103 protein-coding genes, 1 tRNA gene and 3 pseudogenes (1 of these 107 running past the window's edge) are annotated in these 110,492 nt (G+C 74.2%); 55 read left to right on the top strand and 52 right to left on the bottom strand.

All coding sequences use genetic code 11. From position 1 onward, the window contains the following. A protein-coding gene (locus tag AB0M16_RS29985) for a LuxR family transcriptional regulator (protein ID WP_365348427.1) crosses the window boundary here: on the top strand, positions 1 to 2,166 show its 3' portion. It extends 852 nt beyond the left edge of the window; only the last 2,166 of its 3,018 coding nucleotides appear in the window; its start codon lies beyond the left edge, outside the window; its stop codon occupies positions 2,164 to 2,166. 198 nt (positions 2,167 to 2,364) lie between these two features. Here AB0M16_RS29985 and AB0M16_RS29980 read toward each other — a convergent pair. Beyond that, positions 2,365 to 3,720 (bottom strand): annotated as a pseudogene (locus AB0M16_RS29980) (HSP90 family protein); the annotation flags it as partial. A 310-nt stretch (positions 3,721 to 4,030) separates the two neighbouring features. Here AB0M16_RS29980 and AB0M16_RS29975 point away from each other — a divergent pair. Next, on the top strand, positions 4,031 to 6,112 hold the full coding sequence (locus AB0M16_RS29975; protein WP_365348425.1) for a SpoIIE family protein phosphatase: 2,082 nt from the start codon (positions 4,031 to 4,033) through the stop codon (positions 6,110 to 6,112). Positions 6,113 to 6,133: 21 nt separating this feature from the next. Here the strand turns inward: AB0M16_RS29975 and AB0M16_RS29970 are convergent, their stop codons facing one another. The 4 genes from AB0M16_RS29970 to AB0M16_RS29955 form a co-directional block, all read right to left on the bottom strand. Continuing rightward, complete coding sequence (locus AB0M16_RS29970) at positions 6,134 to 6,586, bottom strand: SRPBCC family protein (RefSeq protein ID WP_365348423.1); 453 nt, start codon at positions 6,584 to 6,586, stop codon at positions 6,134 to 6,136. A 69-nt stretch (positions 6,587 to 6,655) separates the two neighbouring features. Continuing rightward, positions 6,656 to 7,282, bottom strand: a complete 627-nt coding sequence (locus AB0M16_RS29965; RefSeq protein WP_365348421.1) for a DinB family protein — start codon at positions 7,280 to 7,282, stop codon at positions 6,656 to 6,658. A 180-nt stretch (positions 7,283 to 7,462) separates the two neighbouring features. After that, the gene (locus AB0M16_RS29960; RefSeq protein ID WP_365348419.1) at positions 7,463 to 7,858 is read right to left on the bottom strand and encodes a helix-turn-helix transcriptional regulator; all 396 of its coding nucleotides are present in this window, start codon (positions 7,856 to 7,858) and stop codon (positions 7,463 to 7,465) included. 135 nt (positions 7,859 to 7,993) lie between these two features. Then, the gene (locus tag AB0M16_RS29955; RefSeq protein ID WP_365348417.1) at positions 7,994 to 8,467 is read right to left on the bottom strand and encodes an Lrp/AsnC family transcriptional regulator; all 474 of its coding nucleotides are present in this window, start codon (positions 8,465 to 8,467) and stop codon (positions 7,994 to 7,996) included. Positions 8,468 to 8,776: 309 nt separating this feature from the next. Between AB0M16_RS29955 and AB0M16_RS29950 the strand changes: the two genes are divergently transcribed. Together AB0M16_RS29950 and AB0M16_RS29945 are read left to right on the top strand one after the other, a co-directional pair. Further along, positions 8,777 to 10,276: an FUSC family protein gene (locus tag AB0M16_RS29950; RefSeq protein WP_365348474.1), complete on the top strand. Its 1,500-nt coding sequence runs from the start codon at positions 8,777 to 8,779 to the stop codon at positions 10,274 to 10,276. Between the two features lie 107 nt (positions 10,277 to 10,383). Next, positions 10,384 to 11,445, top strand: a complete 1,062-nt coding sequence (locus tag AB0M16_RS29945) for a lactonase family protein (protein WP_365348415.1) — start codon at positions 10,384 to 10,386, stop codon at positions 11,443 to 11,445. Between the two features lie 126 nt (positions 11,446 to 11,571). Here the strand turns inward: AB0M16_RS29945 and AB0M16_RS29940 are convergent, their stop codons facing one another. From AB0M16_RS29940 to AB0M16_RS29925, 4 genes are all read right to left on the bottom strand, one after another. Continuing rightward, entirely contained in the window at positions 11,572 to 12,489 is a 918-nt protein-coding gene (locus AB0M16_RS29940; RefSeq protein ID WP_365348413.1) for a hypothetical protein, read from the bottom strand. A 97-nt stretch (positions 12,490 to 12,586) separates the two neighbouring features. Then, positions 12,587 to 13,567, bottom strand: a complete 981-nt coding sequence (locus tag AB0M16_RS29935; RefSeq protein ID WP_365348411.1) for a BadF/BadG/BcrA/BcrD ATPase family protein — start codon at positions 13,565 to 13,567, stop codon at positions 12,587 to 12,589. Next, positions 13,564 to 14,241, bottom strand: a complete 678-nt coding sequence (locus AB0M16_RS29930; protein WP_365348409.1) for a uracil-DNA glycosylase — start codon at positions 14,239 to 14,241, stop codon at positions 13,564 to 13,566. Before AB0M16_RS29930 ends, AB0M16_RS29935 begins: the two co-directional genes overlap by 4 nt. A gap of 39 nt (positions 14,242 to 14,280) precedes the next feature. Continuing rightward, a complete protein-coding gene (locus AB0M16_RS29925) occupies positions 14,281 to 15,366 on the bottom strand; it encodes an exo-alpha-sialidase (RefSeq protein WP_365348407.1) in 1,086 nt (361 codons plus the stop codon). 159 nt (positions 15,367 to 15,525) lie between these two features. On the opposite strand from AB0M16_RS29925, the gene AB0M16_RS29920 reads away from it, so the two are divergent. Then, on the top strand, positions 15,526 to 15,978 hold the full coding sequence (locus AB0M16_RS29920) for a helix-turn-helix transcriptional regulator (protein ID WP_365348405.1): 453 nt from the start codon (positions 15,526 to 15,528) through the stop codon (positions 15,976 to 15,978). On the opposite strand, the gene AB0M16_RS29915 is transcribed toward AB0M16_RS29920, so the two are convergent. From AB0M16_RS29915 to AB0M16_RS29900, 4 genes are all read right to left on the bottom strand, one after another. Next, a complete protein-coding gene (locus AB0M16_RS29915; RefSeq protein WP_365348403.1) occupies positions 15,975 to 16,574 on the bottom strand; it encodes an ankyrin repeat domain-containing protein in 600 nt (199 codons plus the stop codon). The two genes, AB0M16_RS29920 and AB0M16_RS29915, sit on opposite strands and share 4 nt — an antisense overlap. 65 nt (positions 16,575 to 16,639) lie before the next feature. After that, complete coding sequence (locus AB0M16_RS29910; RefSeq protein WP_365348401.1) at positions 16,640 to 17,194, bottom strand: heme-binding protein; 555 nt, start codon at positions 17,192 to 17,194, stop codon at positions 16,640 to 16,642. A 135-nt stretch (positions 17,195 to 17,329) separates the two neighbouring features. Continuing rightward, a complete protein-coding gene (locus AB0M16_RS29905; RefSeq protein ID WP_365348399.1) occupies positions 17,330 to 18,709 on the bottom strand; it encodes an FAD-dependent oxidoreductase in 1,380 nt (459 codons plus the stop codon). A gap of 395 nt (positions 18,710 to 19,104) precedes the next feature. Next, positions 19,105 to 19,764: a DUF305 domain-containing protein gene (locus tag AB0M16_RS29900; RefSeq protein ID WP_365348397.1), complete on the bottom strand. Its 660-nt coding sequence runs from the start codon at positions 19,762 to 19,764 to the stop codon at positions 19,105 to 19,107. 166 nt (positions 19,765 to 19,930) lie between these two features. Here AB0M16_RS29900 and AB0M16_RS29895 point away from each other — a divergent pair, with 166 nt between their 5' ends. After that, entirely contained in the window at positions 19,931 to 21,490 is a 1,560-nt protein-coding gene (locus AB0M16_RS29895) for a hypothetical protein (RefSeq protein ID WP_365348395.1), read from the top strand. On the opposite strand, the gene AB0M16_RS29890 is transcribed toward AB0M16_RS29895, so the two are convergent. From AB0M16_RS29890 to AB0M16_RS29875, 4 genes are all read right to left on the bottom strand, one after another. Further along, positions 21,469 to 22,149 carry a helix-turn-helix domain-containing protein gene (locus AB0M16_RS29890; RefSeq protein WP_365348392.1) on the bottom strand — a complete coding sequence of 227 codons (681 nt, stop codon included), beginning with the start codon at positions 22,147 to 22,149 and terminating at the stop codon, positions 21,469 to 21,471. The two genes, AB0M16_RS29895 and AB0M16_RS29890, sit on opposite strands and share 22 nt — an antisense overlap. Before the next feature lie 129 nt (positions 22,150 to 22,278). After that, positions 22,279 to 22,950, bottom strand: a complete 672-nt coding sequence (locus AB0M16_RS29885) for a phosphatase PAP2 family protein (protein ID WP_365348390.1) — start codon at positions 22,948 to 22,950, stop codon at positions 22,279 to 22,281. Between the two features lie 54 nt (positions 22,951 to 23,004). Beyond that, positions 23,005 to 23,943, bottom strand: coding sequence for a M56 family metallopeptidase (locus tag AB0M16_RS29880; RefSeq protein ID WP_365348388.1), 939 nt, complete (start codon positions 23,941 to 23,943; stop codon positions 23,005 to 23,007). Between the two features lie 91 nt (positions 23,944 to 24,034). Next, entirely contained in the window at positions 24,035 to 24,622 is a 588-nt protein-coding gene (locus tag AB0M16_RS29875) for a DUF5134 domain-containing protein (RefSeq protein ID WP_365348386.1), read from the bottom strand. 173 nt (positions 24,623 to 24,795) lie between these two features. On the opposite strand from AB0M16_RS29875, the gene AB0M16_RS29870 reads away from it, so the two are divergent. Then, positions 24,796 to 25,347, top strand: coding sequence for a GNAT family N-acetyltransferase (locus AB0M16_RS29870; protein ID WP_365348384.1), 552 nt, complete (start codon positions 24,796 to 24,798; stop codon positions 25,345 to 25,347). Positions 25,348 to 25,382: 35 nt separating this feature from the next. On the opposite strand, the gene AB0M16_RS29865 is transcribed toward AB0M16_RS29870, so the two are convergent. Continuing rightward, positions 25,383 to 26,066 (bottom strand): glycerophosphodiester phosphodiesterase family protein, encoded by a 684-nt coding sequence (locus AB0M16_RS29865; RefSeq protein ID WP_365348382.1) that lies wholly within the window; start codon positions 26,064 to 26,066, stop codon positions 25,383 to 25,385. 257 nt (positions 26,067 to 26,323) lie between these two features. Between AB0M16_RS29865 and AB0M16_RS29860 the strand changes: the two genes are divergently transcribed. From AB0M16_RS29860 to AB0M16_RS29840, 5 genes are all read left to right on the top strand, one after another. Next, complete coding sequence (locus AB0M16_RS29860) at positions 26,324 to 27,730, top strand: DUF6421 family protein (protein ID WP_365348380.1); 1,407 nt, start codon at positions 26,324 to 26,326, stop codon at positions 27,728 to 27,730. A gap of 53 nt (positions 27,731 to 27,783) precedes the next feature. Then, complete coding sequence (locus AB0M16_RS29855; RefSeq protein WP_365348472.1) at positions 27,784 to 28,545, top strand: SDR family oxidoreductase; 762 nt, start codon at positions 27,784 to 27,786, stop codon at positions 28,543 to 28,545. 17 nt (positions 28,546 to 28,562) lie between these two features. Beyond that, a complete protein-coding gene (locus AB0M16_RS29850) occupies positions 28,563 to 29,621 on the top strand; it encodes a low specificity L-threonine aldolase (protein WP_365348470.1) in 1,059 nt (352 codons plus the stop codon). Positions 29,622 to 29,701: 80 nt separating this feature from the next. Continuing rightward, complete coding sequence (locus tag AB0M16_RS29845; RefSeq protein ID WP_365348378.1) at positions 29,702 to 30,298, top strand: transglutaminase family protein; 597 nt, start codon at positions 29,702 to 29,704, stop codon at positions 30,296 to 30,298. A gap of 125 nt (positions 30,299 to 30,423) precedes the next feature. Continuing rightward, positions 30,424 to 31,116, top strand: coding sequence for a phenylalanine--tRNA ligase beta subunit-related protein (locus AB0M16_RS29840; protein WP_365348376.1), 693 nt, complete (start codon positions 30,424 to 30,426; stop codon positions 31,114 to 31,116). 84 nt (positions 31,117 to 31,200) lie between these two features. Here AB0M16_RS29840 and AB0M16_RS29835 read toward each other — a convergent pair whose 3' ends face one another. Further along, complete coding sequence (locus AB0M16_RS29835; protein WP_365348375.1) at positions 31,201 to 31,926, bottom strand: lysophospholipid acyltransferase family protein; 726 nt, start codon at positions 31,924 to 31,926, stop codon at positions 31,201 to 31,203. A 224-nt stretch (positions 31,927 to 32,150) separates the two neighbouring features. Between AB0M16_RS29835 and AB0M16_RS29830 the strand changes: the two genes are divergently transcribed. From AB0M16_RS29830 to AB0M16_RS29805, 6 genes are all read left to right on the top strand, one after another. Continuing rightward, positions 32,151 to 32,462: a thioredoxin family protein gene (locus AB0M16_RS29830; protein ID WP_365348373.1), complete on the top strand. Its 312-nt coding sequence runs from the start codon at positions 32,151 to 32,153 to the stop codon at positions 32,460 to 32,462. Positions 32,463 to 32,683: 221 nt separating this feature from the next. After that, the gene (locus tag AB0M16_RS29825; RefSeq protein ID WP_365348371.1) at positions 32,684 to 33,226 is read left to right on the top strand and encodes a flavin reductase family protein; all 543 of its coding nucleotides are present in this window, start codon (positions 32,684 to 32,686) and stop codon (positions 33,224 to 33,226) included. A 200-nt stretch (positions 33,227 to 33,426) separates the two neighbouring features. Further along, a complete protein-coding gene (locus tag AB0M16_RS29820) occupies positions 33,427 to 34,212 on the top strand; it encodes an electron transfer flavoprotein subunit beta/FixA family protein (RefSeq protein WP_365348369.1) in 786 nt (261 codons plus the stop codon). Positions 34,213 to 34,278: 66 nt separating this feature from the next. Continuing rightward, the gene (locus AB0M16_RS29815; RefSeq protein ID WP_365348367.1) at positions 34,279 to 35,241 is read left to right on the top strand and encodes an electron transfer flavoprotein subunit alpha/FixB family protein; all 963 of its coding nucleotides are present in this window, start codon (positions 34,279 to 34,281) and stop codon (positions 35,239 to 35,241) included. Positions 35,242 to 35,404: 163 nt separating this feature from the next. Then, on the top strand, positions 35,405 to 36,694 hold the full coding sequence (locus AB0M16_RS29810; RefSeq protein WP_365348365.1) for an aldolase/citrate lyase family protein: 1,290 nt from the start codon (positions 35,405 to 35,407) through the stop codon (positions 36,692 to 36,694). Positions 36,695 to 36,818: 124 nt separating this feature from the next. Then, entirely contained in the window at positions 36,819 to 38,618 is a 1,800-nt protein-coding gene (locus AB0M16_RS29805; protein ID WP_365348363.1) for a protein kinase, read from the top strand. 677 nt (positions 38,619 to 39,295) lie between these two features. On the opposite strand, the gene AB0M16_RS29800 is transcribed toward AB0M16_RS29805, so the two are convergent. Continuing rightward, on the bottom strand, positions 39,296 to 40,327 hold the full coding sequence (locus tag AB0M16_RS29800) for a LacI family DNA-binding transcriptional regulator (RefSeq protein WP_365348361.1): 1,032 nt from the start codon (positions 40,325 to 40,327) through the stop codon (positions 39,296 to 39,298). Positions 40,328 to 40,471: 144 nt separating this feature from the next. Between AB0M16_RS29800 and AB0M16_RS29795 the strand changes: the two genes are divergently transcribed. After that, on the top strand, positions 40,472 to 41,407 hold the full coding sequence (locus tag AB0M16_RS29795; RefSeq protein ID WP_365348359.1) for an ROK family protein: 936 nt from the start codon (positions 40,472 to 40,474) through the stop codon (positions 41,405 to 41,407). A 325-nt stretch (positions 41,408 to 41,732) separates the two neighbouring features. Here the strand turns inward: AB0M16_RS29795 and AB0M16_RS29790 are convergent, their stop codons facing one another. Beyond that, on the bottom strand, positions 41,733 to 41,912 hold the full coding sequence (locus AB0M16_RS29790; protein ID WP_365348357.1) for a hypothetical protein: 180 nt from the start codon (positions 41,910 to 41,912) through the stop codon (positions 41,733 to 41,735). A 171-nt stretch (positions 41,913 to 42,083) separates the two neighbouring features. On the opposite strand from AB0M16_RS29790, the gene AB0M16_RS29785 reads away from it, so the two are divergent. After that, positions 42,084 to 43,196: an NUDIX hydrolase gene (locus tag AB0M16_RS29785; protein ID WP_365348355.1), complete on the top strand. Its 1,113-nt coding sequence runs from the start codon at positions 42,084 to 42,086 to the stop codon at positions 43,194 to 43,196. A gap of 97 nt (positions 43,197 to 43,293) precedes the next feature. On the opposite strand, the gene AB0M16_RS29780 is transcribed toward AB0M16_RS29785, so the two are convergent. The 3 genes from AB0M16_RS29780 to AB0M16_RS29770 all read right to left on the bottom strand — a co-directional run bounded on the left by AB0M16_RS29780 (position 43,294) and on the right by AB0M16_RS29770 (position 46,097). Then, entirely contained in the window at positions 43,294 to 43,866 is a 573-nt protein-coding gene (locus tag AB0M16_RS29780; protein ID WP_365348353.1) for a hypothetical protein, read from the bottom strand. An 89-nt stretch (positions 43,867 to 43,955) separates the two neighbouring features. Next, complete coding sequence (locus tag AB0M16_RS29775) at positions 43,956 to 44,648, bottom strand: MBL fold metallo-hydrolase (RefSeq protein WP_365348352.1); 693 nt, start codon at positions 44,646 to 44,648, stop codon at positions 43,956 to 43,958. 84 nt (positions 44,649 to 44,732) lie between these two features. Beyond that, positions 44,733 to 46,097 (bottom strand): dipeptidase, encoded by a 1,365-nt coding sequence (locus tag AB0M16_RS29770; RefSeq protein ID WP_365348350.1) that lies wholly within the window; start codon positions 46,095 to 46,097, stop codon positions 44,733 to 44,735. A gap of 221 nt (positions 46,098 to 46,318) precedes the next feature. Here AB0M16_RS29770 and AB0M16_RS29765 point away from each other — a divergent pair, with 221 nt between their 5' ends. Next, a complete protein-coding gene (locus AB0M16_RS29765) occupies positions 46,319 to 47,671 on the top strand; it encodes a geranylgeranyl reductase family protein (RefSeq protein ID WP_365348468.1) in 1,353 nt (450 codons plus the stop codon). Positions 47,672 to 47,723: 52 nt separating this feature from the next. Here AB0M16_RS29765 and AB0M16_RS29760 read toward each other — a convergent pair whose 3' ends face one another. Further along, entirely contained in the window at positions 47,724 to 48,209 is a 486-nt protein-coding gene (locus AB0M16_RS29760) for a nitroreductase family deazaflavin-dependent oxidoreductase (RefSeq protein ID WP_365348348.1), read from the bottom strand. A gap of 152 nt (positions 48,210 to 48,361) precedes the next feature. On the opposite strand from AB0M16_RS29760, the gene AB0M16_RS29755 reads away from it, so the two are divergent. The 3 genes from AB0M16_RS29755 (at position 48,362) to AB0M16_RS29745 (ending at position 51,386) form a co-directional block, all read left to right on the top strand. Continuing rightward, positions 48,362 to 49,066 carry a TetR/AcrR family transcriptional regulator gene (locus tag AB0M16_RS29755; RefSeq protein ID WP_365348346.1) on the top strand — a complete coding sequence of 235 codons (705 nt, stop codon included), beginning with the start codon at positions 48,362 to 48,364 and terminating at the stop codon, positions 49,064 to 49,066. 380 nt (positions 49,067 to 49,446) lie between these two features. Then, positions 49,447 to 50,706 (top strand): sensor histidine kinase, encoded by a 1,260-nt coding sequence (locus tag AB0M16_RS29750; RefSeq protein ID WP_365348466.1) that lies wholly within the window; start codon positions 49,447 to 49,449, stop codon positions 50,704 to 50,706. After that, positions 50,703 to 51,386: a response regulator transcription factor gene (locus tag AB0M16_RS29745; RefSeq protein WP_365348344.1), complete on the top strand. Its 684-nt coding sequence runs from the start codon at positions 50,703 to 50,705 to the stop codon at positions 51,384 to 51,386. The genes AB0M16_RS29750 and AB0M16_RS29745 overlap by 4 nt, the downstream gene beginning before the upstream one ends. 66 nt (positions 51,387 to 51,452) lie before the next feature. On the opposite strand, the gene AB0M16_RS29740 is transcribed toward AB0M16_RS29745, so the two are convergent. Next, on the bottom strand, positions 51,453 to 52,205 hold the full coding sequence (locus tag AB0M16_RS29740) for a maleylpyruvate isomerase family mycothiol-dependent enzyme (RefSeq protein ID WP_365348464.1): 753 nt from the start codon (positions 52,203 to 52,205) through the stop codon (positions 51,453 to 51,455). Positions 52,206 to 52,287: 82 nt separating this feature from the next. Then, complete coding sequence (locus AB0M16_RS29735) at positions 52,288 to 53,508, bottom strand: MFS transporter (RefSeq protein ID WP_365348342.1); 1,221 nt, start codon at positions 53,506 to 53,508, stop codon at positions 52,288 to 52,290. Positions 53,509 to 53,853: 345 nt separating this feature from the next. On the opposite strand from AB0M16_RS29735, the gene AB0M16_RS29730 reads away from it, so the two are divergent. Genes AB0M16_RS29730 through cpt form a run of 3 tightly spaced genes read left to right on the top strand, consistent with a single transcriptional unit; the run spans position 53,854 to position 56,492 of the window. Continuing rightward, positions 53,854 to 55,086 carry an ROK family protein gene (locus AB0M16_RS29730; protein ID WP_365348340.1) on the top strand — a complete coding sequence of 411 codons (1,233 nt, stop codon included), beginning with the start codon at positions 53,854 to 53,856 and terminating at the stop codon, positions 55,084 to 55,086. An 11-nt stretch (positions 55,087 to 55,097) separates the two neighbouring features. After that, positions 55,098 to 55,916, top strand: coding sequence for a class I SAM-dependent methyltransferase (locus AB0M16_RS29725; protein ID WP_365348338.1), 819 nt, complete (start codon positions 55,098 to 55,100; stop codon positions 55,914 to 55,916). A 54-nt stretch (positions 55,917 to 55,970) separates the two neighbouring features. Beyond that, the gene (gene cpt, locus AB0M16_RS29720) at positions 55,971 to 56,492 is read left to right on the top strand and encodes a chloramphenicol phosphotransferase CPT (RefSeq protein WP_365348462.1); all 522 of its coding nucleotides are present in this window, start codon (positions 55,971 to 55,973) and stop codon (positions 56,490 to 56,492) included. Positions 56,493 to 56,800: 308 nt separating this feature from the next. Here cpt and AB0M16_RS29715 read toward each other — a convergent pair whose 3' ends face one another. Both AB0M16_RS29715 and AB0M16_RS29710 read right to left on the bottom strand, forming a co-directional pair. Continuing rightward, complete coding sequence (locus tag AB0M16_RS29715; protein WP_365348336.1) at positions 56,801 to 57,394, bottom strand: DUF4865 family protein; 594 nt, start codon at positions 57,392 to 57,394, stop codon at positions 56,801 to 56,803. Positions 57,395 to 57,414: 20 nt separating this feature from the next. Next, positions 57,415 to 58,002, bottom strand: coding sequence for a TetR/AcrR family transcriptional regulator (locus AB0M16_RS29710; RefSeq protein WP_365348334.1), 588 nt, complete (start codon positions 58,000 to 58,002; stop codon positions 57,415 to 57,417). Between the two features lie 145 nt (positions 58,003 to 58,147). Here AB0M16_RS29710 and AB0M16_RS29705 point away from each other — a divergent pair, with 145 nt between their 5' ends. The 3 genes from AB0M16_RS29705 to AB0M16_RS29695 are packed head-to-tail and all read left to right on the top strand — an operon-like array spanning position 58,148 to position 61,789. Next, positions 58,148 to 58,444 (top strand): SHOCT domain-containing protein, encoded by a 297-nt coding sequence (locus AB0M16_RS29705; protein WP_365348332.1) that lies wholly within the window; start codon positions 58,148 to 58,150, stop codon positions 58,442 to 58,444. Then, positions 58,441 to 59,238, top strand: coding sequence for an ABC transporter ATP-binding protein (locus AB0M16_RS29700; protein ID WP_365348330.1), 798 nt, complete (start codon positions 58,441 to 58,443; stop codon positions 59,236 to 59,238). Before AB0M16_RS29705 ends, AB0M16_RS29700 begins: the two co-directional genes overlap by 4 nt. A 1-nt stretch (position 59,239) precedes the next feature. Further along, a complete protein-coding gene (locus tag AB0M16_RS29695; RefSeq protein ID WP_365348328.1) occupies positions 59,240 to 61,789 on the top strand; it encodes an FtsX-like permease family protein in 2,550 nt (849 codons plus the stop codon). 11 nt (positions 61,790 to 61,800) lie between these two features. On the opposite strand, the gene AB0M16_RS29690 is transcribed toward AB0M16_RS29695, so the two are convergent. After that, positions 61,801 to 62,325, bottom strand: a complete 525-nt coding sequence (locus tag AB0M16_RS29690) for an ATP-binding protein (RefSeq protein WP_365348326.1) — start codon at positions 62,323 to 62,325, stop codon at positions 61,801 to 61,803. A 439-nt stretch (positions 62,326 to 62,764) separates the two neighbouring features. After that, on the bottom strand, positions 62,765 to 63,052 hold the full coding sequence (locus tag AB0M16_RS29685) for a hypothetical protein (RefSeq protein WP_365348324.1): 288 nt from the start codon (positions 63,050 to 63,052) through the stop codon (positions 62,765 to 62,767). 216 nt (positions 63,053 to 63,268) lie between these two features. Between AB0M16_RS29685 and AB0M16_RS29680 the strand changes: the two genes are divergently transcribed. Continuing rightward, complete coding sequence (locus AB0M16_RS29680) at positions 63,269 to 64,387, top strand: PLP-dependent cysteine synthase family protein (protein WP_365348322.1); 1,119 nt, start codon at positions 63,269 to 63,271, stop codon at positions 64,385 to 64,387. Here the strand turns inward: AB0M16_RS29680 and AB0M16_RS29675 are convergent. From AB0M16_RS29675 to AB0M16_RS29665, 3 genes are read right to left on the bottom strand one after another with little or no spacing between them, the layout of a single operon-like run. Then, positions 64,347 to 64,847, bottom strand: coding sequence for an SRPBCC family protein (locus AB0M16_RS29675; RefSeq protein WP_365348320.1), 501 nt, complete (start codon positions 64,845 to 64,847; stop codon positions 64,347 to 64,349). The genes AB0M16_RS29680 and AB0M16_RS29675 overlap by 41 nt on opposite strands. A gap of 56 nt (positions 64,848 to 64,903) precedes the next feature. Next, positions 64,904 to 65,338 (bottom strand): SRPBCC family protein, encoded by a 435-nt coding sequence (locus AB0M16_RS29670; RefSeq protein WP_365348318.1) that lies wholly within the window; start codon positions 65,336 to 65,338, stop codon positions 64,904 to 64,906. After that, a complete protein-coding gene (locus tag AB0M16_RS29665; RefSeq protein ID WP_365348316.1) occupies positions 65,335 to 66,186 on the bottom strand; it encodes a DeoR/GlpR family DNA-binding transcription regulator in 852 nt (283 codons plus the stop codon). Before AB0M16_RS29665 ends, AB0M16_RS29670 begins: the two co-directional genes overlap by 4 nt. Positions 66,187 to 66,352: 166 nt before the next feature. On the opposite strand from AB0M16_RS29665, the gene AB0M16_RS29660 reads away from it, so the two are divergent. Beyond that, entirely contained in the window at positions 66,353 to 68,833 is a 2,481-nt protein-coding gene (locus AB0M16_RS29660) for a hypothetical protein (RefSeq protein WP_365348314.1), read from the top strand. Here AB0M16_RS29660 and AB0M16_RS29655 read toward each other — a convergent pair. From AB0M16_RS29655 to AB0M16_RS29640, 4 genes are all read right to left on the bottom strand, one after another. Then, positions 68,803 to 71,211, bottom strand: coding sequence for a right-handed parallel beta-helix repeat-containing protein (locus tag AB0M16_RS29655; RefSeq protein ID WP_365348312.1), 2,409 nt, complete (start codon positions 71,209 to 71,211; stop codon positions 68,803 to 68,805). The genes AB0M16_RS29660 and AB0M16_RS29655 overlap by 31 nt on opposite strands. 156 nt (positions 71,212 to 71,367) lie before the next feature. After that, positions 71,368 to 71,973, bottom strand: a complete 606-nt coding sequence (locus AB0M16_RS29650) for a hypothetical protein (protein WP_365348310.1) — start codon at positions 71,971 to 71,973, stop codon at positions 71,368 to 71,370. A gap of 204 nt (positions 71,974 to 72,177) precedes the next feature. Then, positions 72,178 to 73,011 carry an MOSC N-terminal beta barrel domain-containing protein gene (locus AB0M16_RS29645; protein WP_365348308.1) on the bottom strand — a complete coding sequence of 278 codons (834 nt, stop codon included), beginning with the start codon at positions 73,009 to 73,011 and terminating at the stop codon, positions 72,178 to 72,180. 37 nt (positions 73,012 to 73,048) lie between these two features. Further along, positions 73,049 to 73,564, bottom strand: coding sequence for a DUF6643 family protein (locus AB0M16_RS29640; protein ID WP_365348306.1), 516 nt, complete (start codon positions 73,562 to 73,564; stop codon positions 73,049 to 73,051). A gap of 245 nt (positions 73,565 to 73,809) precedes the next feature. Here AB0M16_RS29640 and AB0M16_RS29635 point away from each other — a divergent pair. Beyond that, a pseudogene (locus AB0M16_RS29635) lies at positions 73,810 to 74,043 on the top strand (TerD family protein); the annotation flags it as partial. A gap of 125 nt (positions 74,044 to 74,168) precedes the next feature. Here the strand turns inward: AB0M16_RS29635 and AB0M16_RS29630 are convergent. Next, positions 74,169 to 75,344, bottom strand: a complete 1,176-nt coding sequence (locus AB0M16_RS29630) for a glycosyltransferase (protein ID WP_365348304.1) — start codon at positions 75,342 to 75,344, stop codon at positions 74,169 to 74,171. Positions 75,345 to 75,402: 58 nt separating this feature from the next. On the opposite strand from AB0M16_RS29630, the gene AB0M16_RS29625 reads away from it, so the two are divergent. The 7 genes from AB0M16_RS29625 to AB0M16_RS29595 all read left to right on the top strand — a co-directional run bounded on the left by AB0M16_RS29625 (position 75,403) and on the right by AB0M16_RS29595 (position 83,296). Further along, positions 75,403 to 76,188: an aspartate/glutamate racemase family protein gene (locus tag AB0M16_RS29625; protein WP_365348302.1), complete on the top strand. Its 786-nt coding sequence runs from the start codon at positions 75,403 to 75,405 to the stop codon at positions 76,186 to 76,188. Between the two features lie 59 nt (positions 76,189 to 76,247). After that, positions 76,248 to 76,805, top strand: coding sequence for a hypothetical protein (locus tag AB0M16_RS29620; protein ID WP_365348300.1), 558 nt, complete (start codon positions 76,248 to 76,250; stop codon positions 76,803 to 76,805). A 256-nt stretch (positions 76,806 to 77,061) separates the two neighbouring features. Continuing rightward, entirely contained in the window at positions 77,062 to 78,669 is a 1,608-nt protein-coding gene (gene lnt / locus AB0M16_RS29615) for an apolipoprotein N-acyltransferase (protein WP_365348298.1), read from the top strand. A 34-nt stretch (positions 78,670 to 78,703) separates the two neighbouring features. After that, positions 78,704 to 79,186, top strand: a complete 483-nt coding sequence (locus AB0M16_RS29610; RefSeq protein WP_365348296.1) for an NUDIX domain-containing protein — start codon at positions 78,704 to 78,706, stop codon at positions 79,184 to 79,186. Positions 79,187 to 79,241: 55 nt separating this feature from the next. Continuing rightward, the gene (locus tag AB0M16_RS29605) at positions 79,242 to 80,075 is read left to right on the top strand and encodes a 3-hydroxybutyrate dehydrogenase (protein ID WP_365348294.1); all 834 of its coding nucleotides are present in this window, start codon (positions 79,242 to 79,244) and stop codon (positions 80,073 to 80,075) included. 76 nt (positions 80,076 to 80,151) lie between these two features. After that, the gene (locus AB0M16_RS29600; protein ID WP_365348292.1) at positions 80,152 to 82,041 is read left to right on the top strand and encodes a GAF domain-containing protein; all 1,890 of its coding nucleotides are present in this window, start codon (positions 80,152 to 80,154) and stop codon (positions 82,039 to 82,041) included. A gap of 55 nt (positions 82,042 to 82,096) precedes the next feature. Next, on the top strand, positions 82,097 to 83,296 hold the full coding sequence (locus AB0M16_RS29595) for a CaiB/BaiF CoA-transferase family protein (protein WP_365348290.1): 1,200 nt from the start codon (positions 82,097 to 82,099) through the stop codon (positions 83,294 to 83,296). Positions 83,297 to 83,528: 232 nt separating this feature from the next. On the opposite strand, the gene AB0M16_RS29590 is transcribed toward AB0M16_RS29595, so the two are convergent. Further along, complete coding sequence (locus AB0M16_RS29590) at positions 83,529 to 84,383, bottom strand: LysR family transcriptional regulator (protein WP_365348288.1); 855 nt, start codon at positions 84,381 to 84,383, stop codon at positions 83,529 to 83,531. A gap of 132 nt (positions 84,384 to 84,515) precedes the next feature. Between AB0M16_RS29590 and AB0M16_RS29585 the strand changes: the two genes are divergently transcribed. Continuing rightward, positions 84,516 to 85,343: an EamA family transporter gene (locus AB0M16_RS29585; protein WP_365348460.1), complete on the top strand. Its 828-nt coding sequence runs from the start codon at positions 84,516 to 84,518 to the stop codon at positions 85,341 to 85,343. On the opposite strand, the gene AB0M16_RS29580 is transcribed toward AB0M16_RS29585, so the two are convergent. After that, complete coding sequence (locus AB0M16_RS29580; RefSeq protein ID WP_365348458.1) at positions 85,332 to 86,438, bottom strand: AI-2E family transporter; 1,107 nt, start codon at positions 86,436 to 86,438, stop codon at positions 85,332 to 85,334. The genes AB0M16_RS29585 and AB0M16_RS29580 overlap by 12 nt on opposite strands. Before the next feature lie 105 nt (positions 86,439 to 86,543). Next, positions 86,544 to 87,125, bottom strand: coding sequence for an NUDIX domain-containing protein (locus AB0M16_RS29575; RefSeq protein WP_365348286.1), 582 nt, complete (start codon positions 87,123 to 87,125; stop codon positions 86,544 to 86,546). Positions 87,126 to 87,242: 117 nt separating this feature from the next. Here AB0M16_RS29575 and AB0M16_RS29570 point away from each other — a divergent pair, with 117 nt between their 5' ends. Continuing rightward, a complete protein-coding gene (locus AB0M16_RS29570) occupies positions 87,243 to 87,848 on the top strand; it encodes a hypothetical protein (protein WP_365348284.1) in 606 nt (201 codons plus the stop codon). A 157-nt stretch (positions 87,849 to 88,005) separates the two neighbouring features. On the opposite strand, the gene AB0M16_RS29565 is transcribed toward AB0M16_RS29570, so the two are convergent. Next, entirely contained in the window at positions 88,006 to 88,956 is a 951-nt protein-coding gene (locus AB0M16_RS29565; RefSeq protein ID WP_365348282.1) for a threonine/serine dehydratase, read from the bottom strand. Between the two features lie 240 nt (positions 88,957 to 89,196). Between AB0M16_RS29565 and AB0M16_RS29560 the strand changes: the two are divergent. Both AB0M16_RS29560 and AB0M16_RS29555 read left to right on the top strand, forming a co-directional pair. Further along, a pseudogene (locus tag AB0M16_RS29560) lies at positions 89,197 to 90,084 on the top strand (serine/threonine-protein kinase); the annotation flags it as partial. Between the two features lie 12 nt (positions 90,085 to 90,096). Beyond that, positions 90,097 to 91,752: an MFS transporter gene (locus AB0M16_RS29555; protein WP_365348456.1), complete on the top strand. Its 1,656-nt coding sequence runs from the start codon at positions 90,097 to 90,099 to the stop codon at positions 91,750 to 91,752. On the opposite strand, the gene AB0M16_RS29550 is transcribed toward AB0M16_RS29555, so the two are convergent. Genes AB0M16_RS29550 through AB0M16_RS29540 form a run of 3 tightly spaced genes read right to left on the bottom strand, consistent with a single transcriptional unit; the run spans position 91,721 to position 93,992 of the window. Then, a complete protein-coding gene (locus AB0M16_RS29550; protein WP_365348280.1) occupies positions 91,721 to 92,464 on the bottom strand; it encodes a carcinine hydrolase/isopenicillin-N N-acyltransferase family protein in 744 nt (247 codons plus the stop codon). The two genes, AB0M16_RS29555 and AB0M16_RS29550, sit on opposite strands and share 32 nt — an antisense overlap. A gap of 12 nt (positions 92,465 to 92,476) precedes the next feature. Beyond that, positions 92,477 to 93,244, bottom strand: a complete 768-nt coding sequence (locus AB0M16_RS29545; protein WP_365348278.1) for an NUDIX domain-containing protein — start codon at positions 93,242 to 93,244, stop codon at positions 92,477 to 92,479. A 16-nt stretch (positions 93,245 to 93,260) separates the two neighbouring features. Continuing rightward, a complete protein-coding gene (locus AB0M16_RS29540) occupies positions 93,261 to 93,992 on the bottom strand; it encodes a hypothetical protein (RefSeq protein WP_365348276.1) in 732 nt (243 codons plus the stop codon). A 187-nt stretch (positions 93,993 to 94,179) separates the two neighbouring features. Between AB0M16_RS29540 and AB0M16_RS29535 the strand changes: the two genes are divergently transcribed. Together AB0M16_RS29535 and AB0M16_RS29530 are read left to right on the top strand one after the other, a co-directional pair. After that, positions 94,180 to 94,581 (top strand): nuclear transport factor 2 family protein, encoded by a 402-nt coding sequence (locus AB0M16_RS29535; RefSeq protein WP_365348274.1) that lies wholly within the window; start codon positions 94,180 to 94,182, stop codon positions 94,579 to 94,581. A 298-nt stretch (positions 94,582 to 94,879) separates the two neighbouring features. Then, positions 94,880 to 95,698 carry an arylamine N-acetyltransferase gene (locus AB0M16_RS29530; RefSeq protein ID WP_365348272.1) on the top strand — a complete coding sequence of 273 codons (819 nt, stop codon included), beginning with the start codon at positions 94,880 to 94,882 and terminating at the stop codon, positions 95,696 to 95,698. A gap of 7 nt (positions 95,699 to 95,705) precedes the next feature. Here AB0M16_RS29530 and AB0M16_RS29525 read toward each other — a convergent pair whose 3' ends face one another. Then, complete coding sequence (locus AB0M16_RS29525) at positions 95,706 to 96,173, bottom strand: hypothetical protein (RefSeq protein ID WP_365348270.1); 468 nt, start codon at positions 96,171 to 96,173, stop codon at positions 95,706 to 95,708. Between the two features lie 310 nt (positions 96,174 to 96,483). Between AB0M16_RS29525 and AB0M16_RS29520 the strand changes: the two genes are divergently transcribed. From AB0M16_RS29520 to AB0M16_RS29500, 5 genes are all read left to right on the top strand, one after another. Next, positions 96,484 to 96,813, top strand: a complete 330-nt coding sequence (locus tag AB0M16_RS29520; protein WP_365348268.1) for a TfoX/Sxy family protein — start codon at positions 96,484 to 96,486, stop codon at positions 96,811 to 96,813. 2 nt (positions 96,814 to 96,815) lie between these two features. Continuing rightward, positions 96,816 to 97,781, top strand: coding sequence for a glycosyl hydrolase (locus AB0M16_RS29515; RefSeq protein ID WP_365348266.1), 966 nt, complete (start codon positions 96,816 to 96,818; stop codon positions 97,779 to 97,781). A gap of 120 nt (positions 97,782 to 97,901) precedes the next feature. After that, a tRNA-Leu gene (locus AB0M16_RS29510) sits at positions 97,902 to 97,986 on the top strand. 564 nt (positions 97,987 to 98,550) lie between these two features. Continuing rightward, positions 98,551 to 100,215, top strand: a complete 1,665-nt coding sequence (locus AB0M16_RS29505) for a sigma-70 family RNA polymerase sigma factor (RefSeq protein WP_365348264.1) — start codon at positions 98,551 to 98,553, stop codon at positions 100,213 to 100,215. A 54-nt stretch (positions 100,216 to 100,269) separates the two neighbouring features. Then, on the top strand, positions 100,270 to 100,890 hold the full coding sequence (locus AB0M16_RS29500) for a DUF998 domain-containing protein (RefSeq protein ID WP_365348262.1): 621 nt from the start codon (positions 100,270 to 100,272) through the stop codon (positions 100,888 to 100,890). Between the two features lie 19 nt (positions 100,891 to 100,909). On the opposite strand, the gene AB0M16_RS29495 is transcribed toward AB0M16_RS29500, so the two are convergent. Beyond that, complete coding sequence (locus tag AB0M16_RS29495) at positions 100,910 to 101,728, bottom strand: SDR family oxidoreductase (protein ID WP_365348260.1); 819 nt, start codon at positions 101,726 to 101,728, stop codon at positions 100,910 to 100,912. A 194-nt stretch (positions 101,729 to 101,922) separates the two neighbouring features. Between AB0M16_RS29495 and AB0M16_RS29490 the strand changes: the two genes are divergently transcribed. Beyond that, positions 101,923 to 103,344 carry an amidase gene (locus AB0M16_RS29490; protein WP_365348258.1) on the top strand — a complete coding sequence of 474 codons (1,422 nt, stop codon included), beginning with the start codon at positions 101,923 to 101,925 and terminating at the stop codon, positions 103,342 to 103,344. A gap of 15 nt (positions 103,345 to 103,359) precedes the next feature. On the opposite strand, the gene AB0M16_RS29485 is transcribed toward AB0M16_RS29490, so the two are convergent. Both AB0M16_RS29485 and AB0M16_RS29480 read right to left on the bottom strand, forming a co-directional pair. After that, complete coding sequence (locus tag AB0M16_RS29485) at positions 103,360 to 103,584, bottom strand: hypothetical protein (RefSeq protein ID WP_365348256.1); 225 nt, start codon at positions 103,582 to 103,584, stop codon at positions 103,360 to 103,362. A gap of 84 nt (positions 103,585 to 103,668) precedes the next feature. Further along, positions 103,669 to 104,721, bottom strand: a complete 1,053-nt coding sequence (locus AB0M16_RS29480) for an alpha/beta hydrolase (RefSeq protein ID WP_365348254.1) — start codon at positions 104,719 to 104,721, stop codon at positions 103,669 to 103,671. Positions 104,722 to 105,378: 657 nt separating this feature from the next. On the opposite strand from AB0M16_RS29480, the gene AB0M16_RS29475 reads away from it, so the two are divergent. Then, positions 105,379 to 106,776 carry an APC family permease gene (locus AB0M16_RS29475; RefSeq protein WP_365348252.1) on the top strand — a complete coding sequence of 466 codons (1,398 nt, stop codon included), beginning with the start codon at positions 105,379 to 105,381 and terminating at the stop codon, positions 106,774 to 106,776. Between the two features lie 77 nt (positions 106,777 to 106,853). Here the strand turns inward: AB0M16_RS29475 and AB0M16_RS29470 are convergent, their stop codons facing one another. Beyond that, a complete protein-coding gene (locus tag AB0M16_RS29470; RefSeq protein ID WP_365348250.1) occupies positions 106,854 to 108,338 on the bottom strand; it encodes an MFS transporter in 1,485 nt (494 codons plus the stop codon). A 135-nt stretch (positions 108,339 to 108,473) separates the two neighbouring features. On the opposite strand from AB0M16_RS29470, the gene AB0M16_RS29465 reads away from it, so the two are divergent. Continuing rightward, positions 108,474 to 108,914 (top strand): MarR family transcriptional regulator, encoded by a 441-nt coding sequence (locus AB0M16_RS29465; RefSeq protein ID WP_365348248.1) that lies wholly within the window; start codon positions 108,474 to 108,476, stop codon positions 108,912 to 108,914. 468 nt (positions 108,915 to 109,382) lie between these two features. Next, the gene (locus AB0M16_RS29460; RefSeq protein ID WP_365348246.1) at positions 109,383 to 109,508 is read left to right on the top strand and encodes a hypothetical protein; all 126 of its coding nucleotides are present in this window, start codon (positions 109,383 to 109,385) and stop codon (positions 109,506 to 109,508) included. A gap of 367 nt (positions 109,509 to 109,875) precedes the next feature. On the opposite strand, the gene AB0M16_RS29455 is transcribed toward AB0M16_RS29460, so the two are convergent. After that, on the bottom strand, positions 109,876 to 110,310 hold the full coding sequence (locus AB0M16_RS29455; RefSeq protein WP_365348244.1) for a YdeI/OmpD-associated family protein: 435 nt from the start codon (positions 110,308 to 110,310) through the stop codon (positions 109,876 to 109,878). Between the last annotated feature and the right edge of the window lie 182 nt (positions 110,311 to 110,492).

Raw genomic sequence — 110,492 nt, 5'->3', positions numbered from 1 at the left:
CTCGCCCCGCTCGGCGCCCTGCCGCGCGCCGCCGTCGACGCCGTCGCCCTGCTCGCGGACGGGGCCCGCACCGACCTGCTGCCCACCGTGACCGGCGCGGACCGGGAAGGGCTCGCCACGGCCGTGCAGGAGCTGGTGCGGCTCGACGTCGTACGCCCGCGCCCGGACGGACGCCTGCTGACCCTGCGCCACCCCGTGCTCGCCGCACTGGTGCGCCGGGCGATGGATCCGCTGCGCCGCCGCGAGTACCACCGGAGGGCGGCCGAGGCCCTGGCCGCGGACGGCGCCCCGGTGACCGAGCGCGCCGGACACATCGAGCGGTACCTCACCCGCTGGGAGCCGGCCGCGGCGGCCGACCTGGTGCGCGCCGCCGAGACCACCGAGGCCACCGACCCGGCCCTCACCGCCCGCCGCCTCGCCGTCGTCCTCCGCGTCCTGCCCCACACCGCCGAGCACCACCCCGAACGCGTCGCACTGGAACTCCGCCGGGCCCGAGCCCTGGGCCACGCCGGGCAGGTCGCGGAGAGCCGCGACCTCCTGCACCGGCTGATCGCCCTCTGCGGCCCCCCGGGGACCCGGCCCGACGCGGAGCACCGGGACCGGGCCCCCACCGCCGCGCCGCGGGGCGAGCACCCCGCCTCCCGCAGCGGTACCGCCCGGCCCCGCGGCGACGAGGACACCCGCACCGAGGCCGTGCTCCTCTGCGCCTTCATGGAGCGGCACCTCGGGCGGTACCGCGAAGCCGACGCCCTCGTCCGGCGCGCGTTGCGGCGTGCGCCCGGGCCACGGGCCGCACTGCGGTTGCGACTCGTCGTCGAGTGGGGGTGTCGGGCCCTGTTCGAGACGCGGTTCCCCGAGGCGCGGGGCGAGCTCGACGCCGTGCTCGCGGACGCGCGGCTCCGGGGGGACGAGACCGGAGCGGTCGAGGCGCTGACGCTGGGTGCGCTGGGCGAGGCCTACGAGGGGGAGACGGATGCGGCGCGGGCGCACGCGCAGGCGGCGGCCGGGCTGGTCGACGCGATGACCGACGGCGAACTCACCGCGTGCTGCGAGGCGCTGGTGCGGCTCGGCTGGAGCGAGATCTTCCTGGACGACCGGTCCGCCGCCGAACGGCACACGACCCGCGGCATCACGCTGGCCCGCCGGGCCGGTCGTCCCTTCGCCCTGTCCCAACTGCTGCTGTGCGCCGGGTATGTGCACGCGCTGACCGGCCGCGTCGACAGCGCCCTCCGCCTCGCCGACGAGTCGCTCGCCCTCGCCCACACCCTGGGCGGCGCCGAGGTGATCGGCTTCAGCCGGGCGATCCGCGCCACGATCGTGCTGTTCGCCCGCCCCCTCGGCGACCCTGAGGCCCTCACGGCGGCCGAGGAGGCCGCCGCGACCGTCGGTGCCGCCGACGGATGGTGGGGCACGCTGGCCCGCAGCCTGCTCGCCACGGCGATCCCCGTCACCGAGGACCCGCACCGGGTGCGTGACGTCCTGCTCACCGCGGGCGGCGGCCCCGGGCTGCCCCGCATCCAGCCGTCCCTCCGGCCGACCTTCCTCGAACTCCTCGTCACCGCCGCGCTCGCCGTCGGCGACCCGGCCGAGGCGCGCCGCGCCGCCCGGCGGGCCGAGAGCGAGGCCGACCGGCTCGGACTGCCCGTGCAGCGGGCCGCCGCCCTGCGCTGCCGCGCCAGGCTCAGCGCCCACGCGGGCGAACCGGCCGCCGCGGCCCGGCTCTTCGCCGAGGCCGCCCGCGACTACGCCCGCTCGGGGGTGACGCTCAGGGAGGCCCACACCCTGCTCCTCGCCGCGCCCGTGGCGCGGGCGTCCGGAGACCGGGACGGGGCGGCCGCGATGTGGCGCCGGGGCCGCCGACTGGCCGCCGCGGGCGGCGCACGGCTGCTCGTCGACGTGGCCGACCGCACCCGGGCTCTCGCCCTCGGCCCCGACGCCCCGGCCCGCCCCCCGGCGGTCGCTCCGGCCGGACCGCTCTCCGCGCTCACCCCCCGTGAACGGGAGATATCCGCGCTCGTCGCCGAGGGCCTCACGAACCAGGCGGTGGCCGAGCGGCTGTCCCTCAGCCCCCGGACGGTGGAGAGCCACGTCGCCCGCGTCTACCGCAAGACCGGGGTGGTGACCCGGGCCGCTCTCGCCTCCCTCGTGGCCCGCGCGACGCGCTGACGGGACGGGCCCGTCCGGCCCGCCCGTACGCCCGCCCGACGCCCCGGTGGCTCACCCGTGTTCCCCGGCCCGGGACTCGGGGCTCGGGGTGCGTTTGGCTGACCGGTCGGCTCCCCGGGATGCGTACGGCCCGGTCGAGGAGGGCGAGGAAGGTGCGACTGAGCAGGGCGTTGCCGGCGGGACGAACGGGGCGCCGGTGAGTTCGGCGACGACCGTGCCCGGGCGCACCACGGGCAGCCGCTCGACGAGCGCGCAGGCGTAGACGTGGCCGCCGTTGACGACGCCGATGCCCCGCGCGGCGGCGGTGGCGGCGATCTGGTGGAACTCCTCGACGGTGCGGGTGAAGTGGACGACGCGATGGCGGCGGGCGAACGCGTCGAGGGAGAGCGGTCCGTCGGTGGTCTCGAACGGGAGCCAGGGCAGCACCGCCGACAGGATCCCGTCGTCGTGCCGCGCCAGCGACTTCACCCCCAGGTGGTGCACGGTGAGGAGCCGGGTGAGGCGTTCCCGGTCGGTCGCCGCGAGCTCGGCGAGCCAGTCGCGGAGGGCCTGCCCCAGCGCGTCGCGCACACCCGCCAGGGCCCCGTCCACGGGGAGCGGTGCGCGGGAGGCGGTGGGGCCCGGGTTGTCGGTGTCGAGGACGCAGCGCACGAAGAAGGCCCAGTCGGGCAGCAGCCCGTCCGCCCGCTCCGTCAGCAGCATGCCCTTGTGGTGCACCCGGTGGCCCGCGCGGTGGGCGGGACTGACCTGCCAGGGCAGGACGTAGGCCACGCCCCGGACGCCCGCGCGGGGCAGGTCGAGGTCGATGGAGTCCAGCGGTCGGAAGCCGAACAGGTCGCGGCAGTGGGTGGCGAGGGCGGCGCGGCGGGCGCTGGGGGAGGGGTGGTCGCGGTCCCAGGGTGCGGGCAGGTCGGTGACGGGCTGGTCGCCGACCCGGATGTCGTAGGGCAGGAGGGAGCCGAAGTCGCGGGCCAGTGCGAGCACGCGGTCGTGGTGGAGCCAGTCCTCGGCGCCGGGGCGGGCGGTGAGGTGGACGGTGGTGCCGGGCTCGGGGTGGGCGTCGGGGGTCAGGGTGCGGACGGTGCAGGAGCCGTCGTCCTGGGCGCGCCATTCGACGGGGTGGGCGTCGGGGCTGCGGGCGGAGCGGGAGACGACGCGGATCTCGCGGGCGACGACGAAGCAGGCGAGCAGGCCGATGCCGAACCGGCCGAGGAAGTCGGTGCGGGCGGTCCCCGGGCCGTGGGTGCCGTCGCGTGGGGAGCTGCGGCCGATGGTGGCGAGGAGGGTGTGGACGTCGGTCTCGGTGAGGCCGATGCCGGTGTCGGTGACGCGCAGTCCCGTGCCGTCGGCGTGGAGGCGGACGCGGGCGGGCGCGGCGGGCTGGTGGGCGCGGCGGGCTGTGAGGGCGTCGACGGCGTTCTGGAGCAGCTCGCGCAGGTAGACGCGGGGGCTGGGGCAGAGGCGGCGGGAGAGCAGGTCCACCAGGCCGCGCAGATCGACCTGGAACGTGTGGGGCTTGTGCGGGGCGATCTCGGGTCCTCGAAGTGCAGAGATGCGCAGTCAGACATCTCGATCTTTGTCCCCCGACTCTTACAGAACCGCCCGCCACCGCACATCCGTAGAACTACGGAATCCGCCCCCTCCCCGCTCCGCGCTTCCCCCCCGCTCCGCGCTTCCCCCCCGCTCCGTGCTTGCCCCGCTCCGTGCTTGCCCGTGCCCCGCGCTTCCCCGGGCGGGGCGGGGCGGCCTGCGGACGCGGTCGGCGGAACTGCACAGCGCCCCTCCGGTATGTCTCGGATAGGGTGATTCGGTAGGAATCGCGGGATGTGCCCCACAGGGCCCGGCCGATGCGTAGGTCGATGCGTTGGACACTCACCAGTCGCCGAGCAGGGTTCCGCAGCCGCCCCGGGCGGCCGTCGGGTACGCGGGCGTGCTCAACGACCTGCTGCCCGTCGCCCTGTGGCGGGAGAACGCGCGGGGCCTGATCGTGGAGTGGTCCCTGGCCGCGCAGGACCTGCTCGGCTACCGCCCCGAGGACGTCCTCGGCCGGCCCGCCGTACCGATCCTCGTCCCCAGCGCCAACCGCGAGCTGGCCGCGCGGCTGACCCGCAAGGTCCAGTCCGGCGAGACCGTCGTCGGCACCCTTCCCGTACGTCACCGCGACGGCCACTCGGTCGCCATGGAGATGTGGATCGTCCCCGCCGTCGACCCGGACGGCCACCCCGGCGCGATGCTCATCGCCTTCGAGACCTCGCAGGTCCTGAAGATGCGCGACTCCCTCGCCGCCCTCGAATCGCTCTTCACCCAGTCGCCCATCGGCCTCGCCACGCTCGGCCTCGACCTGCGTTTCCTCCGGGTCAACAACGCCCTCGCCCGGATGAACGGCGTGCCGCCCTCCGGACACGTGGGCCTCCGCCTCACCGAGGTCGTGCCGGGCGTCAACGCCGGCGCGCTCGAATCCCTCATGCGCCAGGTCCTCGAGACCGGCCACCCCGTCATCGACGCCCGCCGGGCCGGTCGTACCCCCGCCGACCCCGGACACGACCACATCTGGTCCAACTCCTACGCCCCGCTCCTCGACCACAACGGCCGACCGCTCGGCATCATCGCCTCCGTCATCGACATCACCGAGAGCCAGCAGGCCCACATCGAGGTCGAGCGTGCCCGCCAGCGCTTCGCGCTGCTCGCCGAGGCCGGCGAACGCATCGGCACCACCCTCGACCTGCGGCAGACCGCCGAGGAGGTCGTCGCCTTCCTCGTGCCCCAGCTGGCCGACTCGGCGGACGTCCAGCTCCTGGAATCCGTCCTCGAGCCCGACGAGTCCACCGCCGCCACCCGCGGCGTCCTGCGCCGCCTCGCGGCCGGCTTCCCCGACCCCAGCGCGCCGACCGCCATGCTCGCCCCCGGCCAGACCTTCCAGATCCCGCTCGACTCCGTGTACGAGGAGGTCATCACCGAGGCCCGGGCCATGGACCTGTTCGTCGGCGACATCCCGGCGCTCATCAAGGACCCCCGGCTCGAAGCCCTCCGCCGGTACCTGTCCGCCCGCATCGGCTCCGCCCGGCTGGTCCCGCTCGTGGCGCGGGGCAAGGTGCTCGGCACGGTCTCGGTGACCCGGCTGCGTACCCGCACGCCCTTCGACGAGCAGGACCGGGTCCTCATCGACGAGGTCGTGGCCCGCGCCGCCCTCAACATCGACAACGCGCGCCTCTACACCACCCAGCGACAGGCCGCCCTCACCCTCCAGCGCAGCCTCACCAACAACGAGCTGCCCGACGTCACCGGCCTGGACCTCACCGGCCGCTACCTCCCCGCCAGCGACCACGACGTCGGCGGCGACTGGTTCGACGTCGTCGCCCTGCCCGGCGGCCGCACCGGCCTGGTCATCGGCGACGTGATGGGCCACGGCATCCACGCGGCGGCCGTCATGGGACAGCTCCGCACCGCCGTCCGCACGCTGGCCCGCCACGACATCGCGCCCGCGCGCATGCTGCGCTCCCTGGACGCCGTCGTGGCCGACCTGGGCGAGGACGAGATGGCCACCTGCGTGTACGCCGTGCACGACCCGGCCACGGCCGTCTGGACCATCGCCCGGGCCGGGCACCCGCCGCCGGCCGTCGTCACTCCCGACGGAGCCATCACCTTCCTCGACGGTCCGCCGGGTACCCCGCTGGGCACCGGCGCCCACGAATTCGGCACCGAGGAGGTCACCCTGCCCACCGGCGGTCTCCTCGTCCTCTACACCGACGGCCTCATCGAGTCCCGGGAGCGCGACCTCGACCAGGGCATGGACCGGCTCGCCCGGGCGCTGCGGGACATGGACCGGCCGCTGGACGAGCTGTGCGACGAGGTCCTGGCCGGGCTTCCCGAGGGCCCGGCGCAGGACGACGTGGCAGTGCTGATCGCCCGCACGACGAACGGGGTCGAGGCGACGGGTGCCCGCTGACGGTCCGGCTGATCGGCCGGGTCAGCCCGGGGCGCCGCGCTCCAGGATCTCCTTGAGGTGCTGCTCGTCCCGCGCCATCTCCTTGCGCACCGCCGGCTTGACGACCAGGGGGACGAGCGCCCTGCCGATGCCGTGCCCCTCGAAGTCGAGGTCGAGGGTGACCCGGGAGCGCGTGCCGTTGGCGAGCGGCTCGATGGTGCCCTGGAGGTCGGGGCGGACGGGCCCGTCGGTGCCGTGGACCTGCCAGCTCCGCGGCGGGTCCATCGCGGTCAGCTCCACGTTCGTGTCGAAGTCGCGCCGCCCCATGTGCCGGGTCACCCTGATCTTCTGCCCGGAGGCCCCGGGGGTGCCGCCGATGCGACTCACCTTGACCGCGCTCTCCTGCCATTCCGGCAGGTGGGTGGGATCGGTCACGTACGCGTAGACGTCCTCGGGACGCCGGTCGATGTCGACGGAGGCCTTGATCCTGGACATGTCGCCTCCTTGCTCGCGCGAGGATGGATCTGCTCCCATCGTCCCACGCGGGACCCGGGCGCAGCAGGCTCAGCCGCCCTGGCCCCCGGCCCGGTAGAGGTCCCTGAGCAGGGCGATCTCGGCGCCGTGGTGGAGCAGCTCCTGGTTCATCCACCACACGACGTCCACGAACGCCTCCTCGGCGTCGCCGCCGTGCGGATAGGTGCTGTACCCCACCGTGTCCAGGTCGGCGTCGGTCACCGCCACGAGCGCCTTGCGCCAGGCCGCCGTGGCCTCCTCGAAGTCGGCGACCGCCGAGGCCGCGTCACCACGGCTGCGGAAGTCGTCCCGGGTCAGGCTGTGGCTGCCGGCGGTGTGGTCGGTGCGCAGCTCGAACATCTCGACGAGATGGCTGAGTCGCCAGGCGATCGTGGTGAACGGCGCCGGCTCGGGATGCGGCGGCGGGGTCGCGTCCCGGCCCCAGTCGCCCGTGCCGGTGAGGAGCGTGGCGCGCGGGCCGGGCCCGGCCTCGCGGCGGCGGACCGACCAGCAGTCCGGCACCGGCTCCCACAGGTACTCGGCGTCGGTGATCGGCCCGACCCGGACGTCCGTCCCGTTGCCGCTGTTCATCACCGGGCCGTTGAGGCGGTTCACGAGCCGTTCGAGGGTGAAGTCGAACTGTTCCAGGAGGGGGGCGAGGCGGGGCGGGACAGACATGGAACGCTCCAGGGTGGACGGCGGATGCGTCCGGCAGCCTGGCACAGAACGACCGCCCCGGGACAGCGATTTCGGCCCGGGCGGGACGCGGTCGATGCCGGCGGGCGTGGCGCGTGGGGCTGTCCGTCCCCCCGGTACGGACAGCCCACGGCTCGGACGCGGCCTCGTCTCCGGCCGCCGTCAGGTGCGGTCGATGTGCACGCTGGTCGACTTCACGCGCGCCGTGGCCTGCATGCCGACCTCGAGGCCCAGCTCCTCGACCGCCTCGCGGGTGAGCAGCGAGACGAGCCGGTGCGGGCCCGCCTGGATCTCGACCTGGGCGGCGATGTCGCCGAGCTTGACGGCGGTCACGATGCCGGGGAACGCATTGCGGGCCGAGGTGTACGGCTCCTCCTCGTCGCCCGTACCGCCCTGGGCGATCTCGATGGAGAACGCGGCCAGGTCGCGGCCGTCGATGAGGCGGCGACCGCCCTGGTCGCGGTGGGTGGCGACGCGGCCGGCGTCGGCCCAGCGGCGCGCGGTGTCCGGGCTCACGCCCAGCAGTCGCGCTGCCTGCCCGATGGTGTAGGACTGCATATGCGCCATTCTAGGGTCGATGGCATCGTATCTGCAAATAGATATGAGGTGTCGCCTTGGTATCTGCCAACCCGGCTGGACGAAGCTGTGAACGGGAATCGCCGGCCGGCCCCACGCCCACGTCGCGCGGCCCGTTCACGGCGTCCTTCGTCCCACGGCTTCGACGAGCGGCAGCAGCCGATGGGGCACCCGCTCGCGGAGCGCGATCTCCGTCCGGGTGCGGACCACCCCGGGCAACTGGATCAGCCGCTGGATCACGTCCTCCAGGTGCCCGGCGTCGCGCGCCACGACCCGGGTCAGGAGGTCGCCGCCGCCCGTGATGGAGAACGCCTCGACGATCTCCGGGACGGTCGCCAGCGCGTCCCCGACCTCGTCCAGGTGCCCCTGCGTGACCTCGATGTGCACGAACGCGAGCACCGGGTGGCCGAGCGCCGCGGGGGAGAGCACGGGACCGGTGGCGGTGATCACCCCCTCGCGTTCCAGCCGGTCGATCCGGGCCTGGACGGTGCCGCGCGCCACGCCGAGGATCCGCGCGTACTCGCGCACGCTGGTGCGCGGCTGCTCGATGAGGAGCCGCAGGATGCGCGTGTCGAGCTCGTCCACCGCCATGGTCCGTTGGCCCCCTTCTGGCCGAATCGCCGCTGCTTCGACTGTACCAATGGTCCAGCTTCCCGCCCGTCGGTTGAGCCAGTGGGCGGAACGGTGTTTTCCTCTTGGAAGAGTTGGACAGATGGCGCCGCGCACGCGCCGGACCGGCAAGGTGGCCGGCCCCGGACCCGCGGCGCCATCGCCATGTCCGAAGCCATGCGGATCCGGCCGGGACGGCCACGACGACGAAGAGGGTGTGTGTACGGCAGCGGGGGCGGGACGACCGTCGTGAAGAAGGGCCTGGCGGCCGGCGGCAGGATCCTGCGCAGGATGTGCGTGGCGCCCGACCCGGGCAAGGTCCGGCTGCGCGTCGCCACGCGCGCCGTGCTCGGCGTCGCCCTGGCCGTCACCGCGGCCGAACTGGCCGGGCTGTCCCTGACGGCCTCGATCACCGCGGGCCTGGCCGCGCTCCTCGCCCTGTTCACCGTGGGCGACCCCACCGTGCGCCGGCAGGCCGTCACCACCGCGCTGCTGCCGCTCGCCGGCTTCCCCGTCCTCGCGCTCGCGACCGCCCTGCACGGGACGCCCCTGCTGCGCGACACCGCGTGGCTGCTCGTCGTCTTCGCCGGGGTGTACGCGCGCCGCTGGGGGCCGCGCGGACACGCGCTCGGCATCTTCGCCTTCATGCAGTTCTTCGTGACGCAGTTCCTGCACGCGCTGCCCGCGCAGCTGCCGGAGCTGTTCGGCGCCGTACTGCTCGCGCTCGGCGCGGCCGGCGCCGTGCGCTTCGTCGCCTGGTGCATCGAGCGGCGCGTCCCGCCGCCCGCCGCGCCCGCGCCGCTGCCCGGCACCGGGCTCGACCGGCACACCACCCGACAGGCCTTCCAGACCACCGCCGCCTGTGCCGTCGCCCTCGCCGCGGGGCAGATCCTGTCGCAGGACCGCTGGTACTGGGCCGTCGGCACCGCCTGGTGGATCTTCGTCAACACCGCTTCGCGCGGCGAGACCCTCGTCCGCGGCTTCCGCAGGGTCGTCGGCACCGTGACCGGCATCGCCGCCGGACTGCTCGTCGCCCTGCCGCTGGAAGGCGCCGCCGCGCCGACCGCGGTGCTCGTCGCCGGCTGCGTGTTCGGGATCTTCTACACCGCCCCGCTCTCGTACAGCTGGATGATGTTCTTCGTCACCGTCATGGCGGGGCTCCTGTACGGGCTGCTCGGCGTCCTGCACCCGGGACTGCTGCTGCTCCGCTTCGAGGAGACCGCCGTCGGCGCCCTCGGCGCGGCCGTCGGTGTCGCGCTCCTCCCGGTGACCACCCACGCGGCCACCAACGCCTGGATCCAGCGCGCCGTCACCTGCGTGCACGCCTGCACCACCGCCGCGGCCCGCCGCCTCGCCGGCGACCCGTACGCCGACCCGGCGCCGCACGCCGCGGAGCTCGACCTGCTCCTGGCCCGCGCCCGGCTCACCCTCGCGCCGCTCGTCCACCCGCTCAGCCCGCTGCGCGCCCGCAAGGCCCGCGCCCGCCGGGTGCTCGCCCTGCTCGACGACTGCGCCCGGGAGATCCGTGGCCTCGCGGCCGTCGCCGCCGACCCCGACGCCTCCCACGACGCCCGCCTCGCGGCCGCCGCCTGGCGCGTCGAGGCCGCCGTCCACGCGCTGGTCCCGCCCGCCGGCCCGGCCCGCCCCGAGCTCGCCGGGTCCGACCTCCCGCCCCACCACCCGGGCGCGGAGGCCGCCCTGGCCCATCTCCACAGCCTCGAACGCGCCCTGGTGGACCTCGCCACCCCGCTGCGCAGCTCCCCGCGCGCCCCGCTCGTTCCGGCGGCCTGACGGCACGGTGCCCCGCCGTTCGGGCCGGTCTGGTCTAGACCGCCTGCTACCGTCGGCCCGAACGACGGCCGGTCAGCCGTGACCGGCCGAAGGACAGGGGAGGCGCCGTGGGCGACACACGGACGGGACAGGCCGGCGCACAGCGCCGTACACGGGCGTTCATCGGCTCGTTCACGTCGACGGGCGGGCCCGGCGTGCTCGCCGCCGACTGGGACGCCGACAGCGGCGCGCTGCGGGTCACCGGGGAGAGCGACGCCGTCGTCGACCCGTCGTTCCTCGCGCTCGACGCGGACGTGCTCTACGCCGTCTCCGAGACCGAGGAAGGCGCCGCAGCGGCCTTCGACGCCACCGGACCGGCACCCCGGCCGCTCGGGGCCCCCGCGCCCGTCGAGGCGTCCGGCCCCACCCACCTCGCCGTCGTGGGGGGCCACGTCCTCACCGCGAACTACACCTCCGGCAGCGTCTCGGTCCTGCCCCGCACCGCCGACGGCCCCCTCGGCCCCCTCACCGACCAGGCGCGCCACGAGGGCTCCGGTCCCCTCGCCGACCGGCAGGCCGGCCCGCACGCCCACCAGGTGCTGCCCGACCCCGGCGGACGCTGGATCCTCGCCGTGGACCTCGGCGCCGACTGCGTGACGATCGCCGCCCTCGACCCGGTCACGGGCGCCCTGCGCCCGCACGGGACGACCGCTCTGCGGCCGGGCACCGGCCCGCGCCACCTCGCCTTCCACCCCGCCGGCACCCACGCCTACGTCCTGAACGAGCTCGAACCCACCCTCACCGTGTGCCGCTGGGACGCGGAGCAGGGCGTCCTCACGCCGCTCGGCGAGACCCCCGTCGTCCCCGACGGCACGGCCGGGCCGGCCTACCCCTCCGAGGTCGTCGCCGCCCCCGACGGGCGCTTCCTCTGGGCCGCCGTACGCGGCACCGACACCCTCGCCGTCCTCGCCCTCGACCCGACCGGCGACGCCGCCCGCCTGGTCGCCACCGTGCCCTGCGGCGGCCAGTGGCCCCGCGACCTCGCCCTCGCCCCCTCGGGCCGGCACCTCTACGCCGCGAACGAGCGCTCGGGCGACGTCACCTGGTTCACGGTCGACCCGGAGAAGGGCCTCCCCGAGCAGGCCGGCTCGATCCCCGTCCCCGCCGCCTCCTGCGTGGTCTTCGGGTGACCCGGCCGGCCGCCGCAGGGGCGCGCCGCCGGGTCCCCTGAGGTCAGGCGGCCGCGCACCGGGCGCCCGTCGGACGCGAGAAGGGCCCGCACCGGATTCCTCCGGTGCGGGCCCTTCCCCCGACGGTCAGTGGACCGGCGAGCTCTGCTGCGGGGTGATGCCGAGCGAGGCCATGTACTGCGAGAGCACCAGCCGGCCGATCGCCGGGTACGCGCCCAGCGCCTCGGCGGCCGCGCAGCCCGCCTCCTTCGCCGCCGCGTCGAGCAGTCCCTCGGCCAGCTCCGGGCCGATCAGGTACGGGGCGAGCGCGAGCTGCTCCGAACCGGCGTGGCGCAGCTGCTCGGCGATCGCGGCGATCGACCCTTCCTGGTCGAGCGCCGCCGCCATCACCGGCACCGCGAGGCGTGCGGCCAGCAGCATGCCGGTGATCCCGGCGGCCTGCACCGCCTCCTCACCGCCGACCGTGGCCAGGATGATGCCGTCGGCCGCCGTGGCGACCGTGAACAGCCGGGCACGGTCGGCGCGGGCCAGACCGGCCTCGGAGAGCCGCACGTGCAGCGCCTCGGCGAGCAGCGGGTGCGGACCGAGCACATCGGTCAGCTCGGCGTTGTTGCCCGCGTCCATGACCGCCTGGCGGATCCGCCGGGTCAGGGCGCTGTCCGGGCCCGCGAGGAGCGGGACCACGACCGCCGCCGGGCCCTCGGGCGCGGTGACCTCGCGGCCGGCGGCCACGGCGATCTCGTACCGCTCGGTGCGCAGGGCCGCGGCCCGCGTGAGCACCGCGGCGAGGGTCGGGTACTCGGCGTCGTCGCCGTCCAGGTAGCCGATCACGGCCTCCAGGCCGGGCAGCTCCGAGCGGGCGATGCTCACGACCTCCTCGGCCAGCGAGCGTATGGCGGCGGACGGCACGCCGGGAACGGCGAGAACCAGCGCGGGAGCGCCCTCGGGCGCCGCCACGGGTTCAGGGCGACGGTGCCGCCCGGACTGGCGGGGTCGTGGCATTCGTACAGGCAGGCCGGGGTTGGGCCCAGTGGGGGAGCTCATGGCGCCGCATGCTACTGGTTTTGTCCGATGCCGCGTTCGTTGAGGTGCGGTCGGGCGACTTCTGTCCCTCTATGTCCGAACTGGCAGGGAACGCCGCTTACCTGGCGACTCGCAGCAGCAACGGATCCTCCGGCAGGCGCAGGGTGCCCTCCGCCAGCGCGCCGGCCACCGTCACCGCGCCGGCCAGCGGATCTCCCGCCGCGGCCACCTCGCGCGCCTCCGGGAGCAGTACGGCGAGCTCCTGGCGCAGCGGTCCGAGCAAAGCCCGCCCCATCGCGAACAGGCCACCCGTCAGGGCCACTTCGACCCCGACGCCGGAGGGGCTGACCGCCGCCGCGGCCTCCGCGACGTGACCGGCCGCACGCTCCAGGATCTCTGTCGCGACCGGATCGCCCGCGACGGCGCAGCCCGCCACCTCCGGCGCGAACGAGGCCAGTACGGCCGGCCGGTCGGTGCGGGGATAGAGCACCCCGGGTAACCCGGCGGCCGGGCCGAACAGTTCCTCGGCGCGCGAAAGCAACGCGGCCGACCCGCCGCGGCGTCCGTCGTACGCCCGCATCGCCGCCTCGAGGCCCGCCCGGCCGATCCAGGCCCCGCTGCCGCAGTCGCCGAGCAGATGGCCCCAGCCGTCCGCCCGGCGCCAGCCGGACAGATCGGTGCCGATCGCGATCAGCCCGGTGCCGCCCGCCACCACCACGCCCGGCCGCTGTCCGAGGGCTCCGGCGTACGCGGTGACGGCGTCCGCCGCCAGCGCCAGCCGCCGCACGCCCCAGGCCCGTTCGAGCGCCCCGGGCAGTTCGGCCCGCAAGCGGTCGCCGAGCGTCGCCATCCCGGCCGCCCCGACGGCCACCGACACGACGCGGCCGCCGCCGGCCCGTCCCACCATGGCGTCGACCGCCGGAACCACCTGCCCGGCCAGGTGCCCGGCGTCGATCCCGCCCGTGCCGGTGCGCACGGGCTCGCGGGACGAGACCGTCTCCAGGACCGTCCCGTCCCCGGCCCGCGCGAGCGCGATCCGCAGACCCGAGCCGCCGGAGTCGACCCCGACGACCAGCTCCGGGCCCGGCGCGGTCGTCACGGAAGCTGCCAGTCCACGGCCTGCGCGCCCTGGCGCAGCAGCAGTTCGTTGGTGCGGCTGAACGGCCGCGAGCCGAAGAAGCCGCGGTCGGCGGACATCGGCGACGGGTGCGAGGACTCGATGGCCGGCAGATCGCCCAGCAGCGGACGCAGGTTGCGGGCGTCACGACCCCACAGCACGGACACGAGCGGCTTCCCCCGGGCGGCCAGAGCCCGGATGGCCTGCTCGGTGACCGCCTCCCAGCCCTTGTCCCGGTGCGCGCCCGGCTTCCGCGGGGCGGTCGTGAGCGCCCTGTTGAGCAGCAGCACGCCCTGCCGGGTCCACGGCGTCAGGTCGCCGTTCGAGGGCCGGGGGAGGCCCAGGTCGGTGTTCATCTCCCGGAAGATGTTCTCCAGGCTCGGCGGCAGCGGGCGCACGTCCGGGGCCACGGAGAAGCTCAGGCCCACGGCGTGGCCGGGGGTCGGGTAGGGGTCCTGGCCGACGATGAGGACCCGCACCTCGTCGAAGGGTTGCTGGAACGCCCTCAGGACGTTCGCCCCCGACGGGACGTAGGTCCGCCCGGCGGCGATCTCCTGCCGGAGGAAGTCGCCCATCCCGGCGATGCGTTCGGCCACCGGCGCGAGCGCGTGCGCCCACCCGGCCTCGACGATTTCGTTCAACGGTCGTGCTGCCACGCCGTCACTCTACTGGCGCACGCCGACAGCGCCCTCCGCTCACCCGATCACCGCCGCCCGTACGCACAGGACGTCCGGCAGGTGCTCGGCGAGGAGCTGCCAGCTGTCCCCGTCGTCCGCGCTCGCGTACACCTCCCCGTTGCGGTTGCCGAAGTAGACGCCGGCCGGGTCCCCGTCGTCCGTGCACAGGGCGTCGCGCAGCACCGTGCCGTAGTGGGCGCCCTCCGGGAGGCCTTTCGTGAGCGGTTCCCAGGTCGCTCCGGCGTCCGTGGTGCGGTAGACCCGGCAGCGCCGGTCGGCGGGGACGCGGTCGGAGTCCGCGTTGAGGGGGAAGACGTAGGCGGTGTCCGGCCGGTGGGGGTGCGCGGCGACGGCGAAGCCGAAGTCGGAGGGGAGCCCGGCGCCGATGTCGGTCCAGCGGCCGCCCGCGTCGTCGCTGCGGAACACCCCCCAGTGGTTCTGCAGGTACAGCCGGTCCAGGTCGCCCGCGTCCTGGGCGATCTTGTGCACGCACTGTCCGAACTCCGGGTGCGGGTCCGGCAGGAACACCGCCGACACCCCCTGGTTGGCGGGTGCCCAGCTCGCGCCGCCGTCGCGGGACCGGAACACGCCCGCGGTCGACACCGCGACCGTCACCGCGTCCGGGTCGCGCGAGTCGGTGACGACCGTGTGCACCGCCTCGCCGCCACCGCCCGGCACCCACCGGTCGCGGGTCGGGTGCTCCCACAGCGGACGGACCAGTTCGAAGGACTCGCCGCCGTCCGTCGACCTGAACAGCGCGGCCGGCTCCGTCCCGGCGTACACGACGCCCGGGGAGTGCGCGGGCGCCGGATGCAGCTGCCAGACCCGCTCCAGCGAAGCCCCCGTGTCCTGCGGGAACTTCACCGCGGGCGCGGCCGGCTCCCTCCAGCTCGCTCCCAGGTCGTCGGAGTGGAAGACGGACGGCCCCCAGTGCGAACTGTCCCCGCCGACGAGGACCCTCGGGATGCCGCGGCGCGTGTCGATGCCGACCGAATAGATCGCCTGCGCGGGGAAGTGCGGATCGTCGAACTCCCACCGGCCGTCCCGCCCGCGGCCGATGAACAGACCCTTGCGGGTCCCTACGGTCAGTAGCACGTCGGTCATGCCCGACACCTCCAGGACGCCCTTGTCACGGATACCGGCCAGTCTGCACCCGGCCACTGACAACGGCCCCCGGAGTCGTCTCCGCCCCAGGTGAGGAGCGTGTTGCGGCTCGCGACGGGGGTCCGGGCGGCCCCGCTGCGGTGCCGGGGCGCTCGTACAATGGCGGCATCCATTCCCGAGCGCCGTGGAGCCCCAGCCGTGACGACCGCGACCAGTCCCCGGGTCCTGGAGCACCCCGAGCGCGAGGACATCCGGCTCGGACCCGTGCTGCACGCGCTGTCCGACCCCGTCCGGCTGCGCATCGTGCGCGCCATGGCGCGTGGCACGGGCGAGGCGTTCAGCTGCTCGTACTTCGCCCTTCCGGTCACCAAGTCGACCAGCACCCACCACTTCCGGGTGCTGCGCGAGAGCGGCGTCGTGCGGCAGACCTACCAGGGCACGGCCAAGCTGAACAGCCTCCGCCGCGACGATCTCGACGCGCTCTTCCCGGGGCTCCTGGACAGCGTCCTGGCAGCCGCCGACGCCCAGGCGGACCGCCTGGGCCCGGAACGGGGCGAGGGCCGGGCCGGGGTCGGGCCGGCTGGACGCGGACCCTCGGCCGGGCCCCGCTAGCCGCTCAGCAGGGCCGCGAGCTCGTCGAAGCCGCGCCGCTCCGCGTGCTCCAGGGCGGTGGTCCCGTGGCTGTCCGCCAGGCCACGGTCCGCCCCGGCGGCGAGCAGCAGGGCCACCACCTTCTGGTGGGCGCGTCCGCCGTCGCCGAGGATCACCGCCTCCAACAGGGCCGTCCACCCGAGGTCGTTGACGTGGTCCACGTCGATCGCCGTCTCCTGGAGGAGGGCACCCACGTAGGCCACGTGGCCGCGCTCCGCCGCCGGGATGAGACTGATCCCACCGAAACGGTTCCGCAGCTTCAGGTCGGGGGCCCGGTCCGCCGCGAGCAGGACCCGCATCATCGCGACACTGCCGGTCACCCCGGTCACCAGCCACGGGCTGTCGTGCCGGGCGTCCTGCGCGTTCACGTCGGCACCCGCCGCGACGAGCACCCGCGCCGCCGCCACGTGATCGCCGAGCGCGGCGAGCAGCAGCGGCGAGCGGAGCTCCGCGTCGCGGGCCTCGACCCGCGCACCCTCGTCGAGTGCGGCGCGCACGGCCTCGGTGTCGCCCTGACGGGCGGCGGCGAGCAGCCGCTGATCGGCGGGCGCGGTCATAGGGGGCTCCTCGTACGTCAGGGGCGGCGGGGCACGGCGGGGTCGGGTGGGGGGCGCGTCGCGCGTCAGTCGTTCAGGGAGGCGACGCCGGCCCGGGCGAACTTCTCGTCGAGGTCGCCGGAGGGCGCACCGGCCACGCCGATGCCCGCGATCGGGGCGCCCTTGGCGGTGACGGGGGCGCCGCCGGCCAGGAAGAGGGTGCCGGGGATGTCCTTGAGGGTGGGAGCGTCGGCCAGGCGACCGGCGAGCTCGGAGGTGGGGGCGTTCCAGGAGACGGCGGTGTACGCCTTCTTCACGGCCGACTCGTAGGACTGCGGGCCGGCACCGTCGCCGCGCAGGGTCACGAGGGTGTTGCCGTTGCGGTCGACGACGGCGACGGACACGCGCTGGTTCTCCTTCTCGGCGGCGTCCAGGCTGGCCCGGGCGGCCTTCGTCGCGGCCTCGATCGTCAGCTGCGTGGACTGCGCGGTGCCACCGGCGTCGGCCTCGGCGACGGCCGCCGCGGGAGCCGCGGCCGGGGTGGCGGCGTGGGCGGAGACGGCGCCGAAGGCACCGGCACCGAGGGCGACCAGGGTCGCGCCGCCGGTGAGGACACGGGCCCGCATCGAGATCTTCTTCATGAGGGACGACTCCTACGCTGGTCTGTCCGGGAGGCTCCGTGCCGTCCCGCTCCGTCATCCATCGTGGTGCCGTCACCGGCCCCGGCCGGTCCGTCCGCCGGTCCCTCCTGCCGCCCCGCCCGGCCGACCCCGGGATCATCCGATCGGATGACCCTCCCGCTCCCCGACCACCCGTGCCGCGTCCCGCAGTCCCGCCCAGTCCGGGATCTTCACCGGCCCCCGGCCCAGCCTGCCGCCCAGCGCCGCCTCGGCCCGCTCGATCGCCAGCCAGCCGGACCAGGGCACCGGCTCGTGTCCGAGGGCACGCAGCGCGGCGAGCGGGTCGGGGGCGACGTCACGGGCGCCGAGGGCGGCCGCGTCGGCCAGCAGGGAGGCGACGGTCTCCTTGGCGCAGGGCCGGTTGGTGCCGATCACGCCGGTGGGGCCGCGCTTGATCCAGCCCGCCACGTACTCGCCCGGCGACGCCGCACCCTCCCGCAGTACCCGTCCCGCCTCGTGCGGGACGGTGCCGCGCGACGGGTCGAAGGGGAGTCCGGGCAGCGGGACGCCCTGGTATCCGACCGCCCGCAGCACGAGGCCCGCGGGGATCTCCTCGTACCGCCCGGTTCCCCGCACCCGGCCGGCCCCGTCGGGCTCGGTGCGCTCGAAGCGCACGGCGGCGACCCGGCCGTCCGCGTCACCGAGGATCTCCACGGGGCGCAGGAAGAACCGCAGCCGGACAGAGCGCGCGGCCGGCGTGCCGCGGCCGGCGCCCGCCGACCAGCTCCGTACGACGTCGAGGTTGCGGCGGTTGACGGCGGGGAGGCCGGACGGGTCGTCGTACGCCGGGTCGAGCGCCAGGTCGGTCCGGTCGACCAGGACCCGGGTGTCCGGGAGCGCGCCCAGCTCGCGCAGCTCCTTGGTGGTGAACCGGGCCGCCGCGGGCCCGCGACGGGCGACCATGTGCACCTCGCGGACGCCGCTGGTGGCGAGCGCCGACAGGGCGCCCTGCGGGATGTCGGTCGGCCGCAGCTCCTCCGGCCGCCGGACCAGGATGCGGGTCACGTCCACGGCCACGTTCCCGGCGCCGATCACGACGGCGCCCGGCCCGTCCAAACCGAAGCCGTCGTCCACCGCGTCCGGGTGCGCGCTGTACCAGGACACGAACTCCGTCGCCGAGAAGCTGCCGCGCAACTCCTCGCCCGGCACCCCGAGCCGACGGTCGCGGGCGGCGCCCACGCAGTAGACGACCGCGTGGTAGAGCTCCAGGAGCCGGGCAGGGGTGAGCCCGCGCGCCCCCACCTCCACGTCCCCGAGGAAGCGGATGCGCTCGTCCTCCAGGACCGTGCGCAGGTTCCCCTGCAGGGACTTGATCTTCTCGTGGTCGGGCGCCACCCCGTACCGCACGAGCCCGTACGGGCAGGGCAGCCGGTCCAGCACGTCCACCCGCAGCCCGGGCACGGCGCCCTGCCCGACCAGGGCCTGGGCGGTGTAGACCCCGCTCGGTCCGGAACCGACGACGGCGACACGCAACACGAACGCACCCCTTCCCGCCGGGAGACCTCCAGCATGGCACCGGGAGGGCCGCCGGGGGAGTGGGCGTGCGCCGGGAGAGCGGGGCGCGCGACGCGCGGGCGCCGGCGGGACGCGGCGACGCCCGCGCCCCACCACCGTCGGCCGGCCACGGCCCCCCTTCCGGACCCCCCTTCCGGACCCCCCGCCCCTCCGGACCCCGCCCCTGCGGCGACCCCGCTTCTCCGGGTGCTCCACCTTGCCCGCGGCCCGCCGCCTCGCCGCGGCGGGCCACCCTGTCGGCACCTCCCCGGCCCCGCCTCCCCGGCCCCACCTCGCCGGGGCGGCGGGCCACGGCGGGCGCTCCACCTCGCCGGGGCGGCGGGCCCCCGCCGGGCGGCCCCGCCGCGGCCCGGCGCCTACAGCGACCGCATCCGGTCGATCTCCGCCGTCTGCTGGGCGATCACGTCGTTCGCCATCTCCTCCACCAGGACGTTGTTGCCCTGGCTGAGCGCCTCCGCCGCCATGGTCACCGCGCCCTCGTGGTGGACGACCATCAGCTTCAGGAAGAGCTCGTCGAAGGCCTTGCCCTTGGCGGCACGCAGTTCGGCGAGCTGGGCCTCGGTGGCCATGCCGGGCATGGTGTGGTGGTCGTGGCCGGACAGGGGGCGCGCGCCGCCGTTGTTCTTCAGCCAGCCCTGCATCGCGCCGATCTCCGGGCCCTGCGCCGCCGCGATCCGGGCCGCGACGTTCTTCACCTGGGGGGATCCGGCGCGCTGCGGAGCGAGGGCGGTCATCGTGATCGCCTGCCGGTGGTGCTCGATCATCATCTGGACGTAGCGGAAGTCGGCCCCGTTCGGCTTCTCGTCGGGCATGAGGCGGGCCGCCTCCTCGGGCGAGACCCGCTTCGCCGGCTCACCGGGCTTACCCGGGGCCACGATCGCCGGTCCGCTCGAACCCCCGGCCTTCGGTGCCGAATCGTCCGACTCCGACGCCGACTCGCAGGCGCCCAGGGCGAGTACGGCGGTGACGGCCAGGGCGGCGATGACCGTGCGACGGATGCGACGGCGGATCAACAAGACGTCCTCCACAGGCACTTGAGCAACTCCAGTCATCGTACGAAGGCGACTTTTCGGAGAATCTTCATGACTTGTGTGTTGCCATCTGTTGAGATGTGCACGCTAAGGAAGATACTGCCGAGGTCCATCCGTCGTTCAGCTGTGAACGGAATCCAGAGAGGACGGAGTGACTTCGTTGCGTACCACGAGTACCCCGCGTGCACGGATCAGAGTCCTGGGTGCGGCGACCGCCGCGGCCGGCCTGCTGATCGGAATGCTCGCCGCCGGACCCGCGGCCGCCACACCCGACCCGGGCGACGTCTCCGTGCAGGGCACCGTCAGCGCGGAACAGGCGGCCGACGCCCGGTCCGCCATCGCGAGCGGTGAGATACCCGGCGTGGACGAGATCGTCCACAGCCCGAACATCGAACACCTCGTCAACATCCCCAAGGACGCCCTCAAGGGCACCAACTCCGACCTGGCCTTCCAGGGCAGGTACGCCTTCGCCGGCAACTACGACGGCTTCCGCATCTTCGACATCAGCGATCCCAGGGCGCCCAGGACGGTGACCCAGGTGCTGTGCCCGGGCTCCCAGAACGACGTCTCCGTCTCCGGGAACCTGCTCTTCCTTTCCACCGACTCCTCCCGCAGCGACGACTCCTGCGCCAGCGTCCCCCAGCCGGCCTCGGTGAAGTCGTCCTGGGAGGGCATGAAGATCTTCGACATCAGCGACATCGCCAATCCGCGGTACGTCGCCGCCGTCGAGACCAGCTGCGGCTCCCACACCCACACCCTGGTGCCCAAGCGCAAGGACGTCTACGTCTACGTCTCCTCGTACTCGCCCAACGCGGCCTTCCCCGACTGCCAGCCGCCGCACGACGGCATCTCGGTCATCAAGGTGCCGCGCGACGCGCCCGAACAGGCCGAGGTCGTCGGATTCCCCGTCCTCTTCCCGGGCGACGGACCGGACGGCGGCGGCAACCCCGGCGCGCCGACCAACCCCGGCGTCTCCAAGACCACCGGCTGCCACGACATCACCGTGCTCCCGGGCAAGGACCTCGCCGCCGGCGCCTGCATGGGCGACGGCATCCTGTTCGACATCAAGAACCCCGAGCGCCCGCGGGTGATCGACCAGGTCCAGGACAACGTCAACTTCGCGTTCTGGCACTCGGCGACCTTCAACCAGAAGGCCGACAAGGTCGTCTTCACCGACGAGCTCGGCGGCGGCGGAGCGGCCACTTGCAACGCGGCCGTCGGCCCGGACCGCGGCGCGGACGGCATCTACGACATCGTCGGCAAGGGGGACAAGCGCAAGCTGGTCTTCCGCAGCTACTTCAAGATCCCGCGCCACCAGGCCGACACCGAGAACTGCGTCGCCCACAACGGCTCGCTGATCCCGGTCAAGGGCAAGGACATCATGGTCCAGGCCTGGTACCAGGGCGGCGTGTCCGTCTGGGACTTCACCGACTCCCGGCGGCCCAAGGAGATCGCGTACTTCGAGCGCGGCCCGATCTCCGCGACCAGCCTCGTCGGCGGCGGTTCCTGGTCCGCCTACTACTACAACGGCCACATCTACTCGAACGACCTCGTCAAGGGCTTCGACGTCCTGAAGCTCAGCGACAAGCGGACCGACAAGGCGGCCCGGATCCGGATGGACGAGCTCAACGTCCAGACGCAGCCGGACTACTTCGACGACTTCGACCGCGCGGGCGGCTCCGCGTCCGGCTACGAGGGCGCCGACGACTGACCCGGTACCCGGACCGACCGGTCCGGTAAGACCGTACGGATCACCGGCGTGCCGTCGGGCGGACCCCCGTCCGGCGGCACGCCCCTCTCCCAGTCCAGCCCGTACCGCTGGAAGAGCTCGGCGCGCAGCCGGGCCATCGGCATCGGCGCCCCCGGCAGCAGCACGGCGAACACCGCACCCATGAGCAGTGCCCGCAGCAGCGGATAGTCCGCGTCCACGTCGGCGGAGCCGTAACGCCGCACGGTGTCCCGCAACAGTTCCGCGAGCCGCTGCTGCTCGGGGCACTGCACGAAGCCCTCGGCCTGCAGGATGCCCGCCATGTGCGTCCGCATGAGCACCGGCCGCTCCTCCGCGAGACGCAGGATCGCGTCGATCGCCCGGGCGAGCCGCTCCCTGCCGTCCTCGGCGCGGGGCTCGCGCTCCAGCGCCTCCTCCAGCGTGAGGTGCATCAGCCGGTGCACGGCGGACTGCAGCAGCTGCCGCTTGCCGGGGAAGTAGTACGAGATCAGCCCGCGCGCCGAACCGGCCCGCTCGGCGATGTCCCCGAGGGTCGTGGCCTCGTAGCCCCGCTCGGACACCAGCTCCACCGTGGCCGCCAGAATCCGCTCACGGGAGCGTCTCCGAAGCTCTTCATTGACCGATGCGCTACGCGGGGACATGCTGGACTCCTGCGTTGACTGGCTTGCAGCCAATATACTCAGCGCGTCCTGCCGTCGTGCCCTCGTGGCCGGAGGCGGGACAGGCCGTCTGTTCTGGGCGACGCGGGGGATCGTCCAGAACAGGCGGCTTCATTGCGTCCCTCCCATTCTGCCTCCGGTGTCCGTTTCGCCCTTCGGGGGTCTGCCCGCGCCGAAGCGCCGGTACGTGACGATCGCCACGGCCACGCAGCACCAGCCGAGCAGCCAGCCGGCGAACACGTCCGATGGCCAGTGGACGCCCAGGTAGACCCGGGTCCAGCCGACCCCGGCGACCGACACCCCGGCCGCCACGGTGAGCGCGCCCCAGCCCCGCCAGGACGCGCGCCAGTGCAGCGCGAGCACCCACAGGAGCAGCCCGCAGGTCACCGTCGCCGCCATCGCGTGACCGGACGGGAAGGCCGAGTACGGCGCCGAGTCGACCGGGTCGGACCACCGTGGCCGCTGCCGCCCGACGAGGTCCTTCAGGCCCACCTGGAGGCCCCAGGCCATGACACTGGTGCCCGCGACCCACAGCGCGAGCCGCTCGCGCCGCCACCACAGCAACAAGGCCGTCCCGAGGGCGAGCGTGCGCATGGTCCACGGGTCCCAGACCCAGTCCGTGAGGATCCGGTTCAGCCGGGTGAAGCCGGGCTCGGCCACCGCGCTGCGGTGGAGCGCCTCGGCCACGTCCCGGTCGAAGGACAGCAGTGGGGCCCATCCCACGGCGACCAGGACGAGCAGCAGCACGGTCAGGGCGCCGGACACCAGGGCGGAGATGCGCATAGGGCGATCCTGCCCGACGGCGCCCCGCGTCGTGCGCCTGGGGCCGGGGTGTCCCTACTGGAGCGCCGCGAGCGCCGGGACGAAGGCCACCAGGACCGGGATCACCGGGACGAGCGCGGCCGCGGCCGTCAGGCGCAGTCTGCGGGCCGCACTGAGCCGCGGCGTGGCGGTGAGCAGCCGGTTCACGCGCTGCGGGAGGCCGGCGTCGGGCGCGGGTCCCGGGCCGAACACCCCACGGTCCTCGTTGAGTTCGACCAGGGCGAGCGCGATCGTCAGGCGTCCGAAGCGGCGCGAGGCCACGTCGTCCGCCGCCAGCTCCACCAGCCGGTGCATCTCGCCGCGGAAGGCCGCGAAGACCGGGACCCCCGGGAAACCGCCCGCGAGCGCCGCCGCGCAGTGCAGCAGCCAGTCGTGCCGTGCCCGGGCGTGTCCCTGCTCGTGCGCGACCACCGCGTCGAGCTGGCGGCCCTTGAGCCGGCGCAGCGCGGCCGTGGTGATGACCAGACGAGGGGTCCCGCCAGGCAGCCACCAGGCGTCCGCGCGCTCGCCCTCCAGGACCACCAGGCGCCGGCTGCCGGAGCGTTCCTCACCGGGCAACAGCGGTGCCCGCACCAGCAGTTCGCAGTGCCGCTGCTTCCGGCGCGCCCGCGCCCGGCCGATCTCCCGGCCGAGCATCGCCCCGGACCACAGTCCGCCCGCCGCGAGCAGCACGGCGAGCGCCGCCGACCACGGGCGGTTGCCGCCCAGCTCGTAGGCCTCGATCACCGCGCGCGGTGCGGGCCCGAAGACATGGCCGCGCACCGCCTGCCAGGCCGCCGCCGCGCTGAAGGTCATCGACAGCGCGAAGCTCAGCAGCACCGCCGCCACGACGCACTGCCACACCCACAGCGCCACCACGGGTTCCCGTTCCACCCAGCCGGCCCGCGACAGAAGCCGCGGGGCCACGGCCGCGGTCAGGACGCCGAGCACGAGCAGCGCGAGGGAGACCACCATGGCGCCACCCTATGAGCGCCGTACCAGCCCGGGGTATGCCCTCGCGGATCAAGTGACGTACACCACGGTTTGATCCCGCCTCGCGGGTCCCTCAGAGTGTGAGGAGCATCGCCAGCATCGCGAGGGCCATGGAGAGCCGGCACACCAGCGTCAGCTCGGGACCGGCCGCCACGACCACGGCCCCGGCCCGCGCGTCACCGCCGCCCGCCGGGGCCGCCCCCGGCACCAGCCGCGCACCCGAACGCAGCACGTACACCCCGTAGTAGGTGAGCAGCGCGCCCGTCAGGAGCGGGACGCCCCCGGCGGCGGTCACGCCGCCGTGCGCCGAGCCGTGCTCCGCGGGCGCCCCGGGCGCGGCGGCCATCGCCACCGCCATGTAGACCATCGCCAGGGAGCCCACCAGATGGTGCAGATGGTGCCCGCCGTGCCGCACCGCGCACCCGAGCGCCTGCAGCGCCGCGATCGCGAACACCCCCGCGTACAGCGCCCAGCTCCATGCGGGCGTGGTGAGCGCCGCCGCGGGCAGGGCCATCGCGGCCATCCCGAATCCCATCACGGCCTCGCCCCCGGCCGCCCGGCGCTCCGCACCGGAGCTGCTCCGCACGCGCTGGAGGCAGTAAGCCCCGCTCGCCGCGCACACCACCACCAACAGCCATCCGGACAGGGCCGGTCCGTGCACGCCGCACACCCCCTCCTCGCGGTCCCGACCCGACGTGCATGCCCGGTGCCCGTCGCGCCCACGCGGGCGCGGAGGCGCGCACGGGTGTACGGAGGGGGAGCGCGGGGAGCGCGTTAGGCTCGTGGGCGATCGCGTCCACCGATCGCCAGCGCCCGAGGGGAGACCCACCCACCATGGACACCGCCGCGCCCCGGCACACCGACCGGATCACCTACCGCGACGCCGTCGTGAACGACGTCCCGGCGCTCGTGCCGCTCGTCGAGTCGGCCTACCGCGGCGATGCGAGCCGGGCCGGCTGGACCACCGAGGCGGACATCCTGCAGGGCCAGCGCACGGACGCGGAGGGCGTGGAGGCGGTCATCACGACCCCCGGCAGCCGCTTGATGGTGGTCGAGCGGGACGGCGTGCTCGTCGCCTGCTGCCAGCTCGAACACCGCGGCGAGGCCGCCTACTTCGGCATGTTCGCCGTGCGCCCCGAACTCCAGGGCGCCGGCCTCGGTCGGCAGATCATCGCCGAGGCCGAGCGCCGGGTGCGGGAGCAGTGGGACGTCCGCGAGATGCACATGACGGTCATCTCCGTGCGCGACGAGCTCATCGCCTGGTACGAGCGCCGCGGCTACCGGCGTACGGGCCGGATGACCCCCTTCCCGTACGGCGACGAGCGCTTCGGCGTGCCGCAGCGCGACGACCTGGAGTTCGAGCTCCTGGTCAAGGAACTCGTCTGAGGGACCGGCCGGGGCATCCCGCCGGACGCCGGCGCTCAGGCCGTGAAACGGCCCGTGCGCCGGATCTCCGGTCGGTCCGTGGTCGCCCCGTCGAGCCCGAGGGCCCGGACGAGTCGCAGGTCGTCCTGGGTGTTGACCACCCAGCCGATCACCCGCAGCCCCGCCGCGTGCGCCCGCTCGACGGTGGCCTGCGTGAGGTACCGGATGTTCAGGACGAGCGCGGCGGCCCCGACGGCAAGCGCGCGCTCCACCACGTCCGACTGACCGTGGTCGGCGACGAGCGCGGTGCGCACCCCCGGGACGAGCCCGCGGATCTCGGCGAGCGCCTCGTCGTGGAAGGAGAGCACCTCCACCCGTCCGGTCAGATCGCGCGCGCGGATCACCTCGGCGAGCGCCCGGGCCGCGGCGACGTCCTTGATCTCGGCCTGCAGCGGAGCCCGGACCGCCGCGAGCACCTCCTCGAACACCGGGATCCGCTCCCCGTCGCCCGCGTCGAGCTCACGCAGCTCCGCGAGCGTCTTGCCGGAGATCGGCCCGGTGCCGTCCGTGGTGCGGTCCACGTCGGCGTCGTGCATGACGACGAGGGCGCCGTCCTTGCTGAGGTGGAGGTCGAGTTCGATGGCGTCCATGCCCGCCTGCTCGGCGCGGACGAAGGAGCGCAGGGTGTTCTCGGGCGCGACGCCCATGACTCCGCGATGACCGATGGTGAGGAAACTCAAGATCTTCTCGCTTCCGTCGGGGTCCGGTCCGGCTCCGCCGGACCAGGACGCGGCTCGTGGCGCAGCCTAACGGCTGGGGACGAAACGGGAAGCTGCCGCGCGGAACACCGTATTTCTCGGCCTCAAACCCCGGACCGCAGGAAATTTGTCGGTCACATGGGGGGTGTCACAGGAGAATTTTTCCTTCCCCTCTTGTGGGAAGGATCCGGCCACGGTTACCGTGTGCTGACGGAAGGTTCTCCTGTGGAGGAAGTGGCATGACGGAAATTCTTGTGCACGACGTGACCGGTGGGGGGATATCCGCCGACGCCCCGGTGATCGAGCACCCTGCCTGGACCGAGCTCAAGAATGCCGTGGAGGAGCTCCGCCCCTGGCAGAGCGCGGACGGCTCCATCGACTTCGCGGCCGAGGGCGCCCCGGCCCGCGCCCATGCCGAGCAGACCGTCGAGCGTATCGTCACCGCGGTCGAGCAGCTCTCCCCGCTGCTCCCGCACGACGCCGCCTACCACGTCGCGCTCGTCGCCGACCTGCGCAAGTGGGCGAAGGGCGGCTTCGAGGTCCCGGACTTCCTGGACGCACTGCTCGCCTTCCAGCCGGCGGCGAACCGCCTGGACGGGCTCCAGCACCTCGTCGTCTTCCCGATGTACACCCAGAACGGCAACCCGGACCGCAACCTCGAAGCGGTCGTGCTGCGCATGGTGTGGCCGGAGTGGCTCTCCGAGCTGGAGGCCACCCGCTACGACAACCCGCTGTTCTGCGGCATCACCTTCGAGGACTTCACGGCCGGCTACGACACCAACTCGGCCGTCCTCTTCCCGGAGACCATCGCCGTCCGCGAGGCCCCCGAGCGCTTCAGCTGGGGCGGCATCTTCTGCGACCGCGAGGCCGCGCGCTTCCGCAAGGTCACCGAGGCCGCCGTCGACACCCTCGGCATCGAGCTGCCCGCGGACATCGCCGCGATGGTCGACGACCAGGACCGCTGCGAGAAGGCCTTCGTCCTGTGGGACATGGTCCACGACCGCACCCACAGCCACGGCGACCTGCCGTTCGACCCGTTCATGATCAAGCAGCGCCAGCCGTTCTGGATGTACGGCCTCGAGGAGCTGCGCTGCGACCTCACCGCCTTCAAGGAGGCCGTGAAGCTCGAGGCCGAGGGCAACGAGCACGGCCGTGACGTGCAGTACGCGGTGCTCTTCGACCGCATGTTCCGCTTCCCGCTCTCCGGCGACCGCAACCGCAACTACGACGGTCTCGGCGGCCAGCTGCTCTTCGCGTACCTGCACAAGCACGACGTGATCCGCTGGACCGACAACAAGCTGAAGATCGACTGGAAGCGCGCTCCGGAGATCACCAACCAGCTCTGCGGCGAGATCGAGACCCTGTACCGCGACGGCATCGACCGTCCGAAGCTCGTGCACTGGTTCAAGGCGTACGAGCTCGTCTCCACCTATCTCGCCCCGCACCCCGGCTCCACCTGGGCCAAGGGCCCGGACGCCCTGGACCTCACGCAGCCGCCGCGCAAGCTCGTGGACGACGTGCTTCCGGACGAGTTTCCGCTCAGCATGTTCTATGAGGCCCTCGCGAAGAAGCTCAAGGGCGTGATCGCCTCCACCAAGGGCATCACCGCCGCCGGGGCGTCGCGGGCCGAGCAGGCCGCCGCGTGACCGACGACGCAGGGCTGAACGAGGCGGCACAGGCGACGGAGCAGGAGGCGACCATGATCGGCAACGGTAACGGCGGGACGCTGGACGGAGCCGTCATCGCGGTCGCGGGCGCGGCCGGTCCGGCCGGCCGGGCCACCCTCCTGCGCCTGGCCGAGGCCGGCGCGACCGTCGTCGCCTCCGACGCCGACCCGGCGCGGCTCGTCGAGGCCGTGGACGCGGCGCGCTACGCGCACGGCGGCGCCACGGTCACCGGCGACACCGTCGACCTCCTCGACCTGGACGCCACCAAGGAGTGGGCCGCGAAGACCGAGAAGGAGTTCGGCCGGATCGACGGCCTGGTCCACCTCGTCGGCGGCTGGCGCGGGAGCAACTCCTTCGTCGAGACCGACCTCAAGGACTGGAACTTCCTGGAGAAGCTCCTGATCCGCACCGTCCAGCACACCTCGCTGGCCTTCCACGACGGTCTGCTGCGCAGCGGCGGCCGCGGCCGCTACGCCCTGGTCAGCCAGGTCGGCGCGCACAAGCCCCAGGCCAACAACGCCGCGTACAACGCCGGCAAGGCGGCGGCCGAGGCGTGGACGCTCGCCATGGCGGACTCGTTCCGCAAGCTGGGGGGCGACGAGGGTCCGCAGGCGGCAGCTGCGATCCTGGTGATCAAGGCACTGGTGCACGACGCCATGCGCGCCGAGCGCCCGAATGCGAAGTTCGCGGGCTTCACGGACGTCAAGGAACTGGCCGAGGCCATCGCCGGACTCTGGGACCGGCCCGCACAGGAAGTGAATGGACAGCGCCTGTGGCTGACCCCCAAGCCGTGACCTCGGCCCTGGGCCCCATGACCGACGCCCGTCGTCACCACGACCCGTCGGTCCGGGGCTTCGCCAGCGACAACTACGCCGGCGTGCACCCCGAGGTCCTCGCGGCCATCGCCCTCGCCAACGGCGGCCACCAGGTCGCCTACGGAGAGGACCAGTACACCGACCACCTGCAGCGGATCATCCACAGCCACTTCGGCCCCTCGGCCGAGGCGTTCCCGGTCTTCAACGGGACCGGGGCGAACGTGACCGCCCTGCAGGCGCTCACCGACCGCTGGGGCGCGGTGATCTGCGCCGAGACCGCGCACATCAACGTGGACGAGGGCGGTGCGCCCGAGCGGATGGGCGGCCTCAAGCTGCTCACCGTGCCCACCCCGGACGGCAAGCTCACCCCCGAGCTGATCGACCGGCAGGCCTGGGGCTGGGAGGACGAGCACCGGGCGATGCCCCAGGTCGTCTCGATCACCCAGAACACCGAGCTCGGCACCGTCTACACGGTCGACGAGATCCGGGCCATCGTGGAGCACGCCCACTCCAAGGGCATGAAGGTGCACCTCGACGGCGCCCGCATAGCCAACGCGGCCGCGTCGCTCGACGTGCCGATGCGCGCGTTCACCAACGCGGTGGGCGTCGACGTCATCTCGTACGGCGGCACGAAGAACGGCATGATGTTCGGCGAGGCCGTGATCGTCCTCAATCCGGACGCGGTCAGCCACATGAAGCACCTCCGCAAGCTGTCCATGCAGCTCGCCTCCAAGATGCGCTTCGTGTCGGTGCAGCTGGAGGCGCTGCTCGCGAAGGACCTGTGGCTGCGCAACGCGCGGCACGCCAACGCGATGGCCCAGCGCCTCGCGGCCGGTGTGCGGGGCGTGGACGGGGTGGAGATCCTCTACCCGGTCCAGGCGAACGCCGTCTTCGCGCGGCTGCCGCACGAGGTCACCCGACGGCTCCAGGAGCGCTTCCGCTTCTACTTCTGGGACGAGAAGGCCGGCGACGTGCGCTGGATGTGCTCCTACGACACCACGGAGGAAGACGTCGACGCCTTCCTCCAGGCGCTGAAGGAAGAGATGGCGCGCTAGCCTCTCCGTAACTGCATGATTATGCGGCCGGTCGGAAAGTCATTGACTACCGTCCGGCCGCGTTCCTATGCTCCGGGCGCATGGAACTCATCCAGCAGAAGCCCGACATCTCTGCCTACTTGGCGGTCGACGAGGTCGTCGATCACGCCCACCCGCTCGTACGGGGCATCGCCGACCGGCTCTGGGTGGAGCACTCCGGCGCATACTCATACGCCAAGGCCGCATACGAGTTCGTTCGCGACGCCATCCCGCACTCCGCCGACTCCGGCGACCTGCGGGTCCCCTGGCGTGCCTCCGACGTCCTGGCCACGCGCAACGGCATCTGCGTCTCCAAGTCGCACGCCCTCGCCGCGCTGCTGCGGGCCAGGGCGATCCCCACGGCCTTCTGCTACCAGCGGCTCACCGAGGGTGGCGCCGATCCGATGATCCACGGCCTCGTCGCCGTCAAGCTCCCCGGGCGTTCCGGGTGGGCCCGCCAGGATCCGCGGGGCAACAAGGCCGGGATCGACGCGCAGTTCTCGGCGGGGGAGGAGCGGCTGGCCTGGCCCGTCCGTCCGGAGTTCAGTGAAGTGGACTATCCAGTGCTCTATGCTGAACCGCATCCGGTCGTGCTGAGCGCCCTGCGGGCGGCTGCCGACCGGCCCCACCTCTGGCAGACGTTCCCGACCGAACTCTGAACTCCGAACCCGAACCCGAGCTCCGAGCTCCGAGCTCCGACTCCGAACCCGAGCTCCGAGCTCCGGTCCGAACCCGAGCCCCGGCTCCGAACGCGAGCTCCGGCTCCGAACCCGAACGGCGGATCATGACCCTGACGCTCACCGTCTCCGACGAGGTCCGCGCCCTCGTGCCCGGCTTCACCCACCTGGCCGTCGAGGCCCGCGGACTCGTCAACGGGCCCAGCGACGCCACCAGCTCCGCCCTGCTCGACGAGGCAGCCCGGCGGCTCGCCGAGCGCCTGGACGGCCGGACCCCGGACCAGGATCCGCACGTGGCCGCCTGGCGCGCCGCGTACACCGCCTTCGGCGCCAAGCCCTCCCGTACGCGCAACTCCGCGGAGGCGCTCGCCAAGCGGGCCCTGACGGACGGCGGCCTGCCCCGCATCAACCGGCTCGTCGACGCCTACAACGCGATCAGCGTCGCCCATCTGATCCCCGTCGGCGGCGAGGACCTCGACAGGATCCAGGGCGGGATGCGGCTCGTCCGGGCCACCGGCGGGGAGGACTTCGTCACCGTCGCCGGCGGCGCCGAGACCGTGGAGCACCCCGAGCGGGGCGAGGTGGTCTGGTGCGACGAGGCGGGCGTCACGTGCCGCCGGTGGAACTGGCGCCAGGGTCCGCGCACCCGTATCGAGGACGACACCACCGACGCGCTCTTCCTGTTGGAGTCGCTGGAGCCGATGACCCTCGACGAGCTGCGCGCGGCCGGGGAGGAGCTCGCCGAGGCCCTGCGGACCGTGAGTCCCGGGGCGCGGATCACCGTCCGCGACCCGGAGTGACGTCCCGGACGACGCCGAACGCGTCCTCGCGACGTCAGCGGTGACGCCGCATCACCCGGGGGAACGGGTCCCCGGGAGAGGGGCCTACTGCTCCCGGGCCTTGAGCTCCTCCGGCGTCGGCGCCGTGCCCCCGAGGTGCGCGGGTACCCACCAGGTGTCGCCCGCGTCCTTGGGGCGCACGGGGTACGCGCGCTGCGCCGCCTCCAGGAGCTCCTGGACGCGCCCGCGCAGCCGCCGGGTGATGGCCCCCGCGTACTGGTCGGCCGGCGCCTCCAGCGGCTCGCCGACCCGGATGGTGACCGGGATGTGGCTGCGCTTGAAGTTGCGCGGCCGGCCCTTGGTCCAGATCCGCTGGGTGCCCCACAGCGCCATCGGGATCAGCGGCACCCCGGCCTCCTGCGCGAGCCGCGCGGCACCCGACTTGAAGCTCTTGAGGGTGAACGACTGCGAGATGGTCGCCTCGGGGAAGACGCCCACGATCTCGCCCGCGCGCAGCGCCTTCAGCGCGTGCTCGTAGGCGTGCTCGCCCTGGGCGCGGTCCACCGGGATGTGCTTCATCGCGCGCATCAGCGGACCGGACACCTTGTGCCGGAACACCGACTCCTTCGCCATGAAGCGCACCAGGCGCTTCTGCGGCAGCGCGGCCAGACCGGTGAAGATGAAGTCCAGATAGCTGATGTGGTTGCTCACGATCACCGCCCCGCCCTGGCGGGGGATGTGGTGCGAACCCTGAGTGTCGATCTTCAGGTCCAGCGCCTTGAACATGGTGAGAGCGGCGCCGATGACCGGCCGATAGACAAGCTCTGCCATCTGGGACGAACCCCTTCGTCTGTGCCTGGGGAGGGTTCTCCCGGCGAAGTTACGCGGCCGTAGGTTTTCGGCTTTGGGCAGATCGTGCCCCATGTGGGGGCTCGTGACCAGTCCTGACGGCTTCGTACGGGGAGATTCTCGTCACTCCTGGTGTTCGTGGCGGGAATCGAACGGTGTCGTGGGACGCTGCACCCCGTGTGGACGTACGCGAGGAGGCGGTGGGGATGACCGAGGTCCTGGGCGCGGCAGCGCTGGGCGCCGAGCTGGGGGAGCGGGCCACCCTGGTCCAGTTCTCCACCGCCTTCTGCCAGCCCTGCCGGGCCACCCGCCGGACCCTCGCCGAGGTGGCCGCCATGGTCGACGGCGTCGGCCACGTCGAGATCGACGCCGAGGAACGCCTGGATCTCGTGCGGGAGCTCGGCATCGCCCGCACGCCCACGGTGCTCGTCCTCGACCGGGCCGGCCGGATCGTCCGCAGGGCATCCGGACAGCCCCGCAAGGCCGATGTCATCGCCGCGCTCGGACGGGCGGTCTGACCCGGTGCGCGGCGCGGTCCCTGACGCGGTGACACATCTCCCACATCCCGGTACGCACTTGACTGCACACGTCAACGATCGTCAGTCTGGCGTAGTGCCCTCAGAACTCCTTCTCTACGGCCGGGCCCACGTGGACCTGGCCCGCAACGCGAGCGCGCGCTGTCCGGGTGTCTGACGAACCCGACGCCCACCGCCCGCCGCCATCGCAGAAGGACAACTCCATGACGGTCTCGCCCGAGCTCCGCACGCTCACGACGATTCCCTCCCTCCCCTCCGTGGGCGCATCCCGCCCCGGATCTCCCGATCTGCTCCGCTCCGTCTTCCGGCAGCACGCCGCCGGGGTCGCGGTCGTCACCGCGCACGGGGACCGGCCGGTCGGCTTCACCGCCACCTCGCTCAACTCCGTCGCCGCCGATCCGCCGCTGATCTCCTTCGGCGTGGGCACCGGATCCTCCAGCTGGCCCGTGGTGGCCGAGGCCGAGCACATCGGCGTGCACATACTCGGCGAGCACCAGCAGGAGCTGGCCGCCACCTTCGCCCGCAGCGGTGCCGACCGCTTCGCCGCGCCCACCCGGTGGAGCCCGGGTCCCGAGGGGGTGCCCGTGCTCGACGGCGTGCTCGCCTGGCTGGTCGGCCGGGTGGTGGCCCGGGTTCCGGCCGGTGACCACCGGATCGTCATAGCGGAGGTCGTCGCGGGCGACCCGGACGGCGTGGGCCGTCCGCTGCTGTACCACCAGGGGCGCTTCAACGCGCTGCGCGACTGAGAGTTCCCGCTCGCGCCCCTTGTGGACGCGTTGGCAAGGTCACACGGCTGAGCGCTTGCTCACTGGTAACGAACTGGGTGTACTGGCGAGTAATATTTCGGTCGGGGCGTCGGACGCCCCGACCGGAAACCCGCCCTTCAGGCGCCTATGCTGCGAGCAACACCGCAGCCCAGTTATGACGATGCAGTAGGAGAGCCGGCGTGAGCTTGAGGATCGTTGTCTGTGTGAAGTACGTGCCGGACGCCACTGGCGACCGGAAGTTCGCCGATGACCTGACGGTCGACCGCGACGACGTCGACGGCCTCCTTTCGGAGCTCGACGAGTACGCGGTCGAGCAGGCCCTGCAGATCGCCGAAGAGGCGGACGACGCCGAGGTCACCGTGCTCACGGTCGGCCCGGAGGACGCCAAGGACGCCCTGCGCAAGGCGCTCTCCATGGGTGCCGACAAGGCCGTCCACGTCGAGGACGACGACCTGCACGGCAGCGACGTCATGGGCACCTCCCTGGTGCTCGCCAAGGCCATCGAGAAGACCGGCTACGACGTCGTCATCGCCGGTATGGCCTCCACCGACGGCACCATGGGTGTCCTCCCGGCGATCCTGGCCGAGCGCCTGGGCGTCCCGCAGGTCACGCTGCTCTCCGAGGTCAAGATCGAGGACGGCGTCGTGACCGGTCGCCGCGACGGCGACTCCGCTTCGGAGCAGCTGGAGGCCTCCCTCCCGGCCGTCGTCTCCGTGACGGACCAGTCGGGCGAGGCCCGCTACCCGTCCTTCAAGGGCATCATGGCCGCCAAGAAGAAGCCGGTGGAGTCCCTGGACCTGTCGGACCTCGACCTCGAGGCCGAGGAGGTCGGCCTGGAGGGCGCCTGGACCAAGGTCGACTCGGCCGCCGAGCGTCCCGCGCGCACCAAGGGCACGATCGTGACGAACGAGGGCGAGGGCGGCAAGCAGCTCGCCGAGTTCCTCGCGAGCCAGAAGTTCATCTAAGGGCTCGCGCGAACCGCGCCGTCCCCTCAGGCCGTCCCCGTTTCTTCCGCAGGAGATTGAAGTCCCATGGCTGAGATTCTCGTCTACGTCGACCACGTCGACGGAGCCGTTCGCAAGCCCACCCTGGAGCTGCTGACCCTCGCCCGCCGCATCGGCGAGCCCGTCGCCGTCGCGCTCGGCAACGGCGCCGCCGACACCGCCGCCGTCCTCGGTGAGCACGGTGCCGTGAAGGTCCTGACCGCCGACGCCCCCGAGTTCGCCGACTACCTGGTCGTCCCGAAGGTGGACGCCCTCCAGGCCGCGTACGAGGCCGTCTCTCCGGCCGCCGTGCTCGTCCCGTCCTCCGCCGAGGGCAAGGAGATCGCCGCCCGCCTCGCCGTCCGCATCGGCTCCGGCATCATCACCGACGCCGTGGACCTGGAGGCCGGTGACGAGGGTCCGGTCGCGACGCAGTCCGCGTTCGCCGCCTCCTTCACCACCAAGTCCCGCGTCTCCAAGGGCACCCCGGTCATCACGGTCAAGCCGAACTCGGCCCCCGTGGAGGCCGCCCCGGCCGCCGGCGCCGTCGAGGCCCTCGCGGTCTCCTTCGGCGCACTGGCCACCGGCACCAAGGTGACCGCCCGCACCCCGCGCGAGTCGACCGGTCGCCCGGAGCTGACCGAGGCCGCGATCGTGGTCTCCGGCGGCCGTGGCGTCAACGGCGCCGAGAACTTCGCGATCATCGAGGCGCTCGCCGACTCCCTCGGTGCCGCCGTCGGCGCCTCCCGCGCCGCCGTCGACGCCGGCTGGTACCCGCACTCCAACCAGGTCGGCCAGACCGGCAAGTCGGTCTCGCCGCAGCTGTACATCGCCTCCGGCATCTCCGGTGCGATCCAGCACCGCGCGGGTATGCAGACCTCGAAGACCATCGTCGCCATCAACAAGGACGCCGAGGCCCCGATCTTCGACCTCGTCGACTACGGCGTGGTCGGCGACCTCTTCGACGTCGTTCCGCAGCTGACCGACGAGATCAAGGCCCGCAAGGGCTGATCTGCGGTTATCGCTCGTTCCTGGGGCCGCGTGGTGATCTTCACCGCGCGGCCCCCGGTCGTTCCGTCCATGGATGGACACCCATTGACGCAAGCGGAGGCCGCCTACTAACTTCGCTATACGGATTGTTGATTCCGTGCAGCGGAAAACAGGAGGATGTGGGATGGGTCAGCAGGAGAAGGTGTCGACGAGCCTCGCGGGCGCGGTCAGCGAGGGCATCAGCGCCTCCCTCGCCACGGTGGACGCCGAGCTGGACCGTCGCTACCCGGGGGACCCCGGCACCCGTCAGCCCGTGCACACCGTCTACGTACCCGGCAACGTCTTCGATGCCGCCACCATCCGCTCCTGGGGCGACCAGGCCCTCGCCGCCCTCGACGAGCACGCCCCCGACGCCGCCACCTTCGCGGGCGTCCTGGGCCTCTCCGACGACCTCGCCGAGGACGTCTACGGCCGCGTCCGCGCCAAGCTGGAGCGCGAGCCCATCGAGGACCTCCGCGTCGACTTCGAGGACGGCTACGCGGGTACGGACGAGGACCACGACGCCGCCCGCGCCGCCCGGATCATCACCGAGGCCTACGCCGACCTCAGCGCCGCCCCGTACATGGGCATCCGGATGAAGTGCATGGAGGCCGCCGTACGCGACCGCGGCATCCGCACCACGGACGTCTTCCTCACCGGCCTCATGGAGCACGGCGGCCTGCCCGACGGCCTCGTCCTCACCCTGCCCAAGGTCACCTACGCCGAGCAGGTCACCGCCTTCGTCCGCCTCCTCGAAGCCTTCGAGAAGGCCCACGGCCTCGACGAGGGCCGCCTCGGCTTCGAGATCCAGATCGAGACCAGCCAGGCCATCCTCGCCTCCGACGGCACCGCCACCGTCGCCCGCATGATCGACGCCGCCGAGGGCCGGGCCACCGGCCTCCACTACGGCACCTTCGACTACAGCGCCTGCCTCGGGGTCTCCGCCGCCTACCAGGCCAGCGACCACCCCGCCGCCGACCACGCCAAGGCGATCATGCAGGTCGCCGCCGCCGGCACCGGCGTACGCGTCTCCGACGGCTCCACCAACGTCCTCCCGGTCGGCTCCACCGCCCACGTCCACGAGGCCTGGAAGCTCCACTACGGCCTCACCCGCCGCGCCCTCTCCCGCGCCTACTACCAGGGCTGGGACATGCACCCCGGCCACATCCCCACCCGCTACGCCGCGGTCTTCGCCTTCTACCGCGAGGGCTTCCAGGCCGCCGCCAAGCGCCTGTCCGCCTACGCCAACCAGGCCGGCGGCGACGTCATGGACGAGCCCGCCACCGCCAAGGCGCTCTCCTCGTACCTGCTGCGCGGCATCGACTGCGGCGCCCTCGACACCGCCGAGGTCGACGCCCTCACCGGCCTCACCCGTACGGACCTCGACCGCTTCGCCGCCCCGCGCCGCGGCGACCTGACGGCGACCGCCCAGTAGCCAGACGGTCCCCACGGGCCACACCCGAGGCCCCGTACTCTGTACGCGTCCAACGCAGCCGACAGAGAACGGGGCATCGGTGTCATCGGGGGAGTACGAGCGGCTGGCAGGCCGCTATCGATTGGTGCGTCAGCTCGGGCGCGGCGGCATGGGCGTCGTCTGGCGCGCGGTCGACGAGGTCCTCGGCCGTGAGGTGGCCGTCAAGGAACTGCGCGCCTACAACGACGCGTCAGGTCCCGAACTGGAGGACCTGCGGCTGCGGATGCAGCGCGAGGCCCGGGCCGCGGCCCGGGTCCGCCACCCGGGAGTCGTCGCCGTCCACGACGTGACCGACCACCAGGGGCGCCCCGTCATCGTCATGGAGCTCGTCGACGGGCCCTCGCTCGACGGCGTGCTCGGCGAGCGCGGCGCCATGGACCCCCGGGAGGTCGCGGCGATCGGCGCCGCCGTCCTGGAGGCGCTCGCCGCCGCGCACGACGCGGGCGTGCTCCACCGCGACGTGAAGCCCGGCAACATCCTGCTCGACCGGTCAGGGCGGGTCGTCCTCACCGACTTCGGCATCGCCGCCATGGACGACCCCGGCGACGGCTCCGCCACCCACCTCACGCGCAGCGGCGAGATCGTCGGCTCGCTCGACTACCTCGCCCCCGAGCGCGCCCAGGGGCAGCAACCCGGCCCCGCCTCGGACGTCTGGGCGCTCGGCGCCACCCTCTACGCGGCCGTCGAGGGCAGCTCGCCCTTCCGCCGCACCTCCACCTGGCAGACCCTCAACGCCATCGTCGTCGAGCCCCTGCCCGAACCGCGCAACGCCGGCCCGCTCGCCGCGGTGCTCCGCGGCCTCCTGCACAAGGACCCGGCCCAGCGCCCCGACGCGCGCACGGCGGCACGGCTCCTGACGGCCGTCGCGGAGGGACGCGACGACGCGACCGCGGTGGCGCCGGGCGGGGCACCGCCGGGCGGGGCGGGGCCGGGCGGGGCACCGCCGGGCGGCGCTCCCGTCGTCGGGGCGCCACCCGCCGCCATGCCGCAGCCGTGGGTGCCGACCGAGCTCGACGCCGTACCGCACAGCCCGCAGGGGTTCGGACCGGCGATGCCGCCGCCGCAGCCCGTCGGCCACCCGGTCCAGGGGCCGGGGACGGTCCCGCTGTCCGCCGCGCCCGGCGGGTACGGAGGTCCGTCCGCGCCGACCCGGGCGCCCGGGTCCCACGGAGTGCCGGGTCGCAAGCGCTCCGGTGCGCTGGTGGCCGCCGCGGTCGCCGCCGTCCTGCTGGTCGGCGGTGGCGTGACGTACGCCCTGCTCGACCGGGACGGCGGCACGGAGCAGGAGCAGTTGGCCGACGGGCAGTCGCCGGCGAGCCCGGGCGCAGATCCCGGCCGGGTGCTCGACCCGGGCGCCCCCGGCGGCCAGAAGACCGCGAGCGGGACTCCGTCCGCGTCCGCCGACCCCTCGAAGGACGGCGCGAAGCCGTCCGGCAAGCCCACTCCCTCGCCCTCGACCCCGTCGAAGGCACCCGTGCCCGGCGGGGCCGCGGGCGGCACGACGACGGGCGGGAGCAGTGGCGGGAGCACGGGAGGCAGCAGCGGCGGGGGCGGCGGTTCCACCGCGACGGGCGGCGGCGGTACGTCCCCGAAGCCCGCGACCGGCGGCTGCACCTCGCAGGGCGGCGGCAAGTACGACTGCCAGGTGTGGCGCACCGAGAAGACGTACCGGCACGACGGCGGCGAGATGGGCATCCTGAACGCCGGCACGAACTACTTCTACTGCCAGGTCGACCTGGGCCGGCGCGAGACCTACGGCCAGTGGACCAACATCTGGTGGGCCCGGACCGACGACGACAGCGGCAACACCAACGTGTACTTCAGCGTCGTCTACCTCAAGGGCGGCGGCAACGACCAGCCGATCCCCGGCCTGCCGATCTGCTGAACGCACCGGCCGCCGCCGGCCCGGCGGGCGGCGGCCGGGCCGGCGGCACGCCCCGCTGTCGGCCTGCCTGGACATCGGCCTACCTGGTGGTCGTTCCGTCCGGCCGTGGGCCCGCATGGTTGTCGTTCCGCCCGGCCGTCGGCCCGCATGTTGTCGTTCCGCCCGGCCGTCGGCCCGCCTGCCTGCCTGGTCGGGGTTCCGTCCCGTCGTGGGCCTGCTGCGGGTCGCCCTGGCGGTCCGGTCGTCGGCCGACTGTGGGGCGGGCCGACGCTCCGGGCCGCCGTCCGGTGGCTCCGGCGGGCCGGCGCCCGGCTCGGCGTCGCGTCCGCGGACGGCCACGCCGGCCCGTCCGGGTGTCGGATCCGGCCACCCCTTCGGAGCCTGACGTCGTTCGGCGACGGGGCGCGCGGTCCGTCCGGCCGTCGTCGGGTCGCCCTCGCGGCGCGGCTCGTCGGCGATCCGTTCGGGCGTGGTTCCGGCCCGCCGGACGGGCCGTCGAGCGGCCGTCGTCCGGCTGCCCCTGCGGCGCGGCCCGGCGCCCCGTTCAGGCCAGGCCGTCGGCATCGCCGCCCCGTCGAGCGATCGGGCCGCTCGTCCGCAGGTGCGGCCGTCAGGCGGCCGGTGGGGCTGTCCGGCGGGCCGTGGGGCCGGCCGGCGGCCTGTGGCGCCGTCGTCCGTCAGGTCGCCGGCGGGATCTCGCCCGAGCCCCGGGGGATCAGCCGTGTTTCGAGCACGACAGTGCTCGGCGCCTCGTCGGCCCCGTCGAGGCGCCGGAACAGGCGCTCCGCCGCCGTCCGGCCGAGCGCGGCCGAGTCCTGGGCGATCACCGTGATCCCCAGCAGGTCGGCGAGCTCGATGTCGTCGAAGCCGACGAGGGCCACCGGGCGTTCGCGGCCCGCCAGGACCCGTACGGCAGTGACGGTCACGCGGTTGTTGCCCGCGAACAGCGCCGTCACGGGCTCCGGCGCGGACAGCATCGCCGCGACCGCCTCCGCGACCCGCTCCGGGTCGGTCGGGCCGAGCGCCACCCACTCCTCGGCCACGTCCAGGCCCGCGTCCTCCATCGCCGCCCGGTAGCCGCGCAGACGCTCCGTCGCCGTGTGGATCCGCGGCCGGTCGCCGATGAAGCCGATCCGGCGGTGGCCGTGCGCGATCAGGTGGGCCACCCCCGCCCGCGCGCCGCCGAAGCTGTCCGAGAGCACGACGTCCGCGTCGATCCCGCCCGCCGGGCGGTCGACGAAGACGGTGGCCACGCCCGCTCTTATCTCCGGCTCCAGGTAACGGTGGTCCGTGCCCGCCGGGATGACGATGAGTCCGTCCACGCGCCGCGCGCACAGCGCGAGCGCCAGCTCCTGCTCACGGTCCGGGTCCTCCGCGCTGGAGCCGTTGATGAGCAGAGCCCCGTGCGCGCGGGCGATCTCCTCGACGGCGCGGCTGAGGGGTCCGTAGAAGGGGTCGGCCAGATCCTCCAGGACCAGGCCGACCGAGGCCGTACGCCCCTTGCGCAGCACTCGCGCGCTGTCGTTGCGGCGGAAGCCGAGCGCGTCGATGGCCTCCTGGACCCGCCGTTCGGTGTCGGGCGTCACGCCCGGCTCGCCGTTGACGACGCGTGACACGGTCTTGAGCCCGACGCCCGCGCGGGCGGCGACGTCCTTCATCGTGGGCCGATTGCCGTAACGATGCTCGGGGCGGCGGGCGATGTCGGCCACGGTGTGTGGTTCCTCCGTCGGGTGTGCGATAGCGCGCTCAGATGCGTATCGATCTCGTTGCTGTCGAGCATAGGCCCTGGACAACGTTGTCAGAGGCGGGAAGACTGTAGCTCGCACCCACCGCCCCACGGAGATCCGGAGCCCATGCGCACTGACCTCGTCGTCGCCCTCGACATCGGCGGCACCAAGATCGCCGGAGCGCTGGTCGACGCCGGTGGCCGGATCCGCGTCCGGGCCCAGCGGCCCACGCCCGCGCGGGAGGACGGCGAGACGGTGATGGCGGCGGTGACGGCGGTGCTCGACGAGCTGGCCGACTCGCCGCTGTGGGCCTCGGCAGGCGCCGTCGGCATCGGCAGCGCAGGTCCCGTCGACGCCGCGGCGGGCACCGTCAGCCCGGTCAACGTGCCCGGCTGGCGCGACTTCCCGCTCGTCGAGCGGGTCCACCGGGCGAGCGGTGGACGTCCGGTCGCACTCGTCGGCGACGGCGTGGCCATGACCGCGGCCGAGCACTGGCAGGGCGCGGCCCGCGGCCATGACAACGCGCTGTGCCTCGTCGTCTCCACGGGCGTCGGCGGCGGTCTCGTCCTCGACGGGCGTCTCCACCCCGGCCCGACCGGCAACGCCGGTCACATCGGCCACATCAGCGTGGATCTCGACGGCGAGCCGTGCGCCTGCGGCGGACGTGGCTGCGTCGAGCGGATCGCCAGCGGCCCGCACATCGCGCGCCGCGCCCTGGAGAACGGCTGGCGTCCCGGCCCCGACGGCGACACCTCCGCCGCGGCCGTGGCCGCCGCCGCCCGGGCGGGCGACCCCGTGGCCGCCGCGTCCTTCGAGCGCGCGGCACAGGCCCTCGCCGCGGGGATCGCGGCCACCGCCACCCTCGTGGAGATCGACATCGCCGTCGTCGGCGGGGGAGTGGCGGGCGCAGGCGAGGTCCTCTTCGCCCCGCTCAGGCGCGGCCTCCGCGCGTACGCCACGCTCGACTTCGTACGGGACCTCCAGGTCGTCCCGGCGCTGACGGGCACGGACGCGGGTCTCCTGGGCGCGGCTGCCGCCGCGGCGGCAGCGCCGCCGTCCTGAGTCCCGGCGGCAGGCGCCTCCCGCCTCGGGCTGGGGGAGGCCGGCGTCACCGGGCCCTTGGCGGGCCCAGGGGCGACCGGCGTCCCCTGCGCCCAGGACGGGGCGCCGGGTCCAGGACGGGGCGCCAGGCCCGGGACGGGCGCCGGGCAAGGGGCGCTGTCCGGCCCGGGCGCGCCGAGGGCCCGCGCCACGCCCCGCTCGGTGCCGCGGTCCCGTGTCGTGCGCGGCGCGGTGGTCCCGCGTCGTACGGCGGCGTGGTGCTCCCGTGTCGTACGTGGCGCCGGGGTCCGGCGTCGTGTCGCGGCGCGGCCGTCGGGCGTCGTGTTCAGCCCCGCACCGTGTCCGCCGACCGCTGTTCCACGATCACCAGAAAGGCGTCGGCCTCCAGATCCATCACGACGCGCGCGGGCAGCCCCTCCTCCCGCCGCGCGTGGGCGAACTCCTCCGCCGGCAGGCTGCCGCGCGGGCCGCCCGCGGGAAACCATTCCAATACCGTTCGGTCCATCTCCGCACCCCCTCGTGCTCGCCGTTTCCAACGACGACCGCTCGGGATGTGTTACGCGCCGGGGGTGTGCCCCGGTTCCGCCGCCCGCTGCGACCGGACCAGTTCCGCCGGAGGGTTTCCGTGGCAGGGTGGTGCGGGCAGTCCACTGGGGGCAACCGAAGAGGGGGAATCGTGATCGTCTGGATCAACGGTGCGTTCGGCGCGGGGAAGTCCAGCACCGCGCGCGGGCTGGTCGATCTGATCCCGAACAGCACGCTGTACGACCCCGAGCCGGTCGGCGGCGCCGTCTGCCGGCTGCTCCCGCAGAAACGTCTCGCGGAGGTCACCGACTTCCAGGACCTGCCGATGTGGCGCCGCCTGGTCGTGGACGCGGCCGCCGCGATGCTCGCCGAGGTCGGCGGCGTGCTCGTCGTCCCGATGACCCTGATCCGACAGGACTACCGGGACGAGATCTTCGGCGCTCTCGCCGCCCGCAGGATCGAGGTGAGGCATGTCGTGCTCGCTCCCGACGAAACGATCCTGCGCGGCCGTATCGACAGCCGTGCCGCGTTCGCCGCCGAGGCGGGGGCCGGCGGCGGGGTCGCCGGTGAGCCCGGCTCCGCGGCGTACGCCGAGGCCGCGGGCGAGACCCCGGCGCAGGCCGCCGAACGCGTCCGCCGCTGGTGTCTCGACCACATCGACCCCTTCCGCGACGCCCTCGACGGCTGGCTGGCCGCCGACGCCTACGCCGTCGACAACTCCGCGCTCACCGCCGCCGAGACCGCCCGGGCCGTCGCCGACGCCGTCGCCGCCGGACACGCCGCGCCCTGCGGCATCGTCCAGACCCCCGAACCCACCGGCGAGACCCTGGCGGCCGGAGTCCTGCTCTTCGACGAACAGGACCGCTTCCTGCTCGTCGACCCCACCTACAAGCCCGGCTGGGAGTTCCCGGGCGGCGTCGTCGAACCCGGCGAGGCGCCCGCCCGCGCCGGCATGCGCGAGGTCGCCGAGGAGATAGGCCTCCGACTCGACACCGTCCCCCGTCTCCTCCTCGTCGACTGGGAACGCCCCCAGCCCCCCGGCTACGGCGGCCTCCGCCTCCTCTTCGACGGCGGCCGGCTCGGCACCGCCGAGGCCGACCGCCTCCTCCTGCCCGGCGCCGAACTCCGCGCCTGGCGCTTCGTCACCGAGGAAGAGGCCGCGGACCTCCTGCCCCCGGTCCGCTACGCCCGCCTCCGCTGGGCCCTGCGCGCCCGCGAACGGGGCACGGTGCTGAACCTGGAGGCGGGCGTACCGGTCGGCTGAGGGCGACCGCAGACCGGCGGGGAAGCCCGCCGGAGCCACACCGGCGCACCCGGTTCGGGGGTCGGCCGGCCGTCGCCGAGCCCGGCTCGGGCCCCGGCTAGCCGTCGAACCAGACGACCAGCCGGACGTGCTCCTCGCCGTGGATCTCGGCCAGCGTCCGCATCGTCGCCCACAGGGGTTCCCACGCGCCGTCCGTCTGGACGGCGTCCCGCCGGCTCGTCCGTGCCCTGCGGAAGAGCCGGCCGTCCTGCAGCCACTCGGATCCCTCCGGCCGGTCCTCCGGGTCCCAGAACCCCTTTCCGGTCAGGACCCAGGCCCCGGCCCGGGAGAACGCGTGGACACGGGCGTCCACCCGCTCCCCGAGCTCGTCCCAGTCCACCCGGGCCAGCTCCGCCCACCCGATCCAGCTCGCGCCGTACGCGCTCGGCCCCCAGCTCTCGTACGCGCTCAGCACCTCGGCCGAGACGTCCCCGGGCAGCCCCCGGTCCGCCGCGAGGGGGCGGAAACCCGCGTGGTTGCGTACCCCGAACAGACAGCCGAAGGCGTCGTAGCAGCGCCCGCCGTACAACAGGTCCAGGTCGACGGCCCGGCGCCAGCCCGAAACGTCCTCCTCGTCGAGCCTGCGGTGCGTGGGGAGGCACTCCACGTGCCCGTAGATGTCGGTTCCCATACCGCCGGATTCTGCGGCCCGCGACGCGATCAGGCCATGTGATTCCGGCAGGCCGCCGGTCACCCGGGCCCGGGGCGGGCGCCGGACCGTCACGCCTCCGCCGCGGCCGCCGCCTTCTCCAGCCGCACCGCCGCGTCCACCGTGACCGGCTCGCCGTGCCCGCAGCACAGCACCGACGGGCGGAGTCCGGCCAGGCGGCGCATCGAGGCGAGGGCCTCGGCGCGGTCGACGTGGAAGACGCCGAACATGACGTCCGGTACGGAGGCCACGGTGTCACCCGTGAACAGGACGCCGTGGCGCGGGAGATGGACCGCGAGCGAGCCGGGCGTGTGGCCGGGGCCGTGCACCGCCACCGCGCCGTCGCCGAAGCCGAGCTCCTCACCGTCCGCGACCTCGCGGTCCACCCGGGTCGGCGGCGCCTCGGGGACGGTGAGCCCGTGCGCGTACAGCGGCAGCTCCCAGTCGAGCAGATCCGGCTCCGGGACCGGCAGTTCGCCCCGGATGACAGGGGCGTCCAGCGAGTGCGCCAGGACCTCCGCGCCGAAGCGGTCGGCCAACTCCTGTGCCGCGCCCACATGGTCGCGGTGGCAGTGGGTGAGAACGATCCGGCGGATGAGGGACGGGTCCAGGTCCGCGCCGCGCAGCGCCGTCGCGATCTCGTCGGCGGCGCCCGCCCACCCGGCGTCGATCAGGGTCAGTTCCGTGTCGTCCCGCCACAGGAAGGCCTGGCCGACGGAGAAGCGCAGCATGTGAAGGCGGGGAACGATCTCTACGAGGTCCATGCCGCGAACGTACGTCCACGGCCGGCCCCCGGGGCCGGGCTACGCTCTGGGCGAGTTCCGCCCAGAGCGTGACCGCTGCGGGAACTACGCCTTCGAGCGGGCGTAGTTGAGGAGGAAGTGCGCCTCGGCGACCGACAGGCGCTCCAGCTCCTCCGGCGACACCGACTCGTTCACCGCGTGGATCTGCGCCTCCGGCTCGCTCAGACCGATCAGCAGGATCTCCGACTCCGGGTACAGCGTCGCCAGCGTGTTGCACAGCGGGATCGAGCCGCCCATGCCGGCCGTCTGCATCTCCTCACCGGGGTACGCGACCTTCATCGCCTCGGCCATCGAGAGGTACGCCGGGCTCGACGTGTCCGCCTGGAAGGCCTGGCCCCGGCCGACCTGCTCCAGGCTGACCCGGGCGTTCCACGGGGTGTGCTTCTCGATGTGCGCGAAGAGCAGCTCGGTCGCCTTCGCGGCGTCCTGGCCGGGCGGCACCCGCAGGCTGATCTGGGCGCGGGCGGTCGCCGGGATCGACGGCGTGGCGCCCGCCACCGGGTGGCAGTCGATGCCGACGACGGTCACGGCCGGTCGCGCCCAGATCCGGTCGGCGACCGTGCCGTTGCCCGGCAGGTCCACCCCGTCGAGCACCTTCGCGTCCTTGCGGAAGTCGGCCTCCGGGTACTGCAGGCCCTCCCACTCGGCGTCCGCCGGCAGCCCGTCGATGACCGTCGAACCGTCCTCCGCGCGCATCGAGTCGAGCACCCGGATCAGCGCGGCCAGCGCGTCCGGCGCGGCACCGCCGAACTGCCCCGAGTGCAGGTTGCCCTGCAGCGTGTCGACGGTGACGCGGATCATCGTCATGCCGCGCAGCGTCGCCGTCACGGTCGGCAGGCCGACGCGGAAGTTGCCCGCGTCGCCGATGACGATCGCGTCGGCCGTGAGCAGCTCGGGGTGCGCCTCCGCGTACCTCTCGAGACCGCCCGTGCCCTGCTCCTCCGAGCCCTCCACGATCACCTTGACGGTGACCGGCACGCCGCCGTTCGCCTTCAGGGCGCGCAGCGCGAGCAGGTGCATGATGAAGCCGCCCTTGCAGTCGGCGGCGCCACGCCCGTACCAGCGCCCGTCCTCCCGCTCGGTCAGCCGGAACGGCGGGGTCACCCACGCCGACTCGACCAGCATCGGCTGCACGTCGTAGTGCGCGTAGAGCAGCACGGTCGGGGCGCCGGCCGGGCCGGGCAGCACGCCGTACACCGACTGCGAGCCGTCGGGGGTGTCGAGCAGGGCGACGTCCTGGAAGTCCTCCGCCCGCAGCGCGTCGGCCACCCAGTTCGCGGCGGCCACGCACTCGCTGCGCGGCGCGACCGCCTCGTCCGCGACCGACTGGAAGGCCACCAGCTCCGTCAGCTCCGCCTTGGCGCGGGGCATCAGCGATGCGACGGTCTCGGCGATCGGATTCGCGGTCATGGGCACGCTCCTGGTGGGTGCGACGTTGTCAGAACGACGCCGTGTATCGGTTGTACGGCGAACGCATGGCCGATCCTACGGCGCGGGGTGACACGGCCGGGCCCCGCTACTGAGCCGTAGGATGCGATCACAGCAGGTACCACCGGTCGGATCAGGAGCAGAAGCACATCGTGAGCAGCGAGAACGCAGACGCCGGAGCGGCAGAGGCTGGAGCGGGGGCGGTGGGCCCGGACGGGGGGCAGCCGGTGTGGGACGTGGTCGTCGTGGGTGCCGGGCCGGCGGGGGCCTCCGCGGCCTACGCGGCGGCGGTGGCCGGACGGCGGGTGCTGCTCCTGGAGAAGGCCGAACTGCCCCGTTACAAGACGTGCGGCGGCGGCATCATCGGCCCGTCGCGCGACGCGCTGCCGCCCGGCTTCGAACTGCCCCTCCAGGACCGCGTGCACGCGGTCACCTTCCAGCACAACGGGCGCTTCGCCCGCACGCGGCGCTCCCGCCGCATGCTGTTCGGCCTCATCAACCGGCCCGAGTTCGACGCCCAGCTCGTCGAGCACGCCCAGAAGGCGGGCGCCGAGCTGCGCACCGGTGCCACCGTCAGCCGCGTCGAGCAGCACGGGCCGGCCGTGCCGGACCGCCGCACCGTGGCGGTCGTCCTCGCCGACGGCGAGACGGTCCTGGCCCGGGCCGTGGTCGGCGCGGACGGCAGCGCGAGCCGCATAGGCGCGCACGTCGGCGTCAAGCTCGGCCAGGTCGACCTCGGCCTGGAGTCGGAGATCCCCGTGCCGCCCTCGGTGGCCGAGGACTGGAAGGGCCGCGTCCTCATCGACTGGGGCCCGCTGCCGGGCAGTTACGGCTGGGTGTTCCCCAAGGGGGAGACGCTGACCGTCGGCGTCATCTCGGCGCGTGGCGAGGGCGCGGCGACCAAGCGCTATCTGGAGGACTTCGTCGCGCGGCTCGGTCTCGCCGGCTTCGAACCCTCCGTCTCCTCCGGCCATCTGACCCGCTGCCGCACCGACGACTCGCCGCTCTCCCGCGGCCGGGTCCTGGTCTGCGGCGACGCGGCGGGTCTCCTGGAGCCGTGGACGCGCGAGGGCATCTCCTTCGCGCTGCGCTCGGGCCGGCTCGCGGGCGAGTGGGCGGTCCGGATCGCCGAGGCGGGCGACGCGGTGGACGCGCGCCGACAGGCGCTGAACTACGCCTTCGCCATCAAGGCCGGGCTCGGCGTGGAGATGGCCGTGGGCCGCCGGATGCTCGCGGCGTTCGAGCGGCGACCGGGTCTGCTGCACGCGGCGATCACCGGCCTGCGGCCCGCGTGGAAGGCGTTCACGGACATCACGCGGGGTTCGACGACGCTGGCCGGCCTGGTCCGTGGCAACGGCCTGGCGCACCGCGCCCTCGACCTGCTCGACCGCAGGATCGACACCTCGGCGGGCGTGGGCCCGGCGGGGCGTGGTGTCGCGCCGCGCAAGGAGGACGGGGCGGCGCAGGACGCGGTCCTGGAAGTGGACGGCGGCGCGGCCGAGCCCGCCGCGGATGCCGGGGAGGGCCTCGGCCGGCAGGTGCCGGAAGCCTCCTGAGCAGTCGGCGCGGTGCGTCCTGAGGGCGGTGCGGAGCGGATCCGTACCGCCCTCACGCACGGGCGCCCGTGGTGGTGACGCGGAAGACGGGGTGCTTGGGCGCGATGGCCCGCAGCTCCTCGTCCGTGGAGTCCGGCCCGACGCCCTGGAAGAACACCCCGACCTCGGCCTTCCAGCGCTTGAGGTAGGCGCGCAGCAGAACGGGCTTGTCGTCGTCCGCGACCTCGACCGCGGTGAACGGCTCGACGTGCTTGCCGAGGTGCAGCTCGCCGCCGCCGGCCGCGCGCATGTTGTGGGTCCACTGGACGTGGCCGCGCGGGGCGACGAGGTACCGGGCGCCGTCCACGGTCAGCAGGTTGACGGGGGTGCGGCGCCACTCGCCGCTCTTGCGACCGCGCACGGCGAGGACGCGGGAGCCCCAGACGCTGATGCCGCGCCGGGTCATCCAGGTGACGGCGCGGTTGATCACGTTGATCGTGAGCCAGCCGGGCTTGATGACGTGGGCGGCGGCGGGGCGGTCGGACGGCTGAGCGGGCATCGAGGCCTCCTGGGGCGAGAGAGTCGGTGAGCGCCGCTCTGAAGTGTGAGCGGTGCTCTCGCTTGAGATCAGTGTGCACGGATCGGTGCACTCAAGCAAGAGCACTGCTCTCTTTTCAGTGCGGTGCTCCGAAACATGGCAGACTGCTCTTCATGACCACCGTCCAAGGAGCCCGCGCCCGCGCCCGCATCGAGATCACCGCCGCCATCAAGGACGAGGCCCGCCGCCAGCTCGCCGCCGAGGGCGCGGCGAAGCTCTCGCTTCGCGCCGTCGCCCGGGAGCTCGGCATGGTCTCCTCCGCGCTCTACCGCTACTTCCCCAGCCGCGACGACCTGCTGACCGCGCTCATCATCGACGCGTACGACGCCGTCGGCGCCGCCGCCGAACAGGCCCACGCCGCCGCCCGGACCGCCGCCCCGGGCGACCACCTGGCCCACTGGACCGCCGTCTGCCGCGCCGTCCGCACCTGGGCGGTCGCCCACCCCCACGAGTACGCCCTCATCTACGGCTCCCCGGTCCCCGGTTACACCGCCCCGCAGGACACGATCGTCCCCGCCTCCCGCGTCGGCCTGCTGCTCGTCTCCGTCGCCCGCTCCGCCTACCAGGACAAGGGCGTCGCCCCACCGCCGCTCCCGGCCACCCTCGAGCCCGAGGCGGCCCGACTGGCCGGCGACCTGGCCCCCGACCTGCCCCCGCCGCTGGCCGTCGCCCTCGTCCTCGCCTGGGCGCAGCTCTTCGGCCTGATCTCCTTCGAGGTCTTCGGCCAGTTCAACAACGTCGTCGAGGACCGCGACGCCTTCTTCGCGACGGCGGCGGAGCGGCTGGGCCGCGAGGTGGGACTGCTTCCGAAGCCCTGACGTCGCCGGAGCGGACGCGAGGCCGCCCCGCCCCGGAGGCCCGCCGGCCGTCGCCGCCGGCGCCCCGCCCGTACTCCCGCGGGAGTACGGGTGACCGCCCCGCCCGGCTGACGCCCCGGGCACCCGGCCCCGTCTAGCGTGGCCGCATGGACGAAGAGGCGACCAGGACTCCGGGCCCCGGGCGCGACGGTTTCCCGCCCGACCGCGGCCCGCGGCGCCGGGGGGCGCCCTCCGACGAGGCGCGGCGCGTCCGGCCCGGTCCCGGCGGCGCCCGTAACGAACGACCCGGTCCCGGCGGGGATCGGCAGGGGTGGGGCGGGCACGGGGGGCCGTGGCGCGGTGGGCCCCGGGGGTGGGCCGCGCGGGAGCCCGGCGACGGGCTGCCCTGGCGGTCCACGCTCCTGGTCACCGTGTTCGTCCTGGTCGGGACCGGCTTCGCCGCCCGCAACCAGCCCGACCGCACCGCGCTCGACGCCCTCGGGCGCGCCCTGCTCCTGCTCGGCGCCGCACCGCTGCTGCTGCGCCACCGCTACCCGGTGCCCGTGGTGTTCGGGGTGGCGGCGGTGACCCTGGGCTATCTCGCCGCCGGGTACGCGTACGGCCCGGTCTTCGTCCTCGTCGCCGTCGCCTGCTTCGCCGCCGTCGTGCACGGGCACCGGAGGGCCGCCTGGTGGGCGATCGGGCTGCTGTGGGCCGGACACCTGGTGCTGGCCCACTGGCTCTACCGGTATCTGCCGCCTGCCGGCGACGGCGCCGCCCCCTGGGGCCAGGAGATCCCGGTCGCCGCCTTCGCCATGGCCGTCCTGGCCGCCTCCGAACTCGTCCGGGTCCGCCGCGAGCAGTGGGCCAAGGAGCGCGCCGAGCGAGCCGCCGCCGAGCGCCGCAGGGCCGACGAGGAGCGGCTGCGGATCGCCCGCGAGCTGCACGACGTCCTCGCCCACTCGCTCTCCGTGATCAACGTCCAGGCCGGCGTCGGCCTCGCCCTGCTCGACTCCGACCCGGGCCAGGCCCGTACCGCCCTCACCACCATCAAGGCGGCCAGCAAGGAGGCCCTGGGCGAGGTGCGGCAGGTGCTCGACACCCTGCGCGCCCCGGGCGACGCGCCCCGTGCCCCGGCGCCCGGCCTCGACCGCCTCCCCGAACTCGTCGAGCAGGCCGCCGCCGCGGGGCTCACCGTGCGGACGCAGAGCGAGGGGCGGCGCCGACGGCTCCCGCCCGGCACGGAGCTCGCGGCGTTCCGGATCGTGCAGGAGGCGCTGACCAACGTGGTCCGCCACTCCGGTTCGCGCACGGCCCTGGTCGTCCTCGGCTACGGCCCCGCCGTCCTCGACCTGCGCATCGACGACGAGGGGCCGGCCACCGGGGACGACGCGGGCGGCAGCGGCAACGGACTCGCCGGAATGCGGGAGCGGGCCGCGGCGCTCGGTGGCACGATCGAGGCGGGCACCCGGACGGACGGCGGCTTCCGGGTGCACGCGGTCCTTCCCGTACGGCCGGAGGAGCCGCCCGTGCGGCCGGAGGAGCCGCGCGTACGGCCGGAGGAGCCGCCCGTGCGGCCGGAGGAGCCGCGCGTACGGCCGGACGATCCGCCCGTACGATCAGAGGAACCGCCCGCCACGCGCCCCGAGGAGTCCCCGTGAGCCCGGAGAGTCGCGCGGTCAGCGTCCTGCTCGCCGACGACCAGTCGTTGGTGCGGGCCGGCTTCCGCGCGCTCCTGGACGCCCAGCCGGACATCGTGGTGGCGGGCGAGGCCGCGGACGGCGAGGAGGCGGTGGCGAGGACGCGCGAACTGCGCCCCGACGTCGTCCTGATGGACATCCGCATGCCGCAGCTGGACGGCCTCGCCGCGACCCGCCTGATCACCGCCGACGCGGAGCTCGGCGCGGTCAAGGTGGTCATGCTGACGACCTTCGAACTCGACGAGTACGTCTTCGAGGCGATCCGTTCCGGAGCCTCCGGCTTCCTGGTCAAGGACACCGAACCCGAGGAGCTGCTGCGCGCCGTGCGTGCGGTGGTGGCCGGCGACGCGCTGCTCTCGCCGGGAGTGACGCGGCGGCTCATCGAGGAGTTCGCGGCCCGCTCCAAGCCGCCCGCCCGGGCCGCCGGCCTCGACGAACTCACCGAACGGGAACGGGAGGTGATGGCACTGGTCGGCATCGGCCTCTCCAACGAGGAGATCGCCAGGCGCCTGGTCGTCAGCCCGCTCACCGCCAAGACGCACGTCAGCCGCACCATGGTGAAGCTCGGAGCCCGTGACCGGGCCCAACTCGTGGTCCTCGCCTACGAGTCGGGCCTGGTCCGCCCCGGCTGGCTGGGCTGAGCCGGTCGGGGTGGGGGCGTTCCGGGGCAGGCCGGGGCCGGTCGGCCCGGCGGGAGACGCGGGAGACTACGACCAGGTGATGCCGGAGTGCTCCCGCCACAGTCGGGCGAGGGACGCGTCTCCCGTCACCGTCACGGCCTCCTGGGGCAGGCGGTTCCACAGCGTCAGATAGAGCCGGTCGGCGGGCCCGCCGATCTCGCAGTCGGCCGGCCCTTCCGCGTTCCGCTCCGTCCGCGGCGCGTCCGGCGACAGGCGTACGGTCCACGCGTCGCCGGTGTCGGTGGCGCGGACCCGGAGCGTGCGGGGCACGTCGGAGCGCACGCGGCTGCGGTCGCGGCCGTGGAAGGCGCGGAGGAGTTCGTCGACGCCGTCGGCGGCGATCGCCGGGTCGACGGGTCCCGGACCCGTGGCGAGCGCGGACTCGGCGTCGGCCCGGTGCACCGTCGTCTCGTGCGCCTGGCGCCGCGCCCAGAACGCCAGCGGCGAGGGCGCGGGCAGGAAGCTCCAGCACGTGAGGTCCGCCGGAGCCGAGCGCAGGGCGTCGACCAGCCGGGTGTGGCCCTCGCGGACGTACGCCAGGAGTTCTTCGCCGTCGAGGTCGGGTTCGCCGCCGTCGGGCTGGGGGGAGGTGTGGCCCTCGGCGACGTGGACGGTGGCCCAGCGGTGCACCATCGTCGTGTGCCGCAGCAGGTCACGGACCTGCCAGCCGGGGCAGGTCGCGACCTGCGCGTCGGGCCCGGCCGCGGCGGCGGCGTCCAGGAGGGCCTTGCCGGCCGCGTCGAGTGCGTCGATGTGCGTGCCGATGCTCAGGGTGTCCATGGTGTCCATGGTGTCGGATTATCGCGCGTCGGCCGGTGCGCGACGGCGTCCCGACCCTGGCCCGCCCCGCCCGGCTCACCCGTCAACGCGCGCGGCGCACCCCGGTGTTGCGGGAGGCGTAGCCCATGGCGGCGGCGCCGGCGGCCAGGACGGCGACCGTGGTGAGGGCCACCGGCAGCGAGAACCAGTCGGCGAGGAAGCCGATGGACGGCGGTCCGAGCAACATGCCGCCGTAGCCCAGCGTCGAGGCGGTGGCGACGCCGCTCGGTCCGGCGAGGGCCCCGGCGCGGGCGACGGCGACGGGGAAGATGTTGGCGAGCCCGAGGCCGGTCACGGCGAAGCCGAGGAGCGCGGCCCACACGGTGGGGGCGAGCGCCCCGAGCAGCATGCCCGCGCCGGCGGTGAGTCCGCCCGCGACGAGCGTGCGGGTCTGGCCGAGCCGTTCGAGCAGGGCGGTGCCGGAGAGCCGGCCGGCGGTCATGGTGAGGGCGAAGAGCGAGTATCCGGCCGCGGCGATGCCCGGGTGGGCGTGCAGGTCCTGAGCGAGGTGCAGGGCGCCCCAGTCGGCCAGCGCGCCCTCCCCGTACGCCGTGCACAGCGCGATCACGCCGAAGACGAGAACGGCGCGACGCGACCCGGCGGGCCGGGTGGCGGAGGCGTCGGCGGGAAGCGACTCCGGGGGAGCGGGGGAGGGGTGACGGAGGAGTACGGGACCGGCGGCGGCCGTAAGGAGCAGTCCGGCCACCGTGAGGCCGAGCAGGTGTGCGGTCGGCGTCAGGCTCCCGGCGAGGAGTCCGCCGAGCCCGGCACCCAGCATGCCGCCGAGGCTGAACGCGGCGTGGAAGCCGGGCATGACGGGCCTGCGCAGCGCGGCGACGAGATCGACGGCGGCGCTGTTCATGGCGACGTTGATCCCGCCGTACGCGGCGCCGAACACCAGCAGGACGAGCCCGAGGGAGAGCGGGGTGCGGGTCAGCGCGGGCAGGGCGAGGGAGAGGGAGAGCAGGACGGCGGTGGCGACGGTGACGGGATGGCTGCCGTACCGCCGGCAGAGCCGCCCGGTCAGCGTCATCGTGACCACGGCACCCGCGGACACCCCGAGCAGCGCGAGCCCGAGGTCGCCGGCGGAGGCTCCGGTCTGCTCCTTGATGGCGGGGATGCGGACCACCCAGCCCGCGAAAAGGAAGCCGTCGAGGGCGAAGAACAGGGTCAGGGCGAGGCGGAGGCGGGTCAGGGGGAGGGCAGCGGTGTCTCCGCGGGATCCCCCGGATACGGCCGTCCGTACTTTGTTTAGTAGCGGCACAAACTCAGGATAGGGGCGAAGAGGGGCGGGATTCAAGACGACGGGCGCCGAGGCGCCCGCCTCAACGACTCCCGCCCACCGGCGGCCGGGCCGCCTCCGACCGGTGGCCGGGCCGTCTCCCGCCAGCGACCGGGCCGCCCTCGACCGACGACCGGGCTGCCTCCGGCCGACGACCGGGCCGCCTCCGGCCGACGACCGGGCCGCCTCCGGCCGACGACCCGGCCGTCTCCGGCCGACGACCGAGCCCCCGCCGAGCGGTGGCGCTCGGCCATCGGACACGGCGAGACCCGGACAAAGCCGGGTGCCCGGAGCTCGTGGTGGGCCGATCATGGGAGACTCGCCCACATGAACGGCAAGGCGACGACGACCCGGACACGGCTGGACAGGGGGCGCAGCGCGCTCGGACCCGCGTTGGAACTGGTGCACACGGGCCGGGCGCCGACGCGGGCCGTGCTGACCGCCGAGCTCGGTGTCACGCGGGCCACCGCCGGAGCCGTCGCCGCCGAGCTGGAGGCGCTCGGTCTCATCCGCGTCGACTCCAACCCCGGCGCGGCCGCCGGCTCGCAGGGCCGGCCCTCGCACCGGCTCGCCGTGCACGAGAAGGGGCCCGTCGCCCTCGCCGCCCAGGTCCACGCCGACGGTTTCCGCGCCGCGCTCGTCGGGCTCGGTGGCACCATCGAGGCCACCGCACCCGGCTGTGTCACCGTCTCCGCCGACCCCGCGCAGGTCCTCGGCGAGGTCGTCGCGGCCGGGGCCGCGCTGCTGCGCGCGAGCGGGCGCCGCTGCGTGGGCGCCGGGCTCGCCGCGCCCTCCGCCGTGGCCGAGCCCGAGGGCACCGCCCTCAATCCGCTGCACCTCGCCTGGCCCGCCGGTGCGCCCGTCCGCGAGATCTTCGCCGAGCAGGTCCGTGCGGCCGGCATCGAGGGCCCCGCCTTCACCGGTAACGACGTCAACCTCGCCGCCCTCGCCGAGCACCGCCACGGTGCCGGGCGCGGCGCCAAGGACCTGCTGTGCGTGGCCACCGGCCACCGCGGCGTCGGCGGCGCGCTCGTGCTCGACGGGCGCCTGCACACCGGGAGTTCGGGGCTGGCCCTGGAGGTCGGTCACCTCACCGTCAACCCGGAGGGGCGCCCCTGCCACTGCGGCTCCCGCGGCTGCCTCGACGTCGAGACCGACCCGCTCGCCTTCCTCACCGTCGCCGGCCGGGCGCCCGGCCCGGAGGTCTCCCTGCTCCAGCAGGCCCGTGACCTGCTCCGCGACCATCCGGACGACCCGGGGGTGCGCGCCGCCACGGAGGAGTTGATCGACCGGCTCGGCCTCGGCCTGGCCGGCCTCGTCAACCTCCTCAACCCCGACCGGATCATTCTCGGCGGCCTCCACCGCGAGCTCCTGGACGCGGATCCGGGCCGGCTGCGCGCCGTGGTCGCCGACCGCAGTCTGTGGGGCCGCAGCGGCGGCGTACCGATCCTCCCCTGCACCCTCGATCACAACAGCCTGGTCGGTGCCGCCGAGCTCGCGTGGCAGCCGGTCCTCGACGATCCCCTTAATGCGTTGGGCGGGGTGCCCGCCACGGAGTAGGGTCCGGCCCCATGACCAAGATCGAGACCGGCACCACCGGCGCCGCCGCGACCGCGCCCGCCGCCACAGTGACCACGGATGCCCCGCCGCGCCTCGGCACTGGACTCACCTTCCACGGTCCGCTCTCCGAGGCCCGCGTCGGCCGTGTCGTCGCGCGTCTCGCCGCCGCTTCGCCCGCCACGGTGCTGGACATCGGCTGCGGCTGGGGCGAGTTGCTGCTGCGCGTGCTCGACGCCGTGCCCGGCGCCTCGGGCCTGGGCATCGACATCAATGGCGACGACCTCGCCCTCGGCCGCCGCCTCGCCGCCGAACGCGGGCTCGCCGAGCGGGTCGACTACGTCGAGGAGTCCGGGCTCGGCACGACCCGTGGCCCCGCCGACACCGTCCTGTGCCTGGGCTCCGGCCAGGCGCTGTGCGACCCCGACCTGCCGTACGACCCGGCCGTCGTCCTGCGCGAACTGCGCCGCCTGGTACGGCCCGGCGGCCGGGTCCTGCTCGGAGAGGGCTTCTGGGAGCACACGCCCACCGACGCCGAACTCGCCCGGATGTGGCCCGACGCCCGCGTCGAGGACCACTGCACCCTCGACGTGCTGGTCGACCTCGCCGTCGAGGCGGGGTTCCGGCCCGCCTGGATCGAGACGGCGAGCCCGGAGGAGTGGGAGGAGTTCGAGTCGGGCTACCGCCACGCCGTCGAACTCTGGCTCGCCGCCCATCCGGACCACCCCCTCGCCGCCGAGACCCGGGCCCGCGTCGACCGTCAGCGTTCCCAGTGGCTGGGCTACCGCTCGGTGCTCGGCATCGCCTACCTCACCCTGGTGCCGGTCGGCTGAATTCCCGGTGCGGGCCCAGGACCCGTCGCCTAGGGTGGCGCGGTGGCTACCCAGATGATCATTCTCAACGGCGGTTCGAGCTCCGGTAAGACCGGCATGGTGCGCTGTCTGCAGTCCCTGCTCCCCGACCCGTGGCTGGCGTTCGGCGTCGACGGGTTCGTCGACGCGCTGCCCGCGAGGATGCGGGACGGGGACGGCGGGATCGAGTTCGGGGAGGACGGCAGCGTCAGCGTCGGCGCGGACTTCCGCGCCCTGGAGGCGGCGTGGCTGGCGGGCATCGCGGCCATGGCCCGGGCCGGCGCCAGGATCGTCGTCGACGAGGTCTTCCTCGGCGGCGCCGCCTCGCAGGAGCGCTGGCGCGAGGCCCTCGACGGCGTCGACGTGCTGTGGGTCGGGGTGCGCTGCGACAGCACGGTCGCCGCCGGCCGCGAGATCGCCCGCGGCGACCGTACGCCGGGCATGGCCGCCCAGCAGGCGGAGATCGTCCACGAGGGCGTGGTCTACGACCTGGAGGTCGACACCTCGCGTACGGAGTCCCTGGAGTGCGCCCGCGCCATCGCCGCCCACGTGCGCTGATCCGTCACCGCCGGGCCGGTCGCCCCGTCGCCACCGGGGGTCACCACATCCGGCCCGCCGGATCGCCACCGGGGGTCACCGCAGCCGGCCCGCCGGATCGCCACCGTGGGTCACCGCAGCCGGCCCGCGGGGATCGACACGGGGGGCACCACATCCGGTCCGCGGGGATCGCCACCGGGGGTCACCCCGGTCGGCCCGCGAGATCGCCACCGGGCACCCCAGCCCCGCCGGATCGCTACCGGGGTCGCCCCGGTCGGCCCGCGAGATCGCCACCGGGCACCCCAGCCCCGCCGGATCGCCACCGCGGGTCACCACAGCCGGCCCGCCGGGATGGCCGCGCGGCCCGGCTGCGACACGTGCAGCACCTGGAAGCGCTCGTCCTCCTCGCCCGCCGAGGCCGGCGCCTCCGGGGTCTCCCACAGGGTGAGGGTGAGCAGCTCCCAATGGCGCGGGTCGACGGCGAGCGTGCTCGCCACCACGCCGTCCGCCGCCGCCCGGCGGGCGTGCCGGGCCAGCGCCTCCGCGACCGCCTCGGCGGGCGGCGTGCCCTCGGGCAGGCGCTCCCTGCGCCGGGTCGCGACGCGCGGCGGAGCGGCGGTCGCCGGGCCCTCCTCGTACGCCACGGAGGTCCAGTGCTGGACGACGGGCCGGCCGAAGTCGTTCACGATGCCCTGGAAACCGGGACCCCACAGGAACGTGTTCATCCCGGCGGCCGTGGCCCACAGGTAGAACGGCGCGTACTGGTTGACCGGCGAGCCGTCCGCCCGCTCCCGCATCAGATACGCCTTCAGGCCCAGGCCGGGGAAGTGGTCCAGGAGGTGCCCCCGGGTGGCGACCCGCTCGCGGATGATCTCCATGTCGTAGTCGGCGGGCAGCGTGATCTCGTACTGCAGGGCGTGCATGAGCCGGGCTCCTCGGGGCGTCAGGGGGCGGTGCGGGGGGACAGCAGTGCGAGCAGCCCGCGGACCGCGGCGTCGAAGGCGGCGGGGGAACCGGTGGCGCGGGCGAGGACGTAGCCGCCCTGGACCGTCGCGACGACGGTCGAGGCGACCTCGTGCGCGTCCAGCGGTCCGGTGAACTCCCCGCCGTCCAGGCCCTCCTGGACGATCGCGGCGAGCCGGCCGCGCAGCCAGTCGAGCGTCTCGTCGACCGGCTCGCGCAGCTCCTCGCTCGCGATGACGTCCGGGTCCATCGTCAGCCTGCCGACGGGGCAGCCGCGCAGCACGTCGCGCTCGCGCAGCAGATACGCCTCGATCCGCGCGTACGCCGACCCCTCCGGGCCGAGGGCGCGCTCCGCGGCCTCCCGCAGCTCGGCCGCGGTGCGCCGGATCGCCGCGAGGGCGAGGTCCGGCTTGCCGTCGAAGTGGTGGTACATGCTGCCCTGGCCCGCGCCGGCGGCCTGTTGGATCGCCTTCGGGCTGGTGCCGACGTAGCCGCGCTCCCAGAGCAGTTCGCGGGTGGCCTCGATCAGTCGCTCGGACGCGTTCGCGCTCATGCAGGCACTGTACATACCAGTAGGTACAGAGTCGAGGAGCAGCCGCCGGGACCGCTCGTACTCCCGCCGTCGTACGGCCGAAGCCGCTGGCCGTACGACGACCCGGGGGCGTGCGTGGAGGCAGTCTCGAAGCATCCACCACCAGAGGAGCTGACCGACGATGAACACCCTCGCCCACGCGGGCCCCGGCCCGTGGATCCTCTTCTTCCCGCTCGTCTGGGCCGCCGTGATCATCACCGTGGTCACCGTGCTGCGCCGGTTCGGATGGCGCCGGCACCGAGGCCCGGGCGGCTCCGGCGGCCCCGGCGCCTCCCGCGTCGACGAGCGGTCGCCGATCGCACTGCTCGGACACCGCTTCGCCGCGGGCGAGATCGACGAGGACGAGTACTGGCGCCGGCTGACGGTCCTGGAGGAGCAGTTCGGCCGCACCACGGAGGAGAAGGGACGCCGCCGATGACCACCGGCACGCTCCCGGCCGCCGCGCGGGTCGTCGACGCGGTCAAGGTCTACGGTCGCGGGGACACCGAGGTCCGGGCCCTGGACGGGGTGAGCGTCGGCTTCCCGGCCGGCCGCTTCACCGCGATCATGGGCCCCTCGGGCTCCGGCAAGTCCACCCTCATGCACTGCGCCGCCGGGCTCGACACGCTGACCTCGGGTTCCGCCCTCATCGGCGACACCGACCTGTCCGCGCTCGACGACCGGCGTCTCACCCTGCTGCGGCGCGAGCGGATCGGCTTCGTCTTCCAGGCCTTCAACCTGCTGCCGACGCTCACGGTCGCCGAGAACATCACGCTGCCCCTGGACCTGGCGGGCGCAGCCCCGGACCGGGCCTGGATCGACGGCCTCGTCGACACGGTGGGGCTGCGCGACCGGCTCCACCACCGGCCGAGCCAGCTGTCCGGCGGCCAGCAGCAGCGGGTCGCCGTCGCGCGCGCCTTCGCCGGTCGTCCGGACGTCGTCTTCGCCGACGAACCCACCGGCAATCTGGACTCCCGCTCCGGCGAGGAGGTGCTGCGGCTGCTCGGCGACACGGTGCGAAGGACGGGGCGGACGGTCGTCATGGTCACGCACGATCCGGTGGCCGCCGCCCATGCCGACGAGGTCGTGTTCCTCGCGGACGGGCGGCTCGTCGATCGGATCCAGCATCCGACCTCCGATCTCGTCCTGGACCGGATGAAGTCACTCGACACCAGGAGCGAGCGACTCCTCGACGGCAGGGCCAGAGCCGGCTCCACAGCGGGGGAGCGGTGACATGACCACCCTCCGTCTCAGCCTCGCCTCCCTGCGCGCCCACCGGCGCCGCTTCCTGGGCACCTTCGCCGCCGTCCTGCTCGGCGTCGCGTTCCTCACCGGCACCCTCGTCATGGGCGACACCCTGCGGGCGAGCTTCGGCACCCTCTTCGGCAACGCCAACAGCGGCACGGACGCCGTCGTGCGCAGCACGAGCGTCGTGACGGTCGCCGGCGAGGCCCAGGGCACCCGCAGCCCCGTCGACGCCGCGCTCGCCGAGCGCCTCGCCGAGGTCCCCGGGGTCGCCGCCGCCGTTCCCCGGATCGAGGGCGCGGGCCAGCTCGTCGGTGCCGACGGCAAGCCGGTCGGCGGCCAGGGCCCGCCCACCCTCGCGGGCAATTGGATCCAGGATCCAGAACTCAATCCGTACGCCCTTGCCGAAGGCCGCGCCCCGCAGAAGAGCGGCGAGGCCGTCGTCAACCGGGGGGCCGCGAAGACCGGCGGCCTCACCCTCGGCTCCACCACCGTCCTGCGCACCCCCGACCCGGTGCGCGTCACCGTCGTCGGCCTCGCCACCTTCGGTGGCGCGGACGGCATGGGCCAGGTCACCTACACCGGACTGACCCGGGCCGACGCCGAGAAGTACCTGACGCCGAAGGCGGGACAGGCGAGCGCCGTTCTCGTCAGGGCCGGACCCGGCACCTCCCCGGAGGAACTGGTCGCCGCGCTCGGCGCCGCGCTGCCCGAGGGGGTCGAAGCGATCACCGGCCAGCAGGCCACCGACGAGAGCAACGAGATGATCTCCGGCCGCTTCCTCACCCTGTTCACCACGTTCCTGCTGGTGTTCAGCGGGGTCGCCCTGCTCGTCTCCGTCTTCTCCATCCACAACACCTTCGCCATCGTCGTCGCCCAGCGCACCCGCGAGAACGCCCTGCTGCGCGCCCTCGGCTCCGCCCGCCGCCAGGTCGTCACCATGACGCTCTCCGAGGCCGTCGCCGTCGCGGTCCTCGCCTCCGCGGCCGGTCTGCTCGGCGGCATCGGCATCGCGGCCGGACTGCAGGCCCTCTTCCCGGCCGTCGGCTTCGCCTTCCCCGAGGGCGACCTGGTGATCAGCTGGGTCTCACTGGCCCTGCCCTTCGCCGTAGGGCTCGCCGTCTGCGTCGGCTCGGCCCTGCTCCCCGCCGTACGGGCCGGGCGCACCGCCCCGCTCGCCGCTCTGCGGGAGACCGCCGTCGACGACTCGGGTACCTCCCGCACCCGTTCCGCGGCCGGGGCCGGACTGCTCGCCCTGGCCGTGGGCCTGGCCCTGGTGGGCGTCCTGGCCACCCCGTCGCTCTGGCTCGCCGGCACCGGAGCGGTCCTCGCCCTCGCCGCGTTCGTCGTCCTGGGCCCGGTGGCCTCGTCGTACGCGATACGGATCCTGGGCGGACCACTTCGGGGCACCCACCGCGATCTCGCCCGCCGCAACGCCCTGCGCAGCCCGCGCCGTACCGCCGCCACCGCCACCGCGCTCATGATCGGCGTCGCCGTCGTCGCGCTGTTCACCGTCTTCGGCGCCTCGCTCAAGGCCACCATGGACGACACCGTCTCCCGCTCCTTCGCCGGCGACGTGGCCGTCAGCGCGCCGTCCTTCGGCGCGGGCGGCAGCGGGCTCAGCCCGCGCCTCGCCCCCGCCGTGGCCGCACTGCCCGAGGTGGAGACCGCCGTCGGGCTCGGCGAGGGCGTCGCGGAGGTCGACGGGCGGGGCCGTGCCCTCACGGTCACCGACCCCGCCGCACTCGCCCGCACCTTCGACCTCGGGACCGTACGCGGCTCGCTCGCCGGGCTCGGCACGGACGGGATCGCGGTGGCGGACGACGAGGCCGAGCGGTACGGACTCGCGCCGGGCCGCACGGCCGAGCTGGCCTTCACCGACGGCACGCGGCACACCTTCACCGTCCGCGCCGTCTACGAACGCGCCGACCTCGCCGGCGACTACGTCCTGACCCGCGAGGCCTGGGCCCCGCACCGCACCCAGGACGCCGACCGGCTCGTCGCCGTCAGCTTCGCGGACGGCGTCCCCGCCGACGCGGGCAGGGCGGCCGTCGAGGACGTCGCCGCGCGGTACGGCAACCCGGAGGTGCAGACCCGCGACGAGTACGCCGCGTCCTCGGCGGCCGGCATCGACATGATGCTGACCCTCGTCTACGCGCTGCTCGCCCTCGCGGTCCTGATCGCCCTGCTCGGCATCGCCAACACGCTGACCCTCGCCGTGCACGAACGCACCCGCGAGCTGGGCCTGCTGCGGGCGGTCGGCCAGACCAGGTCCCAACTGCGGGCCATGGTCCGCTGGGAGTCCGTACTGGTCGCCGCCTTCGGCACCGCCGGCGGACTGCTCCTCGGCGGCTTCCTGGGCTGGGTCCTCGTGCGCGCCTCGGACGGTGCCTCGGACAGCGCGTTCAGCTTCGCCCTGCCGCCGGTCCAGCTGGTGACCGTCGCGCTGGTCGGTCTGGCCGCCGGCGCGGTCGCCGCCTGGCGCCCGGCCCGGCGGGCGGCCCGCCTGGACGTGCTGCGGGCGATCGCGACGGAGTGAGGCCGACGCGATCAGCCCGCCAGCGAGTCGACCAGGCTCGGCTCGACCGGACGGCCCGCTCCCACGAGTGGGCCGTCGGTCGTGGCGCCGTAGACGGTGTGGGTGTAGGGCAGGACGGCGACGGGGGAGGACGGCGCCTGGAGGGTGAACCAGACGACCTTCCCGGAGTCCCCGTGCGGGCGGACGCCCCAACTCTCGCTCATCGCCTCGATGATGGTGAGGCCACGGCCCGACGTGGCGAACTCCGCGTCCGTGTCGTCCGGTTCGGCGACGTCCGGTATGCGCGGGTCGTTGTCGCGGACGGAGACGGTGAGACGGTCGAGCAGGAGCTCGACCTCGACGGTGCACGTCTTGTCGGGCTGGGCGTGCCGGTGGACGTTGGTCAGGAGCTCGGTGACACCGAGCGTGGCATGGTCGATCAAAGCGTCGAGCTGCCAATGGCGCAGATGCGCCGCAACGATTCTGCGGACCTGACCGATCCGCGACGGCAGGGCCTGGAGCTCCACCGTGCAGTACCTGCTGGGCTCGCTGATCACGGCTGCGACTCCCCGAAGTAGGTCAAGAAGACGGAGATTCGGATCTGTCATGCGGTGTAGCAGAGCGGTGGCTGGTTCGCAGCGTCACCGCCGGTAAACCCTCGGTGAGGTGGTTCCAGCGTGAACCAGTGGTCACCGTGCTGCAACTCGCGGCGACACCCCCCAGGTCAGGGGGCGTGTCGAGCCTCGCGTCAGAACCGCCGCGGACATTCGGCCGCAGCCGCGCCGTGGGCTTCGGGGCACAGCCGCGCCCCGGGCATCCGGGTGCAGGTGTGCCGCCGGCTCCGGGGTGCAGCCCCGCCACGGGCTGCGGCTCAAGAACGCCGCTGCGGCCTCCGGCTCAAGGCCGTGCCGCGGGCCCCAGCTCAAGGCCCGGCCCCGGCTTCGGCTCAAGGCCGTGCCGCGGGCATCGGCTCAAGGCCCCGCCCCCGGCTTCGGCTCAAGGGCGCGCCGCGGGCTCCGTCGCCTTCTTCAGGGCTTCGAGCAGCCGCCCCGAGCCCGAGATCCGATAACGCGTGCCGTTGACCGTCGCCACCGCCTCGTCCGGCTTCGCGAACCACGGCCGGCCCGCCCGCACCGAGCCCAGCGGCGCGCTGTCGATCTCGCTGCCGTAGCTGGTCAGCAGGGACAGGCGCCCGTCTTCGATGCGGACCTCGCCCGCGCGGGTCAGCGAGCGGGGCCAACGGTCGATCCGTACCCCCGTGGCCGTGAACTCGGGCTCCGACATGGTGCTCCGCCCCCTTCGCGCAGGCTGCCTCTCATCAGTGTGCCCGGCACCGGCCCGCGGCACCAGAACGGCCCCGTCGAACTCCTGTCCGCGCCCTCTGCAAGGCATCCCTATGGGCCCTCAAAGAGAACGTTTGCCCAGGTGAGAGCGGTATTGTCGAAGGGTGGGCAACCCCGTGGGCAACCCCCTGGGCAGCACGAGAAGAGGCACGCACGCATGATCAGCACCGCAAGCCCGATGGCCACCGTCGACGTCGACCGCAGCGACGACGCGTACCGCTCCTGGCTCAAGGAAGCCGTCCGTAAGGTCCACGCCGACGCCAACCGTTCGGCCGACACCCACCTGCTGCGCTTCCCGCTCCCGGAGAGCTGGGGCATCGACCTCTACCTCAAGGACGAGTCCACCCACCCCACCGGCAGCCTCAAGCACCGGCTCGCCCGCTCGCTGTTCCTGTACGGCCTGTGCAACGGCTGGATCCGGCCCGGCGCGCCCGTGATCGAGGCCTCCAGCGGCTCGACCGCGGTCTCCGAGGCGTACTTCGCCAAGCTGATCGGCGTCCCCTTCATCGCCGTCATGCCCCGCACCACCAGCCCCGAGAAGTGCCGGCTGATCCAGTTCCACGGCGGCCGGTGCCACTTCGTGGACGACTCCCGCACCATGTACGACGAGGCCGCCGCGCTCGCCGTCCGCACCGGGGGCCACTACATGGACCAGTTCACGTACGCCGAGCGCGCCACGGACTGGCGCGGCAACAACAACATCGCCGAGTCGATGTACGAGCAGCTGAAGCTGGAGCGTTACCCGGAGCCGGCCTGGATCGTCGCCACGGCCGGGACCGGCGGCACCTCGGCGACCATCGCGCGCTACGTGCACTACATGCAGCACGACACCCGGGTCTGCGTCGCCGACCCCGAGAACTCCTGTTTCTTCGACGGCTGGACCCATCACGACCCGGACGCCACCAGCGACTGCGGCTCGCGCATCGAGGGCATCGGCCGGCCCCGGATGGAGCCGAGCTTCGTCCCCGGCGCCATCGACCGCATGATGAAGGTGCCCGACGCGGCGAGCGTGGCCGCCGTCCGCGCCCTGGAGGCCGCGATCGGCCGCAAGGCGGGCGGTTCCACGGGCACCGGCCTGTGGAGCGCGCTGAAGATCGTCGCCGAGATGGTCGCCGAGCGGCGCACCGGCAGCGTCGTCACCCTGATCTGCGACGGCGGCGAGCGCTACCTCGACAAGTACTACTCCGACGAATGGCTGTCCTCGCAGGGCCTCGACATCGCTCCCTACGCGGCCGTCATCGACCAGTTCCTGGCGACGGGAGCCTGGTCGGAGTGAGCCGCAGGTCCAGGTTGCGCATCGCACCCCTGAAGGACCTGCCGACCCCCGGCCGGGCCAGCCGCATCGCCAGCCGGCAAGGACCGTTGCCGTCGACCGCCATGGTCCAGCGGACCCGCGTACCGGCCCCGGAGGGGGACAGCGCCCACTCCTCCAGGAGGGCCGACAGGCCCGGTGCGTTGGTCTCGTCGACCCGGTAGGCGTAGCGGGCCGCCGGGTCGGTGGCCAGGATCGTCTCGCGGAACTCCACCCCGCCCCGCAGCCGTATCGTCCGCCCGGCGCCGCCGTCGATCGGCGCCGCGGCCGTGACGGCCGTGAACCACGCGGGGGTGCTTGCCAGTTCGACCGCGAGCGACCGGTAGACGGCCGCGGGCGGGGCGGCGAGTTCGGTGCTGAACACCAGGCGCAGGGGCGCGGACTCGGTGAAGTCGAGCTCCACCGGCCGGAGTCGGCGTGCCATGGGCCGTACCTCCCGTAGGGCGGATCGTGGGCCAGTACACGGTAGCTGACAAACCGTCAGTTACGTAGCAGTCCGTCCAGCGCCCGGCCGAACACCAGCCGTCCCGCCGCCGCCAGGACGGGATCGAGCGCGGCCGGCAGCCCCCGCAGCCGTAGCTCCTCCGTCCACCGCACCCGGCTGCCGGCACCCTCGCCGACCACCTCGAACTCCGCCCATCCGCGCACCGCCCGGCCGTGCTTCACCAGCCGGCACACGCCCGGTCGGCCCGCCTCCGGCGGCTCGAAGCGCACCACTTCCATGGGGTCCTCGAACGCGAACCGGCCACGTCCCGTCCGCGCCGAGAACCGGGTGCCCACGCCGTTCGGGCCCGCCGTCAGGACCGTCGTCCGGGTGAACGGCACCTGCGCGCCGTGCGCCGGCCAGTCCGTGAGCCGCCGCCACACCTCCGCGGGCGGCAGCGCGACGGGCCTCTCCACCCGGAACCGGCTCACTCCGGCTCCTCCTCGTCGCCCTCCGGCGCCTCCTCGCCCGCCACCACGAGCCCCGGCAGATGCTCCGCCATCTCCTCGCGCAACCGCGACGACAGACCCCGGTCCGTCACCAGGGTGTCCACCTCGTCCAGCGTCGCGAACGAACTCAGGCCCACCGTGCCCCACTTGGTGTGGTCGGCGACCACCACCACCCGGCGTGCCGAGCGCAGCAGGCGCCGGTTCGTCTCCGCCTCCGCCAGGTTCGGCGTCGACAGACCCGCCTCCACCGAGATGCCGTGCACGCCGAGGAACAGGGCGTCGAAGTGCAGCGAACGGATCGCCTGGTCGGCGACCGGCCCCACCAGGGCGTCCGACGGCGTCCGCACGCCGCCCGTGAGCACCACCGTCGCGGCCCCCGGCCTGGCCTCGCCGCCGGAACCCGCGTACTGCGCCTCGTAGAACACGTCCGCGACCCGCACCGAGTTCGTCACCACCGTCAGGTCCGGCACGTCGAGCAGATGCCGTGCCAGCGCGTACGTCGTCGTGCCGCCCGACAGGGCGATCGCCGTCCCCGGGCGCACCATCGCCGCCGCGGCCCGCGCGATCTCCTCCTTGGCGCCCAGCTCGAGTGCCGACTTCGCCTCGAAGCCCGGCTCGTGCGTGCTCGCCTCGACCACCGGCACCGCGCCGCCGTGCACCTTCGCCACCATGCCCTGCCGGGCCAGCGCGTCCAGGTCCCGGCGCACGGTCATGTCGGAGACGTTGAGCCGCCGGGTCAGCTCGTTGACCCGGACACCTCCGCGCCGGCGCACCTCGTCGAGAATCAGGGCGCGCCGCTGCTCCGCGAGGAGGTTCTGATTGTCAGTCACCGCCGGGGCCGGTCCTTTCCGAAGGAAACGTGAAACGGGGTAAAGGGGTAAAGGGGCGTCGGATTCGGTGAGGACCCTGCCGTACGGCACGGCCGTCCGCGATCCTGGTGCCTGCCGTCGCATCCTCCCACCCCAGATCCTCCCATTCAGAGAGCGAGTCCCCGAAGTGTCCCCTGCCACACCCGACCCGCAGAACGGGGGTGCGGCGCTCGAACTGCTCGTCCACGGCGTGGGCGGAGCCACCGCGGCCGACATGCTGGACGACCCGCGCACGGTACGGGTCACCGGCGACAGGACGGCCGCGATGCACCGCCGCAGGGACGACGTCGACGCCGAGGACCACCCCGAGCGGTACGCCGACCGCCCCGTCCCCGAGGCCTACTGCTGGTCCAACCTGACCTCCGGCAACGGCGCCCGCGCCCTGTGGCTGCTGCTCCTGCCGTTCATGGTCGCCAACCTCGCCCACTGGATGCGCCCGCCCACCGAGGGCCGCGCCGGACTCGTCCGGCTCTACGGCGTCCTCGTCCGGCTCGTCGCGCTCACCCTCACCGTCCTGCTCACCGCGGCCGCCTGCGAGGTCGCCCTCGACCTGACGGCCTGGCAGTGCGCGGGCTCCGCCACCTGCGCCGCCCAGCGCTCCTGGCTCGGCTTCCTCTCCGCCGACCGCGGCGGCTGGTGGTCCCAGCCCGGCCGCCGCCTCACCCTCGCCGCCCTCGTCCCCACCGCGCTCGTCGGTCTGCTCTGGTACCTGTCCAACCGCACCTGGAGCGCCTACGAGGCCCAGCGGCCGCCCACCGGGTACGACACCGAGCCCACCGACCCCCAGGTGCCCGCGTCCGCCACCGAGGCCACCGACCCCCAGGTGCCCGCGTCCGCCACCGAAGCCGCCGACCCCCAGGTGCCCGTGTCCGACACCGAAGCCGCCGACGCCACCAGCCCCACCGGGACGACCCCCGTCGAACAGCGCCCCGCCCTCGGCCGGCCCGGCTTCTGGTACGGTCGCCGGCTCGTCGCCCGGCTGCGCGCCGCCCACACCGCCGCAGGCTTCCTCACCGTCGCCGCCGCCCTCGCCGCAGCCAGCGCCGGTCACGACCACCGCGCCGTCCCCGGCTCACTGTTCGACGTCCTCGGCAGGGTGCTCCAGGGCGCCGTCGTGGTCCTCGCCTGCGTCGTCCTCTGGGTGGTCTGCCGCCGCGGCCGCAGCGAGCACCGGCTCGATCTGCGCATCGAACGGGCCCTCGTGTCCTGGCTGCCCGCCACCGCCCTGCTGCTGCTCGTGCTGACCGCGGTGCACGCCGCCTGGTCCCGCCCCGGCTGGCGCTCCACCGGCACCCTGCCCGGCGACGCGCTCTTCGGCGGCCTCACCCTCGCCCAGGGCGCGCTCGTCGTCGCCCTCGGTACGGTCGCCCTGTTCCTCCACCGCCCGCGCCGCGACCCCCGCACCGCCCTGTACGGGCTCGGCGGACCCGCCACCGCCATGCTGGCCTGCGCCCTCGGCGGCGTCATGTCCGGCGGGGTCGCGCAGCGGGTCGCCGACTGGCTCGACGGGTCCGGCACCCCAGGCACCGGCGACGGGCTCATCACCGGCCCGCCGGTCCTGCTCAGCTGGCAGGCCTCCGTCATCCCGCTGCTCCTCCTGCTGCTCCTCGTCCCGACCGCGCTGCTCGTCGCCCGCACCGTGCTCACCACCCGCCGCCTCCGCCCCGTCGTCGAAGCCGCCTACGGCGCCGAGGACCCGGACCGGCTGCGCACCGGGCAGATCGCGGCCGGCCGGGCCCGCGCCGGGCTCACCGACTCCGCGCCCGTCCTCATCGGCGTCGTCTCCGGTGCCACCCTCCTGCTCGGCGCGACCTCCGTCGCCGGCGCCTGGGCCAGCGGCAACGTCCCCGGGCGCGCCTTCGACGGCGCCCACCCCGCGATCGCGTCCGCCGCCACCGCCGCCCAGGCGCTCGGCTCCTGGATGATCGGCTTCGGCTTCCTGCTCTTCGTCACCTGGGGCCGCCGCGCCTACAGGGACGCCTCCGCCCGCCGCACCATCGGCATCCTGTGGGACGTCGGCACCTTCTGGCCGCGCGCCGCCCATCCCTTCGCCCCGCCCTGCTACGCGGAACGGGCCGTCCCCGACCTCACCTGGCGGATGAGCTCCTGGATCCGGCAGACCGGCGGACGGCTCGTCATCTCCGGTCACTCGCAGGGCAGCGTCCTCGCCGCCGCCGCGGTCTGGCAGCTGCCGCCCGCCGCCCGCGGCCGGGTCGCGCTCCTCACCTACGGCTCGCCGCTCGAACGCCTCTACGGGCGCTGGTTCCCCGCCTACTTCGGCCCCGAGCCGCTCCGCGGTCTGCACCGCACCGTGCACTGCTGGAGCAACCTCCACCGGGCCACCGACCCCATCGGCGGTCCCGTCCGGGTCCCCGCCGAGGGCGACCGGCCGGCGGTCGACCGGCCCGAGCTCCTCGACCCCGTCGCGTACGGGCGCACCCGCGCGCACCCGCTGCCCGAACCGATCCTGGGGCACTCCGACTACCAGGCCGACCCGGCCTTCGCCGACGCTCGCGCCGCACTCCTCGACCGGCTGCCCCCCGCGCTGCCCCGCCAGCGCGTCGACACCGTCTCCCCTCAGGAGATTGCGGGCAGGTCCTCCGGGTAGAGCAGGGTCAGGTCGTCCGTGCTCGGCTCCGCGAGCGCGGCGACCCGGCCCGCGTGCCGCTCCACCATCGACTCGAACGTCTGCCGCGCCGTACGCCCGTTGCCGAACGTCGGGCCCTTCGGCAGTGCCGTGAAGTACGTGAGGAGGGCCTCGGCGCTGCCGGAGGCCAGCCGGTACTCGTGGTCCTCCGCCTGCTGCTCCACGATCCGCAGCAGCTCCTCCGGCGCGTAGTCGGAGAAGGTGATGGTCCGTGAGAACCGGGACGCCACACCGGGGTTGACGGTCAGGAATCGCTCCATCTCCGCCGTGTACCCGGCGACGATCACCACGACCGCGTCCCGGTGGTCCTCCATCAGCTTCACCAGCGTGTCGATCGCCTCGCGGCCGAAGTCCCGCCCCGAGTCCTCCGGTGACAGCGCGTACGCCTCGTCCACGAACAGGACGCCGCCGCGGGCCCGGTCGAAGGCCTCCTGGGTCCGGATCGCCGTCGAGCCGATGTGCTCGCCGACCAGGTCGACCCGGGAGACCTCCACGAGATGGCCGCGCTCCAGGACGCCCAGGGACGCCAGGATCTCGCCGTACAGCCGTGCCACCGTCGTCTTGCCGGTGCCGGGGTTGCCGGTGAAGACGAGATGCCGGCGCGCGGACACCACCTTGAGGCCCGCCTCCTGGCGCCGACGGCCCACCTCGATCATGTTGGTGAGGGTCCGCACCTCGTGCTTGACGCTCTCCAGGCCCACCAGGGCGTCGAGTTCGCCGAGCACCTCGCCCGAGGAGCGCGTCGCCGGCGGCTCCGGCGCGGCGGCCGGCACCACGGCGGGGGTGCGCGGCGCGGGCACCGTGCCGAGCAGCCCGCCCGACCGGGTCGCGGTCAGGACACCGCCCGGCTCGGACGCGGGAGCCGTGCGCACCTGGCTCTCGTCGCTCGTGCAGTCCTCCGCGACCGTCCCCTCCTGCGGGAACTCGTAGCCGCCGCGTGCGCACCGCTCCGTACGGCACTTGCGCAGCGTCGTCCGGCAGCCGTCCATCACGTGGAAGCCGTAGCCCCCGCTGCCCGTCACCCGGCAGCCGTGGAAGGAGCCGCGGCCCTCCGCCGACACGTAGAACCCGGCCTCGGCGGGCGAGGTGACCGTGCAGCGCTCGATCGTCGGGTCGGCGCCCTTGGTGACGATCACCCCGGTCTGCACGGCGTCGATGGTGCAGCCACCGAGCGTGCCGCCGCTGCCGTGGTCCCGGAACCAGGCGCCCGTGGACGCCTCCCGGATCCGGCAGTCGTCCAGCTGCGCGGTCGCGCCGTCGCTCACCGACACCGCCGTGTTGCGCACCTGCGACAGGTCGCTGTCGACGACGTCCGCGCGCGAGCCGCGGTCCAGCACGAACAGGGCGTCGGGCACGTCGTGCACCCGGCACGAGTCGAGCACGGCGGTCGCGCCGTCGCTGACCCACACGGCCGGATAGTCGCCCGTGCTGTCGTGGATCTCGCACTGGTTGGCGTCCACCCGCGTCCCCGGATCCCATACGGACAGGCCGTTGCGCCCGAACCGGCGCACGGCCGAGCGGGTCAGCGTCAGGACCGAGCGGGAGCGCAGGTCGACCGCGTTCTCGGGGATGTCGTGGATGTCGCAGTCGGAGAGCGTGAGCACCGCGTCCGTGTCGAGGGTGATGCCGTCGGCCGAGGTCCGGTGCACGGTCGAGTCGCTCAGGTGAGCCGTGGCCCGGGCCGCGATCTGCAGACCCGTGCCCTTGATCTCGTACACCTCGCAGCCGATGCCCTCCAGGCCGCTGCCCTCGCCGTTGACGCTGATCCCGGCGCCGGAGGCGTGGTGCACCCGGCACCGTTCGAGCCGCGGGTGGGCGCCGCCGCGCACCGAGATCCCCGCCTGCCCGGCGGAGACGATCTCGCACTCCTCGAACACGCCGCCGGCGCCGTCGAGCACGGCGATGCCGACGCCGGCCGGATTGTCGACCGTGGCCCGGCGGACCGTCGGCCGCGCCGCGCCGCGCACCTCGATCCCGGCGGCCGAGCGGGTCACGATCCGCAGGTCGAACAGCTCGGGCGTGCCGTCCTCGACCAGCAGCGCCGGCGCGGCCGCGTCCTGTCCCTCGATGTGCAGGTCCTGCAGCGTGGCCGAGGCGCGGACGGTCAGCGGCACGCCGTCCACGGGTGCGATCCGCACCGAGCCGACGGCCCCGTCGCCGCCCCGCAGGGTGACGGCCCGCTGCACGACGAGGTTCTCCCGGTAGGTGCCGGGGGCCACGGTGAGGACGTCCCCGTCGCCCGCGGCCTCCAGGGCGGCGGCGAGGGAGGCGTACTCGCCCGTGCGGCGCCGCCACCGCGACGTGCCGGTGTGCGTCACCTGGACCGTGCCCTGTGCCATGGGTGTGCTCTGCCCCCGCCTCGTGCGTCGACGCTGATCCGGGACCCGGGATCCCGTGCTCCGGAAGCCGGATCCGGGATCCGATGCCCCACCGTAGCGCGCGTGGCGCCGCCGGGTTGACGGGTCGACGCGTCGTCGGCGTCTTCCGCCCCGGCGTCAGCTGCCCGTCCCCGTGCGGCCCCAGTCGGGACCGGCCTGGGCCCAGGCGCGGTCGAGACGTGCGTACCGCCGCTGCATCAGCCGGTGTACGACCAGCCGTCGGGCGGTCTCCACCAGGAAGCCGGTCAGCAGCGCGACGGTGAGCCCGGCGATCAGTGCGTGGGCCCGGGCCGTGCCGGCGGCCATGGGAGGGGTCACCGCCCGCCCGCTCCGGTCGGTGTACAGCGGGAACATGTCACCGGGGTGCGCGTGCTCGCGGGCGGTGGTCACGGTGCCGGTCCTGCGGCTGCCGTCCGGCGCCGTCCAGTCGGCGACGACGGCGGGTCTGAGCCGCTGCTCCCCGGCCAGCTCGGCGGTCCGCTCCCCGACCGCCTCGTCGGCGGTCCGCACCACCCGGGCGACCGTCGGCACGCGCTCCTGCTGCTGCATGCGTACGGAGCGCTGCAGCGAGGTGTTCGCGGAGACGCCCGCGGCGAAGCCGGCCAGCGGCACGGCCAGGCAGAGCAGCACGGCGGCCGTCAGGGCCACCCAGGCCTCGGCCAGGTCCGTGGTCCGGCGCAGGGGATTGTGCCGCCAGCGCCAGAGCCCGATGGCTGCACGCACGCTCCGCACCCCCTCGTCACGTCGACGGCCCGGCACGGGCCCTTCGGCGGTTGCCGTTCTTCCAACGAGTGTCCCCCGGGGGTGGGTTCCGCGCCTGTCGGGAGGAATTTCCCGCGGGCGGGGGCGGGGGGCGAGGGCCGGAAGAGGGTGGCGGGCCGGGGGCGAGGGCGCGGCCGGGACGAGGCTCGGCCGGGGCCGCGGGCGTCAGTCGAGGATCTTGACCGGGTCGCCGACCCGGATGACCCCGCGGTGCTCGGGCACCAGGTTCTGGCCGAAGATCAGCCGGTTGCCGTCCTTGCGGTGCCGGGCCAGGGTGCGCAGCGGTTCCTTGCCCCGCTCGGACGTCTGCTGGTCGGTGGTGGTGACCACGCAGCGGCCGCAGGACCTGGCGACGCGGAAGGCCACGTCGCCGATGGAGATCCGCCGCCAGCCGTCCTCCGCCCAGGGAGCGGTACCGTCGACGACCACGTTGGGCCGGAAACGGTTCATGGGCAGCGGGCCCTCGTCGGCGTGATCGCCCTGGGCGATGAGGGAGTTGAGGGCGTCGAGCGAGGAGCTCGTGGCGACGAGCAGGGGATAGCCGTCGGCGAAGCTCACGGTCTCGCCGGGCAGTGCGTAGTCGGGGTCGACGGGACGCCGGTGGGCCGGGTCGTCCATGTGCACGAAGCGGACCGCGCTGTCGAGGTAGGCGCTGAACCACGCGTCCGCCGCGGCATCCGCCGGGACCGACTCGACGACGGTGCCGAAGACGTCCACCGGGACCGTGACGGCCGCGGCGGAGAGGCGCGGCACCTCCACCGTCAGCGTCTCGTGGCCGGGCGCGGACAGTGTGACCGCGCCGTCTTCCGACAGCGCGGCCGACGCCAACGCCAGCCGTGCGTGCTGGCGTTGGGTCACGACCTTGCCCGCGGTGTCCACGACGGCCCAGCGGCGGTCACCGGCCAGTCCCCATGGCTGGACCTCCGCCTCGGCGGGTGAGAACCCGCGCAGTGCCTTGACCGGGTGGACGTGGACGGAGCTCAGGACAGGAGTCGACATGCCTTCATCCTGCCAGTCGCTCCGCCCGGTCCGCGGATCAGTATCCGCGGCCCTGGTAGGGGCGGTTGTACGGGTCGTCGTACGGCGCGGGCGCCGGTACCGGCCGGGGGGCGGCCGGGCGCATGGCCTCGTACCCGGACGCCACCGGGCGCTGCTGCTGCGGCGCCTGCGGACCCGGGTAGCCGCGCGGAGCGACGGGCTGCTGCGGGATGTACGGGGTCGGCGCCTGTTGCAGCGGCACGGGGGCCATCAGCTGCGTCGCCGGGGCCATCTGCGGCGCGGGCTGCGGATAGCCGTAGCCGCCGTTGCCGCCGTAGGCGGGGGCGGGCTGCGGGGTGGGCGCGGCCGGGAGGGCGGGCAGGGCCGCGGGCAGCGCCGGCAGGTAGCTGCTGCTTCCGGAGAAGCCGCTGCCGGAGTCGTACGCGGAGGGCACTCGGATCGGGGCGATCTGAGGCGTGCCCCGCTCTGCGACGAGGGAGTCGTAGATCGGGGTGTCGGGGAACGACGGCGCGGTGTAGTAACCGCCTCCGTAGGTGGAGCGCGGGGAGGTCATGGCCATAAGTTAAGCCCACGATGTGCTGGTTGGGGAGCCCGATAAGAGGGTTGTTTGACGGGTTGGTTGAGACCTCCGATCGGCAATGTGAGCGAATCTGACAAAATCGGTCGCCCCAGAGGTGGACGATCTTGAAAAACCCGAGCTCGGGAGGGGTTACCCGTGGGTCACGGAGAGTGCCCGGCATGCCCGGTCTCAGCTCCGCGTAAAGGAATCTTGATGCGGCGGGAGCCGCAATGTGGGGGATGTTCACGCTTAAGGGAGCCAATGTTCCGCTGAGGGCACGGGGGATCCGGGTGGAATTGGAGTGGCGTTCAGGAACAGGGGTGCCCGTCGTCGATGCCTCCGCGCTCCTTCTCGTCTCGGGAAAGGCGCGCTCCGACGCGGACTTCGCTTTCTTCGACCGGCCCGCGCACGCCTCGGGGGCCGTGCGCCACGAGGGTGAGCGGGCGGGGGACGGCACGACGACGGACGTCCTCACCGCTCATCGTCCGCCGCGAGGCGGCCTCCCCGGCCGGAGAGCCCGGCGTCGGCATGCAGGGGACGGCCGACCGGAACCACGGCTGGGGCATGGACCGGCGGCCCGCCGTCACGTGACCGCCCCTCAGCGGTCCGGCGCGGCCTCGGGGCGGGCGTACGTACGCCCCTTCCAGGCCGCGCCCCGGCCGCGGTGGTGCTGGACCGCCGAGTCCACTGTCATCAGCAGGTAGAGCAGAGCCGTGAACGGCAGCAGCGGGGCGAGCCAGGGCGGCTGCCGGTAGTACCGGAGCATCGGCAGGTACGTGCCCGCCATCACCGCCCACGCGAGCCCGCCGGCCCACGCCGCCCGGCCGTCCCCGGTGAGGATCCCGGCGACCAGCGTCACGGGCGGCGCCAGATAGACGAGCGCGAGACCGGCGACCGTGCCCGCGAGCAGCAGCGGGTTGTGCCGCAGCTGCGCGTACGCGCTCCGCGACACCATCCGCCACAGGTCTCCCCATCGCGGGTACGGGCGGATGCTGTCCACCCGGTCCGCGAGGCCCAGCCAGAGCCGGCCGCCCGCCCGCCGCACCGCCCGGGCCAGCGACACGTCGTCGATCACGGCCTGCCGGATCGCCTCCGGCACCCGGGCCCGCGCCGCCGTCTCCGACCGCAGCAGCACGCACCCGCCCGCCGCCGCCGTCGCCAGCGGGCGCCGCCGGTTGATCCAGCGGAACGGGTACAGCTGGCAGAAGAAGTAGACGAAGGCCGGCACGATCAGTCGCTCCCAGCCGCTCGCCACCCGCAGCCGCGCCATCTGCGACACCAGGTCGAGCCCGTGCCCCGTCGCCGCCGCGACGAGCCGGCGCAGGCTGTCCGGCTCGTGTGCGATGTCCGCGTCCGTCAGGAGCAGGAACTCGGGTCCACGCGCGCGTGCCTGTGCCATACCGTGCCGCAGCGCCCACAGCTTCCCCGTCCAGCCCGGCTCCGGCTCGCCCGGCCGTACCACCGCCAGGGGCAGCCCGCCATGGCGTCGCGAGAGATCCTCGGCGACCACCGTCGTGCCGTCGGTGCTCCCGTCGTCCACGAGGATCACCTCCGCACGCCCCGGATAGTCCTGCGCGAGCAGTGAGGGCAGGCTCAGCGGCAGCACCTCGGCCTCGTCCCGCGCCGGGACGACCACCACGACCGCCGGCCAGGCCTCAGGGCCGTCGACCGGCGCCGGCAGACGCTGGTCCGTGCGCCAGAAGAAGCCCTGGCCGAGGAGCAGCCAGCACCACACAACCAGAGAAGCGATCGCGATCCAGGCAAGTGGGCTCATTCGCCGCAGTCTGCCCCAGATTGCCGGGGAAGCAAGGGCGGTCGGCTAGGGTGACCGGGTGAAGATCGCGCTCATGGACTCCGGAATCGGCCTGCTCCCGGCAGCTGTGGCGGTCCGCGCCCTGCGGCCCGACGCAGATCTGGTGCTCTCCTCGGACCCCGAGGGCATGCCGTGGGGCCCGCGTACCGCCGAGGACCTGACCGAGCGTGCCCTCGCGGTCGCCCGGGCCGCCGCCGCGCACGCGCCCGACGCCCTGATCGTCGGCTGCAACACCGCGACCGTCCACGCCCTGCCGGCGCTGCGCGCCGCGCTGGAGCCGCACATCCCCGTGATCGGCACCGTGCCCGCGATCAAGCCCGCGGCGGTCGGCGGCGGCAAGGTCGCCATCTGGGCGACCCCGGCCACCACCGGCAGCCCGTACCAGCGCGGGCTCATCCGCGACTTCGCGGCGGGCGCCGAGGTCACCGAGGTGCCCTGTCCCGGCCTCGCCGACGCCGTCGAGCACGGCGACGCCGCCGCCGTGCGCCGGGCCGTCACGGCCGCGGCGGCGCTCACGCCCCTCGACGTCCGGGCCGTCGTCCTCGGCTGCACCCACTACGAGCTCGTCGCCGACCCCATCCGGGACGCACTGCGCCGCACCGACCACCCGCCGGTCGTTTTGCACGGCTCCGCCGGGGCAGTCGCCGCACAGGCGCTGCGGCGGATCGGCCTCGAAGCCGACCCCGTGGCGGCTCCCACCGGAAGGCTGACCGTGCTCCTGAGCGGCCGCACCGGAGAGCTCCCGCAGGCCGCGCTCGGCTACGCGGAAGGCCGCGCCCTGGGGGCGGCGACCGCCGCGCACTGAGCGTGTCCGGACGGCTCCGCTGAGGCGCCGACACGACGAAACGTGCGTAGGCTGGCACCATGAGGGACCACTCCCCGAACCAGGGTCCCGAGGGACCCCCACCCCTGGTCTGGACCGGGCGCGCGACCAACCGGATGCAATGGCTGCCGGCCGTCGCCGGAGTCGCCTGCCTCGCGCTCGGTATCGCGCTCGCCGTCGAGTCGCCCTGGACCTCGGGCATCGCACCTCTGCTGATGGCCGTCATCGGCTGCGTCGCCGCCGGCCTCCTCGTGCTCTTCGGCACGCTCGCCTTCGTCCACGTCGCGGTCCGGGTCGACGACCACGCGATGGAGGTGCGCTGCGGGCACATCGGCGTCCCACGCCGCCGCATCCCCCTCTCGCACGTCGTCGGCGCCGAGTTCGCGCCGTCCGTCACCCCGCGCCAGTGGGGCGGCTGGGGCTACCGCTGGCGGCCCGAGAAGGGCACGGCGGTCATCGTGCGGCGGGGCGAGGGGCTGGTCCTGCGGCTCGGTGACGGCCGTACGTTCACGGTCACCGTCGACGACGCGGAGTCGGCGGTCAAGGCCATCCGCGCGCTGCTCCCCCGCTCGACCCCGCCGGCCCCGACGGGCGTCTGACGACGACGGGCGAGGAGGGGCGGCGGAGCCGGCCGACCCCCTCGTTCTCCGGCGCGGCGCCCTGAGGGGAGGCCGCCGGGCAGGGAGTCCGGGCCCGGCGGGCCGTGACGTGCCGGGGGGCCGACCGTCCCGCCCGGGGAGCCCCGGACGAAGGCCGGGGGGCGACAAATCCTTCACGGGCGCGGGGTGCGGGGTGGGTCGGCCGTCCGCAACGGGTGCTGCCGGTGGCCGGGGCGCGCGCCGTAGACTCCCCGACGTGAGCACCACCATCGCACCCGCCGACGTGCCCGAGTCCGTCCCCGCCCCGGAGCGGGCCCGTGGGGTGCGGCGGTTGCTGCGGCCCGGCGCGGCCGTCCTGTCCGGGGTGCTGCTGTTCCTGAGCTTCCCGCCCCGCCCGCTGTGGTGGCTCGCGCTGCCCGCCTTCGCCCTGCTGGGCTGGACGCTGCGCGGCCGGCGGCTGCGGGCCGGGTTCGGGCTGGGGCATCTGGCGGGGCTCGGCTTCCTGATGCCGCTGCTCGTGTGGACCGGCGAAGAGGTCGGCCCGGTGCCGTGGCTGGCGCTCGCCGCCGTGGAGGCGCTGTTCGTCGCCGCCGTCGGCCTCGGGATCGCCGCCGTGTCGCGGCTCCCCGCCTGGCCGGTGTTCGCCGCCGCCGTGTGGATCCTCGGCGAGGCGGCACGCGCGCGCGTGCCGTTCGGCGGCTTCCCCTGGGGCAAGATCGCCTTCGGTCAGGCGGACGGGATCTTCCTGCCGCTGGCGGCCGTGGGCGGCACCCCCGTCCTCGGTTTCGCGGTGGCCCTCTGCGGCTTCGGTCTGTACGAGCTGGTGCGCTTGGTCCGGGCCCGGCGCGTGGCCGGGAGCGGTACACCGCCCGCCCGGGGGCAGCTGCTCGCGGCCGCGCTCGCCGCCCTGGTCCCGGTGACCGGTGCGGTCGCCGCGCTGCCGCTGGTCTCCGACGCCGCCGAGGACGGCACGGCCACGGTCGCGGCCGTGCAGGGCAACGTGCCCCGCCTCGGCCTCGACTTCAACTCGCAGCGGCGCGCGGTCCTCGACAACCACGCCAACCGCACGCGGGAGCTGGCCGCCGCCGTGAAGGCGGGGCGCGAGCCGCAGCCCGACTTCGTGCTCTGGCCGGAGAACTCCAGCGACATCGACCCGTACGCCAACCCCGACGCGTTCGAGGTGATCGACGAGGCGGTGCGCGAGGTGAACGCGCCGACCGTGATCGGCTCCGTCATCGCTCCCGAGACCGGCAAGCTGCGCAACACCCTCATCGAGTGGGACCCGCGCAAGGGCCCGGTCGCCGAGTACGACAAGCGGCACGTCCAGCCCTTCGGCGAGTACATCCCGATGCGGTCCTTCGTGCGGATCTTCAACAGCGACGTCGACCGGGTACGCCGCGACTTCGGCCCCGGGAACAAGATCGGCGTCTTCGACCTCGCCGGGACGAAGGTCGGTCTCGCGACCTGCTACGAAGCGGCGTTCGACTGGGCGGTGCGCGACACGGTCACGCACGGGGCGCAGCTGATCACCGTGCCCAGCAACAACGCCACCTTCGGCCGCAGCGAGATGACCTACCAGCAGCTCGCGATGTCCCGGGTGCGCGCCGTCGAGCACAGCCGCACCGTGGTCGTCCCGGTCACCAGCGGCGTCAGCGCGATCATCCGGCCGGACGGGCGGATCATGGCGGAGACGAAGCTCTTCACCCCGGACGTGCTCGTCGAGAAGGTGCCGCTGCGGTCCTCGCTGACCCCGGCGACCCGGATGGGCACCCTTCCGGAGGCGCTGCTCGCGGCGGTCGCCGTGGCCGGTCTGGGCTGGTCGGCGGCCCGGTCCGTTCGCGCTCGCAGGGCTCGGGCCGTCTGAGCGGGAGCCTTCTCCGGTGATCTAGGGTCGTTCCATGGGTACCCCTGACTTCATCCGCGACCTCCGCGTCTCCGCAGGCCACCAGCTGCTCTTCCTGCCGGGTGTGTCCGCCGTCGTCTTCGACTCCCGTGGGCGCGTACTGCTCGGCCGGCGGGCGGACACCGGCATGTGGGCGATCGTCGGGGGCATCGTCGAGCCCGGCGAGCAGCCCGCCGCGTGCGCCGTGCGCGAGGTGTACGAGGAGACGGGGGTGCGCTGCGAGGTGGAGCGGGTGGTGCTCGTGCAGACCCTGCGGAAGCCGGTCGTCTACCCCAACGGCGACCAGTGCCAGTTCATGGACGTCTCGTTCCGCTGCCGGGCCGTCGGAGGCGAGGCACGGGTCAACGACGAGGAGTCGACGGAGGTCGGCTGGTTCGAACTGGACGCGCTCCCGGCGATGAGGCGGTTCTCGCACTTCCGTATCGAGCAGGCACTGAAGGACGAACCCACATGGTTCGACCACACGCCCATGGGTTGAACTGTGTGTCCAGCGCACATCGGTCGGGGGTGTGGCGCTTCATAAGGTGCGGAGCATGAGCGCCCCCACCACATCAGGGCCCCTTCCGGCCCAGGCCCCCGCGCCCCGGCCCGCACCCGGGGCCGTCACCCTCGACCTCTCCGGGCGCACCGCGCTCGTCACCGGCGCGGCCAGTGGCATCGGCCGCGCCTGCGCGCTGCGGCTCGCCGCCGCCGGAGCCCGGGTCAGAGCGGTCGACCGCGCCGCCGAGGGGCTGGACGCACTGTCCGAGGGCTCCGCCGGGCTGCCCGGTGAGGTCGAGGCGCGGCTGCTCGACCTCACCGATCTCGACGCGGCCGAGGCGGCCGCCGCCGGCGCCGACATCCTGGTGAACAACGCCGGGCTCCAGCTCGTGCGCCCCATCGAGGACTTCCCCGCCGACGTCTTCCACACCGTCCTCACCGTGATGCTGGAGGCGCCGTTCCGGCTGATCAGGGGCGCGCTGCCGGAGATGTACGCCCGAGGCTGGGGCCGGATCGTGAACATCTCCTCCGTCCACGGGCTGCGCGCCTCCGCCTACAAGTCCGCGTACGTGGCCGCCAAGCACGGACTGGAGGGCCTCTCCAAGACCGCCGCCCTCGAGGGCGCCCCGCACGGTGTCACCTCCAACTGCGTCAACCCCGGGTACGTGCGCACGCCCCTCGTCGAGCGCCAGATCGCCGACCAGGCCGCCGCCCACGGCATCCCCGCCGAACGCGTGCTGTCCGACGTGATGCTGAAGGACTCCGCGCTCAAGCGGCTGATCGAGCCCGAGGAGGTCGCCGAGGCGGTGCTCTACCTCTGCACCCCGCACGCGTCCTTCGTGACCGGCACCTCGCTCGCGCTCGACGGGGGCTGGACGGCCCACTGAGCGCCGCGAACGTTGTCCACAGGCGGTTGTCCACAGGGCTGGTGCGACCCCCCGTACGACAGGTATCCCTGTGACCATGACCCACGAACAGGCCGTCTACCTGGAGCTCCTGGCCCGCGGCGCCGCCACCGAGGCGTACGACCGCCCCGTGCTGCTCGCCCGCGCGAGCGGCGCGGGGCCCGAGCAGCTGGCCGGGCTGGAGCAGGCCAAGCAGCTCGCGCTCAGGGTCCGCGCCGAGCTGGAGGGCCGACGGCGCCGCGAGGCCGAGCTGTCGGCCCTCTTCGAGACCGCGCACGACCTCGCGGGTCTGCGTGACCTCGACGACGTGCTGCGCGCCATCGTGCAGCGCGCCCGCTCCCTGCTCGGCACCGAGGTGGCCTACCTCAGCCTCAACGACCCGGTCCGCGGCGACACGTACATGCGGGTCACGGAGGGTTCCGTCTCCGCCCGGTTCCAGCAGGTCAGGCTCGGCATGGGGGAGGGGCTCGGCGGACTGGTGGCCCAGACCGCCCGGCCCTACGTGACCGACGACTACTTCCGCGACGAGCGCTTCCAGCACACCGAGTCCATCGACAGCGCCGTCGGCGACGAAGGCCTGGTGGCGATCCTGGGCGTGCCGCTCACCCTCGGCAGCCAGGTCATCGGCGTGCTCTTCGCCGCCGACCGGCGGGCCCGGGTCTTCGAGCGGGAGCAGGTCGCCCTGCTCGGCTCGTTCGCCGCGCACGCCGCCGTCGCCATCGACACGGCCAATCTGCTCGCCGAGACCCGTTCCGCCCTCGCGGAGCTGGAGCGGGCCAACGACATCATCCGTGAGCACAGCGGGGTCATCGAGCGCGCCTCCGAGGTCCACGACCGGCTCACCGAGCTCGTGCTGCGCGGCGGCGGGGTCCATGACGTGGCCGCCGCCGTCTCCGAAGTGCTCGGCGGCGCCGTCGAGTTCGTCGAGGAGCGGCCCGGGCCCGCGAGGATCACGGAAGGACACGCGGGCCGGCACGGCGACGACTGGGTCGCGGCCGTCTCCGCCGGCGGCGAGACCTTCGGCGCCCTCGTGCTGCGCGAGCGGCCCGACCTCGATCCCGTCGACCTGCGCACCCTGGAGCGCGCCGCCCTCGTCACCTCGCTGCTGCTGCTCGCCCGCCGCTCCGCCGGCGAGGCCGAGCAGCGCGTCCGCGGCGAGCTCCTCGACGACCTCCTCGACGCACCGGACCGCGACCCCGGGCTGCTGCGCGAGCGGGCCGCGCGGCTGCGCACCGACACCGACGCCCCCCACGTGGTGCTCGCCGCCCGCATCGACCGGGCGGGCGCCGGGGCGGAGGCGGACGCCGGCGGCCGGGAGAGCGCGGACCGCCAGCGGCTGCGCTCCGCCGCCTCCCACCTGGCCGCCACGCGCCACGGCCTGGCCTCCGCCCGCGACGGCGGCACCGTCCTGCTGCTGCCCCTCGGCCCGGGCGAGAGCGCCGCCGAACTCGCCCGGCAGACCGCCAGACACCTCGGCGGGGCCCTGCGCGAGGCCGTCACGGTCGGCGCCTCCGCCCCCGTCACGGCCCCCCTCGCCCACCCCGAGCGGGTGGGACCCGCCTACGACGAGGCCCGCCGCTGCCTCGACGCGCTGCGCCTGCTGCGCCGCCAGGGCGAGGGCGCCGCCGCCGAGGACCTCGGCTTCCTCGGCCTGCTGCTCGCCGACACCCGCGACATCGAGGGCTTCGTCGAACGCACCATCGGCCAGGTCGTCGCCTACGACCGCCGCCGCGGCACGGACCTCGTGCGCACCATGGACGCCTACTTCGCCAGTGGCATGAGTCCGGCGCGGACGAAGGACGACCTCCACGTCCATGTGAACACCGTGGCCCAGCGCGTCGAGCGGATCGGCCGTCTCCTCGGTCCCGACTGGCAGTCCCCGGCCCGCGCCCTGGAGATCCAGCTGGCCCTCCGCCTGCACGCCCTGTCGAGCGCCGTCATACGCTGAACGCACCCCACGCGCACCGCACCCGGTGAACACCACGGCCCCAGGAGGTCGCCCGATGACCGGTCTTCCCCCGGACCTGCCGCTGTCCGGCATCACCGTCGTCAGCCTCGAACAGGCGGTGGCGGCCCCCTTCGCCACGCGCCAGCTGGCCGATCTCGGTGCCCGGGTGATCAAGGTCGAGCGGCCGGGAGAGGGCGACTTCGCACGCCGGTACGACACCACCGTGCACGGGGAGTCCAGCTACTTCGTGTGGCTCAACCGGTCCAAGGAGTCGATCACGCTCGACCTGAAGACACCGCAGGGGCGGGAGGTCCTGGAGCGGCTGCTCTCCGAGGCCGACGTGTTCGTGCAGAATCTCGCGCCCGGCGCCGCCGCCCGCCTCGGCCTCGCCCCCGAAGCCCTCGCCGAGCGCTTCCCGTCGCTGATCGCCGCCGGACTCTCCGGCTACGGCACGAGCGGGCCCTGGGCCGACCGCAAGGCGTACGACCTCCTCGTCCAGTGCCAGACCGGCCTGGTCTCGCTGACCGGCAACGAGCACGGCGCCGCCCGCGCCGGGGTGTCCGTCGCCGACATCGCCGCCGGCATGTACCTGTACACCGGCATCCTCACCGCCCTGTTCACCCGCGCCACCACCGGAGTCGCCCGCGCCGTCGAGGTCTCCCTGTTCGAGGCGCTCGCCGAATGGATGCACCAGCCCGCCTACTACACGCGCTTCGGCGGCACCCAGCCCCCGCGCATCGGCACGCGGCACGCCACCATCGCCCCCTACGGCGCCTTCACCGCCGCCGACGGCAAGGACGTGCTGTTCTCCGTCCAGAACGAGCGCGAATGGGTCGCGCTGTGCGAGCGGTTCCTGGAGGAGCCGGAGCTGGCCGCGGACCCGCGCTTCGCGACCGGCTCCGACCGGGTCGCCCACCGGGAGGAGCTCGACGCCCTCGTGGCCGAGCGTTTCACCCGCCTCGACAGCGGGACGGCGATGAAGCTCCTGGACGAGGCGGGCGTCGCCAACGCCGGCGTCAACGACATGGCGGAGTTCCTGGCGCACCCCGTCCTCGACGCCCGCGAGCGGTGGCGGGAGGTCGGCATACCCGGCGGCGCCCGGGTCCCGGCCCTGCTGCCGCCGGCCGACCTGTCCGGCACCACGCCGCGCATGGACCCCGTCCCCGCCGTGGGCGAGCACACCGAGCGCATCCTGGCGGAGCTGGGCTACGAACCGTCCGACATCGCGGACATGCGCGCGGACCACGTCGTCTGACGGCCCGTCCGTCCGCGCCCACCGTCCGCGAGAATCCGTCCGCGAGAATCCGTTCGCGCCCGTCCGTTCGCGCCCGTCCGTTCGCGCCCGTCCGTTCGCGCCCATCCGTTCGCGCCCGTCCGTTCGCGCCCGTCCGTTCGCGCGGGTCCGTTCCCGCCCGTCCGGGTGTCCGCTGACCCTCCCGCCCCGCCCCCCCTCGGCCCCAGGGCGCGGTCCCCGACCGCGGCCGGGCTCACGCCGAACGGTAGAGCGCCGACAACAGCTCGATCACGGCCTGGGCCGCGGGATGCGGGTCGTCCCGCCACCAGGCCAGCCGCACCGCGACCGGCTCGGCGTCGCGCACCGGGCGGTAGACGACACCGGGCCGGCGGTACTGGCTGGCGGTGGCCTCCGCGCTCATGCCGATGCGGCGGCCGGTGGAGATCGCGGTGAGCCAGTCGTCCACGTCGTGCACCTCCTCCGTCGCCGGCCGGGAGTCCGGCGGCCACAGCTCCGGAGTGGTGGTGCCCGTGCGCCGGTCGATCAGCAGGGTGTGCCCGCTGAGATCGGCGAGCCGCACCGAACGGCGCCTGGCGAGGGGCTCGTCGGCCGCCATCGCGCACAGCCGCCGCTCCAGACCGACGATCGCCGAGTCGAAGCGCCGGTCCTCCAGGGGCCTGCGCAGCACCGCCAGATCGCAGGAGCCCTCCGCGAGCCCGGCGGTCGGCGAGTTCACCCGGATCATCTGGAGCTCCGTGCCCGGATGCGCCGCGGCCCACCCGCGCTGGAACGCCGGGGTGTGTCGCCCCAGCGCCGACCAGGCGTAGCCGATGCGCAGCGCCCGCTCCCCGGAGCCGGCCTCCCGGACGAGCTCGTCCGCCGCGTCCAGCACCCGCCGGGCGTGCGCCACCACCCGTATCCCGGTCGCGGTGGGCGTCACGGAGCGGGAGGTGCGGCGCAACAGGCGCACACCCAGGGTCTGTTCGAGCGAGGCGAGGGTGCGGGACACGGCCGCCTGGGAGACGCCGAGGGTGAGGGCGGCGTCCGTGAAGGTGCCCTCGTCGACGATCGCGAGGAGACAGCGCAGCTGCCGCAGTTCCAGATTCATACGCCAAGCGTATAGATGCCTTCCGGCCATGCATTTTGTGCAAGCTCCGGCGACGAGGACGATCTCGCCATGCCCGCAGCCCCCGCCACCTCCACCTCCACCGCGCCGGCCCCCGCCGAGCACCCTCACCGCATGTCCCCCGCCGGTGTCGCCGCCATGCTCGGCAGCGGCCTGTCCAACCAGATCGGCGCCGCGACCGGTTCCCTCGCCTTCCCCGTACTCGGCCCGGTCGGAGTGGTCGCCGTCCGTCAGTACGTCGCCGCGATCGTCCTCCTCGCCGTCGGCCGGCCCCGGCTGCGCTCCTTCACCCGCCGTCAGTGGCAGCCGGTGATCCTGCTCGCGGTCGTCTTCGGCACCATGAACCTCTCCCTCTACACGGCCATCGACCGGGTGGGCCTCGGCCTCGGTGTGACCCTGGAGTTCCTCGGCCCCCTCGCCATCGCCCTCGCCGCGACCCGCCGCCGCGTCGACGCCTGCTGCGCGGTGCTCGCCGCCGCCGGCGTCGTCACCCTCATGCGCCCCCAGCCCACCACCGACTACGTCGGGATGGGCTTCGGCCTCCTCGGCGCCGTCTGCTGGGCCGCGTACATCCTGCTCAACCGCACCGTCGGCAGCCGCATCCCCGGCGCCCAGGGCAGCGCCGCCGCGGCGGCCCTGTCCGCCCTGATGTTCCTGCCCGTCGGCCTCGTCGTCGCCCTGCGCCATCCGCCGACCGCCGCGTCCCTCGGCTACGCCGTCGCCGCCGGCGTCCTCGCCTCGGCCGTCCCGTACCTCGTCGACCTCTTCACCCTCCGCCACGTCCCGCCCGCGGCCTTCGGCCTCTTCATGAGCGTCAATCCGGTCCTGGCGGCGGTCGTGGGCTGGATCGGTCTCGGCCAGAGCCTCGGCTGGGCGGACGGGGCGGCCATCGGCGCCGTCGTCACCGCCAACGTCCTGAGCATCGCGGCGTCACGGCGCTGAGCCCGCCCGGTCCGGTGGCGAGTCCTCCGCCGCCGCCCGCTCCGCCGCCCGGGCCTCGCGGAGGGACGTGTGAACGGCCCACACCACCGAGACCAGCGGTACGGCCACGACCGCGCCCACGATGCCGGCGGCGATCGACCCCGCGATGACCGAGATCGCCACCACCAGGGGGTGCAGCCGGACGGCCCAGCTCATCACCAGGGGGTGCAGCAGATGCCCCTCGATCTGGCCGATCACCACGATCAGGGCGATCACGATCCCCGCCACGAGCGGCCCCTTGGCCGCCAGGGCGACGACGGCGGCGACCGCGAGCGCGACCGGGGAGCCGATCAGCGGGATGAACGCGGCCATGAACTCCAGGAGGGCCAGGGGGACCGCGAGGGGCACCCCGAGGAGCCACAGGGCGATCCCCACGAGGACCGCGTTCGTCGCCGCGACCAGCACGATCCCGTGCGTGTAGCCCGTGAACGTACGCCAGGCCGCCCGCCCGCCGACATCCGCCCTGACCCGTGCGGACGGCGGCAGCTGGTCCCGGAACCAGCCCCACTGCCGGTCGCCCGAGTGGATGAAGAACACCGAGGAGAACAGTGCGAGGGCCAGTGTGGTCAGCACCGCGACCAGCCGGTGCGCCCCGCTCACCGCCTCACTGACCAGCGTCGAGCGATGGCTCGACAGGAACTCCCCGATCCGGGACTGGACATCGGTCAGCGCCCGCGGGTTCAGCCGGAACGGCGGCTGCTCCAGCCAGTGCTCGATCCGCCCGATCCCCTCCCGGAACTCGCGCACGAGCGTCGTCCGCTCACCCGCCACGGCCTCGCCGACCAACGCGAGGATGCCCAGGACCAGGGCGATGCCGCCGAGGAGCGTCAGGGCCACCGCGAGCGGGCGGGGAAGGCCCTTGGCGACGATGTCGGCGACCGGCCGCAGCAGGGCGGTGATCACCAGGCCCAGGAACACGGCCACACCGATCTCGTGAAAGCGCCCGAGCACCGCGAACAGCGCGTAGACGAGCCCGCCGACGACGAGCACGCGCCACGCGTAGGCGGCGGCCGTACGGAGGAGGGGGGCGACCGCGGGGGCCGAGCCTGGCTGCATGGCCATCGACGTACCACCCCGACGACGCCCGCCCACGCCCCCGCCCGCACATTCCCCCGACCGGGGCCGCCACCCGCTCCACCGCCCGCCCGCGGCGCGCGACGGCTACACCCAGCGGTAGGTGGCGTCCGTGACCGCCGGGAGAGCCGCGTCGCCGACCGTGCTGAAAGGACCGAGGTGCGCCAGGTGAGGCCCGATCGGCGGGAAGACCGGCAACCGCCCGGTCTCGCGGTGGTCGATCCACACGACGTGCCCCGTCTCGTGCCCGCCGTCCGGCAGCTCGTCGTACTCCTCGGTGGCCAGCCCCGCCCGCACGGCCGGGGTGACCCGCAGACGGTGGATCAGATGCAGTTTCCGCGGCGGCGGCGTGGGCCCGGGCCGGCTGACCCGCTGGTCGACCGTCCACACGAGCTCGCCCCCCTCTGCCTGGGCGATGTCCAGACCCAGCTCCTCCCGGAGCTCACGGGCGAGGGCGTCCCGCAGGTCCTCGCCGGGCTCGACGTTGCCACCCGGGGTCGAGAAGTGGACGGAGCCCGGCCGGTCGCGCCGGATGAGCGCGACCTCGTCCCCGCAGTAGACGAGGGCGCTGACGCGGATCTTCAGCGTGCCGAAGGGCACGGCGGCGGGGCCGGGCGTCGCGGTCGCACCGGGGGTGGGCACCGGCGCGGGCTCGGGGATCGGCGTCATGGGGCGAGTATCACGCAGGAGGAATCTCTCGGGGGTCCTGTTCGGGGGTCCTGTTCGAGTGGCGGTGATCGCGTGACAGGGTGGGCGGCGGCACGGTGTCGTACGGGAGGGGTACGCGTGGGGGAGAACGGGATAGCGCTGGTGGTGGCCGTCGTGGGCGTCGTCGGCACCCTGGGGGCCGCGCTGCTCACCCAGTCGAGAGCCGACCGGTCGAAGCAGCGGGAGCTGCGGGCGGTCGCCGAGCAGCAGCGGGAGGAACGGCGGCACGCCGAGTCGGTGCGGCGCTCCGAGCGGCGCGAGGAGCAGGCGCGGGAGCGCCTTGAGCTGCGGCGGGGCTGCTACATCGCGCTGAACACCGGGGCCCGGCAGTACCTGACCGCTCAGGTGAACCTTGCGCACGCGCTGCGCGGGCGTGGCGACCGGGCCGCCCGCCTGAAGGACCTGGAGGAGCAGCGCATCGCCTTCCGGACCACCTACGCCGAGGCCCAGATGATCGTCCCGGCGGCGGTGCTGGCCTCGGCCGCCGAGGTGAGCCACTGGCTCAACGGGGGCTACGGGAGCCTCAAGGGGCTCGCCGGGACCGGTGACGACACCCCGGGGGAGGACGAGTTCGGCTCCTTCCAGGAGCGGGTCGACCAGGCGTGGAAACTGCTCACCCGGATGCGCGGCGTCATGCGGCGCGACCTCGCCATCGACGACGAAGAGGAGGAACAGCCCGGCTGAGCCACGGGGACCTCGTACGCGGACCGGACCTTGCGCGGACGGGACCTCGTACGCGGACCGGACCTCGTGCGCGGACCGGACCGTGCGCGGACGGGACCTCGTGCGCGGACCGGACCTTGCGCGGACCGGACCGCGGGCGCGCGGGGCGGTGGGCGCACTACCTGACCAGGTCGGCGGGGTCGGTGTTGGCACCGCACAGGACCACGCAGACCTTCTCGCCCGGCGCGGGCCGGTACGCGGGGGTGGTGGAGGTGAGGGCCGCGAAGGCGGTCGCGGCGGCGTGCTCGACGACCAGCCGGCGCTCGTCCCACAGGGTCTGGCGGGCCCGCACGATCTCGGCGTCCGGGACGAGGACGGTGCGGGTGTCGTCCTGGCGGGCGGCGTGCAGCGCGGCGGCGGACACCCGGCGCGCGCCGAGGGCGTCGGAGGCCACCGAGTCGACGGTCACGTCGACCGGCGTCCCGGCCTCCAGCGCGGCGTCGAGCGCACGGCAGTGCTCGGGCTCGACGGCGACCGTGCGCACGCCGTGCCGCCGCGCGGCCGTGGCGACCCCGGCGAACAGGCCGCCCCCGCCCACCGAGACGACCAGGGTGTCGAGGTCGGGGACGCGCTGGTGGATCTCCTCCATGAGGGTGCCCGCCCCGGCGGCGATGAGGGGATGGTCGTACGCGTGCGAGGCCAGCGCCCCGCTCTCCGCCGCGTACTCCTCGCAGGCGGCCAGGGCCTCGGCGTACTCCGTACCGGCGAAGCGCACGTCCGCGCCGTACCCGACGAGCCGCTCCACCTTCAGCTTCGGCGCGGACCCGGGCAGGAAGACGGTGGCCGGCACGCCCTGCCGCCGCGCCGCCCACGCGCACGCGAGGCCCGCGTTGCCGCCGGAGGCGATCGTCACTCCGGCGCTGGGCAGGGTGCCCGCCTCCCGGTGCGCCTGCAGGAAGTTCTGTGCGCCGCGCGCCTTGAACGACCCCGTGTGCTGCAGGAACTCCAGCGCGAAGAACAGCTCGTAGCCGCGCCCGCCGGTCCCGCCCGGTGCGACGGCGACCGGCCGGACATGCCCGGCTACCCGCTCGGTCGCGTCTTTCACATCGTCGTAGCCGAGGCTCTGCACGCTGCTCCTCCTGACGGCCGGTACGGACCCCGATGTCCCGACGATCATCCCACCGTCCCGTCGTCACCGGCCGGCGTGTCGGCGCGTTCGGTCCCCCGTCCCGGCCGGTCCGGCCGCGCCGATCGTCCGAAGCCCCGGCGCGAGGGAAGGAAAGGTGCCGTACGGACACCTCGCGCGGGCCGCTCGGGATCGTGGCAATGGGCCTGTGCAACCCGGGCAGTTGGACTATCTTCCTTGCTCGTGGACCAGTCGATCGCCGAAGACCCGACCCGCATCGGCCCGTACCGGCTCATCGCCCGCCTGGGGGCGGGCGGCATGGGCCTGGTCTATCTCGGGCGTTCCGAGGGGGGACGCACGGTCGCCGTCAAGGTCGTGCAGGCCGAGTACGCCGGGAACGCCGAGTTCCGCAGACGCTTCGCGCGTGAGGTGGCCGCGGCACGGCGGGTCGGCGGCAGCTGGACGGCGGCCGTGCTCGACGCCGATCCCGACGCGGACGTGCCGTGGGTGGCGACCCAGTACATCCCCGGGCCCGATCTGCACACCGTGGTCGCCGAGGACTTCGGCCCGCTGCCCGAGGACTCCGTACGCGCCCTGGCCAACCGCCTCGCCCTCGCCCTGCGGACGGTCCACGAGGCCGGACTCATCCACCGCGACCTCAAGCCGTCGAACGTGCTCGTCACCGTCGACGGGCCCCGCGTCATCGACTTCGGCATCGTCCGCGCCATGGACAGCCTGACCGGCGACAGCCTGCACACCCACACCGGGATGCTGATCGGCTCGCCCGGATTCATGTCGCCCGAGCAGGTCCGCGGTCTCGAACTGACCCCCGCCAGCGACGTGTTCTGTCTCGGGGCCGTACTCGTCTACGCGGCCACCGGGCGCATGCTCTTCGGTGCCACCGACACCGGTCTCAACGCCCACCTCTTCCGCGTCGCCGAGGAGGAGGCGGACCTCACCGGCGTGCCGGACTCGCTGGTCGGTCTCGTACGGGCCTGCCTGGAGAAGGACCCGGCACGGCGACCGACACCGCAGGAGATCGCCCAGGCCACCGTGACGGACGACACGACGGAGTGGCTCCCCGGATCCGTGCTGGCCCAACTCGGACGGCACGCCGCCCGATTGCTGGACTTCGCGCCTCCGGTGCAGGACGCCCCGCCCGCCGTTCCGGCGCAGGCCGATCCCCGGATCGCGCTCGCCGGGCGACAGCAGCACGTGCCGCCGCCGCCCGGCTACGCGCCCACCGCGCCCGCGTACGGTGCCCCGGGGCAGGGCTTCGGTCCGCCGCTCGGCGGGACGCCGGTGCCCGGCGGCGTGTGGTCCGGGGCCACCACCCCGGCCGACCTCCCGCACGGCGCCACCGCCCCGGACCCCCGCCGGTGGTGGGGACTCGGGGTGGCCGTCCTGGTGCAGCTGCTCGTGGTGACGCAGGCATCCGTCCTCAACCAGGTCGTGCCGCACGTCCAGGCCGATCTGGGTCTCGCTCCCGACGCGGTGAACTGGATGTTCACGGCCTACGCCGTCGGACTCGGCGCCCTGGCCCTGTTCGGCGGGCACCTCTCCGACCTCGTCGGCCGCAGGCGGACCCTGGTCATCGGCCTGTCGGGGTTCGCGGTGGCCGCCGTGCTGGCCGGCTCGGCGCCCGCGCCGGCCCTGCTGATCGCGGCCTGGCTCCTCCAGGGCGTCTGCGCCGCGCTGCTCACGCCCGCCGCGCTCTCCCTGGTGGCCGGTGGCTTCACCGACCCCAAGGAGCGCCGCACGGCCTTCGGTGTCTTCGCGGGCGTCGTCGGCGGTGGCAGCGCCCTCGGGATCCTCCTCGGCGGAACGCTGTCGCAGCTGCTCTCCTGGCGCATGGCGCTCTACGGCGGGCTCCCCCTCGCCGTCGTCGCCCTGATCGTCACCCTGGCGAAGGTGTCCGCGCCCGCAGGGCCGAGTGGCGCCCGCTTCGACCCGGCCGGCGCGGTGCTGAGCACGCTCGGCCTCGGCGCCCTCGTCCACGGACTCGGCCGGGTCGGCGACCAGGGCTGGGCCGCCCCCACGATCCTGGTGCCCTGCGTGGTCGGGCTCGCGCTGGTCATCGCCTTCCTCGCGTCGCAGAGCAGGACATCGAGCGCGCTGCTCCCGGTCCATGCGCTCAAGGAGCCCCGCCGGGCCGGCTCGTTCGTCGTCATGGCCCTGCTGGGCCTCGGCATGTTCGCCCTGTACGGGGCGGTGTCCTTCCGCCTGCCGTACGTGCTCGGCCAGTCCCCCGTCGCGACCGGCCTGAGCGTGCTTCCGCTGGCCGTCGCCGCGATCCTGGCGGCGACGCTGGTCGCCGCCAGGGCGGCCTCGCCCGCCGCGCCCCGGATCCTGGTCGTGACGGGGGCGGCCTTGACGGGCGCCGGGCTGCTCGCCCTCGCGCTCGCCCCGGTGGGCGGCGCCTATCTCCCGTTCGTGCTGCCCGCCCTGCTGCTCACCGGCTGCGGCACCGGCCTCGCCTTCCCGCCGCTGTACGACCTCGCCACCGGCGCCCCGGCCGGCCGGCCGCTCGCCGGAACCGGAGGCGCAGCGGGGGCGGTCGCGGGCGTCGGGCAGCTGGGCGCCGCGAGCGGCGCGGCCGTCTTCGGCACGGCGATCACCGCCCCGTGGAACGACGGCGGGTCGTCCGAGGGCTCCGACTGGGGCTTGGGCCGCCTGCTCGACGCGTACACCACCAGCCTGTGGTTCGGCGCCGGGGCCGCGCTGCTCGCGGCCCTCGTCGGCGGCCTGGCCCTCAAGGAGCCGCGGGTCACGCCCGGAGCGGGATCCAGGGTCGGGTGAGCTGTTCGGCGGGGGTGCCGTCGAGCACCCGCGCGGCGCGGGCGGCCGGGTCGAGGACCACCGTGGCGAGGCTCGCCCAGCGCCGCCCCAGCGGCGCGGTCGGGTCGGGGACGCAGGTCACGGGTGGTTCACCCGGCCCCGTGACCAGTGCCTGCGGCAGCCCGTCCGCGGTGACCGCCCCGGCCCCGGTCCCTGCCCCGGTCCCTGCCCCGGTCCCGGACCCGGCCCCGGTCCCTGCCCCGGCCCCGGTCCCGGCCCCGGTTCCGGCCCCCGCGCGGGTCAGGCGCTCGCGGAGGAAGTCGAAGCGATCGCCGGAGTCGGGCTGGTAGAGCCAGGCCTTCTCGCGCGCCGCCGGGACCTCGGTCAGGAAGTGGTTGGTGCGCAGGTGCGTGCCCTCGGCCACCCGGGGCGCCTCGAAGACGCCCACCGGGCTCAGGTCGAGCAGGACGGCGCTCTCGGTGTCGAAGAGCATGAAGGAACCGGACGAGGCGAGCGGCGCCGACTCGACGATCTCCCGCGCGTGGGCGACGCTGCCGGCCTCCTCCAGGACGAGAGCCGCGAGCACGTGCACGGGGATGCCGCCGACCCGGTCGTCCGCGTGCCCGAGGATGTTGAAGTGCGGGGCGAGCCCCGCGCGTGCCGAGCGGGCGGTGCTGCGGAGGCTTCCGTGCGACGGGTCACTTCCCCCGCCTCGTCGTCCCCGCGGGCGCACCCGGTCCCGCCGTCATCGACGGCCGTCGGCCCGGTCCCCGCGGGTGAAGTGGTGGTCGAGCAGGCGGGGAAGGTAGTCGGCGCACCGGTCGAGGAGGGGGTCCGGCAGGTCCGGTGCGGCCACGAAGGCGATCGCGTCGAGTTCCGGCCCGGCGCCGTACGCGGACTCCGCGGCGGCGAGACGGGCGTGGTGACGGCGTACCAGCGCGGCGGGCACGGGCGGCGCCAGGAAGTGGAAGCCGAGGCTGCCGAAGCGGGTGCCGCGGGTCAGCGCCCGCAGCCGCAGCGCCGACTCGGGCGTGCGGACGCCGAGTTCCTCGGCCAGCTCCCGGGCGGCGTGGGCGCGGAGCACCGACAGGTCCAGGGGCTGTCCGTCCGGCGGTGGCTCCGCCGCTCCGCCCGGCAGGGTCCAGCGGCCGGGCGCGGCGGTGGTGCGGGAGCCGCGGCCCACTGCCAGGCCGTCCTCGGTGGGCAGCAGCACCGTCACGAAGACGGACCCCGGGACCTCCGCGGCCGGGCGGATCCGGCGCAGTTCCCGGTGCCGGTAGGTCGTCCTGGCCCACCGTACCGAGGTGTGGCCGGGCGCCGGCCGGTCGATGCCCAGGCTCGCCACGAGCGGGCCGTCGAACGTCTCCGGGTTGCGGGCCGTCGTCCGAGCCCAGAGGCGGTCCACCGCACGGCCCTCCTCGGGGGTGAGCGACGGTGGCGGATGCTCGACGAAGTCGACCCGGTCCGCGTCCTCGAACTCGACGGCGGGTAGGGGTACGTGGTGGTGGGTCATGGCGTGTCCCGGCCCGTCACTCCGCCGTCTCCCACGCCGTCGTCAGGCCCTCCAGCCACGCGGGCGGGAGCTCCGCCGCGTCCCACTCCTCGCGCAGGGGGTCCGGTGTCGTGGTGAGGCGTTCCAGGACGGCGATGCTGGTGGGGGAGTGGAGCAGGGAGTAGCGGCCGTGGATGGCGATCGGGCTGCCAGGGCCGTACTCCGCGTACATCCGCTCCACCCGGTCGCGGTGCGTCGTGGCGAACCGCGTGAGCCGGCCCGCGTAGCCGGCCCGCTGACGGGAGCTCATCGTGCCGAGGACGGCGGTGAGGACCTGCTCGGAGACCTCGGGGTCGAGGTCGGAGACGGTGGTGAAGGAGAGGTAGAGCGGCAGGACCACCACCTTCGCCCGCTCCAGCTCCATCCGGCCGACCGGCGTGCGTGGTGCCGCGTCGGCGGTCGGCGCTTCGGAGCCGACCGCCCCGCTCAGGGTCCGCTCGGCGAGGGCGCCGAGCTCGTCGGCGACCGCGCCCGCGCCGTCGAGCCAGCCTGACGTGTAGGGCTCGCCCTTCTCGCCGGGGGCGCTCCGCGCGAGGGCGTCCAGCTGGTGGTGGGCGAGGGTGAGGGCCCCCGCCTCGACGAGCCCGATGAGCTCCTCGGTGTCGCCCGTGTAGACCCCGGCCCGGGCGAGGAGCTGGACGAGGGTCTTCTTCGCGTTGAGGACGTCGGCCTCGTCCAGCCGCTGCCGGCCTTCCTCGGTGGCGTTCATGGGTCCTCCTTCTCGCAAGTGCCGCGCCGCCGTGAGCCTACGTGCCGGGAGCGCCCGCTCGTGGCCGGGCGCACGAGAAATCCCACGCCGGGGGGCGCCTGCGCCCGAAGAACCCTGGACATCACCCCACCCCCGCCCTACCCTCCTCATCACCTATTCAATAAATTGAGTAATACGAGGATGGATCATGCACCCGTTCCGTCAGGCCGTCGAGGCCCGAGACGAGGCCGCCATCGAGGCGCTGCTCGCCGATGACGTCGTCTTCACCAGCCCGGTCGCCTTCAAGCCGTACCCCGGCAAGGCCATCACCGCGGCGATCCTCCGGGGCGTGATGCGCGTCTTCGAGGACTTCACGTACGTCCGCGAGATCGCGAACCCGGACGGCCGCGACCACGCGCTGGTCTTCACCGCGACCGTCGACGGGCGGCAGATCCAGGGCTGCGACTTCCTCCACTTCGACGAGGAGGGCCGGATCGACGACTTCACCGTCATGGTCCGCCCGCTCTCCGCCGCCCAGGCCCTCGCGGCGGCCATGGGCGCCCAGTTCGACCGGATCGCGCGGGAGGCCGGAGAAGCGGCCGGGGCCTGAGGGCGACCCGCTTCGACGCGGCGTCTTCCGGCCCGAGCCGGCCTGCGGGGCGGGCGCCGGGGAGTCCGAGGCCCACGGGCCCCCGGCGGCCCGGGGGCTGGCCGCTCAGGGGCCGGACAAGGGCGCCGGTCGCGCAGGGCCGTCCTCCCCCAGGTGGGCCGGGGCAGCCGCGGCGCGACGACCTGGTCGACCAACTGCCCGTCCCACCGGGCCGGGCCGGAAGTCGTAGGTCCCGACCGGCCCCGGATGGGGCGTCAGGCCGAGGCGAGGCACCGCGACGGGTGCGTACGGTGGGGCCATGAGCATCGACCTCCACGCCTATCTCGCCCGCATCGGACGGCCCGGGGAGCCGCGCCCCACCCTGGACGTGCTGCGGTCCGTCCACCGTGCGCACATGGAAGGCATCCCCTTCGAGAACCTGGACCCCGTCCTCGGCAGTGCGCCCTCCCTCGCCCTGCCCGACCTGGAGGCCAAGCTCGTCCACGGCGAACGCGGAGGCTACTGCTACGAGCACAACACCCTTCTCGCGGCCGCCCTCACCGCCATAGGATTCCGCGTCACCCTGCTCACCGCGCGCGTGCTGGTCGGGGCGAAGCCGGGGGAGATCCGGCCCCGTACGCACATGCTGATGCTGACCGAGGTGCCGGGCGAGCCCGTGCCGTACGTCACCGACGTCGGCTTCGGCAGCATCGGCGCGCTCCTGGAGCCGATCCCGCTGACCGCCGGCGTCGAACTGCACGACGCCCCGCGCCGCCACCGACTCGTGCGCGGGCCGCACGAGGGGCCGTTGGAGCTGTGGAAGCTCCAGACGTACCTGGTGGCGCAGGGGGAGTGGGAGGACCAGTACTCCTTCACGGTCGAGCCGTTCCAGGCGCCCGACTACGAGGTCATCAACTGGCACATCGCCACCAACCCGCGCTCCCCGTTCGCCCGCGTCGTCTACGTCCAGCGCACCGCTGCCGACGCGCATCTGGCCCTCACCGGACGCCGGTTCACGGAGACGGCCGTCGACGGCTCCAGGGCGGAACGGGACCTCGCGGACGCCGACGAGGTCCTGAAGGTCCTGCGGGACGACTTCGGGATCCGTCTCCCCGAAGGCACCCGCCTGCCCGAGTGACGGACCTTCAGGGGGCGCCGCCGTCACAGGACGGGACGGCGGCCGGCTCCCACGGCACGGCCACGACCTGGACGTCGTCCTCGTAGACGATCCGCCCCGGGTCCGGCGACTCGATCCGTACGCACGGCACGCCGTGGGCGGCGAGCAGGTCCAGATAGCCGGGGATCCGGTCGAGCAGATGCGTGGCCGTGGGCTTGAACCAGGCCACGGCTCCGGGGTGGAGCGCGTCGTCGTAGACGGTCGGGTCGGTGGCGGACGGGTCGGGGTACGCGGCGTCGTACCAGTCGTTCGCGGACCGCCAGAAGCGGTACTGCTCCTCGCTGAGCCGCCCCTCCCTGGCCAGCGTGTTGGCCAGGGCGAAGATCCCCGGGAAATGTCCTCGTGGGCTGCGCACCGTTCCCTGGAAGCGCACGAAGGGTGCGGCGCCCGCCGGAGCGGGGCTCGACGGCTGCGCGGTGCGGGGCGTCGACGGCATCGCAGCAGTATGGCAAACGGGAGACGCGGCGGAGGAGGACGGGGAACGGGGAACGGGGGTGGTCGTACCTGCGCCCGGAGGAGTTCGTACCCCGGGGGCGTGCCTGTGGCCGGGGGAGTTCGTACCCCGGGGGCGTGCCTGTGGCAGGGGGAGTTCGTACCCGCACCTGGGGGAGGTCCTACCCGCGACGGGGGGGCGTACCCGCGCCCGGGCGTCCGGAGTGGCGGCCCCGGGTGGTGTTGGCCAGACTCGGAGCACCACACCCCGCCCCGCGGCGCCCCCCGCCACGGCGATGACCACGAGGACGTCCATGGCATTCGACGAGGGTCTCGCGGAGCGGATCCGCGTTCATCTCTCCGGGGACCCGGCGTGCACGGAGCAGCGCATGTTCGGCGGGATCGCGTTCCTGTGCGCCGGGAACATGGCCGTGGGCGTGACCGGGGAGGACCTGATGGTCCGGGTCGGACCGGACGCCACCGAGGACGCTCTCGCCCGGCCGGGGGCGCGGCTGTTCGACATGACGGGACGTCCGATGCGGGGGTGGGTCGTGGTGGACGCCGCCGCCGTTGCCGAGGACGCCGCGCTCGCCGACTGGATCGACCGGGGCCGGGCCTTCGCGGCGGGCCTGCCGCCCAAGTAGTCATGACGCCCGGCGGCCGGATCGGTGCGATCGGTGTGGTCGTGGCGCTGCTCGCCGTCGCCCAGCTCCTCGCGTGCCCCCGCGTCCCCGAGGACGCGAAGGCCGGCCCCCGCCCGGACACGGCGAACGGCGCCTTCATCGGCTCGGGGGCGGAGGGCATCGCCAGGGTGCCGGCCTTCGAGAAGTGGTGGGGGCGCGGGCGGCTGACCGCGGGGCGCACCTATCTGCCGGGCGACGACTGGGAGAGCATCGAAGGACCGCCGGAGTTCCTGCGCCCGTGGGGAGTCTGGCGAGGGGCCCGCGCCGACCGCCTCGTCGTCCTCAACGTTCCCATGTTCGACCGCAGCGAGGCCCACCTTCCCGACGCCGAGGTCGCCGAGCTCCTGGCGGCCGGCGCGAGCGGCCGGTACGACGCCCACTTCGCGGTCCTGGCCGGGCGCCTCGTCGAGGCGGGCCTCGCCGACAGCGTGCTCGTCCTGGGCTGGGAGATGAACGGCATCACCTTCACCCACCGCTGCCACCCCGACCCGGCCGGCTGGCGCGCCTACTGGCAGCGCATCGTGCGCGCGATGCGCGCGGTCGAGGGCCAGCGCTTCCGCTTCGACTTCGCGCCCAACCGCGGCCGGGACGCCGTGCCGTGGACCGAGTGCTATCCGGGGGACGCGTTCGTCGACGTCATCGGCATGGACGCCTACGACCACCCCGCCGGCATGAGCTTCCGCCGGCAGGTCGAGGAGCCCTACGGGCTGCGTGACCAGGTGGAGTTCGCCGCGCGGCACCGCAAGCCGGTCTCGTACCCGGAGTGGGGGCTCTACCGGAACGGTGACAACCCCACGTACATGCGGGGCATGCTCGACTGGTTCCGCGAGCACCGGCCGCTCTACCAGTCCCTGTCGGACTACTGTCCCCACGGCGTGTGGCTCTGCGCCGGGCACGGCCGGAGCGCCGAGGTCTACCGGGGCCGCTGAGGACGTGCCCCCTGCGGGCTGCCCACCTCGCTGACCACGGGAAACGTGGTGAACAGCAGCTCGAATCCCTGGTAGATTGATCCCTGTCGCCGCGGGCAGCCCCGCGGAGGACGACACCCTGTCCGGGTGGCGGAATGGCAGACGCGCTAGCTTGAGGTGCTAGTGCCCTTTATCGGGCGTGGGGGTTCAAGTCCCCCCTCGGACACGACAGGTTCACCAGCGACGTGGTGGTCGGGCGCAGCCCCGGCCACCACGTCGTGTTTCCGGCCCTCGCCGAAGCCGCCCGGCGCCGCGCGGACGCCTCACCGCGCGCCGAGCGGCGGGGCGGGCGCTCGGAAGCGACCGAGCGCGAGCGGTGCGCGCACGGGCCCCTCCGTACGCGCGTGCCGCAGCCACACGTAGGCGACCGGCTGCGACCGGTTCCACTCAGGCGGCCGGGCCGCCGTCGGCGCGTACGAGCCCGGCGCCCACGTAGCAGTCCTGTCCGGGCGCCCTGCGCCGTCCCGCCCCCGTCCGACTCGGCTGTTTCGGCGTCCCCGCCCGGCCGACCCGCGCACCGCCGGCCGCGTCCAGGGCCGCTTCGGCCGACGGGCCGTGCCGGCGGGACGACGGTCCATGTCTTTTCGTGCCACTTGTCGGTTTCTGTCCCGCCCATGGAGGGAGGCCCTCGAAAACGTCTTCGGCGATTTTCCGTTATCGTGCGCCGACTCCTCGGTCTCCCAGGTGTTGGGCATCGGCAACAGGCAGGACGAACAGCATGGCGCAGGGGATGGCACCACCGAACGGCACGGAGCTGGTCAGGGCCGCGCAGCGCGGCGACGCGGAGGCTCAGGACCGGCTCGTCACCGCCTGGCTGCCGCTCGTCTACAACATCGTGGGCCGGGCCATGAACGGGCACCACGATGTGGACGACGTCGTCCAGGAGACCATGCTGCGGGCGCTCGACGGGCTCGGCGGGCTGCGCTCCCCGGACAGCTTCCGGTCCTGGCTCGTCGCCATCGCCATGAACACCCTGCGCACCCACTGGCACCGGCAGCAGGTCGGCCAGGTCACCGGTGTCCTCGACGACGCGCGGGACCTGGCCCAGCCGGGCGCCGACTTCGTCGACCTCACGGTCGCCCGACTGCAGCTGTCCGGCCAGCGGCGCGAGACCGCCGAGGCCACCCGCTGGATGGAGCCCGAGGACGCCGCCCTGCTCTCCCTGTGGTGGCTGGAGTGCGCCGGCGAGCTGACCCGCCACGAGGTCGCGGCCGCCCTCGAACTGTCGCCGCAGCACACCGCCGTCCGCGTCCAGCGCATGAAGGAGCGCCTGGACACCTCACGTCTGGTCGTCCGGGCCCTGTCCGCCCGGCCGCTGTGCCCCACCCTCGGATCCGGGCTCGGCACCTGGGACGGGCGCCCCTCCGCGCTGTGGCGCAAGCGCATAGCCCGGCACGCCCACGCCTGCCCGCACTGCGCCGGACTCTCGTACAACCTCGTGCCCGCCGAGGGGCTGCTCGTCGGGCTGCTCCTCGTCCCTCCGGCGGCGCTGCTGCTCACCAGCGTCCGCGAGAGCGCCGGACTCGCGCCGGAACTCGCCGCCCACGCCGCGAACGCCGCCACCACCGCGCCGCGCGCCGCCGCGCCCCGGCCGGGCTCCGCGCGGGCCCGGCACGCCGCGGCGCCGGGCGGGCAGCCCGCGGCGCCGGGCGCCCGGGGGGCCCGCCGCAAGGAGCAGCAGCGCAAGCGCGGGCGCCGCCGGGCCGTGGCCGCCGCGGGCATCGCGGTGGTGGCCGTCGCCGGCGGGACGTTCCATTTCCTCACCGGTCCCGAGGGCGGCGGCCCGGACACCGTCGACGTGACGCAGGCGGCCGCACCCGAGACCACGGGCGTCGGCACGCAGGCGCAGACCACCACGACCTCGCCCACCGCGACCCCGTCCCCCACCGCGAGCCGCTCCGCGCGGCCGAGCCGCCCGCCCAGGCCGACGCCCACCCGGACGACCACGAAGCCCGCCCCGCCGCGCACCACGACGCCCGCGCCCCGCCCGAAGCCGACCGGCACCGGCTCGGGGGACACGTCCGACTCCCGCGAGGTGATCGACCTGGTCAACTCCGAGCGGGCACGCGCCGGCTGCGGACCCCTGACCGAGAACTCCCTGCTGACCCGGGCCGCGCAGGGCCACTCCGACGACATGGCCGCCCGCGACTTCTTCGACCACACCAACCCCGACGGCGACGGGCCCGGCGAGCGCGTCACCGCGGCCGGGTACCGCTGGTCGACGTACGGCGAGAACATCGCGAAGGGCCAGCGCACCCCGGCCGAGGTGATGGACTCCTGGATGAACAGCCCCGGCCACCGGGCGAACATCCTCAACTGCGCCTTCCGCGAGATCGGCATCGGCATCCACACCTCCGGCGGCCCCTACTGGACGCAGGTCTTCGGCGCTCAGTGAGCCCGCGCGGCGTGCTGCGTCGCCGTCCTTGGATCACCCGCCTACGGTGATCCGATGCGAGACGTTCCGATGTGGGCCCTCGTGCCGTCGGGCTGCGCCCCCGTGGTGCTGGTCGGCGGCTGGACGACCGCGGCCGCGCTCCAGGGGCCGTCCTACGACGCCGTCCGGCAGACGATCAGCGTCCTCGCGGCCTACGGTGCCGCCGGGTTCTGGGTGATGACCGGTGCGCTGCTCGCCCTGGGCGTCTGCCACCTGAGCACCGCCTGGGGGCTGCGCGCGGCCGCCCCCGCGGGTCGCGCGGCACTGGCCGCCGGGGGACTGGCCGCCCTGGTCGTGGCGCTGTTCCCCACCCCCGCGAGCGGCGGTTCGCTGCGGCACGGCTCCATCGCCGCCACGGGCTTCGCCCTGCTCGCCCTGTGGCCGGTGATGGCCACGGCGCGCGGTGCCCGCCGGCCCGCCCCGTGGGCGCTGCGGCGCGGGCCCGCCCTCGTGGCGACGGGGTCCATGGGTGTCGCGGCGCTGTGGTTCGTCTTCGAGGCCGACGGCCGGGGCGCCGCGGGCGTCGCCGAGCGCCTGGTGACCTGCATGCAGTCGCTGTGGCCGCTGGTCGTGGTCGTCTCCTGCCTGTGGGACCAGCGCGGCCGCGCGGACGAGGAGCCGCGCCGGGCGCCGTAGGGACCGGGGGGCGGGAGCGTCAGGCCTGCGGTACGCGCGGCTCCATGCGGAACTCGAAGCCCAGCGTGCCCGGGTCCAGGGCGGTCGCGCCGCCGTCGATCGTGAGAACCGCGCCGTTGACGAAGGACGCGGCGGGCGAGAGGAGCCAGGCGATCGCCTCGGCCACCTCGCGCGGCTCGCCGGGCCGCCCGGCCGGCAGCACCCGGGTGACCTCCTCGTACGCGGCCTCGATCCCGCCCTCGCCGAGGCCCGCCTCCTCGGCGAACCGGTTCATCCGCCGGTCCGCCATGTCGGTGCGCACCCAGCTCGGGCACACGGTGTTGGCACGCAGTCCGGCGCTCCCGTAGTCGACGGCGAGCGAGCGGCACAGCTGGAGCAGCGCGGCCTTGGAGGTGGCGTAGGCGGCGTTGCCGACTCCGTTGCGCAGCGCGGAGACCGAGGCGACCGCGACCACCGCCCCGCGGGCGTCGAGGAGGTGGGGAAGCGCGGCGCGCAACAGGTGGAACGGCCCGGTGAGGTTGGTCCGCATGACCGCGTCCCAGTCCTCCAGGGTCACCTCGCCCACCCCGCCGCCGCGGCCGATACCGGCGTTGAGGACGAGGCCGTCGAGCCGTCCGTACGCGTCGAGGGCCGCGTCGACCAGGGCGCGTACGGCGTCGGGCTCGCCGATGTCCGAGGGGACGGCCAGCGCGCCGGTCTCCGCGGCGACCACGTGCAGGGGTTCGGGCCGGCGTCCGGAGACCACCACCCGGTGCCCCGCCTCCGTCAGCAGCCGGGCGGTCGCGGCTCCGATACCGGTCCCGCCGCCGGTCACGAGGTACACGCAATGCTCCGTCATGCTGGTCGAGCCTCCCCTGGGTCGCCGGTCACGCGTGGCCGGCCCACGGCGGGCGATCGTGGTCCGCGATTCGCTCCGCCGATCTCTGGTGATCCTCGGTGATCATAGGAAGCGCGCGAACCCCTCGCGTGTTACTTGGCGGTAGGCAATGATGGAGGTCCACCATCCACACGGCGGCGGGGGCTGAGACAGCGGTGACGACTTCCGAGGAACGGACGAGGGTGCACGCCTTCCGGGACGACGCCCTGGCAGAGCACGACGCCGTGGGGCTCGCCGCGGCGATCCGGCGCCGCGAGGTCGGCGCCGCCGAGGCCGCCCGGGCCGCGGCGGAGCGCGTACGGGCGGTCGAGGACCGGCTCCACGCCGTGCAGGTGCACCGCGACGCGCCGGCGCCGTACGAGGAGGGACCGGCGGACGGTCCGCTCGCCGGTGTGCCCACCTTCGTCAAGGACAACACCGACTACCGCGGACTGCCCACCGGCCACGGCAGCGCCGCCTTCACGCCCCGGGCGGCACGCCGGCACGCGCCCTTCGCCCGGCAGTTCCTCAGCAGCGGAGTCACGGTGCTCGGCAAGACCCGGCTGCCCGAGTTCGGCTTCAGCCCCACCACGGAGTACGAGGACGCCGAGCCGGTGCGCAACCCGTGGAACACGGGCCACTCGGCGGGCGGTTCGTCCGGCGGCAGCGCGGCGCTCGTCGCCGCCGGCGCGGTGCCCATCGCGCACGCCAACGACGGCGGCGGCTCCATCCGGATCCCCGCCGCCTGCTGCGGACTCGTCGGCCTCAAGCCGACCCGCGGCCGGGTCGTCCGCAACGCGCAGAGCCGTCAACTCCCCCTCGACCTCGTCACCGACGGCGTCGTGAGCCGCTCCGTACGGGACACCGCAGCCTTCCTCGCCGCCGCCGAGACGCACTGGCGCAACCCGAAGCTGCCGCCCCTCGGCCTGGTCGAGGGCCCCTCGCAGCGGCGGCTGCGGATCGGACTCCTGCTGGACTCGCCGAACGGCGTGCGTTCCGACGCCGCCACCCGTGCGGCGGTCACGGAGACGGCGAAGACGCTGGAAGGACTCGGCCACACGGTCCAGCCGGTGGAACTGTCGATCGACCCCCGCTTCACCGACGACTTCCTCACCTACTGGGGCATGCTGTCGTTCCTCCTCGGCGCCACGGGCCGCACCCTCGGCACGGACTTCGACCGGCACCGCATGGACGGTCTCAGCCGGGGCCTGCGCGAGACGTACCTGGAGAACTGGCGGCGCACCCCGGGCGTGGTGCGCCGGCTGAAGCGCACGACGGAGGCCTACGCGGCGGGCTTCCGCGGGCTCGACCTGATCCTGTCGCCCGTGCTCGCCCACACCACGCCGGAGCTCGGCCGGCTCAACCCGAACGTCCCCTACGCGACGCTGGTCGAGCGGATCCTCGCGTACGTCGCGTTCACCCCGGTCAACAACGTGGTCGGCACCCCGTCCCTGTCGCTGCCGGCGGCGAGCGCAACGGAGGACGGGCTGCCGATCGGCGTCATGTTCTCCGCCCGGCCCGGTCACGAACGGACGCTCCTGGAGGTCGCGTTCGCGCTGGAGGCGGAGCAGCCCTTCCGGCGGATCCAGGACGTGTGACCGTCCGCCACCCGGTCACGGGCGGAGCCGCCGCCGGGCCGGCAGCGACTCCGCGACGACGAGCGCGCCGAAGGCCGGGACGGAGCCGCCCCGGGCCGGCAGCGACTTCGCGACGACGAGCGCGCCCAAGGCCGGGACGGAGCCGCCGATCACCCGCAGGGCCGTCCCGGCGGCGTCCACGAGCGCCCCGACGACCACGGGAGCGCGCTCGGGCGGGGTGACGGCCAGGGCCTGGGCCACGGTGTGCGGATCGTGGCCCGCCCGGACGTCGGCGTCAGCGCCCCGGCGACGCGCGCCGGTGCGTCACGGACCCGGCGGGCCGGGTCAGTGCGCGCTCAGGGCCAGGCGGAGCGCTCCCGCGGCCTCGGCGGTGGCCTCGCGGAAGCGGCGGCCGATCCCCAGGAAGTTGACGAAGCCGTGGACGAGGTCCGGCTGGCGGCTGAGCGCGACCGTCACGCCGGCCTCGGACAGGCGGCGCGCGTAGGCCTCGCCCTCGTCGCGGAGCGGGTCGAAGCCCGCGGTGGCGATGTAGGCGGGCGGCAGGCCGGTCAGGTCGTCGGCCAGCAGCGGGGAGAGGCGGGCGTCCGTACGGTCCACGCCCGGCGGCGCGTAGTGGCCGGAGAACCAGTCCATGTGCGCGCTGGTGAGGAAGAAGCCGTCGCCGAAGAGCTGCCGTGAGCGGCGGTGCCGGGACGCGTCGGTCGCGGGGTAGAACAGCAGCTGGAAGGCGGGTGCCGGGCCACCGCGCCGGGTCGCCAGCTGAGCGGTGACCGCGGCCAGGTTGCCGCCCGCGCTGTCCCCGCCGACGGCGATCCGGGCCGGGTCGGCGCCGAGGTCGCCGGCCTTGGCGTGGGCGAAGTCGAAGGCGGCGAGGGCGTCGTCGACGGCGGCGGGGAAGATGTGCTCCGGAGCCAGCCGGTATTCCACGGACAGCACGCGCACGCCCGCCCGCTGGGCGAGGAAGCGTGCCGTGTTGTCGTGACTCGCCCGGCTGCCGACCACCCAGCCCCCGCCGTGGAAGAAGACCAGCAGCCCTGACGGCCCGTCGAGCCCGGCCGGGGTGTACAGGGTCGCCGGCAGGTCGCCGTACTGCATGGGGATGGAGATCTCCCGCGCGGCCACCGGCTGGATCGGCGGGCCGCTCACCAGATGCCGCCCCAGGTCGAGGGCCGCCCGGGTGTGCGCGACCCCGTGCGGGCTGACCAGCGGGTCGCCGGCGAGCCGCTGCAGGCGCAGCAGCAACTGCGCGTCGAGGGCGAGCTCCTGGCCGTCCTTGCGCACGGGCGCGCCCGCGATCAGCCGTCGCAGCGGTCCGGGCAGCGCAAAGGCCCCCCGGACGACCGCTGCCTGGAGCCGGACCTGGAACGGCACCGTCATCGCGCCTCCCGAGGCGTGGTCATGGGGGAGTCCCGGTGCATTATCCGACCCGGTGGCGGCCGGTGGCGACAGGGCCGGCAGGTGACCACGCGGACGGAGGACGGGTGGTCCGGCCGGAGGAGCGAGGAGCGAGGAGCGAGGAGCGCGGAGCCGGTGCGGCATCGGGCGGGGCCGCTGCCGTACGGCACGCCCCCGTCTCCGCCGTACGGCTCGCCTCCCGGCGGCGGGATGCGCCGGCGGCGCAGCCTCCGCCGTACGGCTCGCCTCCCGGCGGCGGGAAGCGCCGGCCGCGCCGCCTCTCGTCCTCGCCGTCGGCCTCGGCGGGTCGGGTCTCGCCAGGTCGCGGGCCCTCGTGCCGAACGGTGGACCGGGGGACGACGCGAGGGGCGCGACGGGTAAAGCGCGGGAAAAGTCCTCCCTGGCCTGCTGCGGTTCCCGCACGCAGCGTTTTCCGGCTTCTTGGCGCGTTCTTGATGCCCTGCCGTCCCGTCGCGCTATGTCGGAACGACGGATTCCGCAGCAAGCGAGGCATTGACCTGCGGTTCTGCCCGGGCTTCCATTCAGGCCCGGGAGCCACGGAACCACCTGATCACCAGCCGCCACGGAGGCGATACCGCTCCCGCTCGGAACACCGCACGCACCGATCGGAACCGCCTGATGACCGACACCCTCAGCGCGCCGCACGCGCTGGCCCCTCAGACCGGCCCCGTGCCGCAGAAGCTCAAGCGCTCCATCGGTGTCGTGGGCGGCACCCTGCTCACGCTGTCGTGCGTGACGCCCGCCTCGACCCTCTTCGTGGTCGTACCGGACCTGTTCGGATCGGTCGGCACCTTCACCGCCCTGACCATCGCCATCGGCTCGCTGCTCTGTATCGGCGTGGCGTTCTGCTACTCCGAGCTGGGCACCCTGATCCCGAGCGCGGGCGGCGAGTACGCCATCGTCTCCACCCTCACGGGCCGGCTGGCCGGCTGGCTGGTCTTCGTGCTGTCCCTCCTGGTCGTGATGATCGTGCCACCGGTGATCGCCATGGGGACGGCCGACTACCTCGCGCCCCTGGTGCACATCCCGGCGCCCGTCGCGGGCGCCGGTGTCATGCTCCTCGCCACGCTCGCGGGTCTGCTCGACCTGCGGGCCAACGCCTGGATCACCGGAATCTTCCTCGTCCTCGAGGTCGTCGCGGCGGGCATCGTCGCGGTCCTGGGCTTCGCCCACTCGCAGCGCGGCGTGGGCGCGCTGGTGCACGGTGAGGTGGCTGCCGAGGAAGGCACGCACTCGCTCGTCACCGGCGCCCTGGTCGTCTCCGGCCTCGCCATCGCCCTCTTCGTCACGCAGGGCTTCTCTACGGCCGTCTACCTCTCCGAGGAGCTGGAGAACCCGCGCCGCAACGTGGCCCGCACGGTGCTCGCCACCCTGGCCATCTCCACCGCCGTCATCCTGGTTCCCGTCGTCGCCATCACCCTCGGCGCGGGCGACCTGGAGACGCTGACCGGCGGCGACATCAGCGGCATGATCACCGCCTGGTCCAACTCCGCCGTCGGCACCTTCATCAGCCTCTGCGTCGCGCTGGCCATCATCAACGCCGGCATCGTGATGGTCATCCAGAACTCCCGGGTGCTCTTCGCCTCCGCACGCGACAAGGCCTGGCCGGAGCCGGTCAACAACGCGCTGTCCCGCCTGGGCCGGTTCGGCTCCCCGTGGGTGGCCACCCTGGTCGTCGGCGTCCCCGGCGCGGCGCTGTGCTTCGTCAACCTCGACACCCTCTACGGCGTCACCGGCGTCTCCGTCACCGGCATGTACCTGCTGGTCGCGGTGGCGGCCCTGTCCAGCCGGCGGGGTGCCCACCGCGAGGTCGCGGCGTGGCGCATGCCGCTGTGGCCGGCCGTCCCGGTGCTGCTCATCGGCGTCCTCGCGTACGTCCTGTACATGCAGGACACCGAGTACCTGCTGTGGACCGGCGGCATCACGGCGATCGCCACCGTGTACTGGGCCGTGTACCTCCGGCCGCGCCAGGACACCCGCTGGCTGGTCAGCCTCCCCGAGGACGAGCAGGTCTGAGCGGTCCCTGAGCAGTGACCCGAGGGCCGGGGCGGTCTCCATCGCCCCGGCCCTCTCGCGTGTCCCCGCGGTCCGCGTCAGGCCGCCGGCTCGGCGGCCTTGGCGACGGCGGGGGCGTTCGCCACCGCGGCGGGGGCCTCCTGGCGGGTGCGCAGGCCGAACCGGGCGATGATCGCGACGAGGGCGAAGGCCACGGCGCCCACCCAGAACGTCAGGGTGAAGCCGGACTCGGCGGGCAGCGCCGGAACGCCGGCCGGCAGGTGCTCGATGGTCTGCGAGGCCAGGATCGTCGTCACCACGGCGCTGCCGATCGCGCTGCCGGTGGAGCGGGAGATCGAGTTGATGCCGTTGGCTATGCCGCTCTGGTGGTGCGGCACGCTCGCCATGATCACCGCGGGCATGGCCGCGTAGCCGAAGCTGACGGCCGCGCCGACGACCACGCCGGCGCCGATCACCGAAGCGGTGTGCCCGTGGTCCAGGGCGAGCCAGCCGAAGCCCACCGCGCCCAGGGCGGCCGCGAGGGCCAGGGCCGTACGCGGGCCGCGATGGCGGACGAGCTGGCCGCCGACGGGGGAGGCGAGCAGCGAGACGATGGCGCCGGGCAGCAGGAACTCCACCGAGGCGCGCAGGATGGACGCGCCGAAGCCGTAGCCGGTGAGGGCCTCGGGCATCTGGACCAGGTACGAGACGCCGAGGAAGTTGGCGAACATCCCGAAGCCGACCAGCACGCCGGCCAGGTTGGCCATCAGCACGGGGCGGTGCACGAACATGCGCATGTCGACGAGCGGCTCGCGGACCCTGAGCTCGGTGAAGACCCAGACGACGGTCATCACGGCGGCGCCGGCGAAGCTGCCGAGCGTACGGGCGGAGGTCCAGCCCCACTCGTGGCCCTGCGAGATGGGCAGGAGGAGCAGCAGCAGGGTGATGCCGAGGGTCAGGGCGCCCAGGAAGTCGGTGCGCCCGCCGGTCTTGTGGCGGGTCGCGGGGACCAGGAAGACCACCGCGAGCAGGGCGAGGGCGGCGAAGCCGGTCGCCATCCAGAAGGCGGAGCGGTAGTCGGCGTCCGAGCCGGAGGTGAGCAGGCCGGTGGCGACCAGCGCGAGGCCGCTGCCGAAGGCGAGGGTGCCGCTGACCAGCGACATGGCGCCGGGCAGCTTGTGCGGGCGGACCTCTTCGCGCAGTACGGACAGGGCGAGCGGGAAGATCGCGGTGGCGGCGCCCTGGAGGACGCGGCCGAGGATGAGGAGCGGGAGCGAGGTCGCGAGGGCCGCGACGACCGATCCGACGACCATCACGCCGAGCACGGCCACCAGGGTGGGCTTCTTGCCGTGCTGGTCGCCGAAACGACCGAGGAGCGGCGTGAACACGGCCGCGGACAGCAGCGTGGCGGTCGTCACCCAGCTGACGTTCGCGGTCGAGGTGCCGAGGTCGGCGCGGATGAGGCCGAGGATCGGGACCGGCAGGGTCTGCATCATCGACACGACCATGGCGGCCAGGCTGAGCGCGAAGACGATGGCCGTCTCGCGGCGCTGCCCGGTGGAGGGCGGAGTGGTGTTGCTCATCAGGGGCGGACCTTCTCGGTGCTTCAGGGCCTAGATGTTTGAGGTCATCAAGTACTCGGATGACAGTACGAGGAGATACTTAAGGCGGTCAAGTAAATAATTGATAATGTGAAGCACCTTGAGTACGCTCCAGGCATGAGCGCGACCACTCCGGAGACCCCGACCAAGCCGCAGCTCCTGGAGCTCCTCGCCGCCATCGGCACGGCCCAGTGGCGCGACTTCGCGGCCGCCGCCACCCGCCACGGACTCACCCCCACCCAGGCCAAGCTCCTGGCCCAGCTCGACGGCCCCCTTCCGATGCGCGCCCTGGCCGCGCTCCTGGTGTGCGACGCCTCCAACGTGACCGGGATCGTCGACCGTCTGGAGGGCCGCGGGCTCGTGCGCCGCGAGGCCGACCCCGCCGACCGCCGCGTGAAGAACGTGGTCGTGACGGACGAGGGTCGCGAGACCGTCCGGCGCCTCCGCGAAGAGATGCTGACCACCCACGGCGCCCTCGACACCCTCACCCCGGCCGAGAGCGGCACGCTCTACGCCCTCCTGGGGCGCCTGCGCCCGGGCATGGAGAAGACCGGCTGAGACCGGGGGCGCTCCGAGTCGCCGGCCGGTGCGGTGTGCGGGTCGGCACTGGTGGTCCCCGGCGGGGCGGCCGGGTTCCCTGGTCTCGCCGCGAGGGAACCGAACAAGCTCATCACGACCGTCGGCCCCCCGGCCCCTACGGTCCGGACGCCGCCTCCGCTACAAATCCCTGTCCACCACGTCGGCGAACACCTCAACTCGAGGGCCGGATCGGCACCTGGATCCCCGGCGTGGACTCCCGGGCCCGCACGGATGCCGACGTCCTCACCCTCGCGAACTCGCAGATCCGGCTTCTTTGCCCTCTGCGGGGGCTCATGCGGCGATCAACGGTTGGTCTGGACGGCGGTAGATCACTTCCGGAGCCCGAGAACGGCTTCTAACGGCCCTCAGAAGCGCCGACGTGCCGTCTGGGCCAAAGGTCCAGCCACCTATCGAGATCAATCTGGCGCCGATATCCCTCGTCGACGCGTGAGGACGGGCGAACTGCAGAGCGACGCTCTCGCCATGCCGTACTGGCGCGCCTTCCTGGAAGCCGCCGTGATGTGGCTCCAGGCCGGGGCCGAGCACCCGACCCGGGAACCGGCCATCGGGTGATCTCCCGCCTCGTCAGATACCGCGACAGGAGCAGGCGTGCGATGCCTGCTGGCGATCCGTTGCAGTCGTTCGTGATGGCCTCTCAAAGTGTCAGCCACTTGTCCCCCCAGGTGCCTGCCAACCAGAGTTCGACGCTAGTCGTCGGTGGCCGAGGGCGTAGCCGTTTCGCCGGAATGCGGCGGGCAGGGGAGCAGGCGGCGAGAAGAGCGCACAGCAGGTCCCACCATGCCGCGTTTCTTCCGCAAGGGTGTTACGAAGATTCTTTTGCTCCCGACGACCGTCGCGACAGATCGGGCCGCGACCGGGCGCGGAAGAGCACGGCTCCGCCCGGCGGTGTCATCGCCGGGCGGAGTCTCGTTTCGCGGGGTCAGCCCCGCAGGGTGGCGATGGCCTTCTCGATGCGCCGTCGGCGCGTCTCGGGCTTCTTCGCGCTCTCGACGGCGCGCACATGCTCGCGCTTGTGGCTGTGGGCGAGGTTGTCGTAGGCGGCGCGGGCGACCGGGTCGTCGTCCAGGGCCTGGGCGAAGTCCGCCGGCTCGACGACGACGCGCGGCTCGGTGTCGAGCTCCAGCTCGACCTCGACCTCGTCGCCGGTCGCGACTCCCGCGGCCTGCCGGTTGGCCTTGCTGAGACCGAGCAGGTGGCGGCCGCGCAGGAGGGCGACCCGGCTCTTCCAGGAATGCCCGTTGACCGTGATCGTCACCGGCGGCCGCGCGCCTCCGCCGAGCGCCGCCATCACCTCGGGCGGAACCTCCAGACCCCGCATGGGCTCAGGGGGTTCGACGAAGGTTCGAAACTTCATGGTCTTCTCCTGTTCGTCCTGCCGGTCCACCGCGGATCGCGCCCGCCCGGCCCCGCTCGCCGCTCCAGCAACACGCGCCGGGGGCAAGGCTATTCGGCGTAGGGCTGGTCGGTTCCCTGGGCGCTGTAGCCGAGGCTCCAGATGTAGCCGTCCGGGTCGGCGAAGGTGCCGCCGTAGCCTCC

This window comes from Streptomyces sp. NPDC051921 (assembly GCF_040680975.1).
GTDB lineage: Bacteria > Actinomycetota > Actinomycetes > Streptomycetales > Streptomycetaceae > Streptomyces.
Note: the sequence above shows the minus strand (reverse complement) of the source record. Positions and strands in the feature narration are given on the sequence as shown.

What these genes read in the sequence shown, in the direction of transcription:
- AB0M16_RS29505 (WP_365348264.1), top strand. Translation starts at nt 98,551, where the DNA reads ATGGCACCACCGAACGGCACGGAGCTGGTCAGGGCCGCGCAGCGCGGC.
- AB0M16_RS29795 (WP_365348359.1), top strand. Translation starts at nt 40,472, where the DNA reads ATGCGCACTGACCTCGTCGTCGCCCTCGACATCGGCGGCACCAAGATC.
- AB0M16_RS29600 (WP_365348292.1), top strand. Translation starts at nt 80,152, where the DNA reads ATGACCCACGAACAGGCCGTCTACCTGGAGCTCCTGGCCCGCGGCGCC.
- AB0M16_RS29520 (WP_365348268.1), top strand. Translation starts at nt 96,484, where the DNA reads ATGGCATTCGACGAGGGTCTCGCGGAGCGGATCCGCGTTCATCTCTCC.
- AB0M16_RS29955 (WP_365348417.1), bottom strand. Translation starts at nt 8,467, where the DNA reads ATGGCGGTGGACGAGCTCGACACGCGCATCCTGCGGCTCCTCATCGAG.
- AB0M16_RS29940 (WP_365348413.1), bottom strand. Translation starts at nt 12,489, where the DNA reads ATGAGCTCCCCCACTGGGCCCAACCCCGGCCTGCCTGTACGAATGCCA.
- AB0M16_RS29675 (WP_365348320.1), bottom strand. Translation starts at nt 64,847, where the DNA reads ATGGCACGCCGACTCCGGCCGGTGGAGCTCGACTTCACCGAGTCCGCG.
- AB0M16_RS29740 (WP_365348464.1), bottom strand. Translation starts at nt 52,205, where the DNA reads ATGGACACCCTGAGCATCGGCACGCACATCGACGCACTCGACGCGGCC.
- AB0M16_RS29825 (WP_365348371.1), top strand. Translation starts at nt 32,684, where the DNA reads ATGACGGTCTCGCCCGAGCTCCGCACGCTCACGACGATTCCCTCCCTC.
- AB0M16_RS29605 (WP_365348294.1), top strand. Translation starts at nt 79,242, where the DNA reads ATGAGCGCCCCCACCACATCAGGGCCCCTTCCGGCCCAGGCCCCCGCG.
- AB0M16_RS29890 (WP_365348392.1), bottom strand. Translation starts at nt 22,149, where the DNA reads ATGTCCCCGCGTAGCGCATCGGTCAATGAAGAGCTTCGGAGACGCTCC.
- AB0M16_RS29590 (WP_365348288.1), bottom strand. Translation starts at nt 84,383, where the DNA reads ATGAATCTGGAACTGCGGCAGCTGCGCTGTCTCCTCGCGATCGTCGAC.
- AB0M16_RS29535 (WP_365348274.1), top strand. Translation starts at nt 94,180, where the DNA reads ATGCACCCGTTCCGTCAGGCCGTCGAGGCCCGAGACGAGGCCGCCATC.
- AB0M16_RS29830 (WP_365348373.1), top strand. Translation starts at nt 32,151, where the DNA reads ATGACCGAGGTCCTGGGCGCGGCAGCGCTGGGCGCCGAGCTGGGGGAG.
- AB0M16_RS29780 (WP_365348353.1), bottom strand. Translation starts at nt 43,866, where the DNA reads ATGGGAACCGACATCTACGGGCACGTGGAGTGCCTCCCCACGCACCGC.
- AB0M16_RS29545 (WP_365348278.1), bottom strand. Translation starts at nt 93,244, where the DNA reads ATGACCCACCACCACGTACCCCTACCCGCCGTCGAGTTCGAGGACGCG.
- AB0M16_RS29630 (WP_365348304.1), bottom strand. Translation starts at nt 75,344, where the DNA reads ATGAGCCCACTTGCCTGGATCGCGATCGCTTCTCTGGTTGTGTGGTGC.
- AB0M16_RS29455 (WP_365348244.1), bottom strand. Translation starts at nt 110,310, where the DNA reads ATGAAGTTTCGAACCTTCGTCGAACCCCCTGAGCCCATGCGGGGTCTG.
- AB0M16_RS29645 (WP_365348308.1), bottom strand. Translation starts at nt 73,011, where the DNA reads ATGTCGACTCCTGTCCTGAGCTCCGTCCACGTCCACCCGGTCAAGGCA.
- AB0M16_RS29525 (WP_365348270.1), bottom strand. Translation starts at nt 96,173, where the DNA reads ATGCCGTCGACGCCCCGCACCGCGCAGCCGTCGAGCCCCGCTCCGGCG.
- AB0M16_RS29725 (WP_365348338.1), top strand. Translation starts at nt 55,098, where the DNA reads ATGACCAAGATCGAGACCGGCACCACCGGCGCCGCCGCGACCGCGCCC.
- cpt (WP_365348462.1), top strand. Translation starts at nt 55,971, where the DNA reads ATGATCATTCTCAACGGCGGTTCGAGCTCCGGTAAGACCGGCATGGTG.
- AB0M16_RS29705 (WP_365348332.1), top strand. Translation starts at nt 58,148, where the DNA reads ATGAACACCCTCGCCCACGCGGGCCCCGGCCCGTGGATCCTCTTCTTC.
- AB0M16_RS29700 (WP_365348330.1), top strand. Translation starts at nt 58,441, where the DNA reads ATGACCACCGGCACGCTCCCGGCCGCCGCGCGGGTCGTCGACGCGGTC.
- AB0M16_RS29850 (WP_365348470.1), top strand. Translation starts at nt 28,563, where the DNA reads ATGACCGACGCCCGTCGTCACCACGACCCGTCGGTCCGGGGCTTCGCC.
- AB0M16_RS29925 (WP_365348407.1), bottom strand. Translation starts at nt 15,366, where the DNA reads ATGACCGACGTGCTACTGACCGTAGGGACCCGCAAGGGTCTGTTCATC.
- AB0M16_RS29495 (WP_365348260.1), bottom strand. Translation starts at nt 101,728, where the DNA reads ATGACGGAGCATTGCGTGTACCTCGTGACCGGCGGCGGGACCGGTATC.
- AB0M16_RS29655 (WP_365348312.1), bottom strand. Translation starts at nt 71,211, where the DNA reads ATGGCACAGGGCACGGTCCAGGTGACGCACACCGGCACGTCGCGGTGG.
- AB0M16_RS29775 (WP_365348352.1), bottom strand. Translation starts at nt 44,648, where the DNA reads ATGGACCTCGTAGAGATCGTTCCCCGCCTTCACATGCTGCGCTTCTCC.
- AB0M16_RS29540 (WP_365348276.1), bottom strand. Translation starts at nt 93,992, where the DNA reads ATGAACGCCACCGAGGAAGGCCGGCAGCGGCTGGACGAGGCCGACGTC.
- AB0M16_RS29585 (WP_365348460.1), top strand. Translation starts at nt 84,516, where the DNA reads ATGTCCCCCGCCGGTGTCGCCGCCATGCTCGGCAGCGGCCTGTCCAAC.
- AB0M16_RS29620 (WP_365348300.1), top strand. Translation starts at nt 76,248, where the DNA reads ATGAGGGACCACTCCCCGAACCAGGGTCCCGAGGGACCCCCACCCCTG.
- AB0M16_RS29885 (WP_365348390.1), bottom strand. Translation starts at nt 22,950, where the DNA reads ATGCGCATCTCCGCCCTGGTGTCCGGCGCCCTGACCGTGCTGCTGCTC.
- AB0M16_RS29715 (WP_365348336.1), bottom strand. Translation starts at nt 57,394, where the DNA reads ATGCACGCCCTGCAGTACGAGATCACGCTGCCCGCCGACTACGACATG.
- AB0M16_RS29730 (WP_365348340.1), top strand. Translation starts at nt 53,854, where the DNA reads ATGAACGGCAAGGCGACGACGACCCGGACACGGCTGGACAGGGGGCGC.
- AB0M16_RS29960 (WP_365348419.1), bottom strand. Translation starts at nt 7,858, where the DNA reads ATGCAGTCCTACACCATCGGGCAGGCAGCGCGACTGCTGGGCGTGAGC.
- AB0M16_RS29950 (WP_365348474.1), top strand. Translation starts at nt 8,777, where the DNA reads ATGTGCGTGGCGCCCGACCCGGGCAAGGTCCGGCTGCGCGTCGCCACG.
- AB0M16_RS29870 (WP_365348384.1), top strand. Translation starts at nt 24,796, where the DNA reads ATGGACACCGCCGCGCCCCGGCACACCGACCGGATCACCTACCGCGAC.
- AB0M16_RS29530 (WP_365348272.1), top strand. Translation starts at nt 94,880, where the DNA reads ATGAGCATCGACCTCCACGCCTATCTCGCCCGCATCGGACGGCCCGGG.
- AB0M16_RS29755 (WP_365348346.1), top strand. Translation starts at nt 48,362, where the DNA reads ATGACCACCGTCCAAGGAGCCCGCGCCCGCGCCCGCATCGAGATCACC.
- AB0M16_RS29610 (WP_365348296.1), top strand. Translation starts at nt 78,704, where the DNA reads ATGGGTACCCCTGACTTCATCCGCGACCTCCGCGTCTCCGCAGGCCAC.
- AB0M16_RS29685 (WP_365348324.1), bottom strand. Translation starts at nt 63,052, where the DNA reads ATGTCGGAGCCCGAGTTCACGGCCACGGGGGTACGGATCGACCGTTGG.
- AB0M16_RS29855 (WP_365348472.1), top strand. Translation starts at nt 27,784, where the DNA reads ATGATCGGCAACGGTAACGGCGGGACGCTGGACGGAGCCGTCATCGCG.
- AB0M16_RS29515 (WP_365348266.1), top strand. Translation starts at nt 96,816, where the DNA reads ATGACGCCCGGCGGCCGGATCGGTGCGATCGGTGTGGTCGTGGCGCTG.
- AB0M16_RS29475 (WP_365348252.1), top strand. Translation starts at nt 105,379, where the DNA reads ATGACCGACACCCTCAGCGCGCCGCACGCGCTGGCCCCTCAGACCGGC.
- AB0M16_RS29760 (WP_365348348.1), bottom strand. Translation starts at nt 48,209, where the DNA reads ATGCCCGCTCAGCCGTCCGACCGCCCCGCCGCCGCCCACGTCATCAAG.
- AB0M16_RS29845 (WP_365348378.1), top strand. Translation starts at nt 29,702, where the DNA reads ATGGAACTCATCCAGCAGAAGCCCGACATCTCTGCCTACTTGGCGGTC.
- AB0M16_RS29770 (WP_365348350.1), bottom strand. Translation starts at nt 46,097, where the DNA reads ATGACCGCGAATCCGATCGCCGAGACCGTCGCATCGCTGATGCCCCGC.
- AB0M16_RS29480 (WP_365348254.1), bottom strand. Translation starts at nt 104,721, where the DNA reads ATGACGGTGCCGTTCCAGGTCCGGCTCCAGGCAGCGGTCGTCCGGGGG.
- AB0M16_RS29580 (WP_365348458.1), bottom strand. Translation starts at nt 86,438, where the DNA reads ATGCAGCCAGGCTCGGCCCCCGCGGTCGCCCCCCTCCTCCGTACGGCC.
- AB0M16_RS29500 (WP_365348262.1), top strand. Translation starts at nt 100,270, where the DNA reads ATGCGAGACGTTCCGATGTGGGCCCTCGTGCCGTCGGGCTGCGCCCCC.
- AB0M16_RS29920 (WP_365348405.1), top strand. Translation starts at nt 15,526, where the DNA reads ATGGCGGCATCCATTCCCGAGCGCCGTGGAGCCCCAGCCGTGACGACC.
- AB0M16_RS29810 (WP_365348365.1), top strand. Translation starts at nt 35,405, where the DNA reads ATGGGTCAGCAGGAGAAGGTGTCGACGAGCCTCGCGGGCGCGGTCAGC.
- AB0M16_RS29915 (WP_365348403.1), bottom strand. Translation starts at nt 16,574, where the DNA reads ATGACCGCGCCCGCCGATCAGCGGCTGCTCGCCGCCGCCCGTCAGGGC.
- AB0M16_RS29790 (WP_365348357.1), bottom strand. Translation starts at nt 41,912, where the DNA reads ATGGACCGAACGGTATTGGAATGGTTTCCCGCGGGCGGCCCGCGCGGC.
- AB0M16_RS29465 (WP_365348248.1), top strand. Translation starts at nt 108,474, where the DNA reads ATGAGCGCGACCACTCCGGAGACCCCGACCAAGCCGCAGCTCCTGGAG.
- AB0M16_RS29695 (WP_365348328.1), top strand. Translation starts at nt 59,240, where the DNA reads ATGACCACCCTCCGTCTCAGCCTCGCCTCCCTGCGCGCCCACCGGCGC.
- AB0M16_RS29910 (WP_365348401.1), bottom strand. Translation starts at nt 17,194, where the DNA reads ATGAAGAAGATCTCGATGCGGGCCCGTGTCCTCACCGGCGGCGCGACC.
- AB0M16_RS29840 (WP_365348376.1), top strand. Translation starts at nt 30,424, where the DNA reads ATGACCCTGACGCTCACCGTCTCCGACGAGGTCCGCGCCCTCGTGCCC.
- AB0M16_RS29970 (WP_365348423.1), bottom strand. Translation starts at nt 6,586, where the DNA reads ATGTCCAGGATCAAGGCCTCCGTCGACATCGACCGGCGTCCCGAGGAC.
- AB0M16_RS29575 (WP_365348286.1), bottom strand. Translation starts at nt 87,125, where the DNA reads ATGACGCCGATCCCCGAGCCCGCGCCGGTGCCCACCCCCGGTGCGACC.
- AB0M16_RS29880 (WP_365348388.1), bottom strand. Translation starts at nt 23,943, where the DNA reads ATGGTGGTCTCCCTCGCGCTGCTCGTGCTCGGCGTCCTGACCGCGGCC.
- AB0M16_RS29860 (WP_365348380.1), top strand. Translation starts at nt 26,324, where the DNA reads ATGACGGAAATTCTTGTGCACGACGTGACCGGTGGGGGGATATCCGCC.
- AB0M16_RS29640 (WP_365348306.1), bottom strand. Translation starts at nt 73,564, where the DNA reads ATGACCTCCCCGCGCTCCACCTACGGAGGCGGTTACTACACCGCGCCG.
- AB0M16_RS29595 (WP_365348290.1), top strand. Translation starts at nt 82,097, where the DNA reads ATGACCGGTCTTCCCCCGGACCTGCCGCTGTCCGGCATCACCGTCGTC.
- AB0M16_RS29680 (WP_365348322.1), top strand. Translation starts at nt 63,269, where the DNA reads ATGATCAGCACCGCAAGCCCGATGGCCACCGTCGACGTCGACCGCAGC.
- AB0M16_RS29965 (WP_365348421.1), bottom strand. Translation starts at nt 7,282, where the DNA reads ATGTCTGTCCCGCCCCGCCTCGCCCCCCTCCTGGAACAGTTCGACTTC.
- AB0M16_RS29835 (WP_365348375.1), bottom strand. Translation starts at nt 31,926, where the DNA reads ATGGCAGAGCTTGTCTATCGGCCGGTCATCGGCGCCGCTCTCACCATG.
- AB0M16_RS29815 (WP_365348367.1), top strand. Translation starts at nt 34,279, where the DNA reads ATGGCTGAGATTCTCGTCTACGTCGACCACGTCGACGGAGCCGTTCGC.
- AB0M16_RS29710 (WP_365348334.1), bottom strand. Translation starts at nt 58,002, where the DNA reads ATGTACAGTGCCTGCATGAGCGCGAACGCGTCCGAGCGACTGATCGAG.
- AB0M16_RS29470 (WP_365348250.1), bottom strand. Translation starts at nt 108,338, where the DNA reads ATGAGCAACACCACTCCGCCCTCCACCGGGCAGCGCCGCGAGACGGCC.